Source organism: Hoeflea phototrophica DFL-43 (assembly GCF_000154705.2).
Taxonomy (GTDB): Bacteria; Pseudomonadota; Alphaproteobacteria; order Rhizobiales; family Rhizobiaceae; genus Hoeflea; species Hoeflea phototrophica.
The window spans coordinates 4,358,306-4,468,465 of sequence record NZ_CM002917.1 but is presented as its reverse complement, the minus strand read 5'-3'; the positions used below and the strand labels follow the sequence as shown (position 1 = coordinate 4,468,465).

110 protein-coding genes and 1 tRNA gene are annotated in these 110,160 nt (G+C 59.7%); 63 read left to right on the top strand and 48 right to left on the bottom strand.

The window, feature by feature from the left end:
- Positions 1 to 177 precede the first annotated feature (177 nt).
- From hemE to HPDFL43_RS21150, 8 genes are all read left to right on the top strand, one after another.
- Positions 178 to 1,191, top strand: a complete 1,014-nt coding sequence (gene hemE, locus HPDFL43_RS21190; protein ID WP_156970360.1) for a uroporphyrinogen decarboxylase — start codon at positions 178 to 180, stop codon at positions 1,189 to 1,191.
- The gene (gene hemJ, locus HPDFL43_RS21185) at positions 1,188 to 1,733 is read left to right on the top strand and encodes a protoporphyrinogen oxidase HemJ (RefSeq protein WP_007199483.1); all 546 of its coding nucleotides are present in this window, start codon (positions 1,188 to 1,190) and stop codon (positions 1,731 to 1,733) included. Before hemE ends, hemJ begins: the two co-directional genes overlap by 4 nt.
- Before the next feature lie 181 nt (positions 1,734 to 1,914).
- A complete protein-coding gene (gene rho, locus HPDFL43_RS21180) occupies positions 1,915 to 3,180 on the top strand; it encodes a transcription termination factor Rho (RefSeq protein WP_007199482.1) in 1,266 nt (421 codons plus the stop codon).
- 42 nt (positions 3,181 to 3,222) lie between these two features.
- Positions 3,223 to 4,536: a tRNA uridine-5-carboxymethylaminomethyl(34) synthesis GTPase MnmE gene (mnmE, locus tag HPDFL43_RS21175; protein WP_040449426.1), complete on the top strand. Its 1,314-nt coding sequence runs from the start codon at positions 3,223 to 3,225 to the stop codon at positions 4,534 to 4,536.
- A 217-nt stretch (positions 4,537 to 4,753) separates the two neighbouring features.
- Entirely contained in the window at positions 4,754 to 6,622 is a 1,869-nt protein-coding gene (gene mnmG / locus HPDFL43_RS21165) for a tRNA uridine-5-carboxymethylaminomethyl(34) synthesis enzyme MnmG (protein ID WP_007199479.1), read from the top strand.
- A 22-nt stretch (positions 6,623 to 6,644) separates the two neighbouring features.
- Positions 6,645 to 7,271 (top strand): 16S rRNA (guanine(527)-N(7))-methyltransferase RsmG, encoded by a 627-nt coding sequence (gene rsmG, locus HPDFL43_RS21160; protein WP_007199478.1) that lies wholly within the window; start codon positions 6,645 to 6,647, stop codon positions 7,269 to 7,271.
- Positions 7,272 to 7,289: 18 nt separating this feature from the next.
- Positions 7,290 to 8,084, top strand: coding sequence for a ParA family protein (locus HPDFL43_RS21155; protein WP_007199477.1), 795 nt, complete (start codon positions 7,290 to 7,292; stop codon positions 8,082 to 8,084).
- Positions 8,085 to 8,119: 35 nt separating this feature from the next.
- Positions 8,120 to 9,016: a ParB/RepB/Spo0J family partition protein gene (locus tag HPDFL43_RS21150; RefSeq protein WP_007199476.1), complete on the top strand. Its 897-nt coding sequence runs from the start codon at positions 8,120 to 8,122 to the stop codon at positions 9,014 to 9,016.
- A 20-nt stretch (positions 9,017 to 9,036) separates the two neighbouring features.
- Here HPDFL43_RS21150 and holA read toward each other — a convergent pair whose 3' ends face one another.
- Genes holA through leuS form a run of 3 tightly spaced genes read right to left on the bottom strand, consistent with a single transcriptional unit; the run spans position 9,037 to position 13,222 of the window.
- Positions 9,037 to 10,065, bottom strand: a complete 1,029-nt coding sequence (holA, locus tag HPDFL43_RS21145; protein WP_007199475.1) for a DNA polymerase III subunit delta — start codon at positions 10,063 to 10,065, stop codon at positions 9,037 to 9,039.
- A gap of 24 nt (positions 10,066 to 10,089) precedes the next feature.
- Positions 10,090 to 10,605, bottom strand: coding sequence for a hypothetical protein (locus tag HPDFL43_RS21140; protein ID WP_156970359.1), 516 nt, complete (start codon positions 10,603 to 10,605; stop codon positions 10,090 to 10,092).
- On the bottom strand, positions 10,592 to 13,222 hold the full coding sequence (gene leuS / locus HPDFL43_RS21135; protein WP_007199473.1) for a leucine--tRNA ligase: 2,631 nt from the start codon (positions 13,220 to 13,222) through the stop codon (positions 10,592 to 10,594). Before leuS ends, HPDFL43_RS21140 begins: the two co-directional genes overlap by 14 nt.
- A 277-nt stretch (positions 13,223 to 13,499) precedes the next feature.
- Between leuS and HPDFL43_RS21130 the strand changes: the two genes are divergently transcribed.
- The 3 genes from HPDFL43_RS21130 (at position 13,500) to HPDFL43_RS21120 (ending at position 17,320) form a co-directional block, all read left to right on the top strand.
- Positions 13,500 to 14,168 (top strand): YggS family pyridoxal phosphate-dependent enzyme, encoded by a 669-nt coding sequence (locus HPDFL43_RS21130; protein WP_040450682.1) that lies wholly within the window; start codon positions 13,500 to 13,502, stop codon positions 14,166 to 14,168.
- Between the two features lie 261 nt (positions 14,169 to 14,429).
- Positions 14,430 to 16,340 (top strand): propionyl-CoA synthetase, encoded by a 1,911-nt coding sequence (locus tag HPDFL43_RS21125; protein ID WP_007199471.1) that lies wholly within the window; start codon positions 14,430 to 14,432, stop codon positions 16,338 to 16,340.
- Between the two features lie 194 nt (positions 16,341 to 16,534).
- Entirely contained in the window at positions 16,535 to 17,320 is a 786-nt protein-coding gene (locus tag HPDFL43_RS21120) for an SDR family NAD(P)-dependent oxidoreductase (protein WP_040450681.1), read from the top strand.
- A 69-nt stretch (positions 17,321 to 17,389) separates the two neighbouring features.
- On the opposite strand, the gene HPDFL43_RS21115 is transcribed toward HPDFL43_RS21120, so the two are convergent.
- Positions 17,390 to 18,088 carry a DUF1013 domain-containing protein gene (locus HPDFL43_RS21115; RefSeq protein WP_007199468.1) on the bottom strand — a complete coding sequence of 233 codons (699 nt, stop codon included), beginning with the start codon at positions 18,086 to 18,088 and terminating at the stop codon, positions 17,390 to 17,392.
- A 241-nt stretch (positions 18,089 to 18,329) separates the two neighbouring features.
- On the opposite strand from HPDFL43_RS21115, the gene acs reads away from it, so the two are divergent.
- Positions 18,330 to 20,282, top strand: coding sequence for an acetate--CoA ligase (gene acs / locus HPDFL43_RS21110; RefSeq protein ID WP_007199467.1), 1,953 nt, complete (start codon positions 18,330 to 18,332; stop codon positions 20,280 to 20,282).
- A 437-nt stretch (positions 20,283 to 20,719) separates the two neighbouring features.
- On the opposite strand, the gene HPDFL43_RS21105 is transcribed toward acs, so the two are convergent.
- Together HPDFL43_RS21105 and HPDFL43_RS21100 are read right to left on the bottom strand one after the other, a co-directional pair.
- On the bottom strand, positions 20,720 to 21,208 hold the full coding sequence (locus HPDFL43_RS21105; RefSeq protein ID WP_245271084.1) for a thermonuclease family protein: 489 nt from the start codon (positions 21,206 to 21,208) through the stop codon (positions 20,720 to 20,722).
- A gap of 50 nt (positions 21,209 to 21,258) precedes the next feature.
- Positions 21,259 to 21,498, bottom strand: a complete 240-nt coding sequence (locus tag HPDFL43_RS21100; protein ID WP_007199465.1) for a DUF1674 domain-containing protein — start codon at positions 21,496 to 21,498, stop codon at positions 21,259 to 21,261.
- A 154-nt stretch (positions 21,499 to 21,652) separates the two neighbouring features.
- Here HPDFL43_RS21100 and htpX point away from each other — a divergent pair, with 154 nt between their 5' ends.
- The 4 genes from htpX (at position 21,653) to purH (ending at position 27,566) form a co-directional block, all read left to right on the top strand.
- Positions 21,653 to 22,609, top strand: coding sequence for a zinc metalloprotease HtpX (htpX, locus tag HPDFL43_RS21095; protein ID WP_007199464.1), 957 nt, complete (start codon positions 21,653 to 21,655; stop codon positions 22,607 to 22,609).
- 41 nt (positions 22,610 to 22,650) lie between these two features.
- Entirely contained in the window at positions 22,651 to 23,991 is a 1,341-nt protein-coding gene (locus HPDFL43_RS21090; RefSeq protein WP_007199463.1) for an RsmB/NOP family class I SAM-dependent RNA methyltransferase, read from the top strand.
- A 141-nt stretch (positions 23,992 to 24,132) separates the two neighbouring features.
- Positions 24,133 to 25,842 carry a heparinase II/III family protein gene (locus tag HPDFL43_RS21085; protein WP_007199462.1) on the top strand — a complete coding sequence of 570 codons (1,710 nt, stop codon included), beginning with the start codon at positions 24,133 to 24,135 and terminating at the stop codon, positions 25,840 to 25,842.
- Between the two features lie 107 nt (positions 25,843 to 25,949).
- On the top strand, positions 25,950 to 27,566 hold the full coding sequence (purH, locus tag HPDFL43_RS21080) for a bifunctional phosphoribosylaminoimidazolecarboxamide formyltransferase/IMP cyclohydrolase (RefSeq protein ID WP_007199461.1): 1,617 nt from the start codon (positions 25,950 to 25,952) through the stop codon (positions 27,564 to 27,566).
- Between the two features lie 48 nt (positions 27,567 to 27,614).
- Here purH and HPDFL43_RS21075 read toward each other — a convergent pair whose 3' ends face one another.
- Both HPDFL43_RS21075 and HPDFL43_RS21070 read right to left on the bottom strand, forming a co-directional pair.
- Complete coding sequence (locus HPDFL43_RS21075; RefSeq protein WP_040449424.1) at positions 27,615 to 29,018, bottom strand: MFS transporter; 1,404 nt, start codon at positions 29,016 to 29,018, stop codon at positions 27,615 to 27,617.
- A 40-nt stretch (positions 29,019 to 29,058) separates the two neighbouring features.
- Positions 29,059 to 33,849: an NAD-glutamate dehydrogenase gene (locus HPDFL43_RS21070; protein WP_040449423.1), complete on the bottom strand. Its 4,791-nt coding sequence runs from the start codon at positions 33,847 to 33,849 to the stop codon at positions 29,059 to 29,061.
- An 89-nt stretch (positions 33,850 to 33,938) separates the two neighbouring features.
- Between HPDFL43_RS21070 and HPDFL43_RS21065 the strand changes: the two genes are divergently transcribed.
- The 6 genes from HPDFL43_RS21065 to HPDFL43_RS21040 all read left to right on the top strand — a co-directional run bounded on the left by HPDFL43_RS21065 (position 33,939) and on the right by HPDFL43_RS21040 (position 37,755).
- Positions 33,939 to 34,514, top strand: coding sequence for a peroxidase-related enzyme (locus HPDFL43_RS21065; RefSeq protein WP_007199457.1), 576 nt, complete (start codon positions 33,939 to 33,941; stop codon positions 34,512 to 34,514).
- Between the two features lie 136 nt (positions 34,515 to 34,650).
- Complete coding sequence (locus HPDFL43_RS21060; protein WP_007199456.1) at positions 34,651 to 34,896, top strand: hypothetical protein; 246 nt, start codon at positions 34,651 to 34,653, stop codon at positions 34,894 to 34,896.
- Entirely contained in the window at positions 34,893 to 35,786 is an 894-nt protein-coding gene (gene pdxY, locus HPDFL43_RS21055; protein WP_007199455.1) for a pyridoxal kinase PdxY, read from the top strand. Before HPDFL43_RS21060 ends, pdxY begins: the two co-directional genes overlap by 4 nt.
- A complete protein-coding gene (locus HPDFL43_RS21050) occupies positions 35,783 to 36,529 on the top strand; it encodes a DUF429 domain-containing protein (protein ID WP_007199454.1) in 747 nt (248 codons plus the stop codon). Before pdxY ends, HPDFL43_RS21050 begins: the two co-directional genes overlap by 4 nt.
- An 85-nt stretch (positions 36,530 to 36,614) precedes the next feature.
- Complete coding sequence (locus HPDFL43_RS21045; protein ID WP_007199453.1) at positions 36,615 to 37,265, top strand: carbonic anhydrase; 651 nt, start codon at positions 36,615 to 36,617, stop codon at positions 37,263 to 37,265.
- 67 nt (positions 37,266 to 37,332) lie between these two features.
- Positions 37,333 to 37,755 carry a hypothetical protein gene (locus tag HPDFL43_RS21040; protein ID WP_007199452.1) on the top strand — a complete coding sequence of 141 codons (423 nt, stop codon included), beginning with the start codon at positions 37,333 to 37,335 and terminating at the stop codon, positions 37,753 to 37,755.
- A 25-nt stretch (positions 37,756 to 37,780) separates the two neighbouring features.
- On the opposite strand, the gene HPDFL43_RS21035 is transcribed toward HPDFL43_RS21040, so the two are convergent.
- The 4 genes from HPDFL43_RS21035 to HPDFL43_RS21020 form a co-directional block, all read right to left on the bottom strand.
- Entirely contained in the window at positions 37,781 to 38,575 is a 795-nt protein-coding gene (locus HPDFL43_RS21035; protein ID WP_156970461.1) for a lytic murein transglycosylase, read from the bottom strand.
- 172 nt (positions 38,576 to 38,747) lie between these two features.
- Positions 38,748 to 39,779 carry an aspartate-semialdehyde dehydrogenase gene (locus HPDFL43_RS21030; protein WP_007199450.1) on the bottom strand — a complete coding sequence of 344 codons (1,032 nt, stop codon included), beginning with the start codon at positions 39,777 to 39,779 and terminating at the stop codon, positions 38,748 to 38,750.
- Between the two features lie 206 nt (positions 39,780 to 39,985).
- The gene (locus HPDFL43_RS21025; RefSeq protein WP_007199449.1) at positions 39,986 to 40,483 is read right to left on the bottom strand and encodes a ClbS/DfsB family four-helix bundle protein; all 498 of its coding nucleotides are present in this window, start codon (positions 40,481 to 40,483) and stop codon (positions 39,986 to 39,988) included.
- Positions 40,484 to 40,602: 119 nt separating this feature from the next.
- The gene (locus tag HPDFL43_RS21020) at positions 40,603 to 41,457 is read right to left on the bottom strand and encodes a PhzF family phenazine biosynthesis protein (RefSeq protein WP_007199448.1); all 855 of its coding nucleotides are present in this window, start codon (positions 41,455 to 41,457) and stop codon (positions 40,603 to 40,605) included.
- A 130-nt stretch (positions 41,458 to 41,587) separates the two neighbouring features.
- Here HPDFL43_RS21020 and HPDFL43_RS21015 point away from each other — a divergent pair, with 130 nt between their 5' ends.
- Positions 41,588 to 42,022 (top strand): Lrp/AsnC family transcriptional regulator, encoded by a 435-nt coding sequence (locus tag HPDFL43_RS21015; protein ID WP_007199447.1) that lies wholly within the window; start codon positions 41,588 to 41,590, stop codon positions 42,020 to 42,022.
- Between the two features lie 67 nt (positions 42,023 to 42,089).
- Here HPDFL43_RS21015 and leuB read toward each other — a convergent pair whose 3' ends face one another.
- From leuB to HPDFL43_RS22085, 5 genes are all read right to left on the bottom strand, one after another.
- A complete protein-coding gene (leuB, locus tag HPDFL43_RS21010) occupies positions 42,090 to 43,193 on the bottom strand; it encodes a 3-isopropylmalate dehydrogenase (protein WP_007199446.1) in 1,104 nt (367 codons plus the stop codon).
- Positions 43,194 to 43,317: 124 nt separating this feature from the next.
- Positions 43,318 to 44,529 (bottom strand): beta-ketoacyl-[acyl-carrier-protein] synthase family protein, encoded by a 1,212-nt coding sequence (locus tag HPDFL43_RS21005; RefSeq protein WP_007199445.1) that lies wholly within the window; start codon positions 44,527 to 44,529, stop codon positions 43,318 to 43,320.
- A 2-nt stretch (positions 44,530 to 44,531) separates the two neighbouring features.
- Complete coding sequence (locus HPDFL43_RS21000; RefSeq protein ID WP_007199444.1) at positions 44,532 to 44,786, bottom strand: acyl carrier protein; 255 nt, start codon at positions 44,784 to 44,786, stop codon at positions 44,532 to 44,534.
- Between the two features lie 68 nt (positions 44,787 to 44,854).
- Positions 44,855 to 45,460: a 3-isopropylmalate dehydratase small subunit gene (gene leuD / locus HPDFL43_RS20995; protein WP_007199443.1), complete on the bottom strand. Its 606-nt coding sequence runs from the start codon at positions 45,458 to 45,460 to the stop codon at positions 44,855 to 44,857.
- A gap of 218 nt (positions 45,461 to 45,678) precedes the next feature.
- Positions 45,679 to 45,930 (bottom strand): hypothetical protein, encoded by a 252-nt coding sequence (locus HPDFL43_RS22085; protein ID WP_156970358.1) that lies wholly within the window; start codon positions 45,928 to 45,930, stop codon positions 45,679 to 45,681.
- Between the two features lie 252 nt (positions 45,931 to 46,182).
- Here HPDFL43_RS22085 and HPDFL43_RS20985 point away from each other — a divergent pair, with 252 nt between their 5' ends.
- Genes HPDFL43_RS20985 through HPDFL43_RS20975 form a run of 3 tightly spaced genes read left to right on the top strand, consistent with a single transcriptional unit; the run spans position 46,183 to position 48,487 of the window.
- Complete coding sequence (locus HPDFL43_RS20985; RefSeq protein WP_007199441.1) at positions 46,183 to 47,112, top strand: HpcH/HpaI aldolase/citrate lyase family protein; 930 nt, start codon at positions 46,183 to 46,185, stop codon at positions 47,110 to 47,112.
- Entirely contained in the window at positions 47,109 to 47,315 is a 207-nt protein-coding gene (locus HPDFL43_RS20980) for a DUF1737 domain-containing protein (RefSeq protein ID WP_007199440.1), read from the top strand. The genes HPDFL43_RS20985 and HPDFL43_RS20980 overlap by 4 nt, the downstream gene beginning before the upstream one ends.
- Positions 47,312 to 48,487, top strand: a complete 1,176-nt coding sequence (locus HPDFL43_RS20975; protein ID WP_007199439.1) for an amidohydrolase — start codon at positions 47,312 to 47,314, stop codon at positions 48,485 to 48,487. Before HPDFL43_RS20980 ends, HPDFL43_RS20975 begins: the two co-directional genes overlap by 4 nt.
- A 12-nt stretch (positions 48,488 to 48,499) precedes the next feature.
- Here the strand turns inward: HPDFL43_RS20975 and HPDFL43_RS20970 are convergent, their stop codons facing one another.
- The 3 genes from HPDFL43_RS20970 to HPDFL43_RS20960 form a co-directional block, all read right to left on the bottom strand.
- A complete protein-coding gene (locus tag HPDFL43_RS20970; protein ID WP_007199438.1) occupies positions 48,500 to 48,922 on the bottom strand; it encodes a metallopeptidase family protein in 423 nt (140 codons plus the stop codon).
- A gap of 113 nt (positions 48,923 to 49,035) precedes the next feature.
- Positions 49,036 to 49,470, bottom strand: coding sequence for a potassium channel family protein (locus tag HPDFL43_RS20965; RefSeq protein WP_007199437.1), 435 nt, complete (start codon positions 49,468 to 49,470; stop codon positions 49,036 to 49,038).
- A gap of 207 nt (positions 49,471 to 49,677) precedes the next feature.
- Positions 49,678 to 49,752 (bottom strand) — tRNA-Gly (locus HPDFL43_RS20960).
- Positions 49,753 to 50,107: 355 nt separating this feature from the next.
- Between HPDFL43_RS20960 and HPDFL43_RS20950 the strand changes: the two genes are divergently transcribed.
- The 5 genes from HPDFL43_RS20950 (at position 50,108) to HPDFL43_RS20930 (ending at position 53,373) form a co-directional block, all read left to right on the top strand.
- Positions 50,108 to 50,614, top strand: coding sequence for a prolyl-tRNA synthetase associated domain-containing protein (locus HPDFL43_RS20950; RefSeq protein WP_007199435.1), 507 nt, complete (start codon positions 50,108 to 50,110; stop codon positions 50,612 to 50,614).
- Positions 50,615 to 50,664: 50 nt separating this feature from the next.
- Positions 50,665 to 51,666: a thioredoxin gene (gene trxA, locus HPDFL43_RS20945; protein WP_007199434.1), complete on the top strand. Its 1,002-nt coding sequence runs from the start codon at positions 50,665 to 50,667 to the stop codon at positions 51,664 to 51,666.
- An 82-nt stretch (positions 51,667 to 51,748) separates the two neighbouring features.
- Positions 51,749 to 52,426, top strand: a complete 678-nt coding sequence (locus HPDFL43_RS20940; protein WP_007199433.1) for an LON peptidase substrate-binding domain-containing protein — start codon at positions 51,749 to 51,751, stop codon at positions 52,424 to 52,426.
- A gap of 15 nt (positions 52,427 to 52,441) precedes the next feature.
- Entirely contained in the window at positions 52,442 to 52,663 is a 222-nt protein-coding gene (locus HPDFL43_RS20935) for a Trm112 family protein (protein WP_040449419.1), read from the top strand.
- A gap of 137 nt (positions 52,664 to 52,800) precedes the next feature.
- Positions 52,801 to 53,373 carry a TetR/AcrR family transcriptional regulator gene (locus tag HPDFL43_RS20930; RefSeq protein WP_007199431.1) on the top strand — a complete coding sequence of 191 codons (573 nt, stop codon included), beginning with the start codon at positions 52,801 to 52,803 and terminating at the stop codon, positions 53,371 to 53,373.
- 168 nt (positions 53,374 to 53,541) lie between these two features.
- On the opposite strand, the gene HPDFL43_RS20925 is transcribed toward HPDFL43_RS20930, so the two are convergent.
- The gene (locus HPDFL43_RS20925) at positions 53,542 to 54,768 is read right to left on the bottom strand and encodes a ubiquinone biosynthesis hydroxylase (RefSeq protein ID WP_007199430.1); all 1,227 of its coding nucleotides are present in this window, start codon (positions 54,766 to 54,768) and stop codon (positions 53,542 to 53,544) included.
- Between the two features lie 194 nt (positions 54,769 to 54,962).
- On the opposite strand from HPDFL43_RS20925, the gene tesB reads away from it, so the two are divergent.
- The 6 genes from tesB (at position 54,963) to HPDFL43_RS20895 (ending at position 62,493) form a co-directional block, all read left to right on the top strand.
- A complete protein-coding gene (tesB, locus tag HPDFL43_RS20920) occupies positions 54,963 to 55,841 on the top strand; it encodes an acyl-CoA thioesterase II (protein ID WP_007199429.1) in 879 nt (292 codons plus the stop codon).
- A gap of 217 nt (positions 55,842 to 56,058) precedes the next feature.
- Positions 56,059 to 56,409, top strand: coding sequence for a P-II family nitrogen regulator (locus HPDFL43_RS20915; RefSeq protein ID WP_040449418.1), 351 nt, complete (start codon positions 56,059 to 56,061; stop codon positions 56,407 to 56,409).
- Positions 56,410 to 56,428: 19 nt separating this feature from the next.
- A complete protein-coding gene (locus tag HPDFL43_RS20910; RefSeq protein ID WP_245271083.1) occupies positions 56,429 to 57,757 on the top strand; it encodes an ammonium transporter in 1,329 nt (442 codons plus the stop codon).
- A 354-nt stretch (positions 57,758 to 58,111) separates the two neighbouring features.
- Positions 58,112 to 60,739, top strand: a complete 2,628-nt coding sequence (locus tag HPDFL43_RS20905; protein WP_040449417.1) for an FtsK/SpoIIIE family DNA translocase — start codon at positions 58,112 to 58,114, stop codon at positions 60,737 to 60,739.
- 108 nt (positions 60,740 to 60,847) lie between these two features.
- On the top strand, positions 60,848 to 61,537 hold the full coding sequence (locus HPDFL43_RS20900) for an outer membrane lipoprotein carrier protein LolA (protein WP_425348810.1): 690 nt from the start codon (positions 60,848 to 60,850) through the stop codon (positions 61,535 to 61,537).
- 143 nt (positions 61,538 to 61,680) lie between these two features.
- Entirely contained in the window at positions 61,681 to 62,493 is an 813-nt protein-coding gene (locus HPDFL43_RS20895; RefSeq protein ID WP_007199424.1) for an exodeoxyribonuclease III, read from the top strand.
- Between the two features lie 45 nt (positions 62,494 to 62,538).
- On the opposite strand, the gene HPDFL43_RS20890 is transcribed toward HPDFL43_RS20895, so the two are convergent.
- Together HPDFL43_RS20890 and HPDFL43_RS20885 are read right to left on the bottom strand one after the other, a co-directional pair.
- Positions 62,539 to 63,000: a cyclic nucleotide-binding domain-containing protein gene (locus tag HPDFL43_RS20890; RefSeq protein WP_007199423.1), complete on the bottom strand. Its 462-nt coding sequence runs from the start codon at positions 62,998 to 63,000 to the stop codon at positions 62,539 to 62,541.
- A 42-nt stretch (positions 63,001 to 63,042) separates the two neighbouring features.
- The gene (locus tag HPDFL43_RS20885) at positions 63,043 to 63,726 is read right to left on the bottom strand and encodes a response regulator transcription factor (RefSeq protein WP_007199422.1); all 684 of its coding nucleotides are present in this window, start codon (positions 63,724 to 63,726) and stop codon (positions 63,043 to 63,045) included.
- A gap of 202 nt (positions 63,727 to 63,928) precedes the next feature.
- On the opposite strand from HPDFL43_RS20885, the gene HPDFL43_RS20880 reads away from it, so the two are divergent.
- Entirely contained in the window at positions 63,929 to 64,438 is a 510-nt protein-coding gene (locus tag HPDFL43_RS20880) for a L,D-transpeptidase family protein (protein ID WP_007199421.1), read from the top strand.
- A gap of 122 nt (positions 64,439 to 64,560) precedes the next feature.
- Here the strand turns inward: HPDFL43_RS20880 and HPDFL43_RS20875 are convergent, their stop codons facing one another.
- The 4 genes from HPDFL43_RS20875 to tsaD all read right to left on the bottom strand — a co-directional run bounded on the left by HPDFL43_RS20875 (position 64,561) and on the right by tsaD (position 67,186).
- The gene (locus tag HPDFL43_RS20875; protein WP_007199420.1) at positions 64,561 to 65,208 is read right to left on the bottom strand and encodes a class I SAM-dependent methyltransferase; all 648 of its coding nucleotides are present in this window, start codon (positions 65,206 to 65,208) and stop codon (positions 64,561 to 64,563) included.
- Between the two features lie 31 nt (positions 65,209 to 65,239).
- The gene (locus HPDFL43_RS20870) at positions 65,240 to 65,668 is read right to left on the bottom strand and encodes an EVE domain-containing protein (RefSeq protein WP_007199419.1); all 429 of its coding nucleotides are present in this window, start codon (positions 65,666 to 65,668) and stop codon (positions 65,240 to 65,242) included.
- A 1-nt stretch (position 65,669) separates the two neighbouring features.
- Positions 65,670 to 65,963 (bottom strand): YciI family protein, encoded by a 294-nt coding sequence (locus HPDFL43_RS20865; protein ID WP_007199418.1) that lies wholly within the window; start codon positions 65,961 to 65,963, stop codon positions 65,670 to 65,672.
- A gap of 128 nt (positions 65,964 to 66,091) precedes the next feature.
- Positions 66,092 to 67,186: a tRNA (adenosine(37)-N6)-threonylcarbamoyltransferase complex transferase subunit TsaD gene (gene tsaD / locus HPDFL43_RS20860; protein WP_007199417.1), complete on the bottom strand. Its 1,095-nt coding sequence runs from the start codon at positions 67,184 to 67,186 to the stop codon at positions 66,092 to 66,094.
- 175 nt (positions 67,187 to 67,361) lie between these two features.
- Here tsaD and hemC point away from each other — a divergent pair, with 175 nt between their 5' ends.
- The 6 genes from hemC (at position 67,362) to HPDFL43_RS20830 (ending at position 73,808) form a co-directional block, all read left to right on the top strand.
- Positions 67,362 to 68,300, top strand: coding sequence for a hydroxymethylbilane synthase (gene hemC, locus HPDFL43_RS20855; protein ID WP_007199416.1), 939 nt, complete (start codon positions 67,362 to 67,364; stop codon positions 68,298 to 68,300).
- A gap of 22 nt (positions 68,301 to 68,322) precedes the next feature.
- Entirely contained in the window at positions 68,323 to 69,042 is a 720-nt protein-coding gene (locus HPDFL43_RS20850) for a uroporphyrinogen-III synthase (RefSeq protein WP_169743273.1), read from the top strand.
- A gap of 81 nt (positions 69,043 to 69,123) precedes the next feature.
- On the top strand, positions 69,124 to 70,677 hold the full coding sequence (locus HPDFL43_RS21530) for a mitofilin family membrane protein (RefSeq protein WP_169743272.1): 1,554 nt from the start codon (positions 69,124 to 69,126) through the stop codon (positions 70,675 to 70,677).
- A gap of 10 nt (positions 70,678 to 70,687) precedes the next feature.
- Positions 70,688 to 72,580, top strand: coding sequence for a heme biosynthesis protein HemY (locus HPDFL43_RS20840; protein WP_084594809.1), 1,893 nt, complete (start codon positions 70,688 to 70,690; stop codon positions 72,578 to 72,580).
- Between the two features lie 21 nt (positions 72,581 to 72,601).
- A complete protein-coding gene (locus tag HPDFL43_RS20835; protein WP_007199412.1) occupies positions 72,602 to 73,090 on the top strand; it encodes a tellurite resistance TerB family protein in 489 nt (162 codons plus the stop codon).
- Positions 73,071 to 73,808 (top strand): glutamine amidotransferase, encoded by a 738-nt coding sequence (locus HPDFL43_RS20830; RefSeq protein ID WP_007199411.1) that lies wholly within the window; start codon positions 73,071 to 73,073, stop codon positions 73,806 to 73,808. The genes HPDFL43_RS20835 and HPDFL43_RS20830 overlap by 20 nt, the downstream gene beginning before the upstream one ends.
- On the opposite strand, the gene HPDFL43_RS20825 is transcribed toward HPDFL43_RS20830, so the two are convergent.
- Positions 73,759 to 75,060 (bottom strand): MFS transporter, encoded by a 1,302-nt coding sequence (locus HPDFL43_RS20825; protein WP_007199410.1) that lies wholly within the window; start codon positions 75,058 to 75,060, stop codon positions 73,759 to 73,761. The genes HPDFL43_RS20830 and HPDFL43_RS20825 overlap by 50 nt on opposite strands.
- Positions 75,061 to 75,339: 279 nt before the next feature.
- Here HPDFL43_RS20825 and HPDFL43_RS20820 point away from each other — a divergent pair, with 279 nt between their 5' ends.
- Both HPDFL43_RS20820 and HPDFL43_RS20815 read left to right on the top strand, forming a co-directional pair.
- Positions 75,340 to 75,633 (top strand): YggT family protein, encoded by a 294-nt coding sequence (locus HPDFL43_RS20820; protein WP_007199409.1) that lies wholly within the window; start codon positions 75,340 to 75,342, stop codon positions 75,631 to 75,633.
- Positions 75,630 to 75,938 (top strand): DUF167 family protein, encoded by a 309-nt coding sequence (locus HPDFL43_RS20815; protein ID WP_040450662.1) that lies wholly within the window; start codon positions 75,630 to 75,632, stop codon positions 75,936 to 75,938. The genes HPDFL43_RS20820 and HPDFL43_RS20815 overlap by 4 nt, the downstream gene beginning before the upstream one ends.
- Before the next feature lie 50 nt (positions 75,939 to 75,988).
- Here the strand turns inward: HPDFL43_RS20815 and ppa are convergent, their stop codons facing one another.
- The 5 genes from ppa to HPDFL43_RS20790 all read right to left on the bottom strand — a co-directional run bounded on the left by ppa (position 75,989) and on the right by HPDFL43_RS20790 (position 80,687).
- Positions 75,989 to 76,522, bottom strand: a complete 534-nt coding sequence (gene ppa, locus HPDFL43_RS20810) for an inorganic diphosphatase (protein ID WP_007199407.1) — start codon at positions 76,520 to 76,522, stop codon at positions 75,989 to 75,991.
- Positions 76,523 to 76,739: 217 nt separating this feature from the next.
- Positions 76,740 to 77,249, bottom strand: coding sequence for a GNAT family N-acetyltransferase (locus HPDFL43_RS20805; protein WP_007199406.1), 510 nt, complete (start codon positions 77,247 to 77,249; stop codon positions 76,740 to 76,742).
- 203 nt (positions 77,250 to 77,452) lie between these two features.
- Positions 77,453 to 78,112 carry a chloramphenicol acetyltransferase gene (locus tag HPDFL43_RS20800; protein WP_007199405.1) on the bottom strand — a complete coding sequence of 220 codons (660 nt, stop codon included), beginning with the start codon at positions 78,110 to 78,112 and terminating at the stop codon, positions 77,453 to 77,455.
- Position 78,113: 1 nt separating this feature from the next.
- Complete coding sequence (gene typA, locus HPDFL43_RS20795; protein WP_007199404.1) at positions 78,114 to 79,940, bottom strand: translational GTPase TypA; 1,827 nt, start codon at positions 79,938 to 79,940, stop codon at positions 78,114 to 78,116.
- Between the two features lie 285 nt (positions 79,941 to 80,225).
- Positions 80,226 to 80,687, bottom strand: coding sequence for a YybH family protein (locus HPDFL43_RS20790; RefSeq protein ID WP_052093242.1), 462 nt, complete (start codon positions 80,685 to 80,687; stop codon positions 80,226 to 80,228).
- Positions 80,688 to 80,841: 154 nt separating this feature from the next.
- Here HPDFL43_RS20790 and HPDFL43_RS20785 point away from each other — a divergent pair, with 154 nt between their 5' ends.
- On the top strand, positions 80,842 to 81,423 hold the full coding sequence (locus HPDFL43_RS20785; RefSeq protein WP_007199402.1) for a VOC family protein: 582 nt from the start codon (positions 80,842 to 80,844) through the stop codon (positions 81,421 to 81,423).
- Between the two features lie 49 nt (positions 81,424 to 81,472).
- On the opposite strand, the gene HPDFL43_RS20780 is transcribed toward HPDFL43_RS20785, so the two are convergent.
- Positions 81,473 to 83,524: a M3 family metallopeptidase gene (locus HPDFL43_RS20780; protein ID WP_007199401.1), complete on the bottom strand. Its 2,052-nt coding sequence runs from the start codon at positions 83,522 to 83,524 to the stop codon at positions 81,473 to 81,475.
- Positions 83,525 to 83,678: 154 nt separating this feature from the next.
- Positions 83,679 to 84,908, bottom strand: a complete 1,230-nt coding sequence (locus HPDFL43_RS20775) for an argininosuccinate synthase (protein WP_007199400.1) — start codon at positions 84,906 to 84,908, stop codon at positions 83,679 to 83,681.
- 198 nt (positions 84,909 to 85,106) lie between these two features.
- On the opposite strand from HPDFL43_RS20775, the gene HPDFL43_RS20770 reads away from it, so the two are divergent.
- From HPDFL43_RS20770 to HPDFL43_RS20760, 3 genes are all read left to right on the top strand, one after another.
- Positions 85,107 to 85,961, top strand: a complete 855-nt coding sequence (locus tag HPDFL43_RS20770; RefSeq protein WP_007199399.1) for an SDR family NAD(P)-dependent oxidoreductase — start codon at positions 85,107 to 85,109, stop codon at positions 85,959 to 85,961.
- A 65-nt stretch (positions 85,962 to 86,026) separates the two neighbouring features.
- Positions 86,027 to 86,839 (top strand): hypothetical protein, encoded by an 813-nt coding sequence (locus HPDFL43_RS20765; protein ID WP_007199398.1) that lies wholly within the window; start codon positions 86,027 to 86,029, stop codon positions 86,837 to 86,839.
- A gap of 62 nt (positions 86,840 to 86,901) precedes the next feature.
- A complete protein-coding gene (locus HPDFL43_RS20760; RefSeq protein ID WP_007199397.1) occupies positions 86,902 to 87,549 on the top strand; it encodes a LysE family translocator in 648 nt (215 codons plus the stop codon).
- Here the strand turns inward: HPDFL43_RS20760 and HPDFL43_RS21525 are convergent, their stop codons facing one another.
- The 3 genes from HPDFL43_RS21525 to HPDFL43_RS20745 form a co-directional block, all read right to left on the bottom strand.
- Positions 87,550 to 88,041, bottom strand: a complete 492-nt coding sequence (locus HPDFL43_RS21525; RefSeq protein WP_007199396.1) for a hypothetical protein — start codon at positions 88,039 to 88,041, stop codon at positions 87,550 to 87,552.
- Positions 88,042 to 88,050: 9 nt separating this feature from the next.
- On the bottom strand, positions 88,051 to 89,283 hold the full coding sequence (rlmN, locus tag HPDFL43_RS20750) for a dual-specificity RNA methyltransferase RlmN (RefSeq protein WP_007199395.1): 1,233 nt from the start codon (positions 89,281 to 89,283) through the stop codon (positions 88,051 to 88,053).
- Positions 89,284 to 89,357: 74 nt separating this feature from the next.
- A complete protein-coding gene (locus tag HPDFL43_RS20745; protein ID WP_156970356.1) occupies positions 89,358 to 89,642 on the bottom strand; it encodes a hypothetical protein in 285 nt (94 codons plus the stop codon).
- A 71-nt stretch (positions 89,643 to 89,713) separates the two neighbouring features.
- On the opposite strand from HPDFL43_RS20745, the gene HPDFL43_RS20740 reads away from it, so the two are divergent.
- Complete coding sequence (locus HPDFL43_RS20740) at positions 89,714 to 90,451, top strand: helix-turn-helix transcriptional regulator (RefSeq protein ID WP_007199393.1); 738 nt, start codon at positions 89,714 to 89,716, stop codon at positions 90,449 to 90,451.
- Positions 90,452 to 90,510: 59 nt separating this feature from the next.
- On the opposite strand, the gene HPDFL43_RS20735 is transcribed toward HPDFL43_RS20740, so the two are convergent.
- Both HPDFL43_RS20735 and HPDFL43_RS20730 read right to left on the bottom strand, forming a co-directional pair.
- Complete coding sequence (locus HPDFL43_RS20735) at positions 90,511 to 91,071, bottom strand: TetR/AcrR family transcriptional regulator (RefSeq protein WP_007199392.1); 561 nt, start codon at positions 91,069 to 91,071, stop codon at positions 90,511 to 90,513.
- A 164-nt stretch (positions 91,072 to 91,235) separates the two neighbouring features.
- Positions 91,236 to 91,739 carry an invasion associated locus B family protein gene (locus HPDFL43_RS20730; protein WP_007199391.1) on the bottom strand — a complete coding sequence of 168 codons (504 nt, stop codon included), beginning with the start codon at positions 91,737 to 91,739 and terminating at the stop codon, positions 91,236 to 91,238.
- Between the two features lie 295 nt (positions 91,740 to 92,034).
- On the opposite strand from HPDFL43_RS20730, the gene HPDFL43_RS20725 reads away from it, so the two are divergent.
- Positions 92,035 to 92,610 (top strand): sigma-70 family RNA polymerase sigma factor, encoded by a 576-nt coding sequence (locus HPDFL43_RS20725; protein ID WP_007199390.1) that lies wholly within the window; start codon positions 92,035 to 92,037, stop codon positions 92,608 to 92,610.
- 41 nt (positions 92,611 to 92,651) lie between these two features.
- Here HPDFL43_RS20725 and HPDFL43_RS20720 read toward each other — a convergent pair whose 3' ends face one another.
- A complete protein-coding gene (locus tag HPDFL43_RS20720) occupies positions 92,652 to 93,050 on the bottom strand; it encodes a YkvA family protein (RefSeq protein WP_007199389.1) in 399 nt (132 codons plus the stop codon).
- 101 nt (positions 93,051 to 93,151) lie between these two features.
- The gene (locus tag HPDFL43_RS20715) at positions 93,152 to 93,457 is read right to left on the bottom strand and encodes a 4a-hydroxytetrahydrobiopterin dehydratase (RefSeq protein WP_007199388.1); all 306 of its coding nucleotides are present in this window, start codon (positions 93,455 to 93,457) and stop codon (positions 93,152 to 93,154) included.
- 34 nt (positions 93,458 to 93,491) lie between these two features.
- Here HPDFL43_RS20715 and HPDFL43_RS20710 point away from each other — a divergent pair, with 34 nt between their 5' ends.
- On the top strand, positions 93,492 to 94,010 hold the full coding sequence (locus HPDFL43_RS20710; RefSeq protein ID WP_052093241.1) for a low molecular weight protein-tyrosine-phosphatase: 519 nt from the start codon (positions 93,492 to 93,494) through the stop codon (positions 94,008 to 94,010).
- Here the strand turns inward: HPDFL43_RS20710 and thpR are convergent.
- Positions 93,938 to 94,528 (bottom strand): RNA 2',3'-cyclic phosphodiesterase, encoded by a 591-nt coding sequence (gene thpR / locus HPDFL43_RS20705; protein ID WP_007199386.1) that lies wholly within the window; start codon positions 94,526 to 94,528, stop codon positions 93,938 to 93,940. The two genes, HPDFL43_RS20710 and thpR, sit on opposite strands and share 73 nt — an antisense overlap.
- A gap of 96 nt (positions 94,529 to 94,624) precedes the next feature.
- Complete coding sequence (locus HPDFL43_RS20700) at positions 94,625 to 95,266, bottom strand: arylesterase (RefSeq protein ID WP_007199385.1); 642 nt, start codon at positions 95,264 to 95,266, stop codon at positions 94,625 to 94,627.
- A gap of 89 nt (positions 95,267 to 95,355) precedes the next feature.
- On the opposite strand from HPDFL43_RS20700, the gene HPDFL43_RS20695 reads away from it, so the two are divergent.
- From HPDFL43_RS20695 to HPDFL43_RS20680, 4 genes are all read left to right on the top strand, one after another.
- Positions 95,356 to 96,078 carry an ABC transporter ATP-binding protein gene (locus HPDFL43_RS20695; RefSeq protein WP_040449415.1) on the top strand — a complete coding sequence of 241 codons (723 nt, stop codon included), beginning with the start codon at positions 95,356 to 95,358 and terminating at the stop codon, positions 96,076 to 96,078.
- Positions 96,078 to 98,633, top strand: a complete 2,556-nt coding sequence (locus HPDFL43_RS20690) for an ABC transporter permease (RefSeq protein WP_007199383.1) — start codon at positions 96,078 to 96,080, stop codon at positions 98,631 to 98,633. The genes HPDFL43_RS20695 and HPDFL43_RS20690 overlap by 1 nt, the downstream gene beginning before the upstream one ends.
- A 182-nt stretch (positions 98,634 to 98,815) precedes the next feature.
- Positions 98,816 to 99,547: a Bax inhibitor-1/YccA family protein gene (locus tag HPDFL43_RS20685; protein WP_007199382.1), complete on the top strand. Its 732-nt coding sequence runs from the start codon at positions 98,816 to 98,818 to the stop codon at positions 99,545 to 99,547.
- Between the two features lie 124 nt (positions 99,548 to 99,671).
- The gene (locus HPDFL43_RS20680; protein ID WP_007199381.1) at positions 99,672 to 100,220 is read left to right on the top strand and encodes a GNAT family N-acetyltransferase; all 549 of its coding nucleotides are present in this window, start codon (positions 99,672 to 99,674) and stop codon (positions 100,218 to 100,220) included.
- Between the two features lie 67 nt (positions 100,221 to 100,287).
- Here the strand turns inward: HPDFL43_RS20680 and HPDFL43_RS20675 are convergent, their stop codons facing one another.
- From HPDFL43_RS20675 to acnA, 3 genes are all read right to left on the bottom strand, one after another.
- Entirely contained in the window at positions 100,288 to 100,683 is a 396-nt protein-coding gene (locus HPDFL43_RS20675; protein WP_007199380.1) for a DUF2794 domain-containing protein, read from the bottom strand.
- Positions 100,684 to 101,273: 590 nt separating this feature from the next.
- Complete coding sequence (locus tag HPDFL43_RS20670; RefSeq protein WP_040450653.1) at positions 101,274 to 102,035, bottom strand: DUF1223 domain-containing protein; 762 nt, start codon at positions 102,033 to 102,035, stop codon at positions 101,274 to 101,276.
- A gap of 186 nt (positions 102,036 to 102,221) precedes the next feature.
- Positions 102,222 to 104,912 carry an aconitate hydratase AcnA gene (acnA, locus tag HPDFL43_RS20665; RefSeq protein ID WP_007199378.1) on the bottom strand — a complete coding sequence of 897 codons (2,691 nt, stop codon included), beginning with the start codon at positions 104,910 to 104,912 and terminating at the stop codon, positions 102,222 to 102,224.
- A gap of 285 nt (positions 104,913 to 105,197) precedes the next feature.
- Here acnA and ccmA point away from each other — a divergent pair, with 285 nt between their 5' ends.
- The 6 genes from ccmA (at position 105,198) to HPDFL43_RS20635 (ending at position 108,788) form a co-directional block, all read left to right on the top strand.
- Positions 105,198 to 105,848 carry a heme ABC exporter ATP-binding protein CcmA gene (gene ccmA / locus HPDFL43_RS20660; protein ID WP_007199377.1) on the top strand — a complete coding sequence of 217 codons (651 nt, stop codon included), beginning with the start codon at positions 105,198 to 105,200 and terminating at the stop codon, positions 105,846 to 105,848.
- Positions 105,845 to 106,507 (top strand): heme exporter protein CcmB, encoded by a 663-nt coding sequence (ccmB, locus tag HPDFL43_RS20655; protein WP_007199376.1) that lies wholly within the window; start codon positions 105,845 to 105,847, stop codon positions 106,505 to 106,507. The genes ccmA and ccmB overlap by 4 nt, the downstream gene beginning before the upstream one ends.
- Positions 106,508 to 106,589: 82 nt before the next feature.
- Positions 106,590 to 107,351 (top strand): heme ABC transporter permease, encoded by a 762-nt coding sequence (locus HPDFL43_RS20650; RefSeq protein ID WP_007199375.1) that lies wholly within the window; start codon positions 106,590 to 106,592, stop codon positions 107,349 to 107,351.
- Between the two features lie 10 nt (positions 107,352 to 107,361).
- Positions 107,362 to 107,532, top strand: coding sequence for a heme exporter protein CcmD (gene ccmD / locus HPDFL43_RS20645; RefSeq protein WP_040450651.1), 171 nt, complete (start codon positions 107,362 to 107,364; stop codon positions 107,530 to 107,532).
- Complete coding sequence (locus HPDFL43_RS20640; protein WP_007199373.1) at positions 107,532 to 108,155, top strand: DsbE family thiol:disulfide interchange protein; 624 nt, start codon at positions 107,532 to 107,534, stop codon at positions 108,153 to 108,155. The genes ccmD and HPDFL43_RS20640 overlap by 1 nt, the downstream gene beginning before the upstream one ends.
- A 105-nt stretch (positions 108,156 to 108,260) precedes the next feature.
- Entirely contained in the window at positions 108,261 to 108,788 is a 528-nt protein-coding gene (locus HPDFL43_RS20635; RefSeq protein WP_007199372.1) for an NUDIX hydrolase, read from the top strand.
- 187 nt (positions 108,789 to 108,975) lie between these two features.
- On the opposite strand, the gene HPDFL43_RS20630 is transcribed toward HPDFL43_RS20635, so the two are convergent.
- On the bottom strand, positions 108,976 to 109,962 hold the full coding sequence (locus HPDFL43_RS20630) for a PDDEXK family nuclease (RefSeq protein ID WP_007199371.1): 987 nt from the start codon (positions 109,960 to 109,962) through the stop codon (positions 108,976 to 108,978).
- Between the last annotated feature and the right edge of the window lie 198 nt (positions 109,963 to 110,160).

The window sequence follows — 110,160 nt, the reverse complement described above, 5'->3', positions numbered from 1 at the left end:
GGAAATCGCGAAGCGGATTGTCCTTTGGTGACTGGCCGGTTTATATGAAGAAGCTGTGGATGGACTGTGGAAAAAAGAGAATCCCCTGAAGTCACAGAGTCATAGAATCAGAATCCTTTTCAGTAAGGATTTATTTAATAGGGATGGATGATGACAAACGTCGGGGATCGGAAGGTAATGAAGGTGTTGGCAGGGGAAACGGTGTTTCCACCTCCGGTCTGGCTGATGCGACAGGCAGGACGATATCTGCCCGAATACCGAAAGACCCGTGCGACTGCCAAAGGCTTTCTCAATCTCTGCTACACTCCTGATCTGGCTGTCGAGGTGACATTGCAGCCGATACGGCGATACGGCTTTGATGCAGCCATCCTGTTTTCAGATATTCTGGTGATTCCCGATGCGCTGGATCGCAATGTTCACTTTGTCGAGGGTGAGGGACCGAAGATGGATCCGATCGCGCCCGAGGCAATTGCAAGGCTGGATGCGTCCGGAATGCATGATCATCTGGCACCCGTCTACGAGACAGTGCGTCGGTTGCGGGCGGAACTCCCGCAGGAGACGACCCTGCTTGGCTTCTGTGGCGCTCCTTGGACCGTGGCGACCTATATGATTGCGGGTCATGGAACCCCAGATCAGGCACCTGCACGGCTGTTTGCCATGCAGCATGCTGAAGAGTTCAAGATGCTCATCGATCGATTGACAGAGATCTCGACCGATTACCTGATCGCGCAAATTGATGCGGGAGCGGATGCTGTCCAGATTTTTGATTCCTGGGCCGGTGTGCTTAGCGAAGTGGATTTTCAGAGTTACTCTGTGCAACCGGTGAAACGGATGGTTGAACGGATCAACAGGGAACGCCCCGGTGTGCCGGTGATCGGATTTGCCAAGGGTGCCGGCGCATTGCTTGAGAACTACCGGGAGGAAACGGGTGTCAATTGTGTTGGCCTGGATTGGACGGTGCCGGCAAGTCTGGCGCGCAGGATCCAGAAAGGTGGCGCGGTACAGGGCAATCTCGATCCGCTGAGGGTGATTGCCGGTGGCAGTGCGCTGGATGAAGGCGTCGACCTGGTGCTTGAAACGCTCGGCGAAGGCCCGCTGATTTTTAATCTTGGCCATGGTATTACGCCGCAGGCTGATCCGGAAAATGTGACACGGTTGATGAACCGAATTCGGGGTGCGGCAAAGTCTTGAGCACTGATGTGGCAACCAGCGCTGGCGAAGGCAAAAGGGCGCGCGGAAAAGCCTATCTCTCCATTGCGGGGGTGGTTGGCCTTGCCGCCTTGGGGCTTTGGTATGACCCGCCCTGGCTCTATGACTGGTTGAAGGTGTTGCACATCGTTGCGGTGATTTCCTGGATGGTCGGGCTGTTCTACCTGCCGCGGCTGTTTGTCTATCACGCCGATGCTGAAACCGGCTCTGAACCGTCCGAGACATTTGTGGTCATGGAACGCCGTTTGATCAAGGTGATCATGAACCCGGCAATGATGGTGTCCTGGGTGGTGGGGCTTTGGCTTGCCTGGAGCGGGTTTGCGTTTCTGGGGGTTTGGCTCTGGGTCAAGATTGCGGCTGTAATCGGTTTGACCGTGTTTCATGTTTTTCTGAGCCGCGCCGCACGCCGATTCGCCAGTGGATCGAATCATATGAGCGCGCGGCAATGGCGGATGGCCAATGAAATCCCGACTGTTCTGATGATCCTGGTGATCATCATGGTGATCATAAAACCTTTCAGTTGACCTCTGGCAGGCCCTTCAGGTCGTTTTGTCGCGAAGAGAGGGCTTGCAGCGTTTCACGTGAATCGCTATCTAACGTTCAACGTCTTCTATGGCGGGCGCCAGTATCTTCCTGGCCGGCATACATTGTCGTGTTCCTTTTGCCCGCCTCTCCCCTTTTGTACAATCTAGACTTGGATTTCCCATGCAGGAAATGAAGCTTCAAGAGCTTAAGAACAAAACCCCTACGGATCTGCTTGCCTTTGCTGAATCGGTCGAGGTCGAGAACGCCAGCGTCATGCGTAAGCAGGAACTGATGTTTGCTATCCTGAAACAGCTTGCCGCCCAGGATGTGGAAATCATCGGTGAAGGCGTCGTTGAGGTGCTGCAGGACGGTTTCGGGTTCATGCGCTCTGCCAACGCGAACTATCTTCCGGGTCCGGACGATATCTACATTTCGCCTTCGCAGATTCGCCGCTTTTCGCTCAAGACCGGCGATACGGTCGAGGGCCCCATCCGGGGACCCAAGGAGGGTGAGCGGTATTTTGCGCTTCTCAAGGTCAACACGATCAACTTTGAAGATCCAGAGAAGATTCGCCACAAGGTGCATTTTGACAATCTGACGCCGCTTTATCCAAATGAGCGGTTCAAGATGGAAATCGACAATCCCACGAGCAAAGACATCTCCTCGCGTGTGATCGATCTGGTTGCCCCGCTGGGCAAGGGACAGCGTGGTCTTATCGTGGCGCCGCCGCGAACCGGTAAGACGGTTTTGCTGCAGAACATCGCGCATTCGATTACCGCGAATCATCCTGATTGTTATCTGATCGTGTTGTTGATCGATGAGCGGCCCGAGGAAGTGACCGACATGCAGCGCTCGGTGAAGGGTGAGGTTGTGTCCTCCACCTTCGATGAACCGGCTGTCCGCCACGTCCAGGTTGCCGAGATGGTGATCGAAAAAGCCAAGCGGCTGGTGGAGCATGGCCGGGATGTGATCATCCTGCTCGATTCAATCACGCGACTTGGCCGCGCTTACAATACGGTGGTGCCGTCATCCGGCAAGGTTCTCACGGGTGGTGTGGACGCGAATGCGTTGCAGCGGCCTAAGCGCTTCTTCGGTGCGGCCCGAAACATTGAAGAGGGTGGCTCACTCACCATCATAGCGACTGCGCTGATCGATACGGGTTCGCGCATGGATGAAGTGATCTTTGAAGAGTTCAAGGGAACCGGCAACTCCGAAATCGTTCTCGACCGCAAGGTAGCCGACAAGCGTATCTTCCCGTCGATGGACATTCTCAAATCCGGCACTCGCAAGGAAGACCTTCTGGTCCCGCGTCAGGATTTGCAGAAGATCTTTGTCCTTCGCCGGATTCTCGCACCGATGGGAACAACCGATGCGATCGAGTTCCTGATCGACAAGCTGAAGCAGACCAAGACCAACGGCGACTTCTTTGATTCGATGAACACCTAAGAATCGCTTGATCGGCCGATTCGATTCGGAGCCGGTATCTTTATGCGTGATACGATCTTTGCACTTTCCAGTGGCAACCCTCCTGCGGGGGTTGCCATTGTCCGTATATCTGGATCCGGTGTTCGATTCGGACTCGAAACATTGGTCGGGCAGATTCCACCCGCGCGCATGGCCACATTCTGTGACATCAAGGACAAGAACCAGCTCCGGCTTGACCGCGGGCTGGTTCTGTTTTTTCCGGCACCGCATTCCTTCACCGGTGAAGATGTCGCGGAGTTGCACATTCATGGCAGCCGGGCATCGGTTGCGGCAGTGCTGATGGCACTAACAGACCTCGATGGATTCCGGTTGGCTGAACCTGGGGAATTCACCCGTCAGGCGTTTGAGAATGGCAAGCTTGATCTGACGGAGGTTGAGGGTCTTTCGGATTTGATCCGGGCGGAAACGGAATCTCAAAGGCGGCAGGCCCTGCTGCAGGCGGACGGAGTGCTGCGTTCATTGTATGAAGGTTGGGCCCGACGCCTGACCCACGCCCGCGCGATGATTGAAGCCGAGTTGGACTTCTCCGATGAGGATGACATTCCGGGATCTGTGTCTGACCAGATATGGAAGGATATGGGCCTGCTGCTCGCGGAGATCAGAAGCCATCTGGAATGCGCATCAGCTGCCGAGGTCGTCAGGGATGGGTATCGGATTGCTCTGATTGGTCCGCCCAATGCGGGAAAGTCTTCTCTTCTGAACTATCTCTCCAAACGTGACGTGGCTATTGTGTCGGATATCCCCGGAACCACACGGGATGTGGTTGAGGTCCGTTTGGACATCGCCGGCTATCTGGTCGTGCTTCAGGATACCGCTGGGTTACGGGAATCGAGCGACCAGATTGAGATCGAGGGAATTCGTCGTTCTCTTATAGCGGCAGAAGATGCGGACCTGGTGCTGGAGCTTCATGAATTTGGGGTCCCTGGCCGTGTGGTTCCTAGCGGCGTCAATGAACGTATTGAGATTGTAACCAAGGTTGATTGTTTGGATGAACCTTTTACTGCGGATGATGCAGCGTTTGGGATATCCACGCTGACAGGTGCCGGTATTGATAAACTGCTTGAGGCGATCTCTGAACGGCTGGAGAATTTGGCTCCATCAGGAGAGATGGGATTGCCTACTCGTGCACGGCATGTTGATCTTCTACAAGACTGTGTCACTGCAATCGAGGTTGCGATGAAAAGTGCTGAAGCACCCATCGAGGTGCGTTCTGAATATCTCAGACACGCTGCGAACTCCATGGGCAGAATAACGGGCATGGTCGATGTCGAAGACTTGCTCGGTGTTGTTTTTTCCGAGTTCTGCGTTGGTAAATGATTCACCTGAAACATCTCACATCCAATGACGTCCACGATGATTCACGTGAAACACCGAAAGCCTGAGATGTCTTGTGCGGCGGTGGTTTTCATCACCACCATCTTGACGCCTTTCGCAAGATGGGAATGGATCAATGCGCAAAGGCTGTTTCACGTGAAACGTCTGAGCCTTGACTTAAGTGCACTCATGGCAAACAACACGGCCCTGGAGACATGCTATGGATTATGATGTCATTGTGATTGGTGGCGGACATGCCGGTAGTGAGGCTGCGGCTGCGTCGGCGCGTATGGGTGTGCGAACCGTACTGGTGACTCACAAGCGCAAAAGCATTGGTGTGATGTCGTGCAACCCGGCTATCGGAGGTCTTGGAAAAGGCCACCTTGTCCGGGAGGTGGACGCCATGGGCGGCCTTATGGGTTTAGCTGCCGACCAATCCGGTATTCAGTTCCGGATGCTCAATCGCCGCAAGGGACCTGCAGTCTGGGGGCCGCGGACTCAGGCAGACCGCAAACTCTACAAAGCTTCTATTCAGGCGCAGCTGAGCGCAATCGACAATCTCGATGTGATCGAAGCCGAGGCAGATGGACTGGTCCAGGATGGGCAGGGGCCAACCCATGTCGTGCTCAAGGATGGGCGCCAAATCGGATGCAAGGCTGTCGTCCTCACGACCGGGACCTTTCTTCGCGGTCTCATTCATATAGGGGATCAACGCATTCCTGCCGGGCGGATGAACGAAGCGCCGGCGCTTGGTTTCTCAAACGTCCTCGAGAATGCCGGGTTTGAGTTGGGCCGTTTGAAAACCGGAACACCGGCCCGGCTTGACGGCAAGACGATTGATTGGGACCAGGTGGGGTGGCAGGAGGCTGATGCTGAACCGATTCCATTCTCATTCATGACAGACCATATTGAGGTGCCGCAAATTCGGTGCGGCATCACGCGAACCACAGCTGCGACACACAAGATCATTCAGGACAATATTCATCGTTCTGCCATGTATTCTGGTCAGATCGAAGGGGTGGGTCCGCGCTATTGCCCGTCGATCGAAGACAAGATTGTTCGCTTTGGCGAACGGGACGGGCACCAGATCTTTCTTGAGCCGGAAGGCCTTGATGACGACACGGTCTATCCCAACGGAGTTTCGACGTCTTTGCCCGAAGAAGTGCAGGAGGCGTTTTTGCGGTCCATCCCGGGTTTGCAGGATGTTCGGATCATTCAGCCCGGCTATGCGATCGAGTATGATCACGTTGATCCGCGGGAATTGAGCCATACATTGGAAACACGGCGAATTCCGGGATTGTTTCTGGCCGGCCAGATCAATGGCACCACAGGTTATGAGGAAGCTGCGGCCCAGGGCCTTGTTGCGGGTTTGAATGCGGCCTTGTTGGTTCAGGGCAGAGAGTCTTGTCTGTTCAGCCGGACCAATTCCTATATTGGGGTCATGATTGATGACCTTACCACTAAGGGTGTCAGTGAGCCGTACCGGATGTTTACCTCGCGCGCCGAATACCGCCTGTCATTGCGGGCCGACAATGCGGAACAGAGGTTGACGCCTTTGGCGATCGAACTCGGCTGCCTGAGTTCTGAAAGGGTTGAAAAATCCGCAACCTATTTCGATTCGCTGTCGAAATGTTTGGCCGATCTCAATGCGCGTAACTTGACTCCGAATCAAGCTGCCAGTCGTGGCATATCGCTGAACCAGGATGGGCTCCGGCGAAGCGCGTTTCAATTGTTGTCTTATCCTGAAGTGTCGTTGGAACAGATACTTTCGGTATGGCCGGATCTTGAGGTGTACGGAGACAAGGTGCTTGCGGCGGCAGCGGTTGACGCTGCCTATGCTGTGTACCTTGATCGGCAGCAACAGGATATTGCGCAAAGGCAAAAGGAAGAAGCGCGAGCCATACCGGCGGATTTTGATTATGGTGTGCTGAATGGCTTGTCGAACGAGTTGAAGCAAAAGCTTGAGCGTTTTCGTCCTCCGTCGATTGGGCATGCGGAACGGATTGAAGGTATGACTCCTGCTGCAATCGCGCTTTTGCTTGCGCATCTTCGCCGCACCGATACGGTGGGTTCAGCGAGAGCGAGTTAAGGCTTTGGCAGATACAAATCATATGAGGCAGTATCCGCTGGATTCCGGGTTTGTTTCACGTGAAACACGGGAACGGCTTGAGACCTATGCGGATCTGGTTCGCAAGTGGCAATCCAGAATCAATCTCATTTCCCCCAAGACCCTGCCGGACTTGTGGAATCGCCATATTATCGACAGCCTGCAACTGTTTGCATTGAAGCCTCAACCGGTCCAATGGATGGATATCGGCAGTGGCGCCGGATTTCCGGGCCTGGTCACGGCCATCTGTCTGACCGAGATTGGCGAGGGTTGGGTCCATCTGGTCGAAAGCAACAACAAGAAGGCTGCGTTTCTGCGTCAGGTGATTGGGCAGACGGGTGCGCGTGCAAGCGTTTTGCCAATTCGCATTGACGCGGCCCGGGCAAAAGTCGGTTCGATGGATGCGATTTCTGCCCGTGCATTGGCGTCTTTGCCGGATCTGCTCAGCCATTGCGCACCATTTGTTGAAGATAATCCAAAAACTGAAATGTGGTTTCACAAAGGGTTGGATTATTTCGATGAAGTGCGATCGGCGCGTGACCTTTGGGCCTTCGATCTGGTAGAACATAGAAGTCAGCTGCAGGATGGTTCTGTCATTCTGCAGATCAGCAACCTTTCCAAGCCTACCTGACTCTGCGGACCCTTTCCGATGCCCCATGCAAAGAACCGGATCATCACCATCGCCAACCAGAAGGGCGGCGTTGGCAAGACAACGACGGCGATCAATCTCGCCACAGCCCTTGCTGCGATCGGTGAAGAGGTGCTGATCGTTGATATCGATCCCCAGGGAAATGCCAGCACAGGGCTTGGCATCGACCGCAGGGATCGCGGTGTTTCCGCTTATGATCTGCTGACGCAGAATGCCAGCGTCTCCGATACCGCCATTGAAACTGCAGTTCCGCATCTGAGTATCATTCCGTCAACGATGGATTTGCTGGGCGTGGAGATGGAAATCGCTGGAACACCGGACCGTGTTTTTCGTCTGCGAAAGGCTTTGCAGGCGGATGATGCGAAGTCTTATAGCTACGTGCTGATCGATTGCCCTCCGTCGCTTAACCTCTTGACCATGAATGCGATGGCTGCAGCCCATTCCATTCTGGTTCCGCTGCAGTGCGAGTTTTTTGCACTCGAAGGGCTGAGCCAGCTTCTGGAAACGGTGGGCCAGGTGAGGGACACGCTCAATCCAACGCTGGATATCCAGGGTATCGTGATGACCATGTTCGATGCACGCAACAACCTGGCTCTGCAGGTTGTCGACGATGTGCGCGCCCATCTTGGAGAAAAGGTCTATCGGACATTGATCCCGCGCAATGTCCGGGTGTCCGAGGCGCCGTCCTACGGCAAGCCGGCAATTCTGTATGATCTGAAATGTGCAGGCAGCCAAGCTTACCTGCAGCTGGCATCGGAAGTCATTCAGCGCGAACGCAACCGTAAAGCGGCCTGATCCAGCAGCTGCTGGTGGCAAAAGTGGAAAACGAAATGGCAGAAGATGTATCCAAAAAACGGCTCGGACGCGGGCTTGCGGCTCTGATCGGCGAGATCGATCAACCGGTTTCACCGCAGGCCAAACCTTCGGTTTCTGCTGACCGGATGGTACCGATCGAGCATGTGACCCGCAATCCGCGCAATCCGCGGCGCAATTTCGCACCGTCTGATCTGGAAGATCTGTCCCGCTCGATCCGTCAGCACGGTGTGGTGCAGCCGGTTGTGGTCCGAACCGCAGCTGAGGGACGATATGAGATTATCGCCGGCGAACGCCGCTGGCGTGCCTCGCAGATGGCCGGACTGGTGGAAATCCCGGTCATTGTGCGTGATGTGGATGACAAGACCGCGCTGGAAATCGCGATTGTCGAGAACGTGCAACGCGCCGATCTTAATCCTCTTGAGGAAGCCCAGGGCTATGAGCAGCTGATTGCACAATATGGGTACACGCAGAATGATCTGGGCGAGGTGATCGGCAAAAGCCGCAGTCACGTCGCCAACTCGCTTCGTTTGCTGAAATTGCCGGAAGATGTGCGAACCATGCTGTCCGATGGTGTGCTTTCGGCCGGTCACGCCCGGGCGATTGTGTCGACATCCAATCCGGCGGCTCTCGCCAAGTTGATCGTTGATGGCGGGCTTTCGGTTCGCGATGCGGAGCGCATGGCCCAGAAGGACTCAGAGGAGGCGGCGCAAACAGGTGGTCTGGAGACCAAATCCGCGCGGCAACCCGACAACAAGGACGCCGATACGGTGGCCCTGGAGAAAAGCCTGACTGACGTACTTGGCCTCAAGGTTCAGCTTGCCCATAAGGGACAGGGTGGTCAGTTGCGGATCGATTATAAGACTCTTGAACAGCTGGATGAACTTTGCCGGCTATTGGGCGATAATCGATAATTATATCAATAAGTTATGTGTTACCGGCTGAGCAGACAGGTGCGCAATAGCGCCTGGCGCGCAATCGAAGCTTCCAGCTGTGGCCGTTTCCGTGTCTCCAGAACCGCCTGGGCGAGACGGTACATCTCAGCGTTGATAGCCTTGAGCGTCCAGTGTCTGAGCGCACGCTCAACAATCGGTTTGCGCTTGAAATGAATGCCGCGGCCTTTGTCCGCCATGACCTGGGCTGGCTGGCGCGAATGACCCTCCACCAGAGAGCGCATACCGTCCAGCTGTTCCAGCTGGACCATGCAGCCGCGCAGGACCAGAAAGACCGAGGTCTTGGAGGCCAGGATGCGTTCAAGCGCTGCCTCGAGCCGGCCCGGATCGCCTGAGAACACTGCCTCTATGGCGTCGTCTACAGACAGTGCTGCGACATCGCCAATGGCTTCGACCACATCCGCATCGGTAACTGTCCCGGATCCGTGACAGTAAAGTGCGAGTTTCTTGAGTTCGCCACGGCTCGCAAGCCGGTCTCCGCCAAGCAATTGGCTCAACCGTTGCCGCGCCTCGCCCTGAATGGTCAAACCGGCGCCACCCAGCTCTTCGTCGATCAGCGCCTGAACCCCGCGCGCGTCATCTGCATAGCAGGGAATCGCCAGGGCGGTCTTTGCAGCCTCTATGGTTTTGCGCAAACCCGCGCCCTTTTTAAGGTCGCCCGCTTCGATGAGGAGGTGAGATGTACCGGGGTCAGACTGCGATACGGCGGCAACGGCATCTACCAGTCCGCGTTCGTTGCCGGCATTCTTGATCCATACCAGGCGGTCGCCGCCAAAAAGGCTGATTGCGCCGAATTCGTCAGCCAAACGGCCAGGATCGCCGCTCAGATCAGATGCCTCTAGCTTCAGCACCGAAAAATCATCACTCAGGTCTACACCGGTTTTGGCGGCGACCTGCGCTGCGCGTTCAGACACCAGTCCCCGGTCAGGGCCGTAAACCAGCACGATCCGAAAGGGTGTACCCTGGCGGCGAACGAAACCGGCGAATTCGTGGTTCTTGATCTGAGCCATCGTGCGCCTTTTGCCAGGCCCGCGTTAGCGCGGCAGCACGGAAGCGACGTCGGCACGCACAAGTGCTGCTACGGCGCGTGCTGCGCGTGTTTCGGCTTCCAGCATAGCCCGTTGCTGGGCAACGCTTTGCGATGGGAGGTCAAGCTGAGCTTCTGCCGAACGGACCCCGCTCTTGATCGTTTCGCCAGTGCCGGTGGCCTTTAGCACGTAACTCGCTGTCACCGTGGCGCGGGCCGCCGAAAACTCGTTGTCCACGCCGCCAGGCAATATGCCGCTGATGCTGGCTGATGCTGTCAAATCCAGCGTGTAAGCGCCCGCGGATTGTTCCCCGCCAAAGCCAAGCACCAGTTCATTGCGAACGACCTGCTCAATGCGCGAATCAACCCTAGAGACCGTAATCGAGCGCTCTTGACCCGAAAGATTGCCGTAGAGTGGTTGAGCCTGACAGCCAGCCAGCAGAGCGGCGCCGAGTGTCAGTGCTGCAAAACGGATCGACAGTCTGGTCGACCGCGCTGGTCGCATGACTTCAGATGACAACATTAACGATCCTCCGGGGAACGATGATGAGCTTGCGGGGCGGGTTGCCGCCAGTGGAAGCTTGTACGAAATCGAGCGCCAAGACTGCCTGTTCCACAGCAGCTTGATCGGCATCGGCATCAATTGTCAAATCGCCACGCTTCTTTCCGTTGATTTGCACCGGGAGAGTGATTTGATCGTCAATCACGAGCGCGGGATCATAAGCCGGCCACGTGCTCGTGGCGACCATGCCGTCATTGCCAAGAAGGATCCAGCATTCCTCTGCCAGATGCGGCATCATCGGCGCAAACAGCTGAACCAGATGGCTGGCGGCCTGTTTGCAGGCGCTGGTCAGAACCTCGTCGGCCTTTCCGGCCGCGACGTCAGACAATGGGCCTGCAAGCGTGTTGACCAGCTCGTAGAGCCGGGCAACGGCCTTGTTGAAAGCCAGTTTCTCGATGTCTTCGCCCACTGCCTTTACGGTCTTGTGAGAGGCGCGAGAGACTTCGAGCGCACGGCTTTCTGCGCCGGCTGCGGCTTCAGCGGATTTGAGGTTTTCTGATGCCTCACCTATCAGGCGCCAGATCTTTTGAACAAAACGGTGGGCCCCTTCAACGCCAGCTTCGGACCAGATCACATCGCGGTCTGGCGGTGAATCGGACAGCATGAAGAAACGTGCCGTGTCTGCACCATAGCCATCGATGATGTCGTCGGGATCGACCACATTCTTTTTCGACTTCGACATTTTCTCGATCGAGCCGATGGACAGTGATTCGCCGGTTTGAGAATGGCGCGCCTGGCGCTTTCCGTTCTGCTCTTCGATGATCACATCGGCGGGTGCTATCCACTCCTTCTTGCCATCACGTTCTGCACGGTAGGTTTCGTGCACTACCATGCCCTGGGTGAACAGACCGCGAAACGGTTCCTTGAGATCGACATGACCGGTTTTCTGCATGGCCCGGGTGAAGAAGCGGGAATAGAGCAAATGCAGGATCGCATGCTCGATTCCACCGATATACTGATCGACCGGCAGCCAGGCATTGGCGGCGGCGGGCTCGGTCGGAGTGTCACAGCGTGGCGCCGTAAAGCGGGCGAAATACCAGGATGAATCCACAAAGGTGTCCATCGTGTCGGTTTCCCGGCGGGCATCCTGGCCGCAGGTGGGGCAGGCGATGTGGCGCCAGGTCGGATGGTGGTCGAGCGGATTGCCCGGTGTATCGAGTGTCACATCATCCGGCAGCTGGACCGGCAGGTCTTTAGCCGGCACAGGAACCACACCGCAGATGTCGCAATGGATGACCGGGATTGGTGCACCCCAATAGCGTTGGCGTGACAGGCCCCAGTCACGCAGCCGGAAATTGGTTTTCCGTGCGGCCTGCGGCGCATCGTCAAGTGTGCGGGCTTCCAGCATACTGGCGACCCGGTCGAAGGCTTCGGCGGGTGAGAGCCCATCGAGGTCTCGGGAATTGATCATGACGCCGTCGCCGACATAGGCCTCGTCGGTGATCACGAAGCTTGCTGCGTCGGCATCCGCCGGCATAACCACCGGGGTGACCGGCAGGTTGTACTTGCGGGCAAAGTCCAGATCGCGCTGGTCGCCAGAAGGACAGCCGAAGATTGCCCCGGTGCCATAGTCCATCAGGACGAAATTGGCGATGTAGACCGGCACGGTCCAATCGGGATCAAGCGGGTGGACCACATTGACTGGCGTGCGGTAGCCAATCTTTTCGGCCGTTTCGAGAGCGGCGAGCGAGGTACCGGCGCGCCGGCACTGGTCGCAGAACTCGGCAATCGCCGGATCTTTCGTTGCCAGATCTTTGGCAATCGGGTGATCGGCGGCAATGGCCATGAAGGATGCGCCATAAAGCGTGTCCGGACGGGTGGTGTAGACTTCGATCTCGCTGGCGCCGCCGGCGGTCTCCGGATCAGCGATCTGCCAGCGAAGCGACAGGCCTTCTGACTTGCCGATCCAGTTCTTCTGCATCAGACGGACCTTTTCGGGCCACTGATCCAGCCCGTCGAGGGATTGCAGCAGATCTTCGGCAAAATCCGAAATCCGGAAGAACCATTGGGTCAGCTCGCGCTGTTCAACGAGAGCTCCCGACCGCCAACCGCGGCCGTCGATGACCTGCTCATTGGCGAGCACGGTCATGTCGACCGGATCCCAGTTGACCTTGGAATTGCGGCGATAGATCAGGCCTGCAGCGAGGAAATCAAGAAACAGCGCCTGCTGCTGCTTGTAGTAATCGACATCGCAAGTGGCGAATTCGCGGCTCCAGTCGAGCGACAGCCCCATTGACTTGAGCTGCTTGCGCATGGCGTCGATATTGGCGTAGGTCCATTCACGCGGATGAACCTTGTTCTGCATCGCGGCGTTTTCAGCCGGCATGCCGAAGGCGTCCCAGCCCATTGGATGGAGCACGTTGAAACCGCGGGCGCGCTTGTAGCGGGCGACGACGTCGCCGAGCGCATAGTTGCGCACATGGCCCATATGGATGCGGCCTGACGGGTAGGGAAACATTTCGAGGACGTAGTATTTGGGGTCCGGACTGTCATTGTCCGTCTCGTAGATCTTCGCCTCATCCCATTGGCGCTGCCAGCGGATTTCCGCCTGTTTGGGATTGTACCGTTCAATTGCCATATGCGATCACCAGAAACCTCTTCGGATTTGGCCGCGACCTTCACCATGAAACCCGGCAAGCGTCAACCATTGAGCTGCTCTCAAGGCACTCTTCGAGCCGCTTGAAGCCAGGATTGGTCGTTGATCTGGTCAGGACCGAACAATGCGGTGACAATCGGTTCTCAAGGCCGGAGGATAATGGTGTGACACCGCATGCTGTTGTAGGCTTCGCATTGGCAAGTTATTGCGGCTGCGCTAACACCTCGTGATAAACCGATCCCAACAGATGGAGCGCCAGATGGACGCCACCAAGAATCTTGCGAAAGTGCTTGCGGACATTGCCGACGCAGAAACAAGCGCCGGACGCCCGGCCGGTTCGGTGGGATTGGTGGCGGTTTCCAAGACCAAGCCTGTCGAGGAGATCCGGCCTGTCATTGCTGCCGGACGGCGGGTTTTCGGCGAAAACCGGGTTCAGGAAGCACAATCGAAATGGCCGCAGCTCAAAGCTGAAACGCCGGATCTCGAATTGCATCTGATCGGGCCGCTGCAATCGAACAAGACCGCCGATGCGGTGGCGTTGTTTGATGTGATCCAGACCGTGGACCGGGAAAAAATCGCGCGCGAGATTGCCCGGGAAATCAAAAAGCAGGGCCGCGCCCCTGGTTTGTTCATTCAGGTCAATACCGGATCAGAACCCCAGAAAGCAGGCATCGAGCCGGATGCCGCCGCGGCTTTTGTCGATCTGTGCCGGAGTGAGCTCGGCCTTACGATCCGCGGTTTGATGTGCATTCCGCCATTTGATGAAAACCCTGGTCCGCATTTTGCCCTTCTGGCGAATATCGCCCGGGAAGCCGGGCTGGAAGAGCTGTCGATGGGCATGTCGGATGATTATCCGATCGCAATCGCCTTTGGGGCGACGCAGGTGCGTGTCGGATCGGCGATTTTTGGCGCGCGCAATACGCACTAGCGGTTCACCGTTTCAGCCCAAGCCTCGCGGGCACCGTACTGAGAGTACGGGTCAGGCCAGCCATGCTTTGCCCTGAGCGGCTTGGTTGCATTGGCGGCTCAAGCCACGGCTTTGCTTGGTCCGACATCGAAATCGTCATTGATCGGAACGAACAAATTGATTTCATGTATCGTTCTAGCCGAATGTCTAGTTTCGGAGGCTTGTGGGCGCAAATAGGGTGCGGCCAAATGCAGAAGATCAGCACCTTTGGAGGAGGTCACCATGACAAGCAGCTATGATGAGGTCTATGGGAGTTGGCGCAAGGACCCTGAGGGGTTCTGGATGGATCAGGCTTCGGGGATTGACTGGTTCGAAAAGCCCAAGATCGCCTTTGACCCGGATCAGGGTGTTTATGGGCGCTGGTTTCCCGACGGTGTGACCAACACCTGTCACAATTGTCTCGACCGGCATGTGGAAGGTGGCCGCGGTGACCAGGCTGCGATCATCTATGACAGCCCGATCACCGGTGCCAAGCGAACCATCAGCTACAGCGAGATGCTTGCAGATGTGGAAGCCTTCTCCGGCGCATTGTCTGACCGGGGCATACGCAAGGGTGACCGGGTGATCATCTATATGCCGATGGTGCCTGAAGCGCTGGTGGCCATGCTAGCCTGCGCGCGTCTGGGGGCTGTCCATTCGGTGGTGTTTGGCGGCTTCGCGGCTTCCGAGCTTGCGACCCGGATCGAGGATTGTGAGGCCAAACTGGTGGTGTCGGCCTCCTGTGGCATCGAGCCGGGCCGGATCGTGGCCTACAAGCCGCTGCTCGATGCGGCGATCGAACAGTCTTCCCACAAGCCAGATGTCACCATAATCCTGCAGCGTGAGGAACATCGCTGCGAGCTGATCAAGGACCGGGATTTTGATTTTCATGCCTTGCTTCAGGCAAATGCTGGCCGAAAAGTGACTTGCACGCCGGTTGCGTCCACAGATCCGCTCTATGTTCTTTACACATCCGGTACCACCGGCCAGCCCAAGGGGGTGGTGCGGGACAATGGTGGCCACATGGCAGCCCTGCATTGGTCCATGCATTCGATCTATGGCGTCAAACCGGGCGAAGTGTTCTGGGCAGCGTCGGATATTGGATGGGTGGTGGGCCATTCCTACATCGTCTATGGGCCATTGTTGCACGGCAATACCACCATTCTGTTTGAAGGAAAGCCGGTGGGTACGCCGGATGCCGGGACCTTCTGGCGGGTGATTGACGAGCACAATGTCGTGGTGCTGTTCACGGCGCCCACTGCATTCCGGGCGATTCGCAAGGAGGACCCGCAGGGAAGCCTGATTTCGGACTACGATCTTTCAGGTTTTTGCGCGCTTTTCCTGGCCGGTGAACGGGCTGATCCGGACACGATCCAGTGGGCGGAACGGCTGCTCAAGGTGCCGGTGATCGATCATTGGTGGCAGACCGAAACCGGCTGGACCATCGCCGGAAATCCGATGGGGCTCGGGCTTTTGCCGATCAAGCACGGTTCACCGGCGGTTCCGATGCCAGGCTACGATGTTCAGGTGATCGATGATGCCGGGCATCCGGTCGCGGCTGGAACTTTGGGCAATATTGTCGTCAAACTGCCGTTGCCACCGGGCTGTCTGCCGACACTGTGGAATGCGGATGACCGGTTTCAAGATGCCTATCTTGCGGAGTTTCCGGGCTACTACAAGACTGCGGATGCCGGATTCATTGATGATAACGGTTATCTGTTCATCATGGCGCGCACCGATGACATCATTAATGTCGCCGGCCATCGCCTGTCGACCGGCGGCATGGAGGAAGCGGTTTCCGGCCATCCCGATGTGGCTGAATGTGCGGTCATCGGCATTGCCGACAGCATGAAGGGGCAAATCCCGGCAGGTTTCATCGTGATCAATTCGGGCGTCGATCGCTCGGATGACGAGATCGAAAAGGAAGTGGTCAAGCTGGTACGCGACAAGATCGGCCCGGTTGCAGCGTTCAAGACGGTCATGGCAGTCAAACGGCTTCCCAAGACCCGGTCGGGGAAAATCCTGCGCGCCACCATGCAGAAGATCGCTGATGGCGAGAGCTGGAAAATGCCGGCCACCATCGATGATCCCGCCATTCTCGATGAGGTAAGCGAAGTGCTGGCCAAGCGCGGACTCAAGAGCCGTGACTCTTAAGCTTTGTCGCTAAGTTTGGCTTGAAGCGGAGACGCGCAAATGAAACTGGATCGTCAGATCCCGTTTCATTTGATCAAAACGCGGTGGACGTTCGCGCTGTTTGATTCTACGCATCGCTCCGACCAGATGCGGACACTGGCCTGCTGGTTTGCCAGCACAATCCAGCCGGGTCGCATAATTTGGAAGGAATGATCATGAGACTTGACGGACGAACAGCGATTGTCACCGGCGGTGCCAAGGGAATCGGGCTTGCGATTGTCCGTCGGCTGGCGAGCGAAGGCGCGCGGGTCATGATTGCGGATATCGATGAGGCGGCCGGTACCGCCGCAGTTGAAGCCGCATCAGGTGGAGGTGAGGTCCGCTTTACAGCGACGGATGTCTCCGAGCGGCTTGATGTCCATAATCTGGTGGCCAAGACAATCGATACATTCGGATCGATCGACGCACTGGTCAACAATGCCGGAATCGTTCATGCGGCTGACTTCCTCGATCTGGAAGAGGCAGATTTCGACCGGGTCCTGAACGTCAATCTCAAGAGTGCGTTCTTGTGCGGGCAAGCTGTGGCGCGCCACATGGTCGAACAGATCGCTGCGGGCGGCGAGCCAGGCTCGATCGTCAATATGTCGTCGATCAATGATACTTTCGCCATTGCCAACCAGGTTCCCTATTCGGTGTCGAAAGGCGGCGTAAGCCAGCTGACCAAGGTCATGGCACTGTCGCTTGCGCCACATGGCATTCGGGTCAATGCGGTTGGTCCCGGCTCGATCATGACCGACCTGCTTGCTTCAGTTGCAGAAAACCCGGAAGCGCGCAGCCGCATTCTGTCACGGACGCCGCTCGGGCGTATTGGGGAACCGGCTGAAATCGCCGCGGTGACGGCATTCCTCCTGTCCAGGGATGCAAGTTATGTGACGGGCCAGACCATTTATGCCGATGGTGGCCGAATGCCCCTCAATTACACGGTTCCGGTCAAGGAATAGCTCAATCTCAAGACCAAAAAAGGCCCGGCATTGCCGGGCCTTCTTGTATCAGGACCATCGTTCTGATGATCAATTGGTGTTGCTGTCGTCGTCTTCGGTTTCGGTCCGCTTCATCGATGTGAGCTTGGCGAAAACGGCATCGGCATCGATTTCCTTGTCGCCAGTCTCTTCCATCGGTTCCGCTGTTTCGGTTTCGCGAGCCGAAACAAGAACGCTGCCCTGCTGGTCTTCGGTGACCGGGCCACGGTTCTTTGCGGCACGTTCGACCTCAAGATCGAGATCGATCTGGGTGCAAAGGCCCAGTGTCACGGGATCCATCGGCGTCAGGTTGGCGGCATTCCAGTGGGTGCGGCCGCGGATCTGCTCGATGGTCGATTTGGTGGTTCCGACCAGCCGTGAAATCTGCGCGTCCTTGAGTTCAGGATGGTTGCGCACCAGCCACAGGATCGCATTGGGGCGGTCTTGACGCTTCGAAACAGGTGTGTAGCGCGGACCCTTGCGCTTTGTTTCGGGCACCCGGACTTTGGGTTCGGACAGTTTCAGCTTGTGCTCCGGATTGCCTTCCGCAGCCGAGATTTCCTCACGCGAGAGCTGGCCGGTGGCTACTGGATCGAGGCCCTTGATGCCTTGCGAGGACTCGCCATCGGCGATCGCCTTGACCTCAAGCGGGTGAAGCTTGCAGAACTGCGCGATCTGATCGAAGCTCAACGCCGTGTTGTCTACGAGCCACACGGCTGTCGCCTTTGGCATAAGAAGCTGCTGTGCCATGAATACATTCCTCCTGTACGTCCGCGCCGGGGTCGCGGGCCGTGGATGAAACCACCATTTCCGGGAAATCGGCGCCGTTATAACCGCAAGCCTGCACAAATGCAATTCTTGCGTTTGGGATTTGCCGAACCGGTCCAAGGTCTAATTGCCGCAAGCAAATGCCCTGATATTAATGGTCGTTATTCAAAACAGGCTGCGTTTATGATGATTTGCAGCAAGTACCCGTTTGGAGGAGGTTCAAATGTCGCAGAAATCCTACAAGGTCCTCAAGGACGCCAAGACAAGGGCTTTGATCGATGATGAGACCTACGAGAAATGGTACAAGCAGAGCGTCAAGGATCCCGAAAAATTCTGGGCCAAGCACGGCAAGCGAATCGACTGGTTCAAGCCCTATACCAAGGTGAAAAACACCAATTTCAACGGGAAAGTCTCGATCAAGTGGTTTGAGGACGGGGTTACCAACGTCTCCTACAACTGTATCGACCGGCATCTCAAAAAGCGCGGTGATCAGGTTGCCATCATCTGGGAGGGGGACAATCCCTATGATGACAAGAAGATCACCTACCGCGAACTCTACGACCAGGTCTGCCGCCTCGCCAATGTGATGAAGTCCAATGGCGTCAAGAAGGGTGATCGGGTCACCATCTACATGCCGATGATTCCGGAAGCCGCCTATGCAATGCTCGCCTGCACGAGGATCGGTGCAATCCACTCGATCGTTTTTGGCGGATTTTCCCCCGATGCGCTTGCCGGCCGAATCAGCGACTGCGAATCAACATTCGTGATCACGGCCGATGAAGGTTTGCGCGGCGGCAAGAAGATCCCGCTCAAGCACAACACGGATCTTGCGATTGAAATTGCCGCGCGTGATGGGGTGGTGGTCAAGAATGTGCTCGTCGTGCAACGCACAGCTGGCAAGGTTGAATGGTTCGAAAATCGTGATATCTGGTATCACGAGGCGGTTGCCGCGGCGAAACCGGATTGCCCGCCGGCCAAGATGAAGGCTGAGGATCCGCTGTTTATCCTCTACACCTCGGGTTCGACCGGCAAGCCTAAGGGCGTGCTGCACACCACCGGCGGCTATCTGGTCTATGCCTCGATGACCCATGAGTATGTCTTCGACTATCATGAGGGGGACATCTACTGGTGCACGGCGGATGTGGGCTGGGTGACCGGCCACTCCTACATCGTCTACGGGCCGCTCGCCAATGGTGCGACCACGCTGATGTTTGAAGGCGTGCCGAATTATCCGTCGCCAAGCCGGTTCTGGGATGTGGTCGACAAGCACCAGGTCAATATCTTCTACACCGCGCCCACCGCCATCCGGGCGCTGATGGGTGCGGGTGATGCTCACGTCAAGAAATCCTCGCGCAAATCACTGCGGACACTGGGTTCGGTGGGTGAGCCGATCAACCCGGAAGCCTGGGAATGGTATTACAATGTGGTGGGCGAGAAGAAGTGCCCGATTGTCGATACCTGGTGGCAGACGGAGACCGGAGGGATCCTGATCACACCCTTGCCTGGAGCGACCAAACTCAAGCCGGGCTCGGCAACGCGGCCGTTTTTTGGCGTGCAGCCGCAATTGGTGGACAATGACGGGGATGTGCTCGAAGGCACCACCGAGGGCAATCTGTGCATTACCGATTCCTGGCCGGGCCAGATGCGGACGGTCTATGGCGATCATGAACGTTTCATCCAGACCTATTTCTCCACATACAAAGGCAAGTATTTCACCGGTGACGGCTGCCGCAGGGATGAGGACGGGTACTACTGGATCACCGGCCGGGTCGACGATGTGATCAATGTGTCCGGTCACCGCATGGGCACGGCGGAAGTGGAAAGCGCACTGGTTTCCCATGATTCCGTGTCGGAGGCGGCGGTCGTCGGTTATCCGCATGATGTCAAGGGGCAGGGCATCTACTGCTACATCACCTTGATGGAGGGTCAGGAAGGCAGTGACGAGTTGCGCAAGGCGCTGGTCGGTCATGTTCGCCATGAAATCGGCCCGATTGCCTCGCCTGACAAGATCCAGTTCTCGCCGGGTCTGCCGAAGACGCGGTCAGGCAAGATCATGCGCCGGATCCTGCGCAAGATTGCCGAGGATGATTTTGGCGCATTGGGTGACACTTCGACCCTGGCGGATCCCGGTGTGGTCGATGATCTGATTGAGAACCGGCAGAACAAGAAGGGCTGATCAAGCCGGCCCGATGTTCTGCAAAGACAGCGGTATCAAGAGACAGGCCCGCTCCGAATGTTTCGGGGCGGGTTTTTGATGCCGGGTTGATGGATAGAGCCCGCGCAGCCCGGAAAGGCGTGCATTTGGCGGGTGTGATTTATTTGATCCAGGTGCTTGGCAAGAGGCGTTGTTTGCCCCACATTGTCAGTGTCTTTAACAATTGAAAGGAGGTGATCCGATGTCGAGTGATTCCCAAAAGCCGGTTCGTACGATTCGGATTGCCGGTCTTCGGAGCAGCCTCTGAAGAGCCGGTGATACTGGCAAGTCCTGATCGCTCGCGAAGTGATCTGGCAGGCGTCCAACCGGTGCTGGAATTCACGAAGGCCACCCCGAAAGGGTGGCCTTTTTGATTGTGATGGCGGTTCTTCACGCTCCCGCGCGGCGATTTTTCTGTTTCATGAATTGCACGGTGCCTTGGATTTTGTGCGCTTGCCGCCCTCATAGGGTGTTGCCAATCCGCTTTCGAGCATGGCGGCGGCTACATCGCGCTTGCCTGCCTTGAGATCGGCAAGGACCCGCCCGTAGTATTTTCCCCCCGATACATTGCTCAATTCGACGGTCGAATATCCCGCGACAAGCCGCTCGAGTTCACTTCGAGCGCTGTCTGCCGCCAATCGCTCGCGCGAACATTTAGAGCGGCGCTCCGGAGTGTCGATGCCACGCAACCGGACCGAAACACGAACTGCGTGGCCTGGCCATGGATGGGCGTCGACCAGCAACGTGTCGCCGTCAATCACCCTCACGATGCGGGCCAGGACCGGCCCGGCAACAGTGCGCCAGGCACTCTCGGCCGCAAATGCAGGTGCATTGGTGAATAGTTCCGTTGCCAGAATGGTAACGAAAACCAGTGTTGTTACCATTTGGTAAGCGAGTCGCACATTCATGAAAAAGGAATATATTCCTTTGTCAATCGAGGATCAACAGTGTGCGGTTTTCAGAAATCGATGGCCCGGCCGTCGATCTCCCAGTCGCCAAAACGCGCCGGATCAGCGCCTCCACGGCCACCGATTTCCTTTTCAGTCGAAATTTTAGCTGTGTCGCGCGCCTTGCGTCGCTCGTCTGCTTCAGCGAGTGCGCGTTTGGCAGCCGGGCTCAACTCCCGTTTGGGTGTATCCGTTTCGACTGCGTCTGTTTCGGATTGTTTGGGCTGCTGGTCATCTTGGGTCATCGGCATGGGTCCGGCTGAACGGCGTTTTATTGAACAATGGCTTGAAACTCCCCATCTTTAGAGCGACAAGCGGCGAAATCCAAATCCGGCGGGACATTCTGACCGGACGCGGAGAAAACAAACCTCGATGCAATCCAGGCCGCCAGAAAGGACATAGCGCATGAATCTCATTCGTACAGCCATGCTTCTGGCGCTGATGACGGCGCTGTTCATGGGCGTTGGATTTCTGATTGGCGGAACCGGGGGGATGATGATTGCCCTGGTGATCGCAGCCGGCATGAACCTGTTTTCCTACTGGAACTCGGACAAGATGGTGCTCAGGATGCACAATGCTCTCGAGGTGGATGCCAAAACCGCACCGGAATTCTACCAGATGGTTTCCGACCTGGCGCAAAATGCCGGTCTGCCGATGCCGCGCGTCTATGTGATCAAGAATGCCCAACCCAATGCCTTTGCCACCGGCCGGAATCCGGACAATGCCGCGGTGGCTGCGTCAACGGGTTTGCTTGAAAGCCTGACCGAGGAAGAAATCGCTGCGGTGATGGCGCATGAGCTCGCCCATGTGCAACACCGCGATACGCTGACAATGACCATCACGGCGACCTTGGCCGGCGCGATCTCGATGCTGGGCAATTTCGCGCTGTTTTTTGGCGGCAACCGCAACAGCAATCCGCTCGGTTTCATCGGCGTTCTGGTGGCGATGATCGTTGCCCCGTTTGCCGCGATGCTGGTGCAGATGACCATCAGCCGGACCCGGGAATATGCCGCGGACCGGCGCGGCGCGGAAATCTGCGGCAATCCCCTGTGGCTGGCCTCGGCGCTGCGGAAGATCTCGGCAGGCGCGGGCCGGATTGTCAATGAGGACGCCGAACGCAACCCGGCGACGGCGCACATGTTCATTATCAATCCTCTCAATGGTCAACGTATGGACAGTCTTTTCTCCACCCACCCGGCAACGGAAAACCGTATCGCCGCACTGGAATCGATGGCAGGTGAGATGGCGGCCCCGTCAGCCCACCGGCCCAGTGACCGGCCGGCTCGCCCGACCTCCACATCGGTGCCCCGTACGGGTCCCTGGGGTCGTGACGGATCGACCCGCAAGGGGCCGTGGTCTTGACCGGCGCACGGCCGGAGAGAGATCGCAAGAGACCTCAAAAGATGCCCAGCCGATACGATCCGGTCGATCTGAAGCCCGGTCTTGCCGCCCGGCAGGCAGCGACCCGGCTTCTGGCTGCGGTCACCGAAAGCCGCGCCTCGCTTGACGGCCTTCTTGATCCTGCGGGTGGCAATCCAGCCTTTACCGGCCTTGGTCCGCAAGACCGGCTGCTGGTGCGGGCCATCCTGCTGTCGGCCCTGCGGCATTTGCGGGTAATCGACGCCTATATTGACGAGCTTGTAACCTCTCCCCTGCCTGAAGGTGCCAAGGCACTGCGCCAGCTTCTCAGAGTCGGAGCGGCACAGATCCTGTTTCTTGATGTTCCTGATCGTGCCGCCGTTGACCTCGCGGTCAGCCAGGCCAATGGAGATCCACGCAACCGCCGCTTCGCCGGTCTGGTCAATGCGTTGTTGCGGCGCATGGGCCGGGAAAAGGAAAGCCGGCTTTCTGAGCTCACCGCGACGGTTCCTCCTTTTCCGGACTGGTTCGTAAGCCGGATTCAAAACGCTTATTCCCAGGAAGCGGATTCGATCCTCTCCATGCTTTCGGTTCCGCCGGCAATCGACTTGACGGTTAAAACCGATCCGGCAGGCTGGGCCGAGCGGCTTGGCGGAACCGTTTTGCCGACCGGCAGCGTTCGGATCGCAAGGCCCGCCGGCCCTGTCACCGATCTTGAAGGCTATGATGGCGGTGACTGGTGGGTTCAGGATGCCGCTGCAAGCATCCCGGCGCAGATGTTTTCGAGGCTCGACGGTTTGGAAGTCGCGGATCTTTGTGCCGCTCCCGGCGGCAAGACCGCCCAATTGGCTCTTGCAGGAGCTCGCGTTACGGCCTGCGATCAGTCCGCCAACCGGCTGGAGCGGCTCAAGGGCAATCTTTCCCGGCTCGGACTGGAAGTCTCCACGCATCTTTCCCGGGCACAGGATTTCAAGGCACCGGAAGGATTTGACGGCGTGCTGGTCGATGCTCCCTGCTCTTCAACCGGGACCGTGCGACGGCATCCGGACATTCCTTACACCAAGGGACCGGAGGACATCACGCGATTGACGCAAGTGCAGCGGGCTTTGCTTGATCACGCGGCAGGACTGGTTCGTCCGAAGGGCGAACTGGTGTTTTCCAACTGCTCGCTTGATCCCGAGGAGGGTGAGCTGATGGTGCAGGGCTTTCTTGCCGATCATCCAAGCTGGCGGATCAAACCGGTTGATGCTTCGCGTTGGCCCGGAATGGAGGCGGCAATCACCGAACTGGGGGAAGTCCGGACTCACCCGGCGATGCTGAGCGATGATGATCCTGCCCAAGCGGGACTCGATGGTTTCTACGCGGTGGTGTTGACGCAAGAGTAAGCATTCCGTACCCCTAAAAACACCGGGGTCGCCCAACTGTGGCTCTGCCGCTGCAGGTTGAGTGCGCATATGATAAAATAAGCCGTTATGCTACGATTCGGGTCCGGTGGAGGGCCGGGACCGTTTTTCAGGAATTCCCGCTTGGCAATCTCAATCCTTGATTCGCAGCGCTCAGCATCGCTCTACGTCGCAGAGATCTGGCGCCGGCTTACGCGCCGGGCGGCTCTGGGGCGAATCAGCGCCATGCGTTTTGCCGGGTCAACACCAGACCGCCTGGTGGTTGCACCGATCGATCTGCGTATCGCCGATGCTCATATCGCCTCGGAAATCTATGCCGGACGCTTTGCCCTTGCCGGCCGTATGATCGACACCAACGGCCAGAGTCCGTTTCACATGGACATGCCCGATGAGGCATTCCTGCGCAGTCTGCATGGGTTTGGCTGGCTCAGACACATGCGTGCGGCAGACCATGAGCTGGCTTTTGCGAATGCCCGGGCGCTGGTTGATGACTGGATTACTGTTGAAGGCCGCCGGTTTGGCGGGCTGCCGCATGAGCCTGATGTCGTCGCTGCAAGACTGATTGCGTGGTTTTCCCACTCGCCAATCGTGCTGCGCGGTGCAGATCATGGGTTTTACCGGCGGTTTCTCAAAAGCATTGCGCAGCAGACGCGCTATCTCCGGCTTGTTTCGGCAAGCCTGCCAACAGGCGTAACCCGGTTCAAGGCCAGAATTGCGCTGGCCATGGCGAGCCTTTGCCTGCCGGCAAGCAACGGAACCATTCGCGCGGCTGCGCGCAACCTTGATCATGAGTTTCAGAGCCAGGTGCTTCCTGATGGTTGCCATGTCTCCCGCAATCCGATGGTTCTGATCGAGCTTTTGATGGATCTGCTGCCGCTCAGACAGACCTATGTGAATGTTGGACAGTCTCCGCCGCACAATATGGCAGCGGGTATGGACAGGCTGTTTGGCGGTTTGCGGTTTTTCCGTCACAGTGATGGTGAGCTGGCTCTGTTCAATGGCGCTTCGGCGGTTTCTGCAGACCGTCTGCTTGCGGTGCTGCGCTATGATGAGACCTCAGGAGCGCCTTTTCGTGAAATGCCGCACGGAAACTATCAACGGCTTGCGATCGGTAATGTGGTTTTGATTGCCGACACCGGTGTGCCGCCACGCAGTGTTGCGTCCCAAGCCGCCCATGCAGGATGTTTGTCCTTCGAGCTTTCCTCGGGGTCCAACAGATATATCGTCAATGCGGGTGCACCTGTTTATGCAGAATCAGACTATGTCGGTTTTGCCCGGATGACAGCCGCACACAGCACCGTTACGCTCAATGACAGCTCATCGCTGCGCTTTTCGCAGTCGGATTTCCTGGGGCCGATCGTCACGGGCGGACTGCACAAGGTGAGCGTCGAATCACTTGACGAGAGTGGCAAGCAAGTCGGTTTCAGCGCGACCCACAATGGTTACGCCGGAAATCTGAAGCTGCTGCACCGCCGCAAGGTCCGGCTTCTGGCGTCTGGCCATGAAGTCCAGGGCCGGGATCAGATTCTCGGTCTTGATGAGGCCTCTCCAAAACCGGAAAACCAGACGGTTGCGGTCGCCAGGTTTCATGTTCATCCATCCATTCGGATTTCCCAGTCCGAGGACGGCGCTGTGCATCTGACTGCCGGGGATGGAGAGACCTGGGCTTTCGTGGCCCGCGATCTCAGACCGGTGATCGAGGAGGATGTGCACTTTGCCGATCTCGCCGGTGCACGTGCAAGCAAACAGATCACCCTGACAATCAAGGTTGGTGAAACCTCTCAGATTGACTGGAAACTTGTCCGCATTGCATTGCCGCGTGCAGCCAGCTGAAACGGGCTGGAAAAGCCCGGTTTGAACATTCCAACACGCGCGCGCCTGTGGTACCGCATGGCCTGGCCGGCCAAGACATCTGCCGGCGGTTTTGACGAGGGATTTCCATGGCCGTTGTTTCCAAGCATCACCCCGCACCCGATATGGTGCGGATCCGCCGCGCATTGCTGTCTGTTTCCGACAAGAGCGGGCTTGTGGAATTTGCGCGTGGTCTGGTGGATGCAGGCGTTGAGCTTGTCTCCACGGGCGGGACCCGTCTGGCGCTGGAAAAGGAAGGGCTCGCTGTCCGTGATGTGTCTGAACTGACCGATTTCCCCGAAATCATGGATGGCCGGGTCAAGACCCTGCATCCTGGAGTGCATGGCGGATTGCTTGCCATACGTGATGATGCCGAGCATCAGCAGGCGATGCAAAGCCATGGGATTGCCGAGATCGATCTGGCAGCGATCAATCTCTATCCCTTTGAGGAAACGGTGGCGCGCGGCGCGGATGCCGCCACGACAGTCGAGAACATCGACATTGGCGGCCCGGCGATGATCCGGGCGTCGGCGAAAAACCATGCCTATGTGACGGCGGTGACGGATCCGGACGATTATGGACGAGTGCTTGAGGCTCTCAAGACCAATGACGGCTGCATTCCACTTGCGCTTCGCAAGGAACTTGCGGCACTCGCCTTTGCCCGCACGGCAGCCTATGACGCGGCGGTGTCTGGATGGTTTGCCGGCGAACTCGACCTCGAATCCCCGCGGCATCGTGCCTTTGGCGGGCGGCTTCATGCGGTCATGCGCTATGGCGAGAACCCGCATCAGCAGGCAGCGTTTTACACCAATGGCAACAACCGGCCCGGGGTTGCTGGTGCACAATTGTTGCAGGGCAAGCAACTGTCCTACAACAACATCAACGATACCGATGCCGCCTTCGAACTGGTGAGCGAGTTCGATCCAGCTGCGGGTGCTGCCTGCGCCATCATCAAGCATGCCAATCCTTGCGGGGTCGCTGTCGGCGAAAGCCTGGTGGAGGCCTATGGCCGGGCGCTGGCATGCGACCAGACTTCGGCTTTCGGCGGCATCCTCGCCTTCAACCAGGTTCTGGATGGAGAAACAGCAAGCGAAATCGTCAAGATCTTCACCGAAGTCATCATTGCGCCGGATGCGAGCGAAGAGGCACGTGAGATCCTGTCGGCCAAGAAGAACTTGCGTTTGATGATCACCGGTGGCCTCGCCGATCCGCGTCAACCGGGCATAATGGTCAAATCGGTCTCAGGCGGTTTGCTGGTGCAGAGCCGCGACAACGGCTCGCGGACGGCTGACGATTTCAAGATCGTGACCAAACGTGCACCGGATGCACGCGAACTGGACGATATGGCCTTTGCCTTCCGGGTGGCCAAGCATGTCAAATCCAATGCCATCGTCTATGCGCTCAATGGTGCAACGGTCGGCATTGGTGCGGGGCAGATGAGCCGGGTCGATTCAGCCCGGATCGCGGCTCGCAAGGCAGTTGACGCAGCCGAGGTGCTGGGGCTCGACACACCACTGACAAAGGGCAGTGTTGTCGCCTCCGATGCCTTCTTCCCATTCGCCGATGGGCTTCTCTCCGCCATTGAGGCGGGCGCGACTGCCGTCATCCAGCCCGGCGGATCCATGCGCGATCAGGATGTCATCGACGCTGCCGATGAAGCGGGCGTGGCCATGGTGTTCACCGGCATGCGCCATTTCCGGCACTGAAGCGTCCTAGATGTGAGCCCGGCGGACTTTTCCCGCCGGGCTTCTTTCTCAAAGAACGTTCGCTGGTTTGCCGTCTGGCTTGTCGGCAGGATATGGCGTCGTCCAGAGCACATAAAGACCAACTGCAAAGAAAATGGCGATGGTCGCAATGCCAAGCCGCGGGGACCCGGATGCGGCAGTCACACTCGCTACCATGAAGGGGGCAAGAAAACTGGTGGCCCGGCCCGCCAGTGCGTAGATGCCGAAATAACGTCCCGCTTCATCCTTGCTGACGCTGCGTGCCATGTAGGCGCGGGAAGAGGCTTGCACCGGCCCGAAGGCGATTCCGATCAGCAGGCCAAAGGCGATGTAGGCTTTTTCCGCCTGGGTTCCGAACAATCCACCCGTATCCGTTCCGGCAAAGCCGAGTGCTCCGAAGAATGTGTAGCCGGGTCCTGTGGAAACAATGCCGATCGTCGCGACCAGCAGCATGATGATTGCGATCATTACAACAAGCTTCGATCCGAGCTGGGTGTCGAGGCGGCTTGCGTAAAGGCATGAAAAGATCGCCACAACATTGAGCATTATTCCGTAGACGCCAATTTCCGTGATTGACCAGCCGAACATTGCTGCTGCAAAACCGCCGCCTAGCGCCAGCAAGGCGTTTACGCCGTCCTGGTAAATCATACGGGCAATGAGAAAGCGGAAAATACCGGCGCGTTGGCGCACCTCGCGAAGGGTTGACTTGAGCTCCTTCAATCCGTCACGCACCGCTCCACCCATGGCGCGGCGTTCTCCGGCATCTGGTGTGAACAGAAACATTGGCAGGATGAAAACGGCATACCATAGGGCCGAAATTGGCCCGGAGGCTCGTGCGTCTTCGCCTTGAAGAGGGTCCAGCCCGAACAGTGGTTCCAGCCCGATCAGGGTTCTGCCGGTTTCCGGAGAGGCCGCGAGAAACGCGATGATGAAAATCAGCACGATCATGCCACCAAGGTAGCCGAGACCCCAGGCCAGATTGGAAACCCGGCCGATATCGGCCTTGGGCACTATACGCAACAGCATTGAATCATTGAACACGATGGAGAATTCCGCGGCTACCGCTGCAAGTGTGAAAACGGTCACCACAAGCACGAGATTGGAACCCGGAGCGGCAAACCAAAGTCCGCACAGTGCCGCAATCTTGATTGCAGCGAAAAAGGCTATCCATGGTTTTCTCGGTCCGGTCTGATCGGCGATGGAGCCCAGGATCGGTGACAGAATGGCAATCAGGAAGCCACCGGCAGCAATCCCGTAGCCCCAGGCGGCCTGACCGGTTGCTGCATCACTTGCCATGCGACTGATGAAATAGGGCCCGAAGATGAATGTGGTGACGACTGTAAAGAACGGCTGCGCCGCCCAGTCGAACATCATCCATCCGAAAACACCGCGCTTTTTCGCTCCCGCGCCACTGTCTGCGGCGCCGTTTTGCATAAGATCGTTCACGTTTGTTGTTCCTGTTTCTCTGATCCTGTCACGGCCGCAAGGAACGGGCAAGATCGCTCATCATGCCAGCGGCGACCGTCAGCTTTGCGAGTGTCAGCTCGCCGCTGTCTGTCAGAGACAGGATCTGGCCGGCAACATGGCCGATGCGGTCCTTGTTGCCGGAAAGCCAGGCTCCGGCCGGATCTGAATCATCCGGATTGCTGTCGAGAGCGGTGCTGGAGATGATCCGGCGCGCCTGTGAAATCTCGTCAAGACTGCGCGCCAAGGCCAGGCCTTCGAAGTGGTCGGAGACTGGAATTCGGTCGACGGCGGCCACGATACGGCCAATCCGGAACGCTTCCGTAACAGAGAAGAACGCATCCATTGCGCGTTTGAGGTCGGTTCCCGAGGCGTCCGCGACATGACAGATATCGGGTGTCAGGCTCATACCACCCAAAGCTGCTATTTCGCCGGCTAATTTTTCCGGCACTCCATGCTCTATCAGTTCGGCTTTGATGCGCTCGGCTTCCTCACGCATGAAATCGGGCATTGCGCTTTGGATCCTGGATCCAAGTTTCGCGGCACCGTCGCGCATGGAGGCAACAGCTTTGCTCAGATCGCCCTGAGCGGCGCCGGTCTTGAGCGCCCAGCTGGATACAGTGCGTACCGTGTCGCCGACATGCGCATAGAGCCGGTTCTGGACAGGGCCTGGAATTCTTGTGTCAAGGCCATCAATCTCGCCATAGAGCCTGTCGAGTGACAACCCGTCGCGTGCAAGCACAAAGGCCTTGACGATTTCGGCTGCAGTCGCGCCCGATTTGTCTCCCAATCCGATAACAAAGGCCGGGCCACCGCGGTTGATGGCGTCATTGCCGATCAGGGTTGAAATGATCTCCCGGCGCAGCCGGTGGCTGATGATGTCTGTTTCATGGGATTTCAGCATCTTTTTGGGGAAATAGGATTTGAGGGTATCGCTGAAATAGGGATCGTCGGGCAGCGAGCTGGCGACAATTTCGTCAAAAAGAACCAGTTTCGCATAGGACAGCAAGACGCCGATTTCCGGTCTGGAGAGTGCCTGCCCTGAGGCCAGCCGTTCGGCAACCAGCGTGTCGTCCGGCAGGTCCTCGACTTTCCGGTCCAGCAGTTCACGGCCTTCCAGGTTGGTCATCACCCGGTTCAATTCGCCGACACCAGATGCGCCCTGAGCTTCAGCCAGCGAGATTGCCAGAGTCTGCAGATAGTTGTTGCGCAGCACCAGCTCCGCGACCTCATCGGTCATCGAGGCAAGCAGTTTGTTCCGCTTGGGCCGGGTCAAACGGTCCTCGCGCATGGCGTTTGCCAGTGCGATCTTGATGTTGACCTCGACGTCGGAGGAGTTGACGCCGGCAGAATTGTCGATCGCGTCGGAGTTGCAGCGGCCGCCCGCGAGCGCATAGGCGATGCGGCCCTTTTGGGTGACTCCCAGATTGGCCCCCTCGCCGATCACCTTGGCGCGCACCTGACGGGCGACGATCCGGATCGGATCATTGGCGCGGTCGCCGACATCCGCGTCGTTCTCACGGGCGTCCTTGATGTAGGTGCCGATACCGCCAAACCAGAGCAGATCGATTTCCATCGACAGGACCGCGATCATGATTTCCTGTGGCGTCGACTTCCTGCCCGACAGGCCGATGGCTGCGGCGGCCTCGGGTGTCAGATCGACCGATTTGAGCGTCCGCGGGATGATCATGCCGCCCTTGGACAGTTTCGACGTGTCGTAATCCTGCCAGCTTGAACGACCCAGCTCGAACAGCCGCTTGCGTTCGGCAAAGCCGGTCTCGCAATCGGGATCGGGGTCGATGAAGATGTCGCGGTGGTCGAAGGCAGCGACCAGGCGGATCTTCTCGGACAGCAGCATGCCGTTGCCAAACACGTCGCCGGACATGTCGCCCACCCCGGCTGCAGTGAAGGGCGTGGTCTGGATGTCGATGTCCATTTCGCGGAAGTGGCGCTTGACCGCTTCCCAGGCACCGCGGGCGGTTATGCCCATCTTCTTGTGGTCGTAGCCGGCCGATCCGCCGGAGGCGAAGGCGTCATCCAGCCAGAAATCCTGTTCCTGGCTTAGCGCGTTGGCGGTGTCGGAAAATGTTGCCGTGCCCTTGTCGGCGGCGACCACAAAATAGGGATCGTCGCCATCGTGACGCACGGTGTTGGCCGGCGGCACGACATCGTCACCGACAATATTGTCGGTGACTGACAAGAGTGTCCGGATGAAGAGCTTGTAGGCATTTCGCCCGGCTTCGAAGATGGCATCGCGGCCGCCGTCGGCTGGCAATTGCTTGGGATAGAATCCGCCTTTCGCGCCAACCGGTACGATCACCGCATTCTTCACCTGCTGCGCCTTGACCAGACCCAGCACCTCGGTGCGGTAGTCCTGCGCCCGGTCCGACCAGCGCAAGCCGCCGCGGGCAATCGGGCCAAACCGAAGATGGACGCCTTCCACTTCCGCACCATAGACGAAAATCTCGCGGAAGGGCCGCGGTTCGGGCAGCCCGTCGAGTGCTTTCGGGTTGAGCTTGAAAGCCAGTGCGGGGCGCGGGGCGCCGTCAGGGCCGGTCTGAAAGAAATTGGTTCTCAGCGATGCCTGTATGGCGTTCATGTAGCGCCTGAGAATCCGGTCATCATCGATGCTTGGAACTTCTGCCAGTGCAGATTCGATCGCTTCGATCAGATCCGATATCTGCTTGGTGCGATCCTTGTCACTGGTACCAATTTCAAACCGGATGCGAAACAATTCGAACAATTGGGCTGAAATGGCGGGATGCCGATTCAGGCACTGGGCCATGTATTCTTGCGAATAGGCAATGCCTGCCTGGCGCAGATACCGCGCATAGGCGCGCAGTACCATCGCCTGACGGACCGACAGGACGGTATTGGCGACCAGCCGGTTGTAGCTGTCATTGTCGGTCTCGCCGTGCCAAACCGACAGGAAAGCCTCCTCGAGCCGTGCACGATCGGTGTCGAGATCGACAATCCGGTTGCTCTCGTGGATAATCTCCATGTCATGAACAATGACGGCTCTGGATTGACCGCCCTGCTCATCGAGGAAAATCTCGTGGGTTTGCTCGCTGATCACCTTGAAGCCGAGATTTTCAAGGAGTGGCACCCTGCGAGACAGCGCCACCGGCGCGCCGGCATGGAAGATCTTGAGCGCCAGATGATCGTCTGGTGTTTCCTGGCTGCGATAGAAGGCAATGCGAATGGTGCCCGCTTCGCCGCAGGCGAGAATGTCGTCGAGGTCGGCAAGCGCCTCGTCGGGGCGGAAACGTTCCTTGTAGGACTGGCTGACACTCATCCGTGCCGCGGCGTCGCCGCCGAGCGCCTGAAACTGGTCTTCCCAGCGGGTTACGATCGAACGCACATCACGTTCGAGCTGTTCCTGGGCTATCTGCGGTGTTCTGCCTTCGGAACGGCCGATGATGAAATGCACCCGCGCCACGCCGCCCTCGGGAAAGGCGGGATAGTAAGCCGACACCCGGCCATTGTAGATGGTCTTGAGATAATCGCCGATGCGCTCGCGGGCGATCGAATCATACTGATCGCGGGGCACGTAAACAATCAGTGATACAAAGCGGTCGAAGCGGTCGATGCGGGGCAAAACCCGGACCCTGGGCCGATCGGAGAGTTCGTTGATCTGCATGCAGAACCGCACCAGCAGGGAGACATCGATCTGGAACAGATCATCGCGCGGGTAGGATTCCAGCGTGTTCAGCAACAGCTTGCCGGAATGGCTTTCCGGATCATAGCCGAATTCCTCGGTCACGGCCTGGACCTTGGAGCGCAGCAGCGGAATGTTGGCGACCGAACGGGTGTAGGCCGTGGAGGTGAACATGCCGACGATGCGAAGTTCGCCAATCACCCGGCCCTTGAGGTCGAACCGCTTGATGCCGACATAATCCATATAGGTGCGGCGATGGACGACGGAGCGGACATTGGCTTTGGTGACGATCAGGAAATCGGGCCCGTGGAGAAAGTCGAGAATCTCCGGGGTGGTGGTGACCTGGTCCTTGCCCAGCCGCAACACCCGCACGTCGGGGTCGGCGAGAATGCCAAGACCTTCCGTCTGGGACCGGCTCAGTTCGGCCTCTTCGCCTTCTCCGGAATAGACGTATTCCCGCATTCCAAGAAAGGTGAAGTTGTTGTCGCGCAGCCAGGCGATGAAGGCCAGGGCCTCCTGTCGGGCCGGTTCGGTCTTCTTGTCGACATCCAGCGCCACCAGATCCGCGGCCGCGTGGTCGATCATGGCCAGCATCGGTTTCCAATCCGAAACCGCGGCCTGAACCTGGTCGAGCACATGGCGAACCTGAGCGGTCAGCTCCTTGCCCGCGGCGGGACCAAGCCGTGGTATATGGATTTGGATATGGCTGATGCGGTGTTCATACTCGCTGCCGTCGCCATGGGAAAACAGCGTTGCCGGCGCTTTGCCATCAACGACCAGGATCGGATGCAAGGCCATCAGGATGTCGCGTACCTGCGAGGTGACCTCGCCCATCACCGAATCATAGAGGAATGGTTTGTTGCGTGTGGTGATCGCCAGAACTGAAACATCGCGGCCATCGCTCGTGGCCGCGTCGACCTCGACCAGGCTCATGCGGGCATCGTTGCCGTCCCAGGCGCGAATCTCGGCCTCGGCCAAAATCGTTGCTGCTGCAAGGCTTTCGGGCACCATCAGCTCCAGATCGTCTTCGCTGACGCGCGAAAACAGAACCTCCGGATTGATGTGCGGTTTCTTGCTGCGCTTTGCAACCGATTCGGCCTCCGCAAGCAGCGAACCTGACTTCCGGGTGTTCTTGACCCCCATTCCCGTCCCTCCAAGACTTGATCTTTGGCCAAAACCTATCAGAAGTGTCAGGCAATGCGACTGTATTTCGCACATATGGAGGATTTGTGATGACAAAGGGGCCAGAAGCCGTAACCGCGCTCAAGCTTGAGCAGGAAATGCCGCTGAGCGAGGCCATGCAAGCGTATTTCTCCAAATGCGACGAAAAGCTCGGCATGGTACCAAACGTTCTCAAGGCTTATGCCTTCAACACCGAGAAACTCGAAGCGTTTGCGACCCTCTACAATGATCTGATGTTGGCCGGTTCCGGGCTCAGCAAGCTTGACCGGGAGCTGATCGCGGTTGCGGTGTCTTCGGTCAACAAGTGCTTTTACTGTCTGACGGCGCATGGAGCTGCGGTGCGCCAGCTTTCCGGAAACCCGGAACTTGGCGAGCAGATGGTGATGAATTACCGGACCGCTGATCTTGAACCGCGGCAACGGGCCATGCTCGATTTCGCCGTGCTGATGACAGAAGATTCGGCCAGGATCGGGGAAGAGGACCGCCAGATGCTTCGCGATTCAGGGTTTTCGGATCGCGATATCTGGGACATCGCTGCCGTGGCGTCGTTCTTCAACATGACCAACCGGATGGCCTCGGCGACGGATATGCGGCCCAATCCGGAATATCATGGCCTTGCCCGCTGAAATGTTTCTTGATGCCCTCTATCTGAAAGTTCCGGACAGCCCTGTATTTCGGATAGGGCAAATGCAGAAGTCAGTGAGCGGTGCTAAAGTCGATCAATCTCGCTAACGGGCCGATAACAGGCAGGGAATTGTGTGCATGAAAGATGATGACGAAAAAGTGCGGGAAGCCAGGCGGACACTCGACCGCATCGGTCAGGAAGGCGGCCTGTCAGCAACCCCGGCGATGAAATCGGCCGCCAACAGCGTGCGTGATCATTTTTCCGCAGCTGACGCAGACAAGGCTGACCCGGCCGAACTGTGGGGCACCCGGATTGCGCGCGCGCTGGCGCTTGTGGCGTTGGTTGGTCTGGTCTGGTTCCTGTTCGGCCAGCTCTCGCAATGACCACTGACACTCGCAATGGGACGGACGTTCGTCCGGCGGTGATCGTCATCTCGAGTCATGTGGTCCGCGGATCGGTGGGCAACCGGGCGGCGGTGTTTGCGCTGGAAACACTGGGTTATCCGGTCTGGGCTCTGCCGACGGTTGTTCTCCCCTGGCATCCGGGCCATTCCCGTGCCACCCGGATCGTGCCTGGAAAAGAGGAATTCTCTGCGCTGATTGATGACCTTTGCGGGTCGCCCTGGCTTGGCGAGGTTGGCGCGGTGCTCTCGGGTTATCTTGGCGATGCGGGCCAGGCTCAGGATGTGGCGCGGTTGGTGGGTGCGGTGCGAGAGGCCAATCCGGAAGCTCTTTACATGTGCGACCCGGTCATTGGCGACGCCGGCGGGCTCTATGTCCCCGAGGCACTGGCCGGGGCGATCCTCAAAAACCTCATCCCGATCGCCAACATCGCAACTCCGAACATTTTTGAGCTCGGCTGGCTTTCGGGAGCTGAACTGACCAATTCGACGTCCGCGGTGTCGGCGGCAGAAACCCTGGGTCCCGCGCGTGTTCTGGTGACCTCGGCCCCAGCGATGATGGCGGGCAGCACCGGAAATCTGCTGATCAGCGGCGGCGCGGCCCGAATGGCGGAGCACCGGCTGATTCCTGATGCGCCGAATGGTCTGGGTGATTTGATGTCGGCAAGTTTTCTGGCGCGTCTGCTTGAAGGGCTGAACGAGGAAAAAGCCTTGCAGATGGCGACGGCCGCGGTCTTTGAAATCCTGGCGAGGACCGCCCGGCGTGGAGCCGACGAACTGATGCTTGAGACCGATGCGCAAAGCCTTCGCACGCCAATGGCGATGGTGAACATGCGTCGGATGGTATCTGCAGCGGGCCGCAAGAAGCCTTGATTACGGATGATGCGGAGATCCCGGACCTTGCCGGCGTTGATGGTTGCCGCGCAGGCTGGATCGCCTGGATCCGGACCGCCGGCAGCTCCGCTCCGGATTTGCGGATCTACAGCCGTTTTGCCGATCTTGTTGAGGACCTTGGTTCTGATGCGGTGATTGCGGTCGACATGCCCATCGGATTGCCGGAACGGATTGAGGGACCGGGCCGTGGTCCGGAACAGGCCATCCGGCCGTTTCTCGGAGCGCGGCAATCCAGTGTGTTTTCCATTCCTGCCCGGGCTGCGGTCGAAGCCCGGAGCTATGGTGAAGCCTGCGCCCGCGCGCTTGAGACGTCGGATCCACCGAAGAAAGTTTCCAAGCAGGCCTTCTATCTGTTCCCCAGGATCCTGGAGATTGACCAGGTGTTGCAAGCTGACGAGGGGCTGAGACCCCGGGTTGTCGAGTGTCACCCGGAATTTTCCTTTTGCCGGCTCAACAATGGGTTGGCGATGCAGACGCCGAAGAAGATCAAAGGCAAGGTCAATCCAGAGGGGATCGCCGAGCGGGTTGCTGTCCTTGCCCGGCACCGCTTCGATCCCCGAAGTTTTGAGAATGATCCGCCGCGCGGTGCTGGCATGGATGATGTGATCGACGCCGCGGTCAATCTCGTGATGGCCGGCCGGCATGCCGCAGGGCTGACCAGCACTTTTCCGGCCCATCCCGCGTCTGACCGCCACGGAATCCCGATTGCCATTCATGGCTGAATGGAAACGTTTTTGGCCGCATCGCAAGCATCCTGAGGAAAAAGGCTGATTGATCTTCGTCGCAGGCCCGTTTATGTGGCTTGCTATGTCGTCATTTCCGACCCGTCTTCTTGAAGGCTATCAGTCATTCATGTCCGGCCGCTACACGGCTGAACGTAACCGCTACCGGGATCTGGCCGAAGCGGGACAGGAGCCGCATACGCTGGTGATTGCCTGCTGTGACTCCCGCGCCGCCCCCGAAACGGTGTTTGATTGCGGGCCGGGCGAACTTTTCGTTGTGCGCAATGTTGCCAATCTGGTGCCGCCCTATGCACCGGATGGCAATTTCCACTCCACCTCTGCGGCGCTTGAATTTGCGGTGCAGTCCTTGAAGATCCGTCAAATCGTGGTGCTCGGGCATGGCCGCTGCGGTGGCATCAAGGCTGCTCTGGATGTTGATGCGGCGCCACTCTCGCCGGGCGATTTCATCGGACAGTGGATGGGCCTGCTCAAACCTGCCGCGCAGCAGATCAAGGACAGCGTGCTGCTGACCAGTGGTGAACGGCAATTCGCGCTCGAGCACATCTCGATCCGCAATTCGATTGCCAATCTTCGGACATTTCCCTGCGTAAAGATCCTTGAGGATCGGGGAAAGATGGCATTGCATGGGGCCTGGTTTGATATTTCCACCGGTGAATTGTGGGTGATGAACTCCCAGACCGGCGATTTTTCCCGTCCCGAGACCTCGCTCGCTTGACAGCAAGCCCTGCCGTCCGTTTCCATAACCTCGACCGGCGGTGTGCCGGAAAGCTTTGGAGCGTGTTATGGGTGCAGTCCGGTTTCTGATTGTCATGCTGATTTACAGTCTCGGAGCCGGGGTGGCGCCGGCCCGTGCCGACAACGCGCTTTTGGACCGCTGGTACTGGGCCCTGTTCAATGTCGATCGAGGAGTGCTTTCCGAGTTGTTGAGCGACAACGCGTTGATCGAGCTTGAGGACCTTGGGGTCACCCAGACCAAAATGGAGTTCATTGCCGCACTCGATGAGTGGGAGGACGTTGCCGAGACTGCCAATTTTGCCTGGCAGATCGATGCCGAAGCGACCCAAGACGCCAGTCAGGCGACTGCATTGGTGTGTTACCAGTTTCCCGGCAATGATCTGATGGTCCGCGACTTCTTTACCTTCGATGAGGGTATAATCACCGGCAGTGTTCAATCGACTGTCGGTGATACCTGCGAGGACTTCTAGGGCTAGGACCCGATGCAAAATCCGCTCAGCGGTCGATTTCGGCACCGATCTTGGCAATTGCCTTCTGGTAGACCCCGGCCGCATTCCAGCCTTTGATCGCGCGGAAATTGGTTTCGCCGGGTTGATAGCCACCGCCGCGTTTCCAGCCATGGCCGCGCAGGAAGTTGGCAGTGGAGGCCAGCGCATCGGCTGTTGAGCCAAGATTGATCGAACCATTGCGGTCGCCATCGACCCCGAACCGCACCACATTGGCAGGCAGGAACTGGGTCTGGCCTATTTCGCCATGGGCGGCGCCCTTGAAATCGGGGCTGAGCCAGCCTTTCTGGATCAGTTGCAGCTGGGCATAGAGTTGCTCGGTGAAAAAGGCTGAACGCCGGCAATCATAGGCCAGCGTCGCCACTGCAGACATCGTGTGCTGGTTACCGGAAAACCGTCCAAAACCTGACTCCATGCCCCAGATGGCGATCAAAGGACCCGCAGGGACACCATATTTTTGCTCAAGTGCATTGAAAAGCCGGGCATTCCTTTGCTTGAGTTTCTTGCCCTGGGATATGATCGAATTGGCACCGCGTTTCTGCATGAACTGCTCGAATGACAGTTTGAAACTGCGCTGGTTGCGATCAAGCGAGATGGTTTTGCTGGCGTAGCGGACATTGGCAAATGCCCGGCTGATTGTTCGGTCGGAAATTCCGGCCCTGGCTGCTTCCTTCTTGAACTGTTCGATCCATGCGGGGAAGCCAGCGGAATTGTTGCCGCATTGTGCGGACATAGCCGGTGTGCTCAGGCCCATGGCAAGAAGCGTTGCCGCGCTCCAAAGCATCAATTTTCCGCTCTTGATGGTCATGCATCCTCACCCTTTTGTCACGTGAAATCGGCCTGGGTGGGAGATTGCCAGCGATTCGGCAAAAAGTCACGTTTCATGAGCAAGTGATCAAATGAAAGACCCGGCATCGCTGGGCAATGCCGGGTCGTTCTGAGGATCTGGGAAGCAATCAGGCCGCCAGACGCGGTGTGATCAGGCGCCGGTTGACCAGCAGCTCGGCGATCTGGATCGTGTTGAGTGCGGCGCCCTTGCGCAGGTTGTCGGATACCACCCACATGTTCAGGCCGTTCTCCACGGTCGCGTCCTCGCGGATGCGGGAGATGAAGGTTGCGTCTTCACCGGCGCATTCATAGGGCGTGATGTAGCCGCCGTCCTCATGCTTGTCGATGACCTGGCAACCGGGCGCATCGCGCAGGATGTCGCGCGCCTCATCGGCGGTTATCTCGTTTTCGAACTCGATATTGACCGATTCCGAGTGGCCGATGAAGACCGGTACGCGCACAGCGGTGCAAGTGACCTTGATCTTCGGGTCGAGCATCTTCTTGGTCTCGGCCAGAACCTTCCATTCTTCCTTGGTGTAACCGTCTTCCATGAAGTCATCGATGTGCGGAATCACGTTGAAGGCAATGCGCTTGGTGAACTTCTGGCTGGTGATCGGATCGGCGACAAACACTGCGCGGGTCTGGTTGAACAGCTCGTCCATGCCGTCCTTGCCTGCGCCGGAGACCGACTGATAGGTCGAGACAACAAGACGCTTGATCTTCGCGTGATCATGCAACGGCTTGAGCGCCACGACCAGCTGTGCGGTCGAGCAGTTGGGATTGGCGATGATGTTGCGCTTGGTGTAGCCGGAAATGGCGTCCGGGTTCACTTCCGGCACAATCAGCGGCACGTCGGCATCGTAGCGCCAGGCCGAGGAATTGTCGATGACGATGCAGCCTTGTGCGCCGATCTTTGGCGACCATTTCTTGCTGATCGTCCCGCCGGCAGACATCAGGCAGAGATCGGTGTCGGAGAAATCATAGGTTTCGAGGTTTTTGACCTTCAGGGTCTTGTCGCCAAAGGACACTTCGGTGCCTACCGAGCGGCTCGATGCGAGCGCGACGACTTCGCTGACAGGAAAGCCGCGCTCAGACAGAATGTTGAGCATTTCGCGGCCGACATTGCCCGTCGCCCCGGCGATTGCGATTTTGAAACCCATGGTTCCCGTGCTCCTCTCTCCCCTTGTTAGCAGTCAAGCGCCACTCTTCCCGCCCCGGGGAGAGTGAGGGGGCGGAACGGGTCAGATCGTGGTTTTGGTTTTGATCAATTTGCGCATGGTGGCGGTGTTTTGATGCAAGTGCGGTGAAATGTCAATTCCATCGCATGACCGGATTGCCGACAGAACGGTAGGGCAAATCCTGGAGGTCAACGTGCCCGCCGCTTCAGGATCTGCCTGATGTGTTTTGCGGCCGACCGGCAGTGGCTGGGCCCGGCGGCTTGGGCCCAGCGCCCGGGAGTCCAATCGTTGCTGGCACCCTGCATCGGTCCGCCATACAAATCAGCATCATCATGCCGGGTGACGAAGGCAACAAGCCGCGCATGATTTGCCGACAGAGGCTCTCTGGCTTCATCCCAGCTCAACCCCGCTTGCGCTTCGCGCAGGGCGGCATTGTAGGCTTTCAACTGGTTCCATTTGTAGCCGGGAGCAGGAAAAGACACTTCCTTGCCTGCCTGCCCATCCTCATACCGGCCGAGGAACAGATCGATCCAATGGGCGCGATGACCGATCACATCCTTGATTGATGTGTCGTCATCGTCCTTGATGGTTGCCTGTTCACCGGACAGGTCCGCAATCAATGCTTCAAGCTTGCGATACTCCTTGAGGTTAGTTGCCGGGAGTTCGTCTCTTGTTGTGGCTGCCATCGGTCATCATCTCATGCAACAGTTGAATGGTTCAGCGTTGAAGACTCATTTCAGTGTCACTCCGAGATTGCCTTGACCGGCATCAATATCTGTCTGTTGACGCCGCCTGACGGCCTGTTTCATCCTGTCACAAGGTCTGCGGCCATGTTACGGGCAGCGCCCGACACCCGGATCGAACTGCCCGCTGCATCGCTGATTTCTGCCTCGATGACGGATTTTGCGCCCATGTCTTCACCCTGAATGATCCGGATGCGGTTCTGGTGCGGCCAGCCGAGATCGCGCAGATAGCCGGAGAAGGCGGCCGCTGCGGCACCGGTTGCCGGATCTTCGAGTACACCGCCCGAAGCAAAGGCGTTGCGGACATCGAAGTCGGTCTGGCCACGGACGTAAACCAGCATGATGGTGACAAGACCGTATTTACGCATCAGCGCGCGGCCGGCATCGAGGTCGTAGCTCATGGCGGCGAGGTCGGCGCGATCTTTCAGCGCCAGCACAAGGTGGTCGGCGCCGGCATGGATTTCGGCCGGCGGCAGCGCCGGGTCGAGCTGCTCTGCGGTGTAGCCAAACAGGGCGAGTGCCTGATCAACCAGTTCTGCCCGAACCGCTGAACTGCGGGTGGGCGGGGACTGGAGTGTTGCGCTGTATCCTGATCCAGTGGCCCGGGCTTCGACGGCGATCTCGGCGTCATTGAGCCTGAGGCTGTAGCGCCCTTTTCCGCTGTGCCCTGCAAGCGCAGCACCCAGCGCAATTGTCGCGTGCCCGCAAAAGGGCACTTCGGATTCAGGCGAGAAATAGCGAACGCGCCACCGGTATGGATCGCCATCCGGCACTGCGAAGGCGGTCTCGGAATAGCCCACCTCGGCTGCGATCCGGCGCATGTCTGCCTCGTTTGGGAAATGGTCGGCGATAACGATGCCGGCGGGATTTCCGCCTTCACCGGCGTCAGAAAATGCGGCAATGCGTTGAACCGTCATGTGATTTTCCTTTCACTTCGAATGTGATCTTCAGAATAGAGCATTCCGGAAACTCTGGCTTCGACTAATGTTAGGTGTATTATGGAATTCACGTAATAATCGAAGTCAGATGGTGGTAGGAGGCTTGAAAATGAATATTGATGAAACAGATCGCCTGATTGTCAGGCTGTTGTGTGAAAATGCCCGCATGCCGGTGAGCGAACTCGCGCGGAAGGTCGGCCTGTCGGGCCCGTCGACCAGCGAGCGGATCCGGCGGCTTGAAAACAACGGGATCATCGCCCGCTTCACCGCGGAGCTCGATCTCGAAGCGCTTGGCTATCCGTTGCAGGCGATCGTCCGGATCAAGCCGCGGCCCGGCAACATGCATATCGTCGAGGACATGATCCTCAACGAGCCGGGATTTCTCGACTGCGACAAGGTGACCGGCGAGGATTGTTTCGTCACGCGGCTGGCGTTGCGCTCGATCGCTGATCTGGATCCTGTTCTCTTGCCGTTTCATGACAGGGCGGAGACCAACACAGCGATCATCAAGTCATCGCCCTTCAGATCGCGCATGCCGGTCTGACAACAAAAACCCGGCCGGGCGGCAAGCCAGGCCGGGTTGGGACTGATCTGCCTTGCTTGTGGCCGTGTCAGCCGGCGTAGGCGGCCAGGATAGCGTCGCCCATTTCAGCGGTCGTGATCTTCTGGCAGCCATCTGACATGATGTCGCCGGTGCGCAGGCCCTTGTCGAGCACGGCAGCAATCGCGGCTTCAAGACGGTCGGCCTCGGCCACCATGTTGAAGGAGTAACGCAGGCACATGGCAAAGGACGCGATCATGGCGATCGGGTTGGCGATACCCTGGCCGGCGATGTCAGGGGCCGAACCGTGCACCGGCTCGTAAAGCGCCTTGCGCTTGCCGGTCTTGGCATCGGGGGCGCCAAGGGAGGCGGAGGGCAGCATGCCGAGCGACCCGGTCAGCATAGCGGCGATGTCCGACAGCATGTCGCCGAACAGATTGTCGGTGACGATGACGTCGAACTGCTTGGGCCAGCGCACCAGCTGCATACCGCCGGCATCGGCCAGCATATGGCTCAGCTTGACGTCGGAGAAGCGGGCCTTGTGGGTGGCGGTCACCACCTCATTCCACAACACGCCCGATTTCATGACGTTGCGCTTTTCCATCGAGCAGACTTCGTTGCGGCGGGTGCGCGCCAGCTCGAAGGCGACGGCAGAGATGCGGTCGATTTCGTAGGTGTCATAGACCTGGGTGTCGATGCCGCGCTTCTGGCCGTTGCCGAGATCGATGATTTCCTTGGGCTCGCCGAAATAGACCCCGCCGGTCAATTCGCGCACGATAAGAATATCGAGGCCTTCGATCACGTCCTGCTTCAGCGATGAGGAGTTGGCCAGTGCCGGATAGCAGATCGCCGGCCGCAGATTGGCGAACAGCTCCATGTCCTTGCGCAGGCGCAGCAGGCCGGCTTCCGGGCGCACCTCATAAGGTACGGCATCCCACTTCGGGCCACCGACCGCGCCGAACAGAACGGCGTCGGCGGCCATTGCCTTGTCCATATCCGCATCCGAAATCGCCTGGCCATGGGCATCATAGGCGCTGCCGCCGACTAGGCCTTCATCGGTGACGAAACCTGCGCTGTCGGCATCATTCATGTGGGCGATGATCTTGCGGACCTCGGCCATGGCCTCCGGTCCGATGCCGTCGCCGGGAAGCAGGAAAAGAGAGCGAGTCGTCATGGATCAGGCCTTTCGAGTGAGACGTTAAACTGTGGTGGGCGAGCAATAAGGCGGGTGGTGGGGATTTTCAACCAATGTTGTTGCGAAGTGTCGGCCGGGCGTGCGCTGATTGCCTGAAGCTGTGTCAGATCCGCTTGACCCCGACCACCGCATTGGTGCCGCCGAAGGCGAAAGCATTGGAGATCGCCACATCGATCTTGCGCTCGCGTGCCTCGTTGGGAGTTACGTCAAGATCGCAGGCGGGATCGGGTGCGGTGTAATTGATGGTGGGCGGAACAACGCCCTCGCGCACCGCATTGATGCAGGCAATCAGTTCAATTGCGCTCGATGCGCCAAGGCAATGACCGTGCATGGATTTGGTCGAGGAGACAGAAACGGCATCGGCGTCGGCGCCAAGGACGTCGCGGATCGCCTGGGTTTCGGTCTTGTCGTTGGCCTGGGTGGCTGTGCCATGGGCGTTGATGTAGCCAATCTGGCTTGCCGACAGAGCTCCATCGGCCAGGCAGTTGCGAATCGCCGTTGCCGGTCCTTCGACCGAGGGATTGACGATGTCGGAAGCATCGGCAGACAGACCGACGCCGGCGATCTCGGCCAGAATATCGGCGCCGCGGGCCTTTGCGTGCTCATAGGATTCAAGCACCACGATTGCCGCACCATCGCCCAGAACAAGTCCGTCGCGATCCGCCGAGAACGGCCGGCAGGCGGAGCGGGCGAGGACCCTGAGCGATTCCCAGGCCTTGAGCGGACCGTAGACCAGTGCGAGTTCGGCACCGCCCGCAAGCATCACATCGGCGCGGCCAAGCCGGATCTGATCGACAGCGGATGCAAATGCATGGTTGCCGGATGCGCAGGCTGATGACACCCCATAGACCGAGCCCTTGAGGCCGAGCGAAATCGAGACATGGCTGGCCGGTCCGCTGGGCATGACCTTGGGAACGGTGAACAGCTGGGTGCGTTTCTTCTTTTCGAGAAAAATGTCGATGTAGCTCTCGTCGAGAGCATCTGTGCCGAAAGTCCCGACGCCCACGATGCTGCCTGTGCGCTTGGGATCGGTTGTCTCCATCGACAGCCCGGATTGGGCAAACGCCTCGCGCGCCGCAATCACCGCAAGCCGGCTGATCCAGCTCATGGTCATGCCCTGACGCTTTTCGATTCCGTCGTCTTCCGGGTAGTCGATGATGTTGAAGCCGATATTGGTCTTGAGATCGCGCTTTTCGATCGTCAGCGGCCGGCAGCCATCGCGGCCCTGTTTCATGCCGGTCCAGATGTCGGTCGCGTTTCCACCCAGCGCGCAGATGCCGCCAATGCCGGTGATGACGACGCGCCGGTGATCCATGATCAGTGCTGCGCCGCGATGATTTTCTTGACCATGTCGATCAGATCGCCAACGGTCTTGAGTGTTTCCCAGGCTTCCGCGGTGTTCAGATCGATCTCGATATCGTGCTCATCCTCGATCTCCATGACGATCTCGGTCAGGGCGAGGGAATCGATTTCGAGCTCCGAAAGCTCCGTTTCACGGCTGATCTCGCCAGGCTCAACTTCGCCTGCGGTGGCGATCAAGGCGATCGTTGAGGTTTCGACAGTGTCCGACATCAGTGTTTCCTCCCGCGTGCGCCTCAACGCATTTTCTTGTTGTTTGCGTGTTGAGGCTGGCTGACAGCCTAGAGCCAGGGCCGGTTTTGCCCGGCCTTGGTTTCGTAGCTGTCGATGGCGCTGGCCTTCTCGAGGGTCAGACCGATGTCATCGAGGCCATTGAGGAGACAGTGCTTCTTGAACGCGTCGACATCAAACCCGATCACACCGCCATCGGGTCCGTGGATTTCCTGCGCCTCGAGATCGATCGACACGGTGGCATTGGCGCCGCGCCGCGCATCGTCCATCAGCTTGTCGAGGTTTTCCTGGCTGACGACAATCGGCAGAATGCCGTTCTTGAAGCAGTTGTTGTAGAAGATATCGGCAAAGCTGGTCGAGATCACGCAGCGGATGCCGAAATCGAGCAGCGCCCAGGGTGCATGCTCACGTGACGAGCCGCAGCCAAAATTGTCGCCCGCAACCAGGATTGAGGCATTGCGCCATGCCGGCTTGTTGAGCACGAATTCCGGGTTCTCGGTGCCATCCTCATTGTAGCGCGCTTCCGCAAACAGGCCCTTGCCCAGGCCGGTGCGCTTGATGGTCTTGAGATAATCCTTGGGGATTATCATGTCGGTGTCGATGTTGACGACCGGGAGCGGAGCGGCAACGCCGGTGAGGCGGTCAAATTTCTGCATGGCTTGAAGGTCCTGTCTGTCTCTGCCGGAGCATTTAACAAACAAAGTGCCGAAAAAGAAGAGCCCCGGCGTTACTTCCCGCCAATAACAGAATCATCAAAGCATTGTTGATCGGGTTTTACGGACGAAAACACCGAACAGACTGCGAACGGAGAGGATGGCTGTCAGTCGCATGCCCCAATGGACCAGGGCATGCCCTTATGACAGAAGAGATTGACTTACATGTCGATAATGGTGCCGCGACCGTCGTTCCAGACCCGGTAGTCCCTGGTATGGGACTTGTGCCCGCCCGGTGCAGCGCGTTGCGTTGCGGCGCGCCATCCAGGTGCGCTCGGCCCAAGCCGCCCGGTCAAGCGTCCAACCAGCATGGCGCCGGCGGCAGCGATGCCGATCACAAAGGCCAGAGCAAGGCCTGCAAAGGCTGCAATGATCAGGCCAAGGCCTGCAAAGACTGCGACGAGCTTTCTCATGACGATCGTTCCCTTGTTCATGATGATGATGTGGGGATTGGAAATTGCCTGTTCAATAGCCTGCAGACGCAGTCCGCCTTCTTGTGGCCCTTGCAAGGTGATGCTGGCGGGGCAATAAAGCGGTTTCGGCAAACAGCGAGGCGGGATTTCCATCGTGAATATGCGCAGCAATATATTTCGGGACCGCCAACCCGATTCCCGGACGAACCGCATGTGCTATTCAACGGATACACAGACCGTTTTCGAGACAGCATGACCCAGACATCACCCTCAAGACCCGCCCGCCCGCGCCGTTCGGCTCTCTACCTGCCGGCAGGCAATTCTCGTGCATTGGCAAAGCTGCCGGCTCTGGGATGCGACAGCGTGATCCTGGATCTCGAGGATTCGGTCGCCCCCGGCGCCAAACATGACGCGCGGGAGGCGGTGCGCGCCTTCTTCAAGGATGGGCGCGCGGCGGAATTGCCGGAGGGTATGGAAAAGATCATACGCATCAATACGCTGTCATCACCCTGGGGCGGTGAGGACCTGCTGGCTGCGCGCGGCTGCCGTCCCGATGCGATCCTGATTCCGAAAGTCGAGTCACCGGAGGACATCGTCGCGGTTGAGGATGCGCTGGAGCAGACGGATGCGCCTGCAAGCCTGCGTCTCTGGGCGATGATCGAGACCCCGCTCGGAGTGATGAATGCCGGCCGGATCGCGCAGGCGGCGCGGACCGATGGCGCGCGGCTCGATTGTTTCGTGGTTGGCGGCAATGATCTGATCAAGGAAACCGGGGTTGCAGACCTTCCGGGCCGGCCCTGGCTTGGCACATGGCTGATGCAGATCGTGCTCGCCGCGCGTGCCTACGGGCTCGATGTGCTGGATGGCGTCTACAATGATTTCAAGGATCTCGACGGATTGGCGGCGGAAGCCCGCGATGGCCAGGCCATGGGGTTTGACGGCAAGACGCTGATCCATCCCGGTCAGATCGGGGTGGTCAACGCGATTTTTGGTGTCGATGCCAAGCGGCGCGCTGAAGCCAAGGCCATCATCGATGCCTATGCAGAGGCCGGCAATCGCGATCGCGGTGTCATCAGCCTTGACGGGCGGATGGTCGAACGGCTGCATCTGGAGATCGCCGAACGGGTGATGGAAAAGGCCCGGCGCATTGATCTCAGGGACCAGGGAGAGGGGAACACATGAAACTCTATCGATTGCTGACCGGACCCGATGATTCGGCCTTTTGCCACAAGGTCAGTCTCGCACTGTCGAAAGGCTGGGAGCTGCACGGCTCGCCGGCCTATGCCTTCAATGCGGAAACCGGGCTGATGCAATGTGGCCAGGCTGTTACCAAAGAGGTTGAGGGCAAGGACTACAGTCCTGACATGGAACTCGGGGAACAGTGACCTTGACCGCTTTGCTAAGACGGACGGCGCCGGCTGAACTGGTCACCCTGCGCCATGCCCTGCACCGCCGGCCCGAGCTTTCAGGCCAGGAAAGCGAAACCGCTGCTCATATTGTCGCTGAACTGAAGCGCCACCAACCCGACGAGATCCTCACGGAACTTGGAAGCCATGGGGTTGCTGCGATCTATGACAGTGGAGCCGATGGCCCGGCGGTTCTTTTCCGCTGTGAACTTGATGGTTTGCCGATTACCGAGATTTCGAGCTTCGGTTGGCGTTCGGAAATCGAGGGCAAGGGGCACCTGTGCGGCCATGACGGGCATATGGCGATCCTGTGCGGGCTTGCGATGCAGCTTGCCGAAAACCGTCCAACGCGCGGCAAAGTGATCTTGCTGTTCCAGCCCGCGGAAGAAACCGGGGCCGGGGCAGCCGATGTGATTGCCGATCCGCGTTTTAAGAGGATCAAGCCGGATTTCGCCTTTGCGCTTCACAATCTGCCCGGTCTGCCGCTGGGTGCGGTGGGCGTGCGGCCCGGCCCGTTCACCTTTGCATCCGAGGGACTGGCGGTCCGGCTTTCGGGCCGTACCGCGCATGCGGCGCAGCCCGAGGCGGGGCTGAGCCCGGCTGCGGTGATGGGCCGGCTGATGGATGCGCTGCCGGCACTCCCCGAAACGCTCGGCCACATTCCGGGGCATTCGCTGGTCACGCTTTCGCATGCGCGGCTTGGCGAGGCTGCCTTCGGGATCGCTCCCGGCGAAGCCGATATCTGGGTCACCATCCGGGCTATCGATGACGAAATGCAGGCCCAGCTGATGGATGAAGCGGAAAAGCTTGTCCATCGCCTGGCGGATGCCGGTGGGTTGGGTGTTTCCCTTGACCGCCATGAGGGTTTCGCTGCCGGCCACAATCATGAGGATGCTGTCGCCAGCATTGAAGCCGCTGCATTGGCGCTTGGGGCGGGGCGTGTCGAGGTTGGCGATCCGTACCGCTGGTCGGAAGATTTCGGCCGGTTTGGCAGCGTGGCGAAAGCGGCGCTTTTCGTGCTTGGCTCGGGTGAGGACCATCCAAGGCTGCACAATCCCGATTTTGATTTTCCTGACGAGTTGATCGGTCCCGGAGTGGCGATATTCGAGCATATTGCCCGTGACCTGTGCGGCGAGCAGACAGCGGACTGAAGCGAGGGCTTCTTATTCCGCCGCGGCCTCGATGCGCTCGATGTCGTCGTCAGACATGCTGAAATGGTGACCGATCTCGTGAATCAGCACATGGGTGATGATGTCGCCCAGGGTTTCGTCGTTCTCGGCCCAATAGTCGATGATCGGACGCCGGTAGAGCATGATCCGGTTGGGCAGCTCGCCGGTTTCGATGGTGAAGCGCTCCGAAAGGCCGCGTCCCTCAAACAGGCCGAGCAGATCGAACGGTGTTTCCAGCCCCATATCCTCGAAGATCTCGTCATCGGGGAAATCTTCCACCACGATCGAAAGTTCGCCGGTGAGCGCGCGAAAGTGGTCGGGCAGACGTGCATAGGAATCGATGGCAATCGATTCGAAAACGCTCAGGCTCGGCGCATGCCGTCCCTGCCAATCTCCGGTCTGATCGCTGCGCGCCATGGAATGTCCTGTTACTTCGGGTGGGCCGCAAAGAGCCCTCTGGAGCTTCATATAGGCAAATGATGACACGCTTTCGAGTGGGCGGCGGCCAAATGCCTTGCAATCGCGCGGGTTCAGCCCCGCGGCATGTAACGGTTGGACAGGCTTCGAATGACCTCGATCAGCACCGCGGTGAAAATTCCAAAGGCCAAAAGCCCGTTGACTGCGACGAAGCCTGAGAGAATTCGCCAGCCCTTGTCCACCACCACATCGCCGTAACCGACCGTGGTGAAGGACACCATGGAAAAATAGACTGCCTCTTCAAGCGTCGCAAACACGCCGAGAACACGGAATAGCCCGGCCCAAAGCCAGACGCAGACGGTGTTGGTCCCAAGAACCAGCGCCACCGTGACCGCGAGCATCAGGAAAAATTGCCACAATGCCGGCCGGTGATCGGCATAATTGTCTTCCGCATTGCGCACCAGACGCAGCGCGATCAGAACAAACCCGATCATGACTGTCATTGAGGTAATGATGGTCACGGTGCCGATGGCGAGTTCAACAATCATGATGCGCCGCCGGATATGAGGGACATAACTGCAAGTCTCTGCTCCTTCCGTGGACCTGATCGGGCCGACCGCGTTTGATCGCCGGGAATTGGCTCTTGGCTGCGAACAGCGTCTGAAATCCGGGCGGGCCGCGCGTTGATGTCGATCAAACCGATCGCTGCCGCACAAGGCGGTCAGACCGGCTCAAGACTGTGTTTCCGGAAAAACTGGAGCGGGCGAGGCGATTCGAACGCCCGACCCCAACCTTGGCAAGGTTGTGCTCTACCCCTGAGCTACGCCCGCTCATCATCTGATCCGTGGGTATCCGGACCGGAGTTCCGTTCCCCAAAGGGCTCGGACCGGCGCTATATGGCGCAAGCTGAAATGAATTGCAACAGGGAAATTTCAGCCCCGTGCATGTGATGTCACAAGAGTGCTGCAAAGCGGCGGGCCGCGGGCTGATTTGGCGCCAGACAAAGGCCGCGCAGACGTCCGCGGTCGGGAACCCAGCGCCCGCCCGGCCATTGCGAAGCATGGCCGGGTTGCCTATCAAGGGATCAAGCGGGAAGGCGCGGTTTTGCCAATCAATGCGAAACCCACCATTTTCGCATTTGAAATCTCCAAGACTGCCCTTTGAATTGCCGGTGAGCCTCTGCCCATGACATCGATACCCAAGACACGCAAAGACCTTTTTGACCGCCTTGATGCGCTCAACATCACCCACAGCACCATGGAGCATCCGCCGGTGTTCACGGTTGCCGAGTCCCAAGGGCTGCGCGATCAGATCCCTGGCGGTCACACCAAGAACCTGTTCCTCAAGGACAAGAAGGGACGGTATTTCCTGGTCACCCTGGAAGAAAATGCCGAGGTCAATCTCAGGACCATTCACACCCTGATCGGGGCCAGTGGGCGGGTGTCTTTTGGTAAACATGAAGCCCTGATGGAGAAACTCGGCGTGGCGCCGGGCTCGGTGACCATCTTTTCGGCCATCAATGATCCCGGCCATGATGTGACAATCGTCATTGACGCGCCGCTGATGGAGTATGACATCATCAATGCGCATCCGCTGATCAATGAGGCAACCACTTCAATCGCGCGGGAGGATCTGAAGCGTTTTCTCGCCGATACAGGCCATGAACCGATGATCTTGAAAGTGTCGACCTGAAACACGACGTTTAAACCAGTGAAATCCTATTCAATGCACGGAAGCAGACCATGAGCGATTTTGAAAATCCCTATGCACCGGCATCTGGCGCCCAGATGAGCGGGAATGTGACGTTTGGCGACAAGCCGCAGACGGCACCTGCCGTGTCAGGGCAACCGGGTCAGGCCGGTGGCGATCTTATCAAAGATACCACAACAGCCGATTTTACCGCAGACGTGATCCAGGCCTCGCAGGATGTCACGGTGCTGGTTGATTTCTGGGCGCCGTGGTGCGGTCCTTGCAAGCAGTTGACCCCGGTTATCGAAAAGGCTGTGCAAGAGTCCGGAGGCCGGGTCAAGCTGGTCAAGCTCAACATTGATGATCATCCGGCCATTCCGGGTCAGATGGGCATTCAGTCGATCCCTGCCGTGGTCGCCTTCTCCGGTGGCAAGCCGGTCGACGGGTTCATGGGCGCTCTGCCGGACAGCCAGATCCGCGAATTTATTGAAAAGGTCGCCGGGCCTCCGGGCGTTTCCCCGGCCGAAGCCCAGATAGAAGCTGTTCTGGAGCAATCGCGGGCGGCTATGGCGGATGGCAACATGGAGCAGGCGGCCCAGGGCTTTGCCGCCATCTTGCAGATGCAGTCAGGTCATGCCGGCGCCGCGGCCGGCCTTGCGGCCTGCATGATGGAAATGGGCGATCTGGATCGCGCCGAACAGATGCTGGCGGTGATTGATGCGGAGGGGCGCAAGGATCCGGAGGTCGCTTCGGTGATCAAACGGCTGGAAATGGCGCGCGAAGTGGCTCAGCTGGGCGACCCGGTTGAACTCGAGGCGCGTCTTGCGAAAAACCCGGATGATCATGAGGCGCGGCTGCAATTTGCCAAAATCCTCAACGCCAAGGGTCATCGCGACGCTGCCGCGGAGGAGCTGTTCACGATCATGCGCAAGGACCGTAAGTGGGAAGACGAGGCGGCGCGCAAGGCCCTGCTCGAATTCTTCGAAGCCTGGGGCCCGGTTGATCCGGCGACGCTGTCGGCGAGGCGGCAACTCTCATCGTTGCTGTTCTCGTGATACCGGGAATCACCTGGAGGCCCTTGAGAAACTTGCGTCTCGCTCCACATTTGCAGTGGTAGAACAAGCAAGGCGGACAGGCATGCAGGTTGGCAACAAATCCTATCGGACCGTAGCGGATGTTCCGGAGCAGGTACCGGTGTTCCCGCTTTCTGGTGCCTTGCTGCTGCCCGGGGCGCAATTGCCGCTCAATATTTTCGAACCGCGGTACCTGGCGATGTTCGATGATGCGCTGGTTTCCGACCGGGTGATCGGCATCATCCAGCCTGCGCTCGAGAATGGCGGCAACAGCCCGGGGCCGGTCAAGGATCTGTGTTCAGTCGGGTGTCTGGGGCGGATCACATCGCTTGGCGAAACCGGAGATGGCCGGTACGTAATCACGCTGGGCGGCATCTGCCGGTTCCGTGTGCTTGAGGAGTTGAGCCAGGACGGCAGGCCCTACCGCGTCTGTGCGATCGCCCCGTTTGGGTCTGATCTCGACGCCGCCGATGATGGCGCAGATGTGGATCGAAAGGCGCTGCTCGACAGTTTCCGGGCCTATCTCGACGCCAACAATCTGGAAGCAGACTGGAGTTCGGTCGAACGTGCCAGCACAGTTTCGCTGGTCAATTCGCTGTCGATGATGTCACCCTATGGACCGGCGGAGAAACAAGCGCTTCTGGAAGCCGGAGACACCAAGACCCGCGCCGAAACGCTGGTCGCAATCACCGAGATTGCACTGGCGCGCGATGGCGATGATTATGACCGGGTCCTGCAATAGGAATATGATACTGGAATGAGCAAGAAGAGCGAACCGGCACGGGCTGTGCGATCCGTTGGATCTGTGGACGTCAAGATGCTCGAGCTTCTGGTTTGCCCACTCACCTACGGTCCTCTGAAATATGATTCCGAGCAGAACGAATTGATTTCCGAACGTGCGCGGCTCGCCTATCCGGTGCGAGATGGAATCCCGATCATGCTGGTCTCAGAGGCCCGCCAGCTTCCCGACGAAGACTGATAGCTGTTGGTTAAAAAGGGCGTTAAAGGCCCGATGGGGATGTTCTGTGCGGATGGCGGGATTGACCAAGTTCTGTTCTAGGCGCGTGCCTGCGCGTCCATTATAAGTCATCTGACCAAATCAGTTAGGCTGGAACCATGTCAAAAAAAGGCGACCAGAGACGTGATGCGATTGTCGCGGCAGCGGCCCGGATGTTCTGGGCAAACGGCTTTGCCGCGACCAGTATCGCCGGGATTGCCGGCGAGGCGGGCGTGCCGCAGGGCAACATGTTCTATTACTACCGCACCAAGGCGGATCTGGCGCTGGCTGTCGCCGATGTTTTCGTGGAAGAAACCCAATCGCTGATCACGGAAGCCGAAGCGGCGGCGGTGGAGCCGCGTCAGCGCATCCGGTTTTTGCTCAACAGGCTCGGCCAGTCAAACCGGAGCCGGGTCGAGAATGGATGCCCGATCAGTGCGGCGGTGCGTGATTTCCGCCGCGCTGCGCCTGAAGCCTCAACGCGGGCAGGCCAGAGTTTCGAGCTGATTGTGAGTTTCATTGCGCGCGAATTGCAGAAAACCGGTCCGCGCCCATCGATTGCGCTCGCCCGGGCGCGCTCCATGGTGGTTGAATGGCAGGGCGGGATTGCACTGGCGCATGCGTTTGACGACATGACCGTTCTGGTGGAAAGCCTGCGCCGTGCCGAGCAGAGCCTGCAGATCGGGCCCTAGAGCGCCGTGCGTCCAATTGGACGCACAAAGGTCGCTCTAACACATTGATTTAATGCATGTACGTTATCACTCAATTGAATACAATCGAGCGCGACATGCATTAGGGTCCAGACCCTTGGCCCCAAAAGCGGGCGTGCCCCGTAGCCAGGATCTGCCTCAAGGAGGGTGTCAGATGGCTTCGCCGCGCAACAGCCGCGGACCCGAGGCATCGGGAATGCCTGCGGCCTGATCGATGAAATAGCGTTTCATGGCAGGCATCCGGTCAACCAGGCTTAATCCGAAATCACGAACCATCCGAAGCGGCGTGATGTCATTGGAGAACATGCGGGTCAAAAGATCGCTGGTCACACCCATGCGCACCGTGTCGAACCGTCTCCAGGTCTGGTAGCGCTCCAGAACCGCCATCGACCCGATGTCCAGGCCGAGACGGTTGGCCTCGACCACGGTTTCGGCCAGGGCCGCGACATCGCGGAAACCGAGATTGAGCCCCTGGCCGGCAATCGGATGGATGCCATGGGCCGCATCGCCGGCAAGCGCCAGGCGTGGTTTGACGAAATCGCGTGCCAGTGTCAGGCCCAGCGGAAATGCGCGGCGGCCTCCCTCGATCCGGAGCTCGCCCAGATGGTGACCGAAACGGCGCTCGAGTTCAGCCTCGAACACGAAATCATCCTGGTTGATCAGCCGCTCCGCGTCGGCGGTGCGTTCGGTCCAGACCAGTGACGAGCGGTTGCCGGTCAAAGGCAGGATGGCAAAGGGGCCGGACGGCATGAAATGCTCTTCGGCGCGGCCATTGTGCGGACGCTCATGGGCAACGGTGGTGACAATGCCGGACTGGCCATAGTCCCAATGCTGGGTCTTGATCCCGGCCATGTCGCGCAGGCGGGATCTGACACCGTCGGCGGCGACGACCAGCCTTGCGGTGAGCGTGCGGCCATCGGCAGTCTCGATGCGGGCCTCCTGCTCATCGACCTCCAGCCCGGAGGCTGCAGTGGACTGGTGGATCGGCACGCCGATTTCCTCGGCCTTGCGTCGCAGCGCTCCGACCATGGCGACGTTGGGCATCATGTGGGCGAAGGGCTCGCCAGCCTCGATGGCGCCGCCAAATGTCAGAAACACCGGCCGGATCGGGTCCGAGCTGCGCGAATCTGTGACAACCATGTCATTGATCGGCTGGGCTTCGGCGGCGATTTCGTCCCAGACGCCCAATTGCGACAATAGCCGCCTGGCGCCGGCGGCGACCGCCGAGGCGCGCTGGTCCTTGCGCCAGACGTCCTCAGGGGCTGCATCGATGACGGCAATGTCGAGTGATGGTGCGGCCAGCTTCAGGGCCACTGCAGCCGACAGGCCGACATAGCCCCCGCCACATACCAGTATGTCCATCGTCGTCTTGGTCATTGCACCCGTCCTTGCGTTTTCTTGGCGATCTCGCGGCACCTGCGCCCGCCGGGCCTTGCCGCTCGGCAGGCCGTGTAGCCGGTCAGATGATTGCGCAAGGCCCCCAATGATGGCTTTGCAGCCGCTTTGAGAGCGCCTATACCGCACCATATACCGCTTTGCCGTCTTCGAGCCACACCCGCAAGAGAACCAAAATGTCGCGCACCGCCCCCTCCGCCATGCAACAGCTGGTCAGCAGCCTTGATCTCGAGGTCCTTGAGCAGGATCTTTTTCGCGGAACCAGTCCGCAGGTGGGGTGGCAGCGGGTGTTTGGCGGCCAGGTGATCGGTCAGGCTTTGGTGGCGGCGCAGCGCACGGTGAGCGCGGACCGGCCGGTGCATTCGCTGCACGCCTATTTCATGCGGCCGGGCGATCCCGCCGCACCGATCATCTACACGGTTGACCGGATACGCGATGGTCTGAGTTTTGCCACACGGCGCGTTGTGGCGATCCAGCACGGCAAGGCGATCTTCTCCCTCTCGGCATCGTTTCAGAAGGAAGAAGAGGGTCTTGAGTATCAGGCATCGATGCCCGAGGTCACGCCGCCGGAGAAATTGCCCGGCAAGGAGGAAATGCGCGCCGCGTTCCTGACTGGCGCTCCCGATCACATCCGCAGCTATTGGGAGCGTGAACGGCCGATTGAGGTGAGACCTTTGGCGCTCGACCATTATGTCTCCGACCGCAAGCTTGATGCGGAACAGAAGGTCTGGGTGCGGACCACCGGCCCGGTGCCGGATGACCGGATCATTCAGGCGGCGATACTGGCCTATCTGTCTGATATGACGCTGCTGGATACGGCCCTTTTCGCCCATGGCCGTTCGGTCTTTGACCGGGATCTTCAGGTGGCGAGCCTCGATCACGCGATGTGGTTCCATCGGCCTTCCAGGCTCGATGACTGGCTGCTCTACAGCATGGATTCGCCCAACACCAACGGCGCCCGCGGGTTCACCCGCGGCAGTCTTTATCAACGCGACGGACGGCTTATTGCCTCGGTCGCGCAGGAAGGATTGATTCGAGATCGGGCAAATGCCTAAATAATGTGCAAATCTTTACAATTGGCTAATTTCTAGACCTCAGCGCTGCTGCAATTCTGCGCAATTTTTCAGCGCAATCTATTTTTCCTTTTAAATACAATACTTTGTGCGGTTTTTTCGAATCTGGCACGACATTTGATTGCATTGGTTCGAGCGGGGTGGACTGGCTTTGCCTTCTGCTCGTTCCTCTCAGGCGGTTTTTCCGCAGACAAAAAGGATGGGAAACCAGATGAAAATTGTGATGGCCATCATCAAGCCGTTCAAGCTCGACGAGGTGCGCGAAGCGCTCACGGGGATCGGCATTCAGGGCCTGACCGTCAGCGAAGTCAAAGGCTACGGCAGGCAAAAGGGGCATACTGAGATCTATCGCGGGACTGAATACGCGGTGAGCTTTTTGCCAAAGTTGAAGATCGAGATCGCGGTTGCGTCCGACCAGGTGGACAAGGCAATCGAGGCGATTTCGTCGGCTGCCAAGACCGGCCAGATCGGCGACGGCAAGATCTTTGTCTATTCGATTGACCAGGCCATGCGTATCCGCACCGGCGAAACCGACGCGGACGCGTTGTAAGGCTCAAGGAGTTACCCAAATGACAGTATCGATGTCACTCAAGTCCAGTTTGCTTACCGGCCTCACAGCCGCGGGCGCACTGGCCGCATTCGCAGTTCCTGCCTTTGCGCAGGATGCTGCAGTTGAATATGCGACCGCTGCGGAAACCGCTTTCATCTTCAACACGCTGCTGTTCCTTATCGGCGGCTTCCTTGTCATGTTCATGGCTGCCGGCTTTGCCATGCTGGAAGTCGGCATGGTACGTTCCAAGAACGTGTCTATGCAGTGCCTGAAAAACGTCGCGCTTTACTCGATCGCAGGCATCATGTTCTGGGTTATCGGCTATTCGCTGATGTACACAGACGTGAACGGCTATTTCGGCACACCCGTGCCTTACAGCTGGCCTGAAGCCGGTGCCGCCAACGAAGGCGACTACTCGGTTGCTTCCGACTGGTTCTTCCAGATGGTGTTCTGTGCCGCAACTGCCTCGATCGTTTCGGGCACGCTGGCAGAGCGCATCAAGCTGTGGCCATTCCTCATCTTCACCGCCATCCTGACCGGTATTCTTTATCCGATCTCGGGTTCCTGGCAGTGGGGCGGCGGCTGGCTCAGCGAAGCAGGCTTCTCCGACTTTGCCGGTTCGACCATCGTTCACTCGGTCGGCGGTTGGGCTGCTCTCGCTGGTGCGATCATTCTGGGCGCTCGCAAGGGCAAGTATGGTCCGGACGGCAAGGTCAACCCGATCCCGGGTTCATCGATGGCTCTTGCCACGCTCGGCACGTTCATCCTGTGGCTCGGTTGGTTCGGCTTTAACGGCGCATCGCAGCTCGCCATGGGCAGCAACGCCGATGTGTCCGACATCAGCCGTATCTTCGCCAACACCAACCTGGCAGCGACCGGTGGTGTGGTTGCAGCGATCATCCTGACCCAGGTCATGTACAAGAAGGTTGATGTCACCATGGCACTCAACGGTGCCCTGGCCGGTCTGGTCTCGATCACTGCTGAGCCGCTGATGCCTTCTCCGCTCTCGGCCATCCTGATCGGTGCCGTCGGTGGCGTGATCGTGGTCTTTGCCGTGCCGATGCTCGACAAGTTCAAGATCGACGATGTCGTTGGCGCCATCCCGGTTCACCTTCTGGCCGGTATCTGGGGCACAATGGCTGTTCCGCTTACCAATGATGGTGCGTCCTTTGGCACACAGCTCCTCGGTGTTGTTGCTTACGGTGTCTTCACCTTCGTGCTGGCCGGTATCGTCTGGTACATCCTCAAGGTGACCGTCGGCATCCGTCCGACCGAAGAAGAAGAAATGGTGGGTCTCGACATGACCGAAGTCGGTGTCGAAGCCTATCCGGAATTCACCAAGGCGTAATTCGCGCCCTGGACAACAATCCCGTCGGGATGATTTTCATCCCTGCCTTCGGGGCCCGGTTTTCCGGGCCCCCTTTTTTATTGCCTGCAGGCCTTTCTGCCGGCATGTCATTTTTGCCGCGGCGGCCCACTTTTTGCAAACCGCCGCGGGCGCAGGTCAGCTCATGATGTGGCTGGAGTAGGGCCTGAAGCCTTCGAGAGTTGAGGCGAATGGCGGCCTGTGCCCCGATCCACCCAGAGCATTCCGGTAAAAATCGAAAATTCCATGGTTAATGCGGTATTAACCTCGCGCCGGTTAGGGTCGCGTCTCGATAGGCCTGCAAGGGCCGGAACCCGATTCGGACATGTTGTGACCATGCAGACAGGCTCATCCACCCTTTCGTCAGGCACTTCCGCCCGCAGCTCATCAATGCTTGCGGGCCTGTTTCAACGGCAGCTCCGTTTTGCCATGGGGATGGCAATCATCGCAAGCCTTGCGCTTGCGGTGGCGGCTCTTGCGACCTGGAATGTGTCCGACCCGAGCTTTTCCAATGCCAATGGCGCGACACCGGTCAATGCGCTTGGTTTCAGCGGTGCGGCATTTGCCGATCTGGTGATGCAGTTTTTTGGTCTGGCCGGGGTGATCGGTTTGCTGCCGGCGCTGGCCTGGGCCCTGCAGCTGATGCGCAACCGTCCGATTGACCGGCTCTCAAAGCGGGCACCGGCCTGGTTTGCCGGCGCCTGGCTGACGGCTGCCTTTTTCGGCCTGATGCCGCATTCGCAGGGCTGGCCGCTGCCCAATGGCCTGGGCGGGGTGCTTGGCGATATGGCGCTGAAAATCCCGGCGACCTTCATTGGTGGCTTTCCCAGCGGCATTATTGCGGTCATTCTTGGACTTCTGCTGGTCCCGCCTGCCCTGTGGCTGCTCGGATTTGGCGCCGCCCTGATCGGCCGTTCCCCAGACGTTGAGACCGGTGCGGGCGAATTGCCCGATGATTGCGATCACGACGAGGAGCCCATGTCGCGGGGTGAACTCCTTGTCGGCGCGCTTGCCCACGGCTGGTATACGCTGCGTGGCCGCATGCGCCGCCTTGTGGGTTTTGCTGGGTTGCGAAACCGCCGGGCAATGCCTGATCAACCGTTTGACCTCAATGATGATTATGACGCGCCGGACCTCTATTCAGATCCGCGCATGGCCGGCGGGCGCGTTGAACCCGGATTTTCGGATAATTCCCGTGCTGTGCGTTCGCGCATGCTTGATGATGCTCCACCTTTTGACGTTGATGATGGTCCCTTGCCGGAGGGTTTGCTCTCGGGCGATCTGGATGATGATCCGGCGGCGGACTGGCGCGAGCATGCGGCTCCGGCCCAGCCCGCCCGTCCGCAACAGTCCTCGCCGCGCGTGTCCGCGCCTGCAGCGCGCCCGAAGCCGGGCGAGCGGGTGCATCGCGATGCCCAGACTTCGATGCTCGAAGATCATGGCTTCAGCCTGCCCTCGGTGCATCTGCTCAACGAAGCTAAGAATGTGGTCAAGGATGCGACGCTGTCACCGGAGGCGCTCGAGCAGAATGCCCGGATGCTCGAAGGCGTGCTTGAGGATTTCGGGGTCAAGGGTGAGATCATTCATGTCCGTCCGGGACCGGTGGTAACCCTTTATGAGCTGGAACCTGCACCTGGGATCAAATCTTCACGCGTGATCGGCCTTGCCGACGACATTGCGCGTTCGATGAGCGCGATTGCCGCGCGTGTCGCCGTGGTGCCCGGCCGCAACGCCATCGGCATCGAACTGCCCAATGAAAAGCGCGAGACGGTGTATTTGCGCGAGTTGATCGGCAGCCGCGACTTCGACAATTCCAAGGCCAAGCTCGGGCTGGCGCTCGGAAAGACCATTGGTGGTGAACCGGTGATCGCCGATCTGGCCAAGATGCCGCATGTGCTTGTGGCTGGTACCACCGGATCGGGTAAATCGGTGGCGATCAACACGATGATCCTGTCGATTCTCTACCGGATGGATCCGTCCAAGTGCCGCTTGATCATGATCGACCCGAAAATGCTTGAACTGTCGGTCTATGATGGGATTCCGCATCTGCTGACCCCGGTGGTGACAGATCCGAAAAAGGCGGTTGTGGCGCTCAAGTGGACTGTCCGCGAGATGGAAGAGCGCTACAAGAAGATGTCGAAGATCGGTGTGCGCAACATCGACGGTTTCAATGCTCGGGTGGAACAGGCTGCGAAATCAGGCGAACCGATCACCCGCACCGTGCAGACCGGTTTTGACCGCGAAACCGGCGAAGCCGTTTACGAGACCGAGGAATTCGATCTTACCCCGCTGCCTTACATCATCGTGCTGATCGACGAGATGGCCGACCTGATGATGGTCGCGGGCAAGGACATCGAGGGCGCGGTACAGCGGCTGGCGCAGATGGCGCGTGCTGCAGGCATCCACGTGATCATGGCGACCCAGCGCCCATCGGTCGATGTCATCACCGGTACGATCAAGGCAAACTTCCCGACCCGCATCTCCTTCCAGGTCACCTCCAAGATCGACAGCCGCACGATCCTGGGTGAGCAGGGCGCCGAACAGCTTCTGGGCATGGGTGACATGCTTTACATGGCCGGTGGCGGCCGGATTCAGCGCGTGCACGGACCATTCGTGTCCGACAAGGAGGTGGAAGACATTGTCTCCTATCTCAAGACACAGGGCGTGCCGGAATATCTCGATGCCATCACCGAGGATGATGATGAGGACGATGGCGGCGGCGGAGGCCCGGCCGGGACATCCAATCTGGCGGAGTCCGATGATCCCTATGATCAGGCGGTTGCGGTGGTGCTGCGCGACGGCAAGGCCTCGACCTCCTATATCCAGCGGCGTCTGGGAATTGGCTACAATCGCGCGGCCTCGCTGATCGAGCGAATGGAAAATGAAGGCGTGATCAGTGCGGCGAATCACGCGGGCAAACGTGAGATCCTTGTGCCCACCGAGGATGATATCGAGCCGCGATGATACGCTCAGATTTACACGCGTCACACTGGCGCCGCAGTCTTGGGCGAAGCCGAGCCTCGGCAGATTAAGACGCCAGGGCGAGAATGGAAAAGGTTGATGGAGATCGATATGGCAAAACAGATCCGCGCCGACGTTGACCGGCTTTCGGCCACCCCGGAGATGTCCCGGCGCAAGGCACTTGGAGCAGGTCTTGGTCTTGGTCTGTCGCTGATGGCGGGCGCTGCCGGACTCCTGGCCTTCCCCGGCGGAGCCCGCGGGGCTGACGCTGCACAGCGCGTCGCCGACCACTTCGCGTCGGTCAAGACCATGACAGGCGAGTTCATCCAGTTCGGCCCCAATGGCGAACAGACCGGTGGCAAGTTCTTCATCGACCGGCCCGGCAAGCTGCGCTTCAACTATGAAGCGCCGTCCTCGGTTCGGGTGATCGCCGACGGCAAGGCCGTGGTGATCGGCAACAGGAAGCTGAGAACCTGGGATCTCTACCCGCTCAACAAGACTCCGCTCAAGCTGCTTCTGGCCGACCGGATCGATCTGTCGGCCGATATGGTGCGCTCGGTTACGGAAGATCCGGATCTGATCACCATCGTGCTGGGCAACAAGACCATCTTCGGGGATTCGACCATCAGCCTGATGTTCGATCCGAAGAGCTTCGAGTTGCGGCAGTGGACGATCCGTGACGCCCAGGGCAAGGACACCTCGGTGATGATCTTCAACGTCCGGACCGGGGTCACATTCGCCAGCAATGTCTTCAAGGTGCCCTATGATCAGGTGCACAAGCGCCAGCGCGGCGGCGGCTGAACCCCTAAGTCACTCTTGCGAAGCAAGATCATGATGCTTGTGGATGACGTCTCGGCCTGGTCGTAAGCTTCCGGCAACGGGTTGCCCCGCCAACGCATATCGGCCAGATAGAAGCAGAGCTTCCTCCAAAAAGGCGATCTGACTTGGCGTTTTCCGTTACCACCTGGAACATCAATTCCGTACGGCTGCGGTTGCCGCTGGTGCAGCACTTGCTTGAGACAGTGCAACCCGACGTGCTCTGCCTGCAGGAAACCAAGTGTCCCAATGATGCCTTTCCATCGGCTGCATTCCGCAAGATCGGCTATGAGCACATGGCGATCCACGGCCAGAAGGGCTATCACGGCGTCGCCATTCTCTCGCGGCTGCCGCTGTCGGATGATCAACGCCTTTCCTATTGCGGCATTGCCGATGCGCGGCATGTTTCGGCGGTGGTGGAAGCACCGGGCGAACGCCGGATCCGGCTGCACAATTTCTATGTGCCGGCTGGTGGTGACGAGCCGAACCGCGACATCAATCCGAAATTTGGCCACAAGCTCGATTTCATCGAGGAAATGCGCGGCCTGCATGCGGAATCCGAACTCAAGGACGGCATCTCGTCGATTCTGGTCGGCGATCTCAACATTGCGCCGCTTGAAACCGATGTCTGGTCGCACAAGCAGCTTCTCAAGGTGGTCAGCCACACGCCGGTGGAGACCGAGAATCTGACGGGCATGCAGCAGGGTGGGGCCTGGGTGGACCTGATCCGCACGCATATTCCGCCCGAAGAGAAGGTTTTCACCTGGTGGAGCTATCGGGCAAAGGATTGGGCCGCCGCAGATCGTGGCCGCCGGCTCGACCATGTCTGGTCATCGGCGGATCTGGCGGACGGGTTGTCGAAGATAGAGGTGTTGCGTGAGGCGCGCGGCTGGGAACGTCCTTCGGACCATGTCCCGGTTACAGCTCATTTCGATTTCTGATCCCGCAGTGGATCTTGGCGCCGCGGTTTCCGCATCCTGGGCCGATCACTCGCCCGCGAATCGATCCGCGACCTTGCTCAGGCCCTTGTTGAGATCCGCCAGATCGGCGGATATGCGCTGACGCACAACATCGGCGATTTCGGGATATTCCTCCAGCATGCGTCGGAACAGCGGCCGGTTGATCCGAATCACTTCGGCAGCATCAACCGCGATCGCCGTCATGGACCGGTCGACAGCGGTGACCATGGCCAATTCGCCCAGCAGCGTCCCGCGCCCGACGGTACCGCTCGTTTCGCTCTGTCCATTGTGGGCGGTGCGGCTGAGTTCGATACGGCCATCAGCCACCACGAAAGCGCAGTCGGCTGCGGTGTTTTCGCGAAACAGCATCTGGCCCGCCTGAAGCTTGCGCCGTTCTGCGCCAAAAGCGATCAGCCGAAGCTTGTCCTCGCCGATGTCGGAAAACAGCGAAACAGTCGACAGCAGGTCAATGTCGTCATTCAGCGCCACGAACAGGCTCCTTGTCTGTATCTCGACATTTCTGTTCCGGTCTTATGGAATGATCTTGTAGCCACCGCTTTCGGTGACGAGTATCTCGGCATTGGACGGATCGGCTTCGATCTTCTGCCGCAGGCGGTAGACATGGGTTTCCAGCGTGTGCGTGGTGACACCTGAATTGTAGCCCCAGACCTCTTCGAGAAGCACATCTCGGGTCACTACCTTCTGGTCCGCGCGATAGAGATAGCGGATGATCGCGGCCTCTTTCTCGGTCAGCCGGATCTTGCCGCCCTTGTCGTCAAGCAGCAGCTTCTGGCTCGGCTTGAAGGTGTAGGGGCCGACGGTAAAGGTGGCATCTTCGCTCTGCTCATGCTGGCGAAGCTGGGCACGGATCCGGGCCAGCAGAACCGCAAAGCGGAACGGCTTGGTGACATAGTCATTGGCGCCGGCTTCGAGGCCCAGGATGGTGTCGGAATCGGTGTCATGACCCGTCAGCATGATGATCGGGGACTTGAAGCCGCCCTTGCGCAGCAGTTTCACCGCCTCGCGCCCATCCATGTCTGGCAAGCCGACATCCATGATCAGCAGATCTATGTGATTGTTGCGGGCGGTCTGGACGCCTTTCGTGGCCGAGGCTTCCTGAAGAATCGCGAATTCCTCATAGAGTGAAAGCTGCTCGACAAGGGTCTCCCTGAGATCCTCGTCGTCGTCCACAAGCAGAATCGAGCGGGCTGTCATACGGCATTCCCTCACCAGTTTGTCGTCGTGCGTTTGCGGCCGTGCCGTCGCGCGGTTGACTGTGTCGACAGTCATTGTGTCCTTGTTTAGGCACTTTCCCTGCCCCGGCAAAGTGATAAATACCACCCGAGAGTAACAGAGGGCGCACTTGATCGTGAAATCGGCGTTACACAGACCGGCCGGAAAGGCCATTGTGCCCAACATGATTGTGGTGCGGCGCTCGCCGCTTGATCCCTTGCAGGCCATTGTCCGTTGCGGTCCCCTGCTGTTCCAGGCGGCGCTGGGGCGGGGCGGTACCGGAAGCCGCAAGCGCGAAGGCGATGGGGTGACGCCGAGGGCTCAAATGCGGGTGCTGGCCGGGTTCAGGCGCGGCGGCCTGCTGACACCGGATCATTGCGGCATTGGCCTTTTGCGCGCAGGCTCAAAGGATGGCTGGTGCGACGCGCCCGGCCATGGCGCCTACAACCGGCATGTCCGGCTGCCGTTTCGCGCCAGTCATGAGACGCTGATTCGCGACGATGTGCTTTATGATTTCGGCTTTGTGCTCGACTGGAACATTGTCTCCAGGCGGCGCGGCGCAGGCAGTGCGATCTTCCTGCATGTGGCCAAGCCCGGGTTTCCGCCGACGCAGGGCTGCGTTGCCCTCAAGCGCCGCGATCTGCTGACCTTGATGCCGCATATCCGGCGCGGAACCAGCGTGCGCGTGCTATAGGCCGGTTTCGGTCCGGCGGGATCAAGCCGTGCAGCCCCCATCCAGGGCTTGCTTAGGGGTGCCGCAATGGATCGCACCGATGACAAAAGCGACGATGGCAGCCACCAGGATCGCCAGACAGTTCATCCCGTGAAGCGGAACACCGACGTGCGCTTGATTTCATTGTCTTCAAGCGCCCGTGTCACCGGCACCATGTAGGTTGCGAGCAGTTCAAGCCGGTCCTTCGGGCAATAGGCCCGTCCCGGATCGCCGACCAGCACCAGCGCGCCGCGTTTGGCCAGGTCGGAAAACCAGGGTTGGATCAAAGCGCTCATGGCCTGGTCGTAAAACACGTCGCCTGCAAGAACCACATCCCAGCCTGCGTCGGTTCCTACAAGGTTGGATTGGGTGATTTTAAACCCGACCTTGTTGGCCTCGGCGTTAAGCCGCGTCGCGGTCGCAGACCAGGGGTCGATGTCGACAGCATTTACCGGGGTGGCGCCGCCAAGACAGGCCGCGATGGCCACCAGTCCCGATCCCGTGGCGAAATCGAGCACCGATTTGCCGGCAACAAGATCCGGATTGTCGAGAATATGGCGCGCCAACCCCTGGCCGCCTGCCCAGGCAAAGGCCCAGAACGGCGGCGGCAGGCCGATCTCCTCGAGCTCGTCTTCGGTCTTGAGCCAGAGATCATGGGCTTCATCGGCAAGATGGAGCCGGATTTCGGGGACATGCGGCGGCGTGCCAAGCGCGGTGTTGGCAAGGATGAAGTGCTCCGGGTCGGTCTTCATCCGGCTGCCTGCGGGATTTGTATCACGCGGCTCAGCGGGGTGGATTGTCGAGACCGCCCATGCGGCAGACCTCGAGATACTCCGCTTCGGTCACCGGTTGCACCGAAAGCCGCATCGAGGTGACGAGACTCATTTCCGCAAGCTTCGGGTTCGCCTTGACGTCCTTGAGCGTCACAGGTTTGGGCATGTCGCAGACCGCGCGAATGTCGACACACTCCCAACGGGGATCGTCGGTCGTGGTGTCGGGATGGATCAATGCGGAGACCTCGACAATGCCGACAACCTCAAGCCCCTCATTGGAGTGGTAGAAGAAACCCTTTTCGCCCAGTTTCATCGCCCGCATGTTGTTGCGGGCCTGGTAATTGCGGATCCCATCCCATTGCTCGCCTTCCGAGCCCTTGGCCTTCTGCATGTCCCAGGACCATTTGAAGGGTTCGGATTTGAACAGCCAATATGCCATGTCAGGCCTCCGGATTCTTGAACACCCAGTTGAATGCGCGAATTTCGACCGTGTCGAAAAGGCCTGCAATGGCATAGGGATCGCGTGCGGCCAGCGCCTCGGCTGCAGCCATGTCGTCAGCGGCGATCACCACCAGGCTGCCGATCGGCTTTTCGTCTTCGCCAAGCAGCGGCCCTGCCATCTTCAGGATTCCCTGCGCTTCCAGATCCTTGAGGAATTCGACATGGGCAGGGCGCTCGGCCATGCGCTTGTCGAGAGAAGCGGGCTTGTCCTTGCACATCAGCGCGTAAAGCATGAGATCTCCATCCTGTGCGTTGCGGTCCCGGTGCGGGAACGCCGATGCCGCCTTCTATGCCCCGGCAAGGCGCGGGTTTCAATGCCCGTTGCGTGCGGCCTGCTGCTGCTTGGGGATGTGGACCCGGATCAGGCCTTTGCGCCGCGCTTGCCGTGGCCGATGGCTGCAATTGCTTCAGCATCAAGCGGCCAGCGCGACCGGGGCGCCAGATCAAGCGGGCTGGGGGGCAGGCCTTGAGCCATGCGTTCGGCTCCGGCCCAGGCGATCATCGCAGCGTTGTCGGTGCACAGATTGAGTGGCGGGGCGATGAAGTGGAACCCGGCTGACTGCGTGCGGGCCAGAAGGCTGCTGCGGATTGCCTTGTTGGCGGCCACACCGCCTGCGACCACCAGTGCCGGGTCCTGACACTCCGGGAAGCGGGCCTTGAAGCGTTCAAGCGCCATGGAGATGCGGTCGTCGAGGCTGGCGGTCACAGCGGTCTGAAATGCCAGACAGAGATCGGCGATGGTCTGCTTTGACAGCGGCGTCTCATGTTCGGCCATCTGCCGCACGGCAGTTTTCAGGCCTGAGAAGGAAAACACCAGCCGTGGATCGCGCCGCATCGGCACTGGCAGCTTGAAACGGCCCGGTTCGCCGCTCTGTGCCGCCTGTTCGACGGCCGGGCCACCGGGATAGGGCAGACCAAGCAGTTTTGCCGTCTTGTCGAAGGCTTCGCCGAGCGCATCATCGATGGTGGTGCCCCAGCGCTCATAGTGGTCGACGCCTTCCACCAACACAATCTGGGTATGGCCGCCCGAAACCAGCAGCAGCAGATAGGGAAAGGCGATCTTGTCCGTCAGCCGCGCCGTCAGCGCGTGGCCTTCCAGATGGTTGATGCCGTAAAACGGTTTTCCCGCGGCCATGGCGATGGCCTTGCCTGTCATCAGCCCGACCATCAGCCCACCGATCAGCCCGGGGCCGGCGGTCACTGCGACGGCATCGATGTCGTCAAGTGTCATTTTGGACTGTTCGAGCGCCTGCTTGATCAACCGGTCGAGCGTCGAGACATGGGAGCGGGCGGCGAGTTCTGGCACCACGCCGCCAAAGGCGGCATGGACATCAAGCTGGCTGAGCACCACGTCGGAAAGAATCTCGCCCGATCCGTCAGGGGCACGACAGACAATTGAGGCCGCGGTTTCATCGCAGCTTGTCTCGATTCCCAGAATGTTCAGGCTGCGGTTCATCCGTGCAGGGTCCCTGGATCTGTCGGTGGGATGCGTCCTTGGCCTTCGCGGCCTGCATCCATTGTGGCGCAATAGCCTGTCAGACGCGGCTTGCCAACACTGCCATATCGAAGGCGGGTCGGGTGATGTTGCGCTGGCGGTGTGATCCCGGTACCTGTTTGTCGGTAACAATTGAATGGATGTCTCGCAAATGAAACCTTACCGCATCGGCACTCGCGGCAGCCCGCTCGCGCTGGCACAGGCTCATGAAACCCGCGAACGGCTGATGGCGGCGCATGATCTGCCCGAATCCGCATTCGAGATCGTGGTGCTGTCGACCAAGGGCGACCGCATCACCGACCGGCCTCTGGCCGAGATCGGCGGCAAGGGGCTGTTCACCGAGGAGCTGGAAGAGCAGCTCAGCGACGGCCGGCTCGATCTCGCGGTGCATTCCTCCAAGGACATGCCAACAGCCTTGCCTGAGGGGCTTGGCATCGTCACCTATCTTGAGCGCGAGGATCCCCGTGACGCCTATATCAGCAGTGCCGCACCACGGCTTGAGGACCTGCCGCAAAAAGCTGTTGTCGGCTCGTCGTCGCTGCGGCGTCAGGCGCTGATCCGCCGGCTTCGACCAGATATTTCTGTCATCACCTTTCGCGGTCTTGTCGACACCCGCCTGCGCAAGCTTGCAGATGGCGAGGTCCACGCCACGATGCTCGCTTTTGCCGGGCTGAAACGGCTGGGCAAATCGGAGGTGGTGACCAATCTGATGGATCCGGAAAGCTTTCCTCCGGCGCCGGGCCAGGGCGCGATCTGCATCGAGGCGCGGCTTGACGATGAGCGGATTGCCGAATTGCTGGCACCGATCGACCATGCAGACACGCATGCTGCCCTCAACTGCGAGCGTGGATTTCTCGGTGCGCTTGACGGTTCCTGCCGGACGCCGATCGCCGGCCATGCCACGCTGGAGAATGGCCAGGTGTCATTTTACGGGATGATTCTGACGCCGGACGGCACCACGTTTCATGACATCCGGGTTCAGGGCCCAGCGGCCGACGCGGCTCAGCTCGGTGCGGATGCGGGGGCAGAGGTGCGGGCGCGCGCCGGATCGAAATTCTTCGAAAGCTGGAGCTGAGCGCCGGGCGATGCGGGTGCTGGTGACACGGCCGGAACCGGGAGCAAGCCGCACCGCATCCCGGCTTCGCACACTTGGCCATGAGCCGGTCATCCTGCCGCTGTTTGAGGCACAAATCACTGCCCGTCCTGATGACTTGCCACCGGTTCAGCAGGTTGGCGGTCTAATCGCCACCAGCGCGCGCGCCTTCTCGATATTTGGCAGCAACACCGCACCGGCTGAGTATCTTCATTTTCCAGTTTACACGGTGGGACCGGCTACGGCGCAGGCTGCGCGTGATGCCGGGTTTCATGATGTTCACGAAGGGGCCGGATCAGCCCGAGATCTCGCCGGAGCATTGACGGCGCAATCCGGCACCGCGGTTGATGGGCCTGGCCTGCTCTATCTTGCAGGTTCGCCCCGAAAACCGTTTCTCGAAGAGGCATTGACCGCGGAAGGGCTGCCACTGAAGGTTCTTGAAACCTATAGAATGGACCAATTAAGTTATCCAACTGACTCGCAAATACTGGACCTTTTGTCGCCTGCCCCGGACGCTGCTCTGTTCTATTCGAGCAATGCGGCATTGGGCTTTTGTTCGCTTGTCAGCACCAAAAATCTCGACAAATCCCTGCAATCAACGTTCTTTATGTGCCTGTCGCCGGAAATCTCCAGTGCATTCCCCGAGACCTGGATGGCCCGTGTGATCTCGGCCGGGCACCCTGATGAGGACAGCCTGCTTGCATCCTTGGCCGGGTTGGGCTGATTTGGTGGAACCAAGGCGGCATCTTGCGACTTGACCATGCGCAACACCTGGCCGCCCCCACCAGATCCCTCAGGAGACGCCATGAGCAAGGGCCCCACCCCGCGACATTCCAAATCGCCCAAGCCGCTCACCATCGATCTTGATGCCAAGGATGTGACGCCGCAAAGCGCATCTAGCGCCGAGACCAAACCGGCCACGGATAAGGCAAAGCCAGCGGGAAAGCCTGCCGAGGCAGCACTGTCCACATCTTCCGGCAGCACCCCCAAGGTTTCCGCTGCGGGAGCCACGAAACCGGCCACAAAAACCGAAACTGCGACGGACAAGAAGCCCGCCGGACCTGGCGCCAAGCCGGCATCTGCCGATGTGGGCACCAGCTCCACTGCCAAATCAGGGCCTTCCGCTTCGGTTGCGCAAGGGAACGCATCCAAATCAACGCCGGACCAAGCCCAGACACAGGGGGAGCCTCAAGCAAAGGCCCAAGCACAGGCTGAGACAAAGCGATCCGAGCCAAAACCTGCACAGACTGCGCCTGCCAACCGGGGTGGCGGGCTGGGCCTTGTGGCGTCCGGTTTGATCGGAGCCATCATCGCATTGGGCGGTGGATATGGTCTGCAAACATCCGGTTTGCTGCCGGTGCCGGTCGTGTCCTCCGATTCTGCAGATCAGGTCCAGTCGCTGGCGTCGCGCGTGGATGGTCTTGCAGGCACGGTCGATCAGCTTTCGGCTGACCTGTCCGCGCTTCCTTCAGATGACGGTAGCAGTTTGACCACCGAGTTGCAGGCACGTCTGGCAAGCCTTGAAGCGGCCATTGCCGGAGGGGCTGCTGCACCGGGAGATGGCGCGACTGTGGATCTGGGTCTGCTCACTGCCCGGCTCGACGCGCTTGAAGCCAGCATTGCGGCCCTGGCCGAAAGTGCCGGTGATGCTTCGGCAGATCCCGAGCTTGCCGCAGCGGTCACGGAGTTGAAGGCAGGACAGTCTGGCGTCAATGCCGCTGTCAGTGAACTGCAGTCGCAATCTGCTGCACTGAGGGAGTCTGTTGCCGGGCTTGAACAGCGGCAGGCCACGCTGGAGGGGCAGCTTGATGAGCCGTCCCGGCAGATCGATCTTGCCCGCGCCATCGCTGCCTCGGGGTTGAAGACCGCGATTGACCGTGGCGGTCCGTTCATGTCCGAGCTCGAGGCCTTTGCCTCGGTGGCGCCCGATGATCCTGCGGTTTCTGAGTTCAGGGATCTGGCAGCGCGCGGTGTGCCCAGCCGTTCTGATTTGATGGAGGCCTTCCCGGATGCCGCCAACCGGGCAATTGCCGCGGCGAACCCGATTGATCCCGATGCGGGTTTGGTGGACCGGCTGATGTCGAGTGCGCTGTCGGTGGTCAAGGTGCGGCCGGTCGGTGAAGTTGAGGGTGACACCGCGGATGCCATTGTCGCGCGGACCGAGGCGCGGCTGCTTGACGGCAATCTCGATGCGGCACTGAGCGAATGGAACACCCTGCCCCAAGCCGCGCTGGCGGCAACGTCGGACTTCGGCGATTCGCTTGCAGCACGGGCGCGTGCCGAAAAGCTTATCGCGTCGTCGCTGACCGGCGGGGCACTGCCTGCCGCGCCTGCTTCTTCCCAAGCACCGGCCAACTAGGAGATCGATGATGATCCGTCTGTTATTCTTCGTCGCGCTGGTGTTGGTGCTGGGTTTCGGCTTTGCCTGGCTGGCCGACCGTCCCGGTGATCTTTCCATCGTCTGGCAGGACCGCCGTATCGAGATGTCGCTGATGACCGCCGTCACCGTGATGGTGTCGCTGGTTGCAGCCGTCATGATCACCTGGTGGCTGATCCGCACGATCTGGCTGTCTCCACGTTTGGTCAGCCGCTATTTCCGCGCCAACAAGCGCGACCGCGGCTATCAGGCGCTGTCGACCGGGCTTCTGGCCGCCGGTGCCGGTGATGCCATGACGGCGCGCAAGATGAACAAGCGCTCGAGAGGTCTGCTCAGCGCCGACCAGGAGCCTCTGATTCATCTGCTTGATGTGCAGACGGCCCTGATCGAGGGCCGCAACGATGATGCCCGCAAGCAGTTCGAGGCCTTGGCCGAGGATCCCGAGACACGTCTTCTGGGTCTGCGCGGGCTTTACCTCGAAGCCCAACGGCAAGGGGCTACCGAGGCAGCGCATCACTATGCTGAGAAGGCAGCCGAACTGGCGCCGCATTTGCCATGGGCCGGTGCTGCCGCCTTGTCCTTCCGGACCCAGGAGGGCAAGTGGGACGAAGCACTCAGGCTGCTCGACACTCAACGGCAGGCGGGAACCCTTGAAGCTTTGGAAGCAGACCGCAAAAAAGCTGTGCTTCTGACTGCAAGGGCGCGTGACCGCCTCGATGCCGATCCCTTGCGCTCGCGCGACGATGCCCTGGCCGCACTCAAGGTTGCGCCGGGCTTCGCGCCAGCGGCGGTGATTGCCACAAAGGCGCTGCTGCGCAATGACAATCTGCGCAAGGCCGCGCGGATTCTGGAAAGCGCATGGAAGGTCAATCCGCATCCGGAGATCGCGGACGCCTATGTGCGCGCGCGCATTGGCGACACCGCGGCGGACCGTCTGAAGCGGGCCGAGCGGCTTGAGAAGCTCAAACCGCTCAATGCCCAGGCCTATGACACCGTTGCCAGAGCGGCGCTCGAAGCCAGGCGCTTTGATCTTGCACGCCAGAAAGCCGAAGCCTCTGCACGGCTTTTGCCCTGCGAGGGCATCTATCTGCTGCTGGCCGATATCGAGGAAGCTGAAACCGGTGATGAGGGCCGCGTGCGGCATTGGCTGAGCCAGGCTGTGCGCGCGCCGCGTGATCCGGCCTGGACCGCGGACGGTTACGTGTCTGAAACCTGGGAGCCGGTGTCTCCGGTCACCGGCAAGCTCGACGCCTTCGAATGGAAGGTCCCGGTGGAGCAACTCTCCGGCCCGCGTTATGATGCGGATATGCCGGAAAAGTCCTTCGACCGGGCCATGGCCAGTCTGCCTCCGGTGCGTGAAGTGGCCGAACCTGCGGCGCCTTCAGGCCCTGTTGTGAATCCCGAACCGGAAGCGCTTGTGGAGGTTGCCGCTGCGGAGGCTGTCACGGTCGTGGCACCTGAGGCACCGGCCGGAGCTCTGGCTGACCCTGTGGCCGGGGCCTTGGCGCCGGTGGCCAAGATCGATGATATTCCGCATCCCATGCCAACCCCGATTGCCGATGCGGATCCCTTGCTTGAGAATGAGGCGCTTAAGAATGCAGCCAAGGCTGATGACCAGCCGGGTGGCCGCGTTGATGCGGCAGCGGACGACAAAGCAGGATCCACCAAATCGCAAGACCCGGCGGGGGAGTCCGGGAATGGCGGCGGAAACGGAAAGGCTGCGGCTGCAACCAAACCGGAACCTCAATCCGAACCGGAAACCAAGCTCGATCCGGAAGAGGAAGCACGGGCCAGGGAAGCGGCGTTTCTGACCCACCGCCCCGATGATCCGGGCGTTGACGAAAACGCGGAGCCTGAAAAACCAGGCCGTTTCCGGCTGTTTTGAGACTATTGAGAAGGACGAGGCATGCTTGAGCAGATACGGGCTTTCCTGAGCAACTTGCAAGGTGACAACCAGCGCTCGGGGCCTGACGCCAGTGATCCCGACGTGGCCGCGGTCGCACTGTTTTATCACGTGATTGGCGCTGATGGCGTCGTTGATGAGGCTGAGGCAGAAGCCCTAAAGACCATGATCGCCGAAGAATATGCCGACAGCGGCAACTCAGCCAAGGTTTTGCTCGAGGCCGGTGAAGCGGCGGATCGGGAATCGGTGGACCTCTATTCCTTCACCAGCGTGCTCAACCGCAGCCTCGATCCTGAGGCCAAGGTGCATTTCATCGAATTGTTGTGGCGGCTCGCCTATGCCGACGGCCATCGCCATGAACTGGAAGACCATGTGGTCTGGCGGATTTCAGATCTGATGGGCGTATCGAGCCGCGACCGCGTGCTTGCCCGGCAACGGGCGCTCAAGGATGCGGGTATCCATGGCGGGGAGCATGAGAGTGACGGGGTTTGAGCTCAGGGCTGGCTCACGCAGTGGCCGCATTCTCATCATTCTGCATCAGGAAACCTCGAGTTCGGGACGGGTCGGCCAGATCCTCGATCGGATGGGCTATGAGGCCGATGTAAGGCGTCCGGTTCTGGGTGATCCGTTGCCGGATCATCTTGATGATCACGCCGGCGTTGTCGTGTTTGGTGGGCCGATGAGCGCCAATGATGATGACGAAGGCGTTCGCCGCGAAACCCGGTTCATGGATGTGATCCTGAAGTCAGACAAGCCCTATCTCGGGATCTGTCTGGGCGCGCAGATCCTGGTCAACCACCTTGGTGGGCGGGTCGCCACCCGCGACGACGGCCAGGTGGAAATCGGCTGGTACGGGCTTGAGGCCACGCCTGCCGGGCAGACGATGATGGATTGGCCGCCCATGGTCTATCAGTTTCACCGCGAAGGCTTTGACTTGCCCCGGGGTGCAGCACTTCTGGCCACGGCCGAAACCTATCCGAACCAGGCGTTCCGCTATGGTGACAACGCCTGGGGCATCCAGTTTCATGCCGAATTGACGCTGGCAATGATGCATCGTTGGGCCGTGCGCGGCGCGCACAGGTTCGATCTGCCCGGGGCGCAGCAGGGACGGCAGCATCTTGATGGCCGCCTGGTTCATGATGCGGCTTTGCTTGACTGGCTCAAGCGGTTCCTGGACCGGATTTTTCCTGCCGTTCCAACTCTGCCCTGAGGGTGGCCCGGCTTTCCTCGGCATCCTTGTCGAGTGACTGGATCTGCCTGAGGGCGGGAAATCCGAAACTCCAGGCCAGTGCCACGGCGAGTGTTCCGGCGCCGCCGATCACCACCGCGGCCACAGGTCCGATCAGTGCTGCCATGGTGCCAGCGCGGAACTCGCCCAGCTCGTTGGACGCGCCGATGAACACCATGTTGACGGCGCTGACCCGGCCGCGCAGCTCGTCGGGCGTCCACAATTGCACCAGGCTCTGGCGGACATAGACCGAGATCATGTCGGAGGCGCCCATGACGATAAGGGCTGCAATGGACAACAATGGCGATGTCGACAGGCCGAAGATCATGGTGGCTGCGCCAAACACGCCAACCGCGATGAACATGGCTCTGCCGGCGTGGCGCTTGACCGGGCGCGAGGCGAGATAGATCGCCATGCCGATGGCGCCGATCCCCGGCGCTGCACGCAGCCAGCCGAGCCCGGTGGGGCCGAGTTCCAGCACGTCGCGGGCGAAAACAGGCATCAGCGCGATCGCGCCGCCCAGCAGGACTGCGAACATGTCGAGAGAGATGGCGCCCAGCACGATCTTCTGGTTGCGCACATAGCTGAAACCGGCCATCAGCGTGTCCCAGCTCTGGGCCTGGCCGCGTGAGCGCTGCGACGGCGGCGGCACCAGTGTGATGAACACCGTGGCGAGCGCGAAAAAGCCCACAGCGGTGAGATAGGGTGTCATCGGGCCCAGACCGTAAAGCAGGCCGCCCGCCACCGGGCCGACGATGGTTGCCGTCTGCCAGGAGGTCGAATTCCAGGCGATTGCATTGGGAAGATCACGGGCCGGCACCAGATTGGGCGCCAGCGACTGCGAGGCGGGTGCAAAGAACGCGCGCGAGATACCGATGACCAGCAGCACGGCGAAAATCGGCAGGGGCGAGACCAGGCCCTTCCAGGCGAAATAGACCAATGCCAGCGCGCACAGGCCGATGATGACCTCACAGATCATCATGATGGTGCGGCGGCCGTAGCGGTCGGCGGCGGAGCCGGTGAACAGGATCAGGACCAGTGCCGGCATGAACTGGATCAGCCCGACAAGTCCCAGGTCGAACGGGTCGCGGGTGAGATCATAGATCTGCCAGCCCACCGAGACACTGATGATCTGCAGACCGAAGGTCGAGAGAAACCGGGCAATGAAATAGAAAGCGAAAGCGCGATGGCGAAAGGCGGCAAAGCGGTCTTCCGCGTGCAAAGGGATCTGCATTGTATGTGTCCGGCTGCGCGCTCATGCCAGGATCAGCCCGGGAGCGCGATGATAAAGGCCTGCAATCAGGTCGGTTTCCCCCGTTATACACCTGCGGAGGCTGGACGCCAGAGAAGGTGTGGCAGGGGCCCGGACCGCGCAAGGGGGATTGGCCTCGATGTTGAGCACTGCGGACATGATCGGCGGTAACCTTGCCGGACAGTTGATGGTGCAACGCCCTTGCCGCCCCGGGTTCGAGTGTCTACATGTCGCTCACGCGACGAAAAGCCGGAGAGCATTATGATTGCAGTCTTTCAAACCATCGACCTGGCGCTGGGTATCTACACCTGGATCATCATTGGCAGCGCCATCTTCTCCTGGCTCTATGCCTTCAATGTGATCAATGCCAACAACCGCTTTGTCGGCATGATCGGCGAGTTTCTCTACAAGGCGACCGAACCGGCGCTGCGACCGATCCGCCGGATTCTGCCCGATCTTGGTGGTCTGGACATCTCGCCCATCGTGCTGCTGATCGCGATCTTCTTCGTGCGCACCTTCATTGCGACCTCGATCGCCCCGATCTTCCTGCGCTGAGCAACTGGTTCCAGGCCTCAGACAGCGGGATTGACCTCGCTGTCAGGCTCACGCCTTCCGCGGCGTCGGACGTCATTGACGGCGTAGTCGCCGATGCTGCCGGCCAGACGCGGTTGAAGATCAGAGTTCGCGCCGTGGCCGAGAACAACAAGGCCAACCGCGCGCTTGAGGCCTTTCTCGCAAAACGCCTGAAACTCGCAAAATCGAGAGTGCGTGTGATTTCCGGCGCCAACAGCCGCACCAAGACCGTGCGGCTCGAGGGTGACCCGCAGGAGCTGGCAGCAAAGCTGGATGGATTGGCCTGAGGCCTGTCGCGCTACTGCGAGGCTGGACCCCGTGGTCTCACGGCCCGGCCTTAGCCCTTTGCCTTGGCCCGGTCGATCGCTTCCACAATCAGCTTACGGGCGACTTCTGCATCGCGCCAGCCGCCAATCTTGACCCATTTGCCGGGCTCGAGATCCTTGTAGTGCTCGAAGAAGTGCTCGATCTGCTGCAGGGTGATTTCGGGCATGTCGGTGTAGTCGTTGACACCTTCATAACGCTTGGTGAGATGCGCCGATGGGACTGCGATGATCTTCTCGTCCTGACCGGAATTGTCTTCCATGATCAGCACGCCGATCGGACGGACATTGATCACGCAGCCGGGGATCAGCGGGCGCGTGTTGCAGACCAGCACATCGATTGGATCGCCGTCATCGGAGAGCGTATGCGGAACGAAGCCGTAATTGCCCGGGTATGTCATCGGTGTGTAAAGGAACCGGTCCACCACCAGGGTGCCTGCATCCTTGTCCATCTCATACTTGATGGGATGACCGCCAACCGGCACCTCGATGATCACGTTGACGTCGTGTGGCGGTTTTTCGCCAATGGTGATTGCGTCTATGCGCATGATCGCTCCAATTTTTTTAGGTGGCCCGCATTTCAGCGCCATGCTTGGGTCATGGGCCGTGGCTGCGTGCCTGAAACTGCCTTGCGGCGCCGGTGCAGGATATGAGCCTGCAAACGCCACTTGCGGCCCCGGGATTAAAGCCAAAGCTGCCCGGACGCAACCGGACTTTAGGTCATGATGCTTGGCACTGGCTGCTGATGAGATTGTGAGGCTGAGGTCAGGCCCAGATGAAGGCGATTTTCTTGAGTGTCTTGCCATCGAAGGTCTCGTGACCTTCGGCAACATCGCGGCCGCCCTGGAAGCGGTAAAAATCCACGGATTGATGATTTTCCTCGAGGCACCAGATCGCCATGCCCTTGCAGCCGAGCGAGGTCAGCAACTGTCTGGCTTCATTGAACAGTCTTTTGCCCAGGCCCACGCCCTGGAACTCAGGCCGGAGGTAGAGCTCGTAAATCTCGCCTTCCTGCGGCAGCGACCGGGCGCGATTGAGGCCAAGGGTCGCGTAACCGGCAATGGTGCCACCGACATCGAGCACCAGGATGGATGTGGAACCGCGTATCGCGCGGCGCCACCAGGCAACATTTCGACGTTCGAGCATCTGGCGCAACGCCTTGTGCGGCAGGATTCCCGTATAGGCATGACTCCATGCCGCCCGGTGTGCCTCGGCGATAGCTTCGGCGTCCTGGGGTTCGGCATGCCTGATGTCAATCGTGAGTGTCTTGCTCATAAATCCATACTACCGATCCCGGGACATCCGCATAAGGCGGTTAGCGCCGGGCTTGCAGGTCTGCCCACAGCATTGTTTTGTGGACGGCGCCAAACGAGTTAACCGTTTGTTAAGAATTAATGCAAGGGCGCAACTTTGCTGTAACCCGGCCATTTCCGGCTCTGGAGCTGTCAGTTCAAAGGGCGCTTTGGTGTCAAACCGGATCAGGCGGTGTCAGTGTTCGTGTCCGCAAACTGGTCAAGGCAGGCCTGTGCGGCCTGGAAAAACTGGCCAACCTGCAATCCATCGACCAGGGCATGATGAACCTGCACCGCGACCGGGCAGCTCCAGCGGCCGTCGTGGCCTTGAACGATTTTTCCCCAGGAAAAGCGGGGGATACAGTCATCCGGTCCCGGCAACGCGTTGTCGAGCGCGGTGAAATCGATCCACGGCAGGCAGGAGAGATAGGCCAGATCAAAGCGCTGTCCGGTGTTGGCGCCGAAGTCGGTGCCACGGGCGGTTTCTTCGATGATCGCCTTGCAGCTGTGGTCAAATTCCGCCCAATCCGCAATATAGGGGATATAGGCGTAGCCGAAGGTGTCGCCGGGGCGTGGAACCGTCGCCGACAGTGCGATTGCACCGTATTCGAAAACCTGATCGCCGATGAAACGCATCTTGAGGGCGGGAACGGCGTGAACCCCCGCGCCGATGGCGTGGATAAAGGCGCGATAGGGCGATGCACCTGCGGACTTGCCCTTGGTCATCAGGGCGGTGACATCGACGCGCGCGGTGGTGGCGAAATGGGGCCGGTCATAGCTCCGGAACAGGTTGAACTGTCCGGCCCGTGACCAGCTTTCCAGATCGACCTCACGCGCCTCAGCCATATCAGGCAGCGCTGGCGCCGGCTTTTGCAAACCGCTTGCGGTCGTTGGCGTCGAGATAACGCTTGCGCAGACGGATCGACTTCGGCGTCACTTCCATCAGCTCGTCGTCCTGGATCCAGGACAGCGCCCGGTCCAGGGTCATGCGGATCGGCGGCGTCAGCTTGACGGCCTCGTCCTTGCCGGCCGAGCGGATGTTGGTGAGCTGCTTGCCCTTGAGCACATTGACCTCGAGGTCATTGTCGCGGGTATGGATGCCGATGATCATGCCCATATAGACCTTGTCGCCCGGCTCGATGATCATCGGGCCACGGTCTTCGAGATTGAACATTGCATAGGCCACAGCCTCGCCTGGCTGGTTGGCCAGCAGAACACCGTTGGTGCGTCCGCCGATCTCGCCCTTGTAGGGCTGATAGTCATGGAACAGACGGTTCATCACGGCGGTGCCGCGGGTGTCGGTCAAGAGTTCCGACTGGTAGCCGATCAGGCCGCGGGTCGGGGCGTGGAACACAAGACGGACGCGATTGCCGCCCGATGGGCGCAGTTCGGTCATTTCGGCCTTGCGCTCGGACATCTTCTGCACGACGACGCCGGAATGCTCTTCATCAACGTCGATGACAACCTCTTCGATCGGCTCCATCAGCGTGCCGCTCTCGTCATTGTGCATGACGACACGCGGACGCGACACGGCGAGTTCGAAGCCTTCGCGACGCATGGTTTCGATCAGCACGGCCAGCTGCAATTCGCCGCGGCCGGAGACGTAGAACGAATCCTTGCCTTCGGATTCCTCGATCTTCAGCGCCACATTGCCTTCGGCTTCCTTGAGCAGTCGGTCGCGGATGACGCGGCTCGTCACCTTGTCGCCCTCGGTGCCGGCAAGCGGGGAATCATTGACCAGGAAGGTCATGGTGACGGTCGGCGGGTCGATCGGCTGCGCGGTCAGCGCTTCTGCCACCGAAGGATCGCAGAAGGTGTCTGCCACGGTGCCCTTCGACAGGCCGGCAATGGCGACGATGTCGCCGGCATGGGCTTCCTCGACCGGCTGGCGCTCGAGACCGCGGAAAGCGAGGATCTTGGAAATCCGGCCGTTTTCGACCAACTTGCCCTCACCATTGAGAACCTTGACGGCCTGGTTCGGCTTGATCGAGCCGGAATGGATACGGCCGGTAATGATACGGCCAAGGAACGGGTTGGCTTCCAGAATCGTGCCGATCATGCGGAACGGACCTTCGGCCACGGTGGGCTCCGGGCAATGCTCAAGAACCAGATCGAACAGCGGCGTCAGCGATCCGCCATCGGCGGGGCGGTCAGGGCCGGCATCCATCCAGCCGTTGCGGCCCGAGCCATACATGATCGGGAAGTCAAGCTGCTCGTCGGTGGCGTCGAGCGCTGCGAACAGGTCGAACACTTCATTGATGACCTCGTCGACGCGGGCGTCGGGACGGTCGATCTTGTTGATGGCGACGATCGGGCGGAGGCCGACCTTCAAGGCCTTGCCGACCACGAATTTGGTCTGCGGCATCGGGCCTTCGGCTGCATCGACCAGAACAATCGCGCCATCGACCATCGACAGGATACGCTCCACCTCGCCGCCGAAATCGGCGTGGCCGGGGGTGTCAACGATGTTGATGCGGGTTCCCTTCCATTCCACCGAGGTGGCCTTGGCGAGAATGGTGATGCCGCGCTCCTTCTCGATGTCGCCCGAATCCATCGCGCGTTCCTGAACGCGTTCGTTTTCGCGGTAGACACCGGATTGCTTGAGCAGTTCGTCGACAAGTGTGGTCTTGCCATGGTCAACGTGGGCGATGATCGCAATATTGCGCAGGGACATAGGTCAGGTCTCATTCTGGAGAATACAAAAGCGCCGGAACCATGATCCCGGCGCGGGCCGGCAATGACCGGAATTTGCGCGGCTTATACAGGGTTTTTTGCGGTTGCGAAAGATATCTTTGCCCGACAGCCTTAATGGAGCGAGAGAAGGGCGCAAAGCGCCCTTCTTGATCATATCGTACCGGGGTCGAAACGAGCAATCAGGCGGTACGGACCGGATCCGGGGTGCAGCAGAGGGTCCCCGGTCGAAGCTGCAACGATCCTGCGTGCCGCGCCGGCTGGAAACCTAGTTGCCGTCCACCATCACGTGGTCGCCGAAGGGATGGTCGATCACCATGCGCCAGTTGCCGTCAGGCTGGCGCCGCAACACGGCAACCGACAGCGCCGACTGTTGGCCATCGGGTGTCGCGCTGGTCCATTTCATCAGATGCAGCCCAATGTCTCCGGCGATGACGACGTCGTGGGTGCCATAGTCGAAGTCGATGCCTGCTTCGATGAATTGCCCGAACATAACGGCAAGTTCCTCGCGCCCTCTGACCGGCTGGCCCGGGGCAGAAACAACCGCGGCTCCCTCCTCATAGGTTGTCAGAACGCCGTCCAGATCGCCCGCGGCGAAGGACGATGTCATGGTGGCTATGGTATTCAGGATGGCCTTTTGTCCGGCTTCGGGCTCCCCGGCCGCGGCGCCGGCGGCAAGTGCGGAAGCCATGGCAAGCGTGGAAATGGCAGTGGTCAAGGATGTGGACATGAGTGGATCTCCGGTTGATTGGTCCCTATGTCTTAACCTCTGATGGTGCCAAATATTGTCAGTATCAGGTTCCTGCGACACCTCCCGCAGCTGTTTTGCCGTTCCGCTCCCTTTTGCTATTGTTTTTCAGAATGAACGGTAGCGGGAGACGAAGATGCGCAAATTGCAGGCACAGGGCATCCACCACATCACGCTTGTGGGGGCGGACAGGCAGACCTCGATCGACTTCTGGGAAGGCGTGCTTGGCATGCCCTTCGTCTTCGAACAGCCCAATCTCGACAGTGCCTTGGAAAGCCATCTCTATTTCGATCCGGGCGATGGACGGCTGATCACCATCTTCACCAGCGAGGACCGCAAGCCCGATCCCGAACGGACCTCGACCGAGCCCGGTGCTGTGCATCATCTGGCGATCAACGTGTCGAAGGCGACTTTCTCGCAAGCGGTGGAGCGGCTGGATGAGCGCGGAATCAAACACAGCGGCGTCAAGGACCGCGGCTTCATGGATTCGATCTATTTCACCGATCCGCTGGGTTTTCTGATCGAGCTCGCCGCCTACCGGTTCGAGCCACCTGCGGGCTCATCCCATGCCGAGGTGCTGCTTGAGGCGCACAAGATCCGGGTCGCAAAAGGCGACTACAACATCGCTGAAGTCCACCTGGCCGACGCGATTGAAGCGATCATCCTGAGATCTCAGCAATCTCTGTCGGACGACCGGACGCCGAAGCAGGCCTATTGACGCCTGGCTCGCGGTGCCCCGGCATGGGATGAGCATGCCAGGTAACGGGTCAGGCGAGGCCGCGCTTCTCAAGCATCGCCGTGGGATCGGGCATGCGGCCACGGAAAGCCTTGTAGAGCTCTGCCGGATCGCGTGACCCGCCGGCGGAATAGATGTTGGCGCGAAGCTTCTCCGCCATCTCCGGGTTGAAGGGATCGCCGGTTTCCTCAAAGGCGGCAAAGGCATCGGCATCGAGCACTTCCGACCACATGTAGGAGTAATAGCCAGCCGAATAGCCTTCGCCAGCAAACACATGCAGGAAATGCGGGCTGGCGTGGCGCATCACGATGGCCACGGGCAGCCCCAGCTTCTTCAGGGTTTCAGCTTCGAATGTCGCCGGATCGGCTTTCGCGCCGCCGGTGTGCCAGGCCATGTCGACCAGCGCGGAGGCGGTGAATTCGACAGCGCCGAAACCTGCGTCGAAAGTCTGGGCGGAAAGCACCTTGTCGAGCAGCGCGCGCGGGATCGGTTCGCCGGTCTTGCAATGGCGGGCGTGTTTTTCGAGGATTTCCGGAACGGTGAGCCAGTGCTCAAAGAGCTGCGATGGCAGCTCCACGAAGTCACGGCTGACCGAGGTGCCTGACAGCGAAGGGTAGGTCACATCCGACAGCATTCCATGCAGGGCGTGGCCGAATTCGTGAAACAGGGTGCGGGCGTCATCGAGTGAGAGCAGCGCCTGCTGGCCAGCTGCCGGCTTGGCGAAGTTCATCACATTGGTGATGATCGGCTTTTCGCCAAGGCTTCCGTCGGGCATCGGCAGCTTGTGCTGGCTCTGCATCCCGCTCATCCAGGCGCCGGAGCGCTTGGACGGACGGGCGAAATAGTCGGCCACGAAGGTCGCAAGCGGCGCACCGTTTCTGTCCTTGACCTCGAAAACCCGGGCATCGGGATGCGGGCCTTTGATATCCGGACGGGGGATCATGGTGATGCCGAACAGCCGGTGTGCGACGTCGAAACAGGCGTCAATCATCTTGTCGAGCGAGAGATAGGGCTTGAGTTCGGCCTCGGAGAAATCGAACTTCCGGGCCTTCAGCCTCTCGGCATAATAACGCCAGTCCCAGGCGGCGACATCATGGTTGCCCCCCTCCTCGCCGATCAATCCGGCCAGATCGAGCTTGTCAGCTTCGGCGCGTTCGACCGCGCGGGTCCAGACATCGCCGAGAAGCGCTTCAACGGCATCGGGGGTCTTGGCCATGGTGTTGTCGAGCTTGAGCGCGGCGTAGCTCTCATAGCCCAGCAGCTCGGCTTTCTCGGTGCGCAGGGCGATGATCTCGGAAATCAGCGCGGAATTGTCCGTTTCGCCGCCATTGGCACCGCGCGCGGTCCAGGCGCGGAAGGCCTGCTCGCGCAAATCGCGGCGGGCGCTGCTGGTCAGGAACGGCTCGATGATCGACCGCGACAGGGTGACGGCGAACTTGCCCTTGTGGCCCAGCTCTTCTGCCACAGCGGCCATGGCGGCGCGCAGATCATCTGACAGCCCGTCGAGATCGGCTCCGTCGTCAAGCAGCAGCAGCCAATCCTTTTCGTCGGCCAGCACATTCTGTCCGAACCGGGCGCCGAGCCCGGCGAGCTTTTCGCCGATTTCCGCCAGCCGCGCCTGACCCTCGGGATCGAGGCCTGCGCCCGACTTGATGAAGGATTTCCAGATCCGCTCCAGCAACCGATCCTGTTCCTCTGTCAAACCAAGGTCGTGTCGGTTTCGGTACAATTCGTCCACGCGCGCGAAGAGATCGCGGTTCATGGCAATCTTCGAGTAGTGCCGTGACATTTGCGGCGCGATCTCGCGCTCAAGCGCCTGGATCGCATCATTGGTGTCGGTACCGGCGCGGTTCCAGAACAGCGAGGAGACCCTCGACAGCTTGTCGCCCGCAAGCTCCAGAGCCACCATGGTGTTGTCGAAATCGGGTGCAGCGGGGTTCTTCGCAATCGCATCGATTTCTGCGTCATGCTCGGCGAATCCAAGTTCGAAAGCCGGCTTAAAATCCTCATCGGCAATGGCCTGGAACTCGGGCAGGCCAAGTGGCGCAGTCCAGTCGAAAATCGGCGCGGCGGATTGGGTCATGAGAAACTCCTTGTCATGCTCTCCATGTAGGCGGGCGGCGGAGCTTGGACAAGGCGCAGCGTGCGCTGCCCGGCAATCAAGGCCTCGTGAAGGGCAAAACAAAAAGGGCGGAGCCTGATCCGGCTCCGCCCTGTTCGATCCTGTATCTTCGAACCTAGCTGTTGCGGTTGCGGGCAGCCAGGGTCCGGAGCCGGAGCGCGTTCAGGCGAATGAAGCCGGCGGCATCCTTCTGGTCATAGGCGCCGCGGTCATCCTCGAAGGTGACCAGCGCGTCGTCATAGAGCGATTTCGGCGAAGCGCGTCCGGTGACGATGACATTGCCCTTGTAGAGCTTGAGCCGCACGGTGCCCTCGACCTCACGCTGGCTGTGGTCAATGGCTGCCTGCAGCATCTCGCGCTCGGGTGAGAACCAGAAGCCGTTGTAGATCAGCTCGGCATAGCGCGGCATCAGCTCGTCCTTGAGGTGGGCAGCGCCACGGTCAAGGGTGATCGATTCCATCGCCCGGTGTGCGGTCAGCAGAATGGTGCCGCCCGGTGTCTCGTAAACGCCGCGGGACTTCATGCCGACGAAACGGTTTTCCACCAGATCCAGCCGGCCGATGCCATTGTCGCGGCCGAGATCATTGAGGCGCGCCAGAATGGTTGCCGGCGACAGTGTTTCGCCATTGATCGAGACGGCGTCGCCAGCCTTGAAGCCGATTTCGATCTCGGTTGCCTTGTCGGGCGCATCTTCCGGAGACACCGAGCGCTGGTAGACATATTCCGGCGCTTCCTCGTTCGGATCTTCCAGAACCTTGCCCTCGGAGGAGGAGTGCAACAGGTTGGCGTCAACCGAGAACGGTGCTTCGCCGCGCTTGTCCTTCGGAATCGGAATCTGATGCGCTTCGGCAAAGGCGATCAGCTCGGTGCGCGATTTCAGGGTCCAGTCGCGCCAGGGGGCGATCACCTTGATGTCGGGGTTGAGCGCATAGGCCGAGAGTTCGAAGCGGACCTGGTCATTGCCCTTGCCGGTGGCGCCATGGGCAATCGCGTCGGCGCCGGTTTCCTCGGCGATCTCGACCAGGCGCTTGGAAATCAGCGGCCGGGCGATCGAGGTGCCGAGCAGGTAGACGCCCTCATAGACGGCATTGGCGCGGAACATCGGGAACACAAAATCGCGGACGAATTCCTCGCGGACATCCTCGATGTAGATGTTCTTGTCGGGAATCCCCATCAGCTCGGCCTTCTTGCGTGCCGGGCCCAGCTCGTCGCCCTGGCCGAGATCGGCGGTGAAAGTCACCACCTCTGCGCCGAGTTCGGTCTGCAGCCATTTGAGAATGATCGAGGTGTCGAGGCCGCCTGAGTAGGCGAGAACGACCTTTTTGACGTCCTTGTGCGTTGCCATGATTGAATTCCTGTTATGGTGTCTGGCCCGACGGGAGTGCCGGGGGCCTTGAATTTGGCGGCACTTTTAGCCGGTTTGCAGCGCCATGCAAGGGTTAAGCCCTTGCCGGGCAAGCAAGGCTTGTAGGCAATTGGGTTGACGGGTGGCCGTTGCGGGGTTTTGTGGCAAAACGGGTGTTCATGCAAAGGGAGGACGAAAATGGCTGATCTGCAATCGATACTCGGGGACGGCAAGGTGGCGGTTGTGACCGGAGCGGCTTCCGGCATCGGTCTTGCCGCCGCGACACGCTTTGCGGCGCGGGGCATGGCTGTGGTTCTTGTCGACAATGACCAGGGCAAGCTAGCGGATGCCCGGGAGATCGTGGCCGCGCAGTCGAAAAACGCGGATGCCAGGATTGCCGCTGTCGCAACCGATGTCAGCGACCGGGAGGCTGTCGCGGCTCTGGAGCAGACGGTGGCGGGGCAGTTTGGCGATGTTCATGTGCTGATGAACAATGCCGGCATCCAGCCCGGAAGCAGCCTTTTCGGTCTGGAGGAGAACTGGGAACGGGTCCTCAACGTCAATCTGATGGGTATCATTCACGGAACCCGGCTGTTCGGGCCGAAGATGATTGCCCATGGCGAACCGGCGATGATCATCAACACCGGATCCAAGCAAGGCATCACCACACCGCCCGGTGATCCCGCCTACAATGTCGCCAAAGCCGGTGTGAAGGCCTTCACCGAAGCCTTGCAGCACGAGTTGCGCAACACGGCGGGTTGCCAGGTCAACGCCCATCTGTTGATCCCGGGCTTTGTCTACACGCCGCTGACGGCAAGGGGCCGGACCGAGAAGCCGGGTGGTGCCTGGACGCCGGAGCAGACGGTCGATTTCATGATGGAAAGCCTGGAGAGAGGCGATTTCTACATTCTCTGCCCCGACAATGATGTCGATCGCGCCACCGACGAGAAGCGCATTGCCTGGGCCGCAGGCGATATCATCGAGAACCGGCCACCCCTGTCGCGCTGGCATCCCGATTGTGCAGCGGATTTTGATGCATACCTGAAAAAGTAGGCATGATTTGGTTTCTCTCATTGGGTGTATTATACTTATCCTACACCCAAAAGGGAGGAGCCATCATGTCCACGTTATTTGCCTGGGTCGTACCGGCCTATAGCAGCGGTTCGCCGGTCGATCATACTTGGATCACCACCTATGACAGCCGTAAGCATGCCTATCCCGATATCGCGGCGGTAAAGAAGGCCAAAGAGGCCAACTGGTACTGCTGGGGCTCGTTTCACCCAAAAGGCGGAGTGCCTGGAAATCCACCCGGATTCATTGGCAGCAAGACCGGTGACCGCAGTATCGCGGATTGCCTTGTGCTTCCCAATGCCAGTTCGAAAACCAATACGGCAGCACGCGGCACCATTTTCAGTTACGGCATAGATGGAGTGTGCCATCAACTCGCCAACCAGGTGCTTTATGCAACAAAAGCAGCCGGTTCTCTGCCAATGACCGTGAAAGCCGCACGCGGATATGCGATCAGCACGTTCCTTTATGGCACTTATGGATTGCAGCATGCTGCCTGGAAGGCCAAACTTATGGCCTGCGCCGGGGCAAAGCCGATGACAAAGCTACCATCAGCGATGGAGGAACGAGTGGAACACCTGCCTGACGATTTTGCTGATCATGCACGGCAAGTGCTTTCCGACAAGCCTGAGTTGCTTGACCAGCTCCTGGCACTGAGGACAGAGGTCAACACCTTTGCCGCGCAGAAGATCCCCGGTTTCTTTCCGCCGGATGCAGCCCTTCTCAACGCCCGCAACCAACATTTGCTGGATCAGGCGGCGGCCTTGCTCAGTCCTGACGAATTTCACCAGATATTTGGTATGGAACCTGGTGCAAGGATAGATATTGTCGATCCAACAATAATGGAACAGCTCGACGAATGATCTGATTGGCAGCAAGCTGAAACCAGCTTAGAGGTAGTGCTCGGCCAATCTGGATTCTTGCCATGCTTTCCGACTTCATCCCGGGCCTGCCTGTGCTCGCCGCCTTCAGTCTTGCCGTGCTCTTGCTGGCGATCACGCCCGGGCCGGACATGACGCTGTGGATGAGCCGTGCCATCCGTGATGGCAAGGCCATCGGCATGATGGCGATGCTGGGCACCAATCTCGGGATTGTCATTCACACGCTGCTTGTTGCCTTTGGAATCTCGGCGCTGGTGGTTGCGTCACCCGTCGCGTTCCTGGTTCTGAAAACCGGTGGCGCGGGCTATCTCCTCTGGCTCGCCATTCAGGCGGTGCGTAACCGCTCGGTGCTTGCCGTCGAGGCGACGGGCAAGAACGACGCGTCCTATTTCAAGGCGTTTCTCAACGGGTTCTGGGTCAATCTTCTCAATCCCAAGGTCATCATCTTCTTCATGACCTTCCTGCCGCAATTTGTCAGCGTCAATGATCCGCATGTAACCGGCAAGCTGATCTTTCTCGGCGTGCTGTCGATCATCATTGCGCTGCCGGTCGCCATTGTGGTTGTTCTCGGCGCCAACGGGCTGTCGGCCTGGCTCAAGCGCAAGCCGCAGGTAATGCGGGTGGTGGACTATGTCTTCGCGGCTGTGTTTTCGGTGTTTGCGGTGAGGATTCTGCTGACCCAGAGCCGCTGATCAGGCTTCGATGTCGCCGGTTTCGTTGGCTTTCGCGCGCTCGCTCGGCAGCCAGCGTCCGGCGTTGCGGCCGGCAATCAGCCAGTAGAGCGTGGCGCCGATGATCCCGCAGGCAATGCGGATGGCGATGTCCCAGGCAGGGTTGCCAGCATTTGCTGCATCCGCGGTCCCAGCCAGCGGAAGGCTCGCCGCCGCCAGAGCCAGCAACCCGCCGGCCAGTGCGTGGCTGAGCCAGTCGCGCAGCTTGAAAAACTCGAAACCCGCAATCACGGCAAAGGCCGGCAGCAGCAACGCGCGGGCAAACAGGCTCGATACTCCGAGTATGCCGACGGCCAGTGTGACGGTCAGCTCAAGCTCGTCGATGCGCCCGAAATCTTCCGGCACCACCAGCCGCGCCAGAAACACAAACGCTGTGCCGGCAGCCAGGAAGGCTGCGAAAAACCCCAATGTGATGACAAACATCCGGATAATCGGGCGCAGGATGTCAGCCATGGCGCGCCGTCAATCCGCGCCGTGGCCGGCGATCATCATCGCCTCGAGCGCCAGCCGCTCGGTCTTGCGCATGCGCTCGGATTCACTCTTGAGCTGACCGCAGGCTGCGAGAATGTCGCGGCCGCGCGGGGTGCGGATCGGCGAAGCATAACCATTGGCGTTGATGAAATCGGCAAAGGTCTCGATCGTGTCCCAGTCCGAGCACTCATAGGCCGAACCGGGCCATGGATTGAACGGGATCAGGTTGATCTTGGCGGGAATGCCCTTGAGCAGGCGCACCAGTTCCTTGGCATCGCTCAGGCTGTCATTGACGCCCTTGAGCATCACATATTCAAAGGTGATGCGGCGCGCATTGGACAGGCCGGGATAGGCGCGGCAGGCGTCGAGGAGTTGCTTGAGCGGGTATTTCTTGTTGATCGGCACCAGCTCGTCGCGCAGCTCGTCACGCACGGCATGCAGTGAAATCGCCAGCATGACACCGATCTCGGTGCCGGTGCGGGTGATTTCGGGGACCACGCCGGAGGTCGACAGGGTGATGCGGCGTCTCGAGAGCGCCAGCCCGTCGCCGTCGGAGGCGATCAGCAGTGCCTTCTTGACGTTTTCGAAATTGTAGAGCGGCTCGCCCATGCCCATCATCACGATGTTTGTGACCTTGCGGCCTTCCGTCGGCACGATGGCGCCCTGCGGCGTATCCTTGTGCGGAAAATCGCCGAGCCGGTCGCGGGCGACGAGCAATTGCGCGAGAATTTCCTCGGGCGTGAGGTTGCGCACCAGCTTCTGGGTGCCGGTGTGGCAGAAGGTGCAGGTCAGCGTGCAGCCGACCTGGCTGGAGATGCACAGCGTGCCGCGGCCTTCCTCGGGAATGTAGACCGTTTCGACCTCAACCGGCCGGCCGGCGCCGCGCGGCGGAAACCGCATCAGCCATTTGCGCGTGCCGTCTGACGAAATCTGTTCCTCGACGATTTCCGGGCGTGCGACCGAGAAATGGGCGTCGAGCTTGTCGCGCAGATCCTTGGAAATGGTGTGCATGTCGGCAAAGTCGGACGAGCCGCGGACATAGAGCCAGTGCCAGAGCTGGTTGACGCGCATCTTTCGCTGGCGCTCCGGCACGCCGGCCTCTGCCATTGCCGCGATCAGTTCGTCACGGTCCATGCCGACGAGCACAGGCTTGCCATCCGCAGCAATTGCAGCGGGGCGGACGGGACGTGCAGAAGGGTCTGTCAGGTCAAGGGTGGCTGGCATCGCGGGCTCGGTCATGTTTCAAGAGTGGCCGCCTCCTACCAGCTTTTGACGCTCACGTCACCTGTGCAGTCTGCTTATGCCTTGCCGCGTCTGGACAGACCCCTGCATTGCGCCAGCGGCAACAGGCCCGCAACACTTGCGAGCATACCGCGCCAGCCGGTGTTGCTAGGTGGTTGGCGCCCCCGGTCTTCGTGGTCGCCGGTTTCCGGGTCACAGGCCGCCGGGCTGCGCTCACCCTTGGCAAGCCGGTCCGGGCGGCGCTTGCGATGCCTGGCCGGGACATCGAAGGGGGGCTCAGGTTGTTGTTGCCATGGTCCAAGCCGGTGGGCGATCATGGTTGCGTGGTCGTAATAGCTCATGGTGCGGTCTCCTGTTTCCATGAGCAAAGCAGATCGCTGCTGACAGTACGGTGTCAGTAGGGGGTGTGTTAATGTCAGCAGCATTGATCCCTGCTGACGACGGAATTCTCGCCATGCGCCGCTCCGACAGACTGTTCGAAATCATCCAGATCCTGAGGTCCGCCAGGCAACCGGTGACGGCGGAGGTGATTGCCCGCCAGCTCGAAGTGTCCACCCGGACGATCTACCGGGACATTTCCGCATTGCAGATCATGAAGACGCCGATCGAAGGGGAATCGGGGATCGGCTACATCATGCGCCGCGGCTATGATTTGCCGCCGCTGAATTTCGACTTGGAGGAGATCGAGGCGCTGCGGGTCGGGCTGGCGCTGTTGTCGCGCACCGGCGACAGCGCGCTGCAGGGGGCTGCACGCCGGATCCACGAAAAGGTCGATGCGCTGCATGGTCCCGCCGACTGGCTTCAGGTGGCGCCCTGGGGCGCGGCACTGGATGACCCGGCAAAGGGCTGTGTGTCCAAGGCGACGCTCCGGGACGCCATCCGCGATGAACGCAAGCTGGAGCTGATCTACCAGGACGAAAAGGGGTGCGAGACGGTGAGAACGGTGCGTCCGCTGGCGCTGGTCTATCACCTTGAATGCGTGATGCTGGCAGCCTGGTGCGAATTGCGCGGAGCGTTCCGGCATTTCCGCGCTGACCGGATCTATGGCTGCGACGTGCTGGAAGAGCGGTTTACCGGACAGGCCGGGGCGTTGCGGATGATCTGGCTCGAGCAGAACCCCTTGGGAACGGCAGAGGTGGAGCAGGTGTAAAGCCCGCCCTCTTTGGATGGAATCGTTTGAACGCAGGGATTTCGCGACCTGTCTGCTGGTCAGACGCCGGGCGTGAGGGCGGCATCGATGATTCCGGCCATGTTGGACGGGGTCAACGCCGGTTCGCCGGCCAGTTGCTCCATGCCGATCAGGGCTGCGTAGACAAAGGCGGCGCGTGAGCGGGCCTCGCCGCCGGTCAGTCCGGCGGCCCGCATCTGGGTTGTCAGAAAGGCCAGCCGCTCATTGTCGGCCTCGCGCACCAGCTTGAGCACGGCCGGATCGGCACCGGCCCATTGCCTCAGTGCGGTTTCAGCCAGCGCGCCGCCTTTTGCCTGGCGTTTCTGCACCTCCTCGAAGAGGCCGATGATGAGATCGCGGGGCGCGAGTTCAGTTTGGGTGGCCGAGGCAATCAGGTCGCGCGCCGCGGCCTGCCGCCAGCGCTCGATCATGGCAGCCTTGAGTGCGGCAAGATCATCGAAATGCCAGTAGAAGGATCCCTTGGTGACGCCCAGCGCCTTGCACATCAGATCCACGCGAATCGCCCTGGGGCCTGCATCGGCAAGCAGCCGGAATGCGGTTTTGATCCAGTCGTCGGGTGTGAGGGAGTGCTTCGGTGCCATGCCCCACCATACCTGGAGTACTGATAAAATCCAGTGGGTTTCACAGCGTGTCATGGGAGGCGGATTGAGCTTTGGCAATCGTTGGTCAAGACTGCGCCCGCTCGACACAAAAAGGCCGACGATTGCCGGCCTTTTCTCTGTCTATTGCTGGCTGGACGCAGTGATTACTGACAGGTTGCGATCTTGTTCAACGCCGCTGTCACGCCCCTGAGCGAGTAGCTGTAGGAGGTGTCGGTGCCGCGCCGCGAGACCGCCTTGACCGTCATGTCGGAGCCGGCCTTCATGGCTGCCACGAGTTGCGGTTCCTCGGCTGCATTCTCGACCCAGCCGGAATTGCCGCGGCTGAACAGGACGAAGTTGCGGCCGTCGATATTGACGTTGATCTTCGAGGCTTCCTTGAGCGGATATCCCATCATCGCCTGCGGTTCGTAGCTCACATTCTGACCCGGGCGCTGCGAGATCAGGAAAAAGATGTCACCGTGATTGACATTGGTCGGGGCCGAGCTGATCGGCACGGAAAGGACGTAGCAGACCTTGCCGCCTGCGGAATCGTAGGAATAGGCGCCCCAGGCGTCAAACTGTTCGATTCGGTTGGGCGATTGCGCCCACGCGGCGGCGGTCAAAGCAAAAAGCCCCGTCAGTACGGTTGCGATTGTCTTCCCAAGCATGGTTTTCCTACCGGTTTGTGGTCGGGTGTTAAGGGCCGATGGCCCAAATGAGTCCCTCGGGTTGCGAGGTGATGAGTTCATTTTGACTTAATCCTGGTTACCAAAGCGTCAAGATTTTCCGCTTTGGATGTGCAAACTTGGGATGCCGCCTGCTGGAGGCTTCCCTCATGTCACCTTTTGTAACAGTCTGAATCCGGCAACAGTTTGACCTTTGCCATTTCCGGTGTAGGTGTTTCGTGAAGATTCGCGTGGCGGCGGTTGGGTGTAATCAGGTGAACGGGGTGCTGCGGCGTCAATGTCGGGTGATTTGAAAGAACGGTTTGCCCGTCTTGCCGAGGCGGTTGCTGTAAGGCGGGATCAGAAGGCGTTCGGGGAATTGTTCGACTATTTCGCGCCGCGCCTGAAATCCTATCTCCAGCGGCTCGGAATGGAATCGTCACAGGCCGAGGAAATGACCCAGGAGGTCATGATCGTGCTGTGGCACAAGGCAAGCCTTTTCGATTCATCCAAATCGTCCCTTGGAACATGGCTGTTCAGGATTGCCCGCAATCGCCGCATTGATGCCCTCAGGCGCGACCGTTCCGGTCTGCTTGATCCGGAAGATCCGGCGTTGCATCCCTCACAACCCGAGGCGGCTGATGACATTGTCGAGGCCGAGGAGCGGGATGAGCGGGTCCGCCAGGCCATGCTCGATCTTCCCGAGGAGCAGGCCACGCTTGTGCGGCAGGCGTTTTTCCTGGGCCGTTCACACTCCCAGATTGCCGAAGACACCGGCTTGCCGCTTGGGACGGTCAAGTCGCGAATCAGGCTTGCCTTCGCGCGGCTGCGGCGAACGCTTGAAAGCGGCGACGGCGACGTTACCTTTCATTGAGCGCGCGGCCCGCAAGGCACCGGGCCGTGTTTAGCACCGGATCAGTCTGAAGTCTTGTCAGGCGAAAAATCGGCAAGCGCCTTCCTGGCGGCCGCGCGATGGGCATCGGTCATGTTGGAGCGCACAGTGGCGATGGCGAGCGTGAGCACCGCGATGTCGTCGGAAAACCCGACCACGGCAAGAAAATCCGGGATCGTATCGAGCGGCATGATGAAATAGGCCAGCGCACCCAACATCACCGCCTTGGCCTTGCCGGGGGTTTCCGGGTCAAGCGCGCAGAAATAGGCCGCGACCAGATCTTCGGCGAAGGGAAGCTGACGAGCTGCCTTGCCAAAGGTCTTCCAGAAGCCGGTACGCACCGATTCTTCATCGGCGCGATCATTCTCCCCGTTACGGATTTTCTCATCCGGTTCGAGAATTTCGCCCTCAAGAGCATTCATGCGTTGGCCTCCGCTCTGCGTTGCCTTTGCCCATAACATGGGCTCTGGGGCGCCAGGGTTCAATATTGGTGGCCGGTTTGATGGCCGGGTTACTCGCCATGTTATTGGCCAGTCGAGGCAGCAATCGTGTCCATCGCGCCCGCCAGATCGAAGTCAAGCTGGGTCAGGCCGCCGGCGTCGTGCGTGGTCAACCGCACCTCGACGGTGCGGTAGACGTTCTTCCATTCGGGGTGGTGATCGAGCTTTTCGGCCACCAGTGCCGCGCGCGCCATGAAGCCGAAGGCCTCGCTGAAATCTTTGAACTTGAAGCTTCGTGTGAGTGCGGTTTCGCCCGCATCGATGTTCCACTGGGATACGGCTGCGAGCTTTTGCGAAATGGTTGTGCTATCGAGTTTTGGGCGTGACATGGCATACTCCGGGGTTCAACAGGGTGACTTGACTATGAACACTAGTGTTTCAGACGGCGGAGAAAAGGCACAGTGTTCGGTGCTTTTTGTGTGCATGGGCAATATCTGCCGGTCTCCGCTGGCCGAAGGTATCTTCCGCAAGGGCTTGGCGGACGCCGGCCTGGACGGGTTTGTCATGGTCGATTCCGCCGGAACCGGGAACTGGCATGCGGGCGATCCGCCTGACATCCGCTCGGTGGAAACGGCAACTGAAAACGGCATCGACATATCAATGCAGCGTGCGCGGCAGGTGTCAGATGATGATTATGACCGCTTCGACCTGATCTTTGCCATGGACCGTTCCAACGAGGCGACGCTGAAAGCGCGAGCGCCATCGTCGCAGCATGACCGCATCCATCTCTTTCTCGACCATACCCTGGGTATGCGGACTGATGTTCCCGATCCCTATTATGGCGGCGTTGATGGTTTCGATGCGGTCTATCAGTTGCTGCGTGAGGGTTGCCAGGCGCTGCTGGACAGGCTTGGCACGGAATTGCGCCAGCCCAAAGGATAGGCTTCTTCGACCAGATAGGGCCCTCCGCCGACCGAATCCCGCGCCGACATCACCACAAAACGTCCCACATCAAAGGATTCCGTGCGGAAGTCGCCGCGGCCCGAGAGATAGGAAACCACATCGGAGACCCGTGCATGGCGCAACCTTGCGAGAGTGACATGCGGCGAGAACCGCCGTGTGTCGGGTGCGAGACCAATGCGCTGGCAGATCCTTTCGATTTCGGCCTGCAATGCCATCAGTTCCGAACATGCGGACACACCGGCCCAGATCGAATGCGGCTTCTTTGCGCCAAACGAACCTATGCCGGAGAGTGACAGTGAAAAGGAGGGACGGTCGACCCGGTCAAGCGCATTGACCACCTCGTCTGCCGTGGGACCGTCGACATCACCGATGAAGCGCAGCGTGATGTGATAATTTTCAACATCAAGCCACCGGGCTCCGGGAAGGCCGCCGCGCAACAAGGACAGCGACAGCGCCGCATCGCGCGGTATTTCGAGAGCGGTAAAGAGCCTTGGCATCGCTAGTCCCCCGAATCATCGATTTGGTTTGAACGAATCACGCCATGGGCAGCAGGGCAAGCGCATAATTTTTCCAGATGCACTCTGACCTGTGCGCTACAGGGCTTTGAGTCCGGTCAGAAATGTCTCGGCATAGGGCAGGATACCTTCCACCATCCTGTTGATTCCATTGGCATTCGGATGCATTCCATCACTGAGAAGCAGGCTTGGGTTGCCGGTCACCCCATCGAGAAAAAATGGATAGAAGACAACGTCATGCTTCTTGGCGAGGTCGGGGTAGATGGTGTTGAACTTGGCCTCGTAGTCTGCGCCCATGTTGGGTGGCGCCAGCATTCCGGCGAGCAGGACGGCGATGCCGCGCTCCTTGAGCCGGGTGATCATGGCGTCAAGATTTTCCCGTGTCGTTTCCGGTGGCAAGCCGCGCAGCGCGTCATTGGCGCCAAGCTCCAGAATCACCCCGTCGACACCCTCCGGGATTGACCAGTCGAGCCGCGCCAGGCCGCCCGAGGTGGTGTCACCGGATACACCGGCATCAGTGATTTCCACCTGATATCCCTTTTCCACCAGCGCCGCTTGAAGCCGCGCCGGGAAGCCTTCCGCGCTGTCGAGATTGTAGCCCGCCATGAGGCTGTCGCCGAACCCGACAAGACGGATCACCTCGTCCGCCCTGGCTGAAAGCGGAGTGGCTATAAAGCTCAAAGTGGCGAGAGCGGCGGCAATCAGATTCCTAAAACGCATGGCGCAAACCTTTAAAACACATGGTGGGGCTCCTAAGTCTCCCGCAACACTCCCGTTGCTGTCATGCTTCCATATAGGATATCCCGACCGTGTCTCAAACAACTGACCCTTCGATCGTCACCTTGAGAAAAGCCAATCTGACGCTCGGGAACGGGGCTTCCTCTGTTCACGTGCTCAAGGGTATTGATCTCGATATCGCCAAGGGCCAATCGGTCGGCATCGTCGGACCGTCGGGTTCCGGCAAGTCGACGCTGCTGATGGTGGTGGCGGGTCTTGAGCGGCTCGACAGTGGCGAAGTCCACATTGCCGGCAGCGCGCTGCACACGCTCAGCGAGGATGCGGTGGCTGCAGTGCGCGGCCGGTCAGTCGGTATCGTGTTTCAGTCCTTTCACCTCATCCCCAACATGACGGCGCTTGAAAATGTTGCCGTGCCGCTGGAGCTTGCGGGCAAGTCCGACGCGTTCGACCGGGCCCGGGAAGAGCTGATCGCGGTCGGCCTGGGTGAGCGGCTGACCCATTATCCTGGCCAGCTTTCAGGCGGCGAACAGCAGCGCGTGGCGATTGCCCGGGCGCTGGCTCCCGATCCGGCGCTGATTGTGGCTGACGAGCCGACCGGCAATCTCGATGGTGATACCGGCCGGCAGATTGCCGAATTGCTGTTTGCCAAGCAATCCGAGCGCGGTGCGACGCTCTTGCTGGTCACCCACGATCCGGCGCTTGCATCGCAGTGCGACCGGCAGGTTTCGGTGCGGTCAGGCCTGATTGTCGGCGACAGCGCAGGCGCAGATGCCGCTGAAAAGGCGATTGCCTGATGGCCGCGCCAAATCAGTTCCGGCTTGGTCTGGCGGTGCGGCTGGCGTTGCGTGAATTGCGCGGCGGACTGTCGGGATTCTATATTTTTCTCGCCTGCGTGGCGCTGGGAACAGCTGCGATTGCCGGGGTCAATTCGGTCTCGCAGATGATGACCGGCTCGATTGCCTCGGAAGGCCGCACCATTCTGGGTGGCGACATTCGGTTTGAAAGCGAGAATCAGCCGTTCAGTGAAGCCGAAAGCAGTTTCATCGAAGACTTGGGAGATGTCTCAACCGGCGCCAATCTGCGCACGATGGCGCGGACCCAGGATGGATCTGACCAGTCTCTGGTGGAATTGCGCGCAGTGGATGGCGCCTACCCGCTTTATGGAAGCTTTCAGGCATCGCCTGACATGCCGCTTGAGACGATCTTTGAAGAGCGCGACGGCGTTTTCGGAGCGGCAACGGCGCAGATCCTGCTCGACCGGCTTGGCCTGTCGCTTGGCGACGAGGTTCTTGTCGGCCAGGCACGCTTTGAACTGCGCGCGATTATCGTTACGGAACCGGACTCCCTGTCGGAAGGCTTCGGCTTTGCGCCAAGGTTCCTGATTTCCCGGTCGTCGCTTGATGCGGCAGGCCTGATCAGGCCGGGCAGCCTGATCGAATACAGCTACCGGGTCCGCGTCGATGGCGGTGCCAGCGCCGGCCAACTGGCCAATATCCGTGCCGATCTGAGGGAGCAGTTTCCTGAAACCGGCCTTGAGGTTCGCACCAGCCGCAACGCGGCGCCGGCATTGACCCGCAACATTGAGCGTTTTTCGCAGTTTCTGACCCTGGTCGGGCTGACCGCCCTGATTGTTGGCGGTGTCGGCATCGCCAATTCGGTGCGCGCCTGGCTTGACGGAAAACGCGGTGTGATCGCCACGCTCAAATGTGTCGGCGCGCCGTCACGGCTGGTGGTGGCCATCTATCTCATCCAGGTGATGCTGATTGCCGGCTTCGGCGTGTTTCTCGGGTTGCTTCTCGGGCTCGCGACGCCGTTTTTTGCTGCCGGGGCGCTGTCTGGCGTGATTCCGGTTGCGGTGCAGGCTTCGGTTTACCCCGCATCGCTGATCATTGCTGCAGGCTTTGGCCTGATGACCGCCTTTGCCTTTGCCGTGCTGCCGCTCGGCCGGGCAGGCGAGGTGCCTGCCACGGCATTGTTCCGCCAGCAGAGCTTTGAGGGTGGGGGGCTGCCACGCTGGCCCTATCTTCTGGCAGCCGGGGTGACGCTGGTTGCCTTGTGCGCGGCGGCGATCTGGTTTGCTGATGATCGCGGCATCGCTTCGGTTTTCGTGGCCGCCGTTGTCGTTGCCTTTGGCGTGCTCAGGCTGGTGGGCTTTGCAGTCCAGGCGATCGCCAGAAAGGTGCCCGCCGTGCGCTCGACGCCGCTGCGGCTTGCCATCGGCAATATCCACCGTCCCGGCGCGCTGACGCCGTCAGTTGTGCTGTCGCTGGGTCTCGGGCTTGCGCTTCTGGTGACTCTGGCGTTGATCGACACCAATCTGAGGCGGGAACTCTCCGGCAATCTGCCGGACCGGGCGCCCAACTTCTTCTTTGTCGACATCCAGTCGAGTGAAATCGACGGATTTGAAAACATCCTTTCCGAGGTCGCGCCGGAGGGCAAGGTCATCAAGGTTCCGATGCTGCGCGGCCGGATTCTCGAGCTCAAGGGTGAGCCGGTGAATGAGGATAATGTGCCTGCCGAGGCGCGCTGGGTGCTTCGTGGGGACCGCGGTGTGACCTACACCAAAAACCTGCCGGAGAATTCGCGGCTGTCGGCCGGCGAATGGTGGGCGCCCGACCATCAGGGCGAACCGCTGGTGTCATTCTCCTCCGAGGAGGCGGGCGAGCTGGGCCTGAGCGTTGGCGACACCATCACGGTGTCGGTGCTGGGCCGGTCGATCGTTGCCCGGATTGCCAATCTGCGCGACGTGGAGTGGGAATCGCTGTCGATCAATTTCGTCATGGTGTTTTCGCCCAACACCTTTGCCGGCGCTCCACACTCCTGGATGGCGACGTTGCAGGATCCGGACGCCACCGCCGCGGAAGAGGGCGAGGTGCTGCGCGCCGTTACCCAGGCCTATCCGACCATCACCAGTGTGAGGGTCAAGGATGCGCTCGAACTGGCCAACCGCGTGGTGGGCCAGATCGGGATCGCGATTCGCGCGGCAGCCCTGGTGGCTCTGATCGCCTCCGTGCTGGTTCTCGCCGGCGCGCTGGCTGCGGGCAACCGCTCCCGGATCCATGATGCGGTGGTGCTCAAGACGCTGGGCGCGACACGGGTGACCCTGATCCGGGCCTATGTCTACGAATATGGTCTGCTGGGCCTCGCCACGGCGGTTTTTGCGCTGGCCTTTGGCGCTGTTGCCTCCTGGTTCGTGGTCAGCCGGATCATGACCCTGCCCTCCAGTTTCATGCCCGATATCGCGGCTGCAACGCTTGTTGGTGCGCTCGTGGTCACTGTCGGCATCGGTTTGCTGGGCACCTGGAGGGTGCTTGGACAAAAAGCCGCACCTGTGCTTCGCGAACTTTAGACGCAAATCAGGCCGATACATTAAGCAATCGGCGTTAATTCGTTCCATCTTGATCCTATGGGGTCTTGTCGTGGCGCTTGTTCGTCATCATATTATCCACAGGCATGCTGGAGCCCCGCAGCGGCGCCTGGGAACTTGAACCCGACACCGTAACCCATACCGGGGCTTATAAAGAGGGAAACATGGCTGACTTTCGCAATTCGAATGTCCGCGTAGCGAGTGGCGCACATGCAGATGCCGCCATTGATGAGGGCCTCCGCGCCTATATGCTGCGCGTCTACAATATCATGGCAATGGGCCTGGGCATCACCGGCGTGGCCGCTTACGGCACCTACATGCTGGCGTCGACCAACCCGGCCTTCGCGCAACTGCTCTATGCGAGCCCGCTCAAGTGGGTGATCATGCTGGCGCCGCTGGCCATGGTCTTCTTTTTGAGCTTCCGCATCGAGAAGATGAGTGTCTCCGCCGCGCAAACGACCTTCTGGGTCTATGCCGCGATGATGGGCCTGTCGCTGTCGTCGATCTTCATCGTCTTCACCGGCGCGTCGATCACCCAGACGTTCTTTGTCACCGCAGCCTCTTTTGGTGCGTTGTCGCTTTACGGCTACACGACCAAGAAGGATCTGTCGGGCATGGGCTCGTTCCTGATCATGGGCGTGTTCGGCATCATCATCGCGATGGTCGTCAACATCTTCCTTCAGTCGAGCGCGCTTGAGTTCGCCATCTCGGCGATCGGCGTTCTGGTGTTTGCCGGCCTCACCGCCTACGACACCCAGCAGATCAAGGAAATGTACTATGAAGGCGACGGCGCAGCGACTGCCGGCCGCAAGGCGATCATGGGCGCGCTGCGTCTGTATCTCGACTTCATCAACCTGTTCATGTTCCTGCTGCAGTTCCTCGGCAATCGCGAGTAGGATCTGAGACAACATCAATCGAAAAGGCGGCTTCCGGGCCGCCTTTTTTGTGCGCTCGAATCTGGTATTGAGGCTCAAGTTGACCCGTGCCGGGCCAGTGTGCAGACCTGACGGAAGATCCCCTATGCAGATACGCGATGCGACCCTTGCCGATGTGCCGGCAATCACCCGTATTTACACCGAGAGCGTGCGCAACGGCGTGGCCAGTTATGAGCTTACACCGCCCGGCGAGGCGGAGATGACGCGGCGGTTTTCGACGATTTGTGGCAATGGCTATCCCTATCTTGTGGCCGAGGCTGACGGCAAGGTCATGGGCTATGCCTATGCATCCGCGTTTCGGACCCGCCCGGCCTATAGATGGTCGGTGGAGGACTCGATTTATCTCGATCCCGAGGCGCGGGGCCGGGGCTACGGAAAGGCGCTTTTGCATGCGCTGATCGCAGGTTGCGAGACGCTCGGATTCCGGCAGATGATCGCGGTGATTGGCGGGGCGCATCCCGCTTCCATCGCCGTGCACCAGAAGGCCGGCTTCGTTCATAGCGGGATGATTTCTGGTTCCGGTCACAAGCATGGAAGCTGGCTCGATACGGTGTTCATGCAACGCCAGCTGGGTGAGGGCAAGGCAACTGATCCCGACCCCGAGATCTATCCCGGCACACTTTTCATGGGCTGATGGGGTTCACGGGTTGACGGGTACAGGGGTTGACGGGGTACAGGGGCCGGCAGGCAGGTCGTGTGTATCAGCGGACGACGCGTGGGCTCTTGTCGAAATATCTCAGCACGGTCTCGAGCTCATGCCCGCGTTTGAGCACAAGGCCGGCGGCTGAGATGATGGCAAAAGCGCCCTGCTTGCGGGCCCGCGACGGATCCTTCTCGATCCGGTAGAGCGGCACTTCACTGGTGCGGCGGAAGGCCGAGAACACTGCGCGGTCGCGCAGATGGTCGATGGCATAGTCGCGCCAGTGCCCGTCAGCGACCATCCTGCCGTATATTCGCAGGATCAGATCGAGTTCACGGCGATGAAACGTGACCGGCTCGGGCGTGTTGCGCCGCCGGATCTCGGCCAGATCCACCGTGGTTGCCGTCTCTGTTCCCGTTGTGTAACGGCGCGCAGAAGAGTCCCCCCCGTCCGTCATCGCCTGGACCGCAAATCAGTTGTCATCGCTCCAGTTTGCCTGAGCGAGCGCGTAATTCAAGGCGTCGCGCGGTGATATCGGGCAATCTTTGCGGAAGAGCGTATGATGCCGGTGTGTTTTGCAGTGCACCATCACGAAACCCGTCAGATGGTTGCGTATGTTTACCAGAACGGAGGCTGAAACTGGTCTTGAGCATAATTGGGCCGCATTTCAGCCAAATCCGCGCCTGAATTGGCGTCAATTCTCCGATCGTTGCCTCAGGCGGTTCGAACCGGGGACTTCGAATTGATAGCCCCCCAGCCCCCTCGGAGTCCCCGGGACGAATCTTCTGGCAGATGGCTGTTCCCGCGGCCTGAAGCTTTGAGGCAGCCCCAAACCCCATTTTAGACCGGCCCCTGGCCGGTCTTTTTTTGTCCAATTTTGCGCTCGATACCAAAAAAGACCGGGAGATTGTGAAGATTTCTGGCGGCAGGGCAGGTCGGAACCGGCACAAATCACTTGGCCATAGCCCAGAATGAGTGTTTCAACGTACTTGCATCATTTCAAAGCGTTACGGCGCCCCTTGCGCATCCGATTGGATGCGCGGCGCTTTACCCGGTTTCATCGCTGGTGATCATGGCCGCGCCCAGGATCGCACCGGGAGAGCCATCTCTGCCCACCACCTGCAAAAGGATCGCGCAGCCTGTTCCGGCCTTGGCGGACAGCACGGATGCCGGCAGTGTCAGGGACTTCGCGGTGCCGTTCCACATGCCCACTGTTTCGATGTCGCGGACGCTGTGCCGGTAGGTGATGGTGCTGCCGGCGTTCTCGCCGCGGGTGATATCGACCGTGTTGCTGTCATCGAAATAGACGACCACGATGTCGGCTTTGCCCTCACCTTCGCCGATGCTGATGGTCAGCCCGTCATTGTCATAGGCCGCATCCACGGTGACGTTGAGCCCCTCGTCTATGGCGGAAAGTTTGTTGATCAGGGCGTTGACTGCAGCCGGGTCGGCGCCGTTTGCATGATCGCGGCCATTGACCACCGCCTGTGGCGTGTAGACGTTCTTGCGCTTGAGGGTGTGGGCATAGCCATATTGCCGCTCGGTGCTGGCCTTGCTCGCCAGCGTATCGACCCAGCCGAGATAGTTCCAGTAATCGACATGATAGCTCAGGGCCAGAACATTGCCCTTGTCAGCCATTTTCGCCAATTCTGCATCGGCGGGCGGGCAGGACGAGCAGCCCTGGCTGGTGAACAGTTCGACCACGCCGATGAAATCGCCCGCTTCCGCCGTGGCCCGAAGCGGGCCTGCCAGGGCCATTGCCGCAATCAGCGGCAGGGCAAGAGCGTGAAAAAGCGTACGGGCAGTCATCGGGTTCGGGTCCATGGGTTGGGTTGAGAAAGCATGAGATGGCTTTGTCTTGAAACTACCTCTACCTTGAAGTGGCGGACACGTCCAAATCACGTTGCGGTGAGAGATTGCGAGCACCGTAATCCAAACAAAAACGCCGGGGCAGCAATGCCCCGGCGTCTGAAGTCGGTTTGACTGTTCGTCAGGTCAGGCAGCCAGATCGCGCAGAACGGTCTGCAGGATGCCGCCATTGTTGACGTAGTCGACCTCATCAAGCGTATCGATGCGGCAGATGATCGGGATGTCCTTCACCAAGCCATCTCCATAGGTCACCTTGGCGGTCTTCCTTTCGCCCGGCTTGATGTCGGCAAGGCCTTCGATGGACACCATCTCGTCGCCCTTGAGGCCCAGGCTTTCCCAGCTTGAGCCTTCTTCGAAGACAAACGGGATAACTCCCATGCCGACAAGGTTCGAGCGGTGAATGCGCTCGAAGGATTGGGCGATGACGGCGCGGACGCCAAGCAGGTTGGTGCCCTTTGCCGCCCAGTCGCGTGACGAGCCGTTGCCGTATTCGACACCGGCGAAGATCACCAGCGGCACGCCTTCGGCCTTGTACTGCATGGCTGCGTCATAGATCGAGACCTCTTCGCGCGACGGGTAGTGGAAGGTGTAGCCACCTTCACGGCCGTTCGGTCCCAGCATGTGGTTGCGCAGCCGGATGTTGGCAAAGGTGCCGCGCATCATGACTTCGTGGTTGCCGCGGCGGGTGCCGTACTGGTTGAAGTCGGCAACGCCGACGCCATTGTCCATCAGGTAGGATCCGGCAGGCGACTGTGCCTTGATCGAGCCGGCCGGCGAGATGTGGTCGGTGGTGATCTTGTCACCGAACAGACCCAGCACGCGTGCGCCGACGATGTCGGAAATGCCGGCGCCGGTCTTGCCCATTCCGGCAAAGTAGGGCGGGTTCTGGACATAGGTCGAGTTGTCGTCCCAGGCGTAGGTCTGGCTTTCAGGGGCTTCCACCGCCTGCCAGTTCTCGTCGCCCTTGAACACGTCGGCATATTTGGAGGCGTAAAGCGCACGGGTGACATATTTCATGATGAACTCCTGGATCTCCTGGGAGGAGGGCCAGATGTCCTTGAGGTAGACGGGGTTGCCGTCCTTGTCATCGCCGATCGGTTCGGTGGTCAGATCCTTCTGGACCGAGCCTGCAAGCGCATAGGCCACCACCAGCGGCGGCGAGGCCAGATAGTTGGCCTGAACGTCCGGCGAGACGCGGCCTTCGAAGTTGCGGTTGCCCGAGAGCACGCCGGCGGCGATCAGGCCCTTGTCATTGATGGTCTTGGAGACCGGGGCAGGCAGCGGACCGGAGTTGCCGATGCATGTGGTGCAGCCGAAGCCAACAAGGTTGAAGCCGAGCGCGTCGAGATCGGTCTGCAGACCGGATGCGGCCAGATATTCGGCCACCACCTGGCTGCCAGGCGCCAGTGATGTTTTCACCCATGGCTTGGTCTTGAGGCCCTTGGCGAGGGCGTTGCGGGCCAGCAGGCCGGCGCCGATCAGCACGCTCGGGTTCGAGGTGTTGGTGCAGGAGGTGATGGCTGCGATCGCCACGTCGCCGTGGCCGAGATCATAGTCTTCGCCTTCAACCTGGTAGCGGTTTGTGAGCTGACCCGGTTTCTTGTACTCACTTTCGAGAGCCGTGGCGAAGCCCGAGGCAATGCCTTCGAGCGGGATCCGGCCTTCGGGACGCTTCGGCCCGGCCATCGACGGCACCACGGTGCCCAGATCGAGATCGAGCGTGTCGGTGAACACCGGATCGGCGGCGCCGGCCTCGCGCCACATGCCCTGCGCCTTCGAATAGGCTTCGACGAGCTTGATGCGATCTTCTTCACGGCCCGACATGGTCAGATAGTTGATGGTTTCGCCATCGACGGGGAAGAAGCCGCAGGTAGCACCATATTCGGGACCCATATTGCCGATGGTGGCGCGGTCGGCGAGCGACATTGAATCCAGGCCGGGTCCGAAGAATTCGACGAATTTCGACACAACGCCCTTCTTGCGCAGCATCTGCACCACGGTCAGCACCAGGTCGGTGGCGGTGACGCCTTCCTTGATCTTGCCGGTCAGGCGGAAGCCGATGACCTCAGGCAGCAGCATGGAGATCGGCTGACCCAGCATGGCGGCTTCGGCTTCGATGCCGCCGACGCCCCAGCCGAGCACGCCCAGGCCGTTGATCATGGTGGTGTGGCTGTCTGTGCCAACGCAGGTGTCCGGATAGGCGGTGATTTCGCCGTTTTCTTCCCTGGTCCAGACGGTCTGGCCGAGATACTCCAGGTTCACCTGGTGGCAGATGCCGGTGCCGGGGGGAACAACGCGGAAGTTCTTGAACGCCTGCTGACCCCATTTGAGGAAGCGGTAGCGCTCGCCATTGCGCTCATATTCATGTGCAACATTGTTTGCCAGCGCCTGCGGTGTGCCGAATTCATCGACGATGACCGAGTGGTCGATGACCAGGTCGACGGGGACCAGCGGGTTGATTTTCTGCGGATCGCCGCCGAGCGACACCATGGCGTCGCGCATTGCGGCCAGGTCGACCACGGCGGGGACGCCGGTGAAATCCTGCATCAGAACGCGGGCCGGACGATAGGCGATCTCGGCTTCGGTCTTGCCCTTGTTGGTCAGCCAGGCTGCCACGGCGAGGATGTCGTCCTTCTTGACGGTGCGGCCGTCTTCATTGCGGAGCAGGTTTTCAAGGATCACCTTCATCGAGAAGGGAAGCGCCGCAACGCCGGTCAATCCGTTCTTTTCCGCCTCGATGAGGCTGTAATAGGTGTAGTCGGTTCCGTCGACACTGAGTGTGGAACGGCAGTTGAAGCTGTCGAGTGATTTGGCCACAGGCAACCCGCTTTCGTCAGTTCAGCCGAAGGTACGAGGCGAACTCCTTGCACGCTCAAGCGTGGAGAGGATGCGGGTACGGTCATTTCCGCTGTCCGCCCGTGACACCGGTCAGGCATCATGTTCGGCACAAGATTGAAATCACGCCGACCGCTGGCGTGGTTGCGGGACTTATAGATAATTTCGTAAGAACGTGCCAGATCAACCAATGGCCCATTTCGATGTTTTTTTGGGCATTCGCGCCGAAGCCGGTCCGGCAGGCAGGAAACAGGGGCAAAACAGCGTATGCGGGCAATTGCCACCAATCTGGCGGGACGGCGTGGCGCAAGCCTGTTGTTTTCCGGCATCGGTTTTTCTCTGACGCAAGGCGAGGCGCTGGTGATCACCGGCCCCAATGGCGCCGGCAAATCCACATTGCTCCGGGTGATTGCGGGTCTGCTTGATGCTGATTCGGGCCATTTCGCCCTGCACGGTGAGGATGAGCTGGCTCTGCCGGTGTCCGAGCATGCGCATTATCTCGGTCATCGCAACGCCATGAAGCGTGAACTCAAAGTGTCCGAAAACCTCGAATTCTGGCAGCGTTTCCAGGCTTCGGAGACGGCTGAGGGCCTTTCCGTCGATGCGGCTATCGAGGCAGTCGGGCTCACCGGCGTGGCGCATCTGCCATTCGGCTATCTCTCCGCAGGCCAGCAGCGGCGCATCGCGCTGGCGCGGCTGCTGGTCTCGGCGCGGCCGTTGTGGCTTCTCGATGAACCGACGGCGGCGCTCGACAAGGCTTCCGACAAGCTGTTTGCCGATCTGGTGCGGGCGCATCTGGTACAGGGCGGGATGGCCATTGCCGCCACCCACCAGCCACTGGGGCTGGAACAGGTTCAGACCCTGGAGCTCTCCGGGGTTCACAGCACGGTCGCGGACGGCCAGGAGGCCTGGGCATGATGGCGCTTCTGAAGCGCGATCTGGCGATCGCCACCCGTTCCGGCGGTGCGGCGATGCTGGGTGTGCTGTTCTTTCTCGCCGTGGTCGCCGTCATTCCCTTCGGCATCGGGCCGGATCTCAACATGCTGGCGCGGATCGGTCCGGCAATTCTCTGGATCGGTGCGCTTCTCGCTTCGCTGCTTGGCCTCGACCGGCTGTTTCAGGCCGACCGGGAGGACGGCTCGCTCGACATGCTGGTGATGCAGGATTGGTTCGGGCTGATCCTGACAGTGTTCATCAAGAGCTCGGCGCATTGGCTCGCCACCGGCCTGCCGCTGGTTCTGGCCGCACCGCTGCTGGGCCTGCTGATGAATATGGAGGCCATGGCCACAGGGGCGGTAATGCTGACGTTGCTGGTGGGAACGCCCGCGATCTCGTTCATCGGCGCGGTCGGCGCCGCGGTGGCGGTGGCGCTGCCGCGCGGCGGTCTGCTGGTGTCGATCCTGGTGCTGCCGCTGGCGATCCCGATCCTGATTTTTGGCGTCAGCGCGTCCTATGCCGCGGTCACCGATCCCGACCCGTTCTGGCCGCCCTTCATGATCCTGTCGGCGATTGCGCTGTTTTTTGCAGCCCTGGGCCCGGTTGCGGCGGCTGCCGCGCTGCGCGGTGCATCGGATTGAAGTGTGTTTCGGTCTGGCGCAATCGAAAGCCGGTTTGATTTGCCGCATTGAAACCGGGCCCGGCAAGCATTAGGAATTGGGCATGAGTGATACAATCGTTTCCCAGGGCTGGTTCACCAGCCTCGCAAATCCGACGCGCTTCCTGTCGCTTTCGGGCAAGATCCTGCCCTTTCTGGCGGCGGCCGCCGTGCTGACGCTGGTGACCGGGCTCTACATGTCCTTTGCCGCGCCCGAGGATTACCAGCAGGGCATCACGGTCAGGATCATGTTCATTCATGTGCCCGCCGCCTGGCTTGCGATGATGTGTTACACGGTGATGGCGATCTCCTCGATCGGAACGCTGGTCTGGCGTCATCCGCTGGCCGATGTCGCGGCCAAGACCGCTGCACCGATCGGGGCCGCCTTCACCTTTCTGTCGCTGCTCACCGGGTCGTTGTGGGGCCGTCCGATGTGGGGCACCTGGTGGGTCTGGGATGCGCGGCTGACCTCGGTGTTCGTGCTGTTCCTGATGTATCTGGGGCTGATGGCCTTGCACCGGGCGATGGATGATCCGGCGCGTGCCGCGCGTCCCGCTGCGGTGCTGACGCTGGTGGGGTTCATCAACATTCCGATCATCAAGTTCTCGGTCGACTGGTGGAACACGCTGCACCAGCCGGCCAGTGTGATCCGGCTTGACGGCCCGACCATCCACCCCTCGATGCTCTATCCGCTGCTGGTGATGGCGATTGCCTATACGCTGATCTTCTTTACGCTGCATTTGATGGCTATGCGCAACGAGATCTGGCGCAGGCGGGTGCAAACGATGCGCCGCCAGGCGGCCCAATCCATCGGCCAGGGTGCGTGAAAGGTCCAAATTGATGAGCCATGAAGCCTTTGTGTTCTGGTCCTATGCCGCGACAGCGGTCACGCTTGGCGGGCTTCTCATTGCCATCCTGCTCGATGGCCGGGCGCGCCGGCGCGAACTCAGTGAACTCGAGGCGCAAGGCGTGCGCCGCCGCTCCGACGCCAAGCGGGATGCATCCTGATGGCTGACGGGGCGTCGAAAGACACCGCAACAACCCCATCCGGTGGTTCGGGTGCCGGCAAACGGTGGATACTAGCCTTTCTGCCGCTGGTGCTGTTCATGGGGCTTGCGGGCGTGTTTCTCTATCAGCTCGGCTCCGGCAAGAATGCCAGCGAGATCCCCTCGGTGCTGATCGGCTCAAAGGCGCCGTCGCTGAACCTGCCGCCGCTTGAAGGCCTCGTTGAAAATGGTCAAGCGGTGCCCGCGCTCACCGATGCAGCCATTGAGGGCAGGCTGTCGCTGGTCAATGTCTGGGCCTCCTGGTGCGTGCCCTGCCGCCAGGAGCATCCGATCCTGCTGGAACTGGCAAATGATCCGCGGGTTGAACTGGTCGGCATCAATTACAAGGACAAGACGCCCAATGCGCTCACCTTCCTGGGCGAGTTGGGCAATCCGTTCACCGCCGTCGGCGTCGACCCGGCCGGTCAGGCGGCGATCGACTGGGGTGTCTACGGCATTCCCGAGACCTATCTGGTCGGGCCTGACGGCACCATCCTGTTCAAGCAGATCGGCCCGTTCACACCCGAAAGCCTGCGCGACAAGCTGCTGCCGGCGATTGAAAAGGCCATGTCCCCCGGCAGCTGATTTTGGCAGCTGACCCGGTATTCGAAACGACGCTTGTGCGTTTTTTGCAGCCAAGCCTCACTCCGGCCCTCGCCGTGGCCGGCTCCGGGCTCTATCTTGGCCCGCATGAACACACAAAAATCTTTCCAGCGCATCATTCCCGATGGCGACACCCATGAGCGTGATGTCTGCGCCACCTGCGGCTTCGTCAACTACCAGAACCCGCGCATCGTGGTGGGCTCGGTGGTCCGGCATGAGGGCAAGGTGCTGCTGTGCCGCCGTGCCATCGAGCCGCGCCGCGGCTTCTGGACCGTGCCGGCCGGCTATCTCGAACTCAACGAAACACCCGAGGATGGCGCAAGGCGCGAGGCGCGCGAAGAGGCGCTGGCGCATCTCAAGCTCGGCGAATTGCTGGCGGTCTATTCGGTCCCGCACTTAAGCCAGGTGCAGCTGATCTGGCGCGCCGAACTGATGGACCCGGGCGCGGGTGCAGCGCTGTTCGGCATCGGCGAGGAGAGCCTGGAAGTCGAGCTGTTCGACTGGGACAATCTCCCAACCGGCGAAATCGCCTTCCCGACCGTCCACTGGATGCTTGGCCACGAGCGCGAGGTGATGGCGAAAGGGTATCAAGGACCGTTCGGCAATCCTGGCTAGGGCTGGAAGTCTGTTCCGGTCCGGGCGCGGGCAATTGTGCTGGGACGAGCGAATGAAGGGCTTGCGCGACGGCTGAAATGGGCGGGGAGGGCGTTCGTTGCACATTGCACCATGGTCTGCTCAGCGGACAGACCGCCATTCGCTGCGAACCCACCAAAGTCCGCTTTCAGAATACGAACTGCGGAACTTAAAAGGGGATGTCGTCATCCAAACCAAACGAGTGAGTAGCCTCAGGAAGCGCGCCAGACGGCAACGGTTGATTTGTTACAGTAAACAGATTGAGGATATCATCCCTGTCCATAAACATGATCTGACTTCGCTTCGTGGCATCCAACTTTTGACCTAGCCAGTTCTTGGCCTGCTTTGTGATTTCGCCTCCTGCAACGATGAAGGCGTGATCCACGAGGGCTTTCTTACTTGTCTCAGGATCGAATATTTCATGACCCAGCATCATTAAAACCTGTTGATATATTTCAGATATATTCCTGTTGCTACCTTTACTCATCCCTGCGGCGTCGATTTTCCCTTTCTTGGCTTGGATTCCAAAGTATAGAACATGTTGTGTCGGCAGGACGTATCGCATCCAAATATCTTTGCCGTATTCTAAAGCTTTGTCAGTGTGCCCCGCTGCTTGAATGCGATGAAATCCTAGTTGCCGGAATAGTGGTAGAAGCACTTCTTCTATCAGCTCGTCTTCGGAGCATTTATCCAGATATCCACTCAGATTTTCACGCCGCTCCAATTCTTTGGGTGTGAAGGGTCGATGTGGGTTCGCCGCTTGGGAGATTGTGTTTGTGCCGATGTGCCTGATGTAGAGAAGCTCATCTTCCCCATAGTAAGCTTCGAAGCCTTCACGGGAAAACGGCTTGTTGATGTGTTCGAGCGCAAGGGCGCGATTAGGGTCATCTTCTTCGGCGTCAGCCTTGTGCATCAGAACACGAAAAACATGCACAAATCGCTCGGGTAGAGCGTATGGCCCCGACGATGGTTCGGCCAACAGTTCAGCAAGTACACCAGAAGTCCAAGCCCACCGTGTGGAGCCATCGTGTGCGTAGTCCATATCGCATTCTTCGAAGAAACGCGTAATGTAGCTGCTAGAGCGGTATGGGAAATTTGGAGCATCGCCAATTACGGCTTCGGCCAGAACTCGCAGGTTCCTGTCTTTGAATTTCATTTCTCACACCTTGCGGTATCGAGCAAACTGCCCAAAAGCTCTGCTTGTTGCAGCTTAGTGCCTTGCTATCGAAATGCAGACGTTCGTGTAATCTGCGGCATTTGTCAAAGTCGCCGCCTTGTGGATATTGGTGGTGGCGACATTCAAATTTTGCTTTGGCCTCTGAGCATTAATTAGATTGCAAGGTTAAAATCTATT

Bases quoted from the DNA above. Each gene is read 5' to 3' on its own strand.
- HPDFL43_RS20925 (WP_007199430.1), bottom strand. From the start codon at position 54,768: ATGACCAAGACGACGATGGACATACTGGTATGTGGCGGGGGCTATGTC.
- HPDFL43_RS21120 (WP_040450681.1), top strand. From the start codon at position 16,535: ATGAGACTTGACGGACGAACAGCGATTGTCACCGGCGGTGCCAAGGGA.
- HPDFL43_RS20830 (WP_007199411.1), top strand. From the start codon at position 73,071: ATGAGAGTGACGGGGTTTGAGCTCAGGGCTGGCTCACGCAGTGGCCGC.
- HPDFL43_RS20725 (WP_007199390.1), top strand. From the start codon at position 92,035: ATGTCGGGTGATTTGAAAGAACGGTTTGCCCGTCTTGCCGAGGCGGTT.
- HPDFL43_RS21015 (WP_007199447.1), top strand. From the start codon at position 41,588: ATGAATATTGATGAAACAGATCGCCTGATTGTCAGGCTGTTGTGTGAA.
- HPDFL43_RS20685 (WP_007199382.1), top strand. From the start codon at position 98,816: ATGGCTGACTTTCGCAATTCGAATGTCCGCGTAGCGAGTGGCGCACAT.
- HPDFL43_RS21075 (WP_040449424.1), bottom strand. From the start codon at position 29,018: ATGCAAAACGGCGCCGCAGACAGTGGCGCGGGAGCGAAAAAGCGCGGT.
- HPDFL43_RS21125 (WP_007199471.1), top strand. From the start codon at position 14,430: ATGACAAGCAGCTATGATGAGGTCTATGGGAGTTGGCGCAAGGACCCT.
- HPDFL43_RS20930 (WP_007199431.1), top strand. From the start codon at position 52,801: ATGTCAAAAAAAGGCGACCAGAGACGTGATGCGATTGTCGCGGCAGCG.
- HPDFL43_RS20770 (WP_007199399.1), top strand. From the start codon at position 85,107: ATGGCTGATCTGCAATCGATACTCGGGGACGGCAAGGTGGCGGTTGTG.
- HPDFL43_RS20900 (WP_425348810.1), top strand. From the start codon at position 60,848: ATGGCAAAACAGATCCGCGCCGACGTTGACCGGCTTTCGGCCACCCCG.
- HPDFL43_RS21045 (WP_007199453.1), top strand. From the start codon at position 36,615: ATGTCGTCATTTCCGACCCGTCTTCTTGAAGGCTATCAGTCATTCATG.
- HPDFL43_RS20650 (WP_007199375.1), top strand. From the start codon at position 106,590: ATGAGTGATACAATCGTTTCCCAGGGCTGGTTCACCAGCCTCGCAAAT.
- HPDFL43_RS20690 (WP_007199383.1), top strand. From the start codon at position 96,078: ATGGCCGCGCCAAATCAGTTCCGGCTTGGTCTGGCGGTGCGGCTGGCG.
- HPDFL43_RS21105 (WP_245271084.1), bottom strand. From the start codon at position 21,208: ATGAATGTGCGACTCGCTTACCAAATGGTAACAACACTGGTTTTCGTT.
- HPDFL43_RS20805 (WP_007199406.1), bottom strand. From the start codon at position 77,249: ATGAGCAAGACACTCACGATTGACATCAGGCATGCCGAACCCCAGGAC.
- HPDFL43_RS20880 (WP_007199421.1), top strand. From the start codon at position 63,929: ATGATTGTGGTGCGGCGCTCGCCGCTTGATCCCTTGCAGGCCATTGTC.
- acs (WP_007199467.1), top strand. From the start codon at position 18,330: ATGTCGCAGAAATCCTACAAGGTCCTCAAGGACGCCAAGACAAGGGCT.
- HPDFL43_RS20865 (WP_007199418.1), bottom strand. From the start codon at position 65,963: ATGCTTTACGCGCTGATGTGCAAGGACAAGCCCGCTTCTCTCGACAAG.
- ccmA (WP_007199377.1), top strand. From the start codon at position 105,198: ATGCGGGCAATTGCCACCAATCTGGCGGGACGGCGTGGCGCAAGCCTG.
- HPDFL43_RS20835 (WP_007199412.1), top strand. From the start codon at position 72,602: ATGCTTGAGCAGATACGGGCTTTCCTGAGCAACTTGCAAGGTGACAAC.
- HPDFL43_RS21040 (WP_007199452.1), top strand. From the start codon at position 37,333: ATGGGTGCAGTCCGGTTTCTGATTGTCATGCTGATTTACAGTCTCGGA.
- HPDFL43_RS22085 (WP_156970358.1), bottom strand. From the start codon at position 45,930: ATGAGAAAGCTCGTCGCAGTCTTTGCAGGCCTTGGCCTGATCATTGCA.
- thpR (WP_007199386.1), bottom strand. From the start codon at position 94,528: ATGCCAAGGCTCTTTACCGCTCTCGAAATACCGCGCGATGCGGCGCTG.
- HPDFL43_RS21100 (WP_007199465.1), bottom strand. From the start codon at position 21,498: ATGCCGATGACCCAAGATGACCAGCAGCCCAAACAATCCGAAACAGAC.
- HPDFL43_RS20785 (WP_007199402.1), top strand. From the start codon at position 80,842: ATGCGCAAATTGCAGGCACAGGGCATCCACCACATCACGCTTGTGGGG.
- HPDFL43_RS21025 (WP_007199449.1), bottom strand. From the start codon at position 40,483: ATGGCAGCCACAACAAGAGACGAACTCCCGGCAACTAACCTCAAGGAG.
- HPDFL43_RS21115 (WP_007199468.1), bottom strand. From the start codon at position 18,088: ATGGCACAGCAGCTTCTTATGCCAAAGGCGACAGCCGTGTGGCTCGTA.
- HPDFL43_RS20675 (WP_007199380.1), bottom strand. From the start codon at position 100,683: ATGACGGACGGGGGGGACTCTTCTGCGCGCCGTTACACAACGGGAACA.
- HPDFL43_RS20915 (WP_040449418.1), top strand. From the start codon at position 56,059: ATGGGAAACCAGATGAAAATTGTGATGGCCATCATCAAGCCGTTCAAG.
- holA (WP_007199475.1), bottom strand. From the start codon at position 10,065: ATGGCTCAGATCAAGAACCACGAATTCGCCGGTTTCGTTCGCCGCCAG.
- HPDFL43_RS21065 (WP_007199457.1), top strand. From the start codon at position 33,939: ATGACAAAGGGGCCAGAAGCCGTAACCGCGCTCAAGCTTGAGCAGGAA.
- HPDFL43_RS20910 (WP_245271083.1), top strand. From the start codon at position 56,429: ATGACAGTATCGATGTCACTCAAGTCCAGTTTGCTTACCGGCCTCACA.
- leuS (WP_007199473.1), bottom strand. From the start codon at position 13,222: ATGGCAATTGAACGGTACAATCCCAAACAGGCGGAAATCCGCTGGCAG.
- HPDFL43_RS21000 (WP_007199444.1), bottom strand. From the start codon at position 44,786: ATGTCGGACACTGTCGAAACCTCAACGATCGCCTTGATCGCCACCGCA.
- HPDFL43_RS20980 (WP_007199440.1), top strand. From the start codon at position 47,109: ATGAAACTCTATCGATTGCTGACCGGACCCGATGATTCGGCCTTTTGC.
- HPDFL43_RS20935 (WP_040449419.1), top strand. From the start codon at position 52,442: ATGAGCAAGAAGAGCGAACCGGCACGGGCTGTGCGATCCGTTGGATCT.
- HPDFL43_RS21150 (WP_007199476.1), top strand. From the start codon at position 8,120: ATGGCAGAAGATGTATCCAAAAAACGGCTCGGACGCGGGCTTGCGGCT.
- HPDFL43_RS20640 (WP_007199373.1), top strand. From the start codon at position 107,532: ATGGCTGACGGGGCGTCGAAAGACACCGCAACAACCCCATCCGGTGGT.
- purH (WP_007199461.1), top strand. From the start codon at position 25,950: ATGGCCGTTGTTTCCAAGCATCACCCCGCACCCGATATGGTGCGGATC.
- HPDFL43_RS20780 (WP_007199401.1), bottom strand. From the start codon at position 83,524: ATGACCCAATCCGCCGCGCCGATTTTCGACTGGACTGCGCCACTTGGC.
- HPDFL43_RS21070 (WP_040449423.1), bottom strand. From the start codon at position 33,849: ATGGGGGTCAAGAACACCCGGAAGTCAGGTTCGCTGCTTGCGGAGGCC.
- HPDFL43_RS21030 (WP_007199450.1), bottom strand. From the start codon at position 39,779: ATGGGTTTCAAAATCGCAATCGCCGGGGCGACGGGCAATGTCGGCCGC.
- HPDFL43_RS20985 (WP_007199441.1), top strand. From the start codon at position 46,183: ATGACCCAGACATCACCCTCAAGACCCGCCCGCCCGCGCCGTTCGGCT.
- rsmG (WP_007199478.1), top strand. From the start codon at position 6,645: ATGAGGCAGTATCCGCTGGATTCCGGGTTTGTTTCACGTGAAACACGG.
- HPDFL43_RS20760 (WP_007199397.1), top strand. From the start codon at position 86,902: ATGCTTTCCGACTTCATCCCGGGCCTGCCTGTGCTCGCCGCCTTCAGT.
- HPDFL43_RS20700 (WP_007199385.1), bottom strand. From the start codon at position 95,266: ATGCGTTTTAGGAATCTGATTGCCGCCGCTCTCGCCACTTTGAGCTTT.
- mnmE (WP_040449426.1), top strand. From the start codon at position 3,223: ATGCGTGATACGATCTTTGCACTTTCCAGTGGCAACCCTCCTGCGGGG.
- leuD (WP_007199443.1), bottom strand. From the start codon at position 45,460: ATGCAGAAATTTGACCGCCTCACCGGCGTTGCCGCTCCGCTCCCGGTC.
- HPDFL43_RS21020 (WP_007199448.1), bottom strand. From the start codon at position 41,457: ATGACGGTTCAACGCATTGCCGCATTTTCTGACGCCGGTGAAGGCGGA.
- HPDFL43_RS20840 (WP_084594809.1), top strand. From the start codon at position 70,688: ATGATCCGTCTGTTATTCTTCGTCGCGCTGGTGTTGGTGCTGGGTTTC.
- mnmG (WP_007199479.1), top strand. From the start codon at position 4,754: ATGGATTATGATGTCATTGTGATTGGTGGCGGACATGCCGGTAGTGAG.
- ccmB (WP_007199376.1), top strand. From the start codon at position 105,845: ATGATGGCGCTTCTGAAGCGCGATCTGGCGATCGCCACCCGTTCCGGC.
- HPDFL43_RS20630 (WP_007199371.1), bottom strand. From the start codon at position 109,962: ATGAAATTCAAAGACAGGAACCTGCGAGTTCTGGCCGAAGCCGTAATT.
- HPDFL43_RS20870 (WP_007199419.1), bottom strand. From the start codon at position 65,668: ATGGCATATTGGCTGTTCAAATCCGAACCCTTCAAATGGTCCTGGGAC.
- leuB (WP_007199446.1), bottom strand. From the start codon at position 43,193: ATGACGACTCGCTCTCTTTTCCTGCTTCCCGGCGACGGCATCGGACCG.
- HPDFL43_RS20875 (WP_007199420.1), bottom strand. From the start codon at position 65,208: ATGAAGACCGACCCGGAGCACTTCATCCTTGCCAACACCGCGCTTGGC.
- pdxY (WP_007199455.1), top strand. From the start codon at position 34,893: ATGACCACTGACACTCGCAATGGGACGGACGTTCGTCCGGCGGTGATC.
- HPDFL43_RS20970 (WP_007199438.1), bottom strand. From the start codon at position 48,922: ATGGCGCGCAGCGATCAGACCGGAGATTGGCAGGGACGGCATGCGCCG.
- htpX (WP_007199464.1), top strand. From the start codon at position 21,653: ATGAATCTCATTCGTACAGCCATGCTTCTGGCGCTGATGACGGCGCTG.
- HPDFL43_RS20730 (WP_007199391.1), bottom strand. From the start codon at position 91,739: ATGCTTGGGAAGACAATCGCAACCGTACTGACGGGGCTTTTTGCTTTG.
- HPDFL43_RS20710 (WP_052093241.1), top strand. From the start codon at position 93,492: ATGAACACTAGTGTTTCAGACGGCGGAGAAAAGGCACAGTGTTCGGTG.
- HPDFL43_RS20715 (WP_007199388.1), bottom strand. From the start codon at position 93,457: ATGTCACGCCCAAAACTCGATAGCACAACCATTTCGCAAAAGCTCGCA.
- ppa (WP_007199407.1), bottom strand. From the start codon at position 76,522: ATGCGCATAGACGCAATCACCATTGGCGAAAAACCGCCACACGACGTC.
- HPDFL43_RS21060 (WP_007199456.1), top strand. From the start codon at position 34,651: ATGAAAGATGATGACGAAAAAGTGCGGGAAGCCAGGCGGACACTCGAC.
- HPDFL43_RS21090 (WP_007199463.1), top strand. From the start codon at position 22,651: ATGCCCAGCCGATACGATCCGGTCGATCTGAAGCCCGGTCTTGCCGCC.
- trxA (WP_007199434.1), top strand. From the start codon at position 50,665: ATGAGCGATTTTGAAAATCCCTATGCACCGGCATCTGGCGCCCAGATG.
- HPDFL43_RS21530 (WP_169743272.1), top strand. From the start codon at position 69,124: ATGAGCAAGGGCCCCACCCCGCGACATTCCAAATCGCCCAAGCCGCTC.
- HPDFL43_RS20680 (WP_007199381.1), top strand. From the start codon at position 99,672: ATGCAGATACGCGATGCGACCCTTGCCGATGTGCCGGCAATCACCCGT.
- HPDFL43_RS21035 (WP_156970461.1), bottom strand. From the start codon at position 38,575: ATGCTTTGGAGCGCGGCAACGCTTCTTGCCATGGGCCTGAGCACACCG.
- rho (WP_007199482.1), top strand. From the start codon at position 1,915: ATGCAGGAAATGAAGCTTCAAGAGCTTAAGAACAAAACCCCTACGGAT.
- HPDFL43_RS20950 (WP_007199435.1), top strand. From the start codon at position 50,108: ATGACATCGATACCCAAGACACGCAAAGACCTTTTTGACCGCCTTGAT.
- HPDFL43_RS20800 (WP_007199405.1), bottom strand. From the start codon at position 78,112: ATGGCTGAGGCGCGTGAGGTCGATCTGGAAAGCTGGTCACGGGCCGGA.
- rlmN (WP_007199395.1), bottom strand. From the start codon at position 89,283: ATGCCAGCCACCCTTGACCTGACAGACCCTTCTGCACGTCCCGTCCGC.
- HPDFL43_RS20825 (WP_007199410.1), bottom strand. From the start codon at position 75,060: ATGCAGATCCCTTTGCACGCGGAAGACCGCTTTGCCGCCTTTCGCCAT.
- HPDFL43_RS20940 (WP_007199433.1), top strand. From the start codon at position 51,749: ATGCAGGTTGGCAACAAATCCTATCGGACCGTAGCGGATGTTCCGGAG.
- tsaD (WP_007199417.1), bottom strand. From the start codon at position 67,186: ATGAACCGCAGCCTGAACATTCTGGGAATCGAGACAAGCTGCGATGAA.
- tesB (WP_007199429.1), top strand. From the start codon at position 54,963: ATGTCGCGCACCGCCCCCTCCGCCATGCAACAGCTGGTCAGCAGCCTT.
- HPDFL43_RS20905 (WP_040449417.1), top strand. From the start codon at position 58,112: ATGCAGACAGGCTCATCCACCCTTTCGTCAGGCACTTCCGCCCGCAGC.
- HPDFL43_RS20670 (WP_040450653.1), bottom strand. From the start codon at position 102,035: ATGACTGCCCGTACGCTTTTTCACGCTCTTGCCCTGCCGCTGATTGCG.
- HPDFL43_RS20745 (WP_156970356.1), bottom strand. From the start codon at position 89,642: ATGAGCTATTACGACCACGCAACCATGATCGCCCACCGGCTTGGACCA.
- HPDFL43_RS20790 (WP_052093242.1), bottom strand. From the start codon at position 80,687: ATGTCCACATCCTTGACCACTGCCATTTCCACGCTTGCCATGGCTTCC.
- HPDFL43_RS20765 (WP_007199398.1), top strand. From the start codon at position 86,027: ATGTCCACGTTATTTGCCTGGGTCGTACCGGCCTATAGCAGCGGTTCG.
- HPDFL43_RS21155 (WP_007199477.1), top strand. From the start codon at position 7,290: ATGCCCCATGCAAAGAACCGGATCATCACCATCGCCAACCAGAAGGGC.
- HPDFL43_RS20965 (WP_007199437.1), bottom strand. From the start codon at position 49,470: ATGATTGTTGAACTCGCCATCGGCACCGTGACCATCATTACCTCAATG.
- HPDFL43_RS20635 (WP_007199372.1), top strand. From the start codon at position 108,261: ATGAACACACAAAAATCTTTCCAGCGCATCATTCCCGATGGCGACACC.
- HPDFL43_RS20820 (WP_007199409.1), top strand. From the start codon at position 75,340: ATGATTGCAGTCTTTCAAACCATCGACCTGGCGCTGGGTATCTACACC.
- HPDFL43_RS20720 (WP_007199389.1), bottom strand. From the start codon at position 93,050: ATGAATGCTCTTGAGGGCGAAATTCTCGAACCGGATGAGAAAATCCGT.
- typA (WP_007199404.1), bottom strand. From the start codon at position 79,940: ATGTCCCTGCGCAATATTGCGATCATCGCCCACGTTGACCATGGCAAG.
- HPDFL43_RS21005 (WP_007199445.1), bottom strand. From the start codon at position 44,529: ATGGATCACCGGCGCGTCGTCATCACCGGCATTGGCGGCATCTGCGCG.
- HPDFL43_RS20775 (WP_007199400.1), bottom strand. From the start codon at position 84,908: ATGGCAACGCACAAGGACGTCAAAAAGGTCGTTCTCGCCTACTCAGGC.
- HPDFL43_RS21130 (WP_040450682.1), top strand. From the start codon at position 13,500: ATGGACGCCACCAAGAATCTTGCGAAAGTGCTTGCGGACATTGCCGAC.
- hemE (WP_156970360.1), top strand. From the start codon at position 178: ATGAAGGTGTTGGCAGGGGAAACGGTGTTTCCACCTCCGGTCTGGCTG.
- HPDFL43_RS20885 (WP_007199422.1), bottom strand. From the start codon at position 63,726: ATGACAGCCCGCTCGATTCTGCTTGTGGACGACGACGAGGATCTCAGG.
- HPDFL43_RS21140 (WP_156970359.1), bottom strand. From the start codon at position 10,605: ATGTTGTCATCTGAAGTCATGCGACCAGCGCGGTCGACCAGACTGTCG.
- HPDFL43_RS21525 (WP_007199396.1), bottom strand. From the start codon at position 88,041: ATGGCTGACATCCTGCGCCCGATTATCCGGATGTTTGTCATCACATTG.
- HPDFL43_RS20740 (WP_007199393.1), top strand. From the start codon at position 89,714: ATGTCAGCAGCATTGATCCCTGCTGACGACGGAATTCTCGCCATGCGC.
- HPDFL43_RS20735 (WP_007199392.1), bottom strand. From the start codon at position 91,071: ATGGCACCGAAGCACTCCCTCACACCCGACGACTGGATCAAAACCGCA.
- hemC (WP_007199416.1), top strand. From the start codon at position 67,362: ATGGATGTCTCGCAAATGAAACCTTACCGCATCGGCACTCGCGGCAGC.